General features: G+C 62.4%; 109 protein-coding genes and 1 tRNA gene (1 of these 110 cut by a window edge). 58 read left to right on the top strand and 52 right to left on the bottom strand.

Going from position 1 to position 112466, the window contains the following annotated elements; genetic code table 11:
- The 5 genes from AB7951_RS01045 to AB7951_RS01065 form a co-directional block, all read left to right on the top strand.
- Window positions 1-2366, top strand: the end of a protein-coding gene (locus AB7951_RS01045; protein WP_439061976.1) for an autotransporter-associated beta strand repeat-containing protein. The gene continues 3691 nt to the left of window position 1, outside the view; the window shows 2366 of its 6057 coding nt (coding positions 3692-6057); its start codon lies off the left edge, out of view; the stop codon is at window positions 2364-2366.
- 110 nt (window positions 2367-2476) lie between these two features.
- Window positions 2477-3376 carry an EamA family transporter gene (locus tag AB7951_RS01050; protein WP_120287353.1) on the top strand — a complete coding sequence of 300 codons (900 nt, stop codon included), beginning with the start codon at window positions 2477-2479 and terminating at the stop codon, window positions 3374-3376.
- Window positions 3377-3467: 91 nt separating this feature from the next.
- Entirely contained in the window at window positions 3468-4229 is a 762-nt protein-coding gene (locus AB7951_RS01055) for a thermonuclease family protein (RefSeq protein ID WP_199711975.1), read from the top strand.
- A 133-nt stretch (window positions 4230-4362) separates the two neighbouring features.
- Window positions 4363-5310 (top strand): AAA family ATPase, encoded by a 948-nt coding sequence (locus AB7951_RS01060; RefSeq protein WP_439061975.1) that lies wholly within the window; start codon window positions 4363-4365, stop codon window positions 5308-5310.
- A gap of 2 nt (window positions 5311-5312) precedes the next feature.
- Window positions 5313-6683, top strand: a complete 1371-nt coding sequence (locus AB7951_RS01065; protein ID WP_120287350.1) for a VWA domain-containing protein — start codon at window positions 5313-5315, stop codon at window positions 6681-6683.
- A gap of 9 nt (window positions 6684-6692) precedes the next feature.
- Here the strand turns inward: AB7951_RS01065 and AB7951_RS01070 are convergent, their stop codons facing one another.
- Together AB7951_RS01070 and AB7951_RS01075 are read right to left on the bottom strand one after the other, a co-directional pair.
- Window positions 6693-8435 (bottom strand): redoxin domain-containing protein, encoded by a 1743-nt coding sequence (locus AB7951_RS01070; protein WP_441255647.1) that lies wholly within the window; start codon window positions 8433-8435, stop codon window positions 6693-6695.
- Between the two features lie 95 nt (window positions 8436-8530).
- On the bottom strand, window positions 8531-8953 hold the full coding sequence (locus AB7951_RS01075) for an organic hydroperoxide resistance protein (RefSeq protein ID WP_120288035.1): 423 nt from the start codon (window positions 8951-8953) through the stop codon (window positions 8531-8533).
- Between the two features lie 148 nt (window positions 8954-9101).
- On the opposite strand from AB7951_RS01075, the gene AB7951_RS01080 reads away from it, so the two are divergent.
- The 3 genes from AB7951_RS01080 to AB7951_RS01090 all read left to right on the top strand — a co-directional run bounded on the left by AB7951_RS01080 (window position 9102) and on the right by AB7951_RS01090 (window position 12550).
- Window positions 9102-9587 (top strand): MarR family winged helix-turn-helix transcriptional regulator, encoded by a 486-nt coding sequence (locus tag AB7951_RS01080; RefSeq protein WP_120287348.1) that lies wholly within the window; start codon window positions 9102-9104, stop codon window positions 9585-9587.
- Window positions 9588-9680: 93 nt separating this feature from the next.
- On the top strand, window positions 9681-10892 hold the full coding sequence (locus tag AB7951_RS01085; protein WP_120287347.1) for an amidohydrolase family protein: 1212 nt from the start codon (window positions 9681-9683) through the stop codon (window positions 10890-10892).
- A gap of 68 nt (window positions 10893-10960) precedes the next feature.
- A complete protein-coding gene (locus AB7951_RS01090) occupies window positions 10961-12550 on the top strand; it encodes a gamma-glutamyltransferase family protein (RefSeq protein ID WP_439061973.1) in 1590 nt (529 codons plus the stop codon).
- Here the strand turns inward: AB7951_RS01090 and AB7951_RS01095 are convergent, their stop codons facing one another.
- The 10 genes from AB7951_RS01095 to AB7951_RS01140 form a co-directional block, all read right to left on the bottom strand.
- Window positions 12551-14143, bottom strand: a complete 1593-nt coding sequence (locus AB7951_RS01095; RefSeq protein WP_439061972.1) for a class I adenylate-forming enzyme family protein — start codon at window positions 14141-14143, stop codon at window positions 12551-12553.
- A 146-nt stretch (window positions 14144-14289) separates the two neighbouring features.
- Window positions 14290-15198 carry a CDF family Co(II)/Ni(II) efflux transporter DmeF gene (gene dmeF / locus AB7951_RS01100; protein WP_120287344.1) on the bottom strand — a complete coding sequence of 303 codons (909 nt, stop codon included), beginning with the start codon at window positions 15196-15198 and terminating at the stop codon, window positions 14290-14292.
- Between the two features lie 11 nt (window positions 15199-15209).
- Window positions 15210-15485 carry a metal/formaldehyde-sensitive transcriptional repressor gene (locus AB7951_RS01105; RefSeq protein ID WP_120287343.1) on the bottom strand — a complete coding sequence of 92 codons (276 nt, stop codon included), beginning with the start codon at window positions 15483-15485 and terminating at the stop codon, window positions 15210-15212.
- A gap of 96 nt (window positions 15486-15581) precedes the next feature.
- A complete protein-coding gene (locus tag AB7951_RS01110) occupies window positions 15582-17117 on the bottom strand; it encodes a SpoVR family protein (protein ID WP_120287342.1) in 1536 nt (511 codons plus the stop codon).
- Window positions 17114-18385 (bottom strand): YeaH/YhbH family protein, encoded by a 1272-nt coding sequence (locus AB7951_RS01115; RefSeq protein WP_170849644.1) that lies wholly within the window; start codon window positions 18383-18385, stop codon window positions 17114-17116. The genes AB7951_RS01110 and AB7951_RS01115 overlap by 4 nt, the downstream gene beginning before the upstream one ends.
- Before the next feature lie 25 nt (window positions 18386-18410).
- On the bottom strand, window positions 18411-20354 hold the full coding sequence (locus AB7951_RS01120) for a PrkA family serine protein kinase (protein ID WP_089267701.1): 1944 nt from the start codon (window positions 20352-20354) through the stop codon (window positions 18411-18413).
- A gap of 352 nt (window positions 20355-20706) precedes the next feature.
- Entirely contained in the window at window positions 20707-21165 is a 459-nt protein-coding gene (locus AB7951_RS01125) for a DUF1178 family protein (protein ID WP_116660084.1), read from the bottom strand.
- Window positions 21162-22061, bottom strand: coding sequence for a carbon-nitrogen hydrolase family protein (locus AB7951_RS01130; RefSeq protein WP_120287340.1), 900 nt, complete (start codon window positions 22059-22061; stop codon window positions 21162-21164). The genes AB7951_RS01125 and AB7951_RS01130 overlap by 4 nt, the downstream gene beginning before the upstream one ends.
- Entirely contained in the window at window positions 22058-22333 is a 276-nt protein-coding gene (gene grxC / locus AB7951_RS01135; RefSeq protein ID WP_120287339.1) for a glutaredoxin 3, read from the bottom strand. The genes AB7951_RS01130 and grxC overlap by 4 nt, the downstream gene beginning before the upstream one ends.
- 30 nt (window positions 22334-22363) lie before the next feature.
- On the bottom strand, window positions 22364-23173 hold the full coding sequence (locus AB7951_RS01140) for a ComF family protein (protein WP_120287338.1): 810 nt from the start codon (window positions 23171-23173) through the stop codon (window positions 22364-22366).
- A gap of 77 nt (window positions 23174-23250) precedes the next feature.
- On the opposite strand from AB7951_RS01140, the gene AB7951_RS01145 reads away from it, so the two are divergent.
- On the top strand, window positions 23251-24099 hold the full coding sequence (locus tag AB7951_RS01145) for a methyltransferase domain-containing protein (protein WP_120287337.1): 849 nt from the start codon (window positions 23251-23253) through the stop codon (window positions 24097-24099).
- On the opposite strand, the gene AB7951_RS01150 is transcribed toward AB7951_RS01145, so the two are convergent.
- The 4 genes from AB7951_RS01150 to AB7951_RS01165 all read right to left on the bottom strand — a co-directional run bounded on the left by AB7951_RS01150 (window position 24096) and on the right by AB7951_RS01165 (window position 26775).
- A complete protein-coding gene (locus tag AB7951_RS01150; protein WP_120287336.1) occupies window positions 24096-24494 on the bottom strand; it encodes a (deoxy)nucleoside triphosphate pyrophosphohydrolase in 399 nt (132 codons plus the stop codon). The two genes, AB7951_RS01145 and AB7951_RS01150, sit on opposite strands and share 4 nt — an antisense overlap.
- Window positions 24491-25033, bottom strand: coding sequence for a hypothetical protein (locus AB7951_RS01155; RefSeq protein ID WP_439061971.1), 543 nt, complete (start codon window positions 25031-25033; stop codon window positions 24491-24493). The genes AB7951_RS01150 and AB7951_RS01155 overlap by 4 nt, the downstream gene beginning before the upstream one ends.
- 43 nt (window positions 25034-25076) lie before the next feature.
- Window positions 25077-26324, bottom strand: coding sequence for a bifunctional glutamate N-acetyltransferase/amino-acid acetyltransferase ArgJ (argJ, locus tag AB7951_RS01160; RefSeq protein ID WP_199711974.1), 1248 nt, complete (start codon window positions 26322-26324; stop codon window positions 25077-25079).
- Between the two features lie 148 nt (window positions 26325-26472).
- Window positions 26473-26775, bottom strand: a complete 303-nt coding sequence (locus tag AB7951_RS01165; RefSeq protein ID WP_184512165.1) for a hypothetical protein — start codon at window positions 26773-26775, stop codon at window positions 26473-26475.
- A gap of 200 nt (window positions 26776-26975) precedes the next feature.
- On the opposite strand from AB7951_RS01165, the gene AB7951_RS01170 reads away from it, so the two are divergent.
- Entirely contained in the window at window positions 26976-27452 is a 477-nt protein-coding gene (locus tag AB7951_RS01170) for a hypothetical protein (protein WP_089267692.1), read from the top strand.
- A gap of 1102 nt (window positions 27453-28554) precedes the next feature.
- Here the strand turns inward: AB7951_RS01170 and AB7951_RS01175 are convergent.
- The 5 genes from AB7951_RS01175 to AB7951_RS01195 all read right to left on the bottom strand — a co-directional run bounded on the left by AB7951_RS01175 (window position 28555) and on the right by AB7951_RS01195 (window position 35448).
- Window positions 28555-29556 (bottom strand): tripartite tricarboxylate transporter substrate binding protein, encoded by a 1002-nt coding sequence (locus AB7951_RS01175; protein ID WP_120287332.1) that lies wholly within the window; start codon window positions 29554-29556, stop codon window positions 28555-28557.
- A 277-nt stretch (window positions 29557-29833) separates the two neighbouring features.
- Entirely contained in the window at window positions 29834-31084 is a 1251-nt protein-coding gene (locus AB7951_RS01180) for an MFS transporter (RefSeq protein ID WP_120287331.1), read from the bottom strand.
- Between the two features lie 277 nt (window positions 31085-31361).
- Window positions 31362-32333: a TAXI family TRAP transporter solute-binding subunit gene (locus AB7951_RS01185; protein ID WP_068729346.1), complete on the bottom strand. Its 972-nt coding sequence runs from the start codon at window positions 32331-32333 to the stop codon at window positions 31362-31364.
- Window positions 32334-32373: 40 nt separating this feature from the next.
- Complete coding sequence (locus AB7951_RS01190; RefSeq protein ID WP_120287330.1) at window positions 32374-33345, bottom strand: TAXI family TRAP transporter solute-binding subunit; 972 nt, start codon at window positions 33343-33345, stop codon at window positions 32374-32376.
- Window positions 33346-33432: 87 nt separating this feature from the next.
- The gene (locus AB7951_RS01195) at window positions 33433-35448 is read right to left on the bottom strand and encodes a TRAP transporter permease (RefSeq protein ID WP_089267687.1); all 2016 of its coding nucleotides are present in this window, start codon (window positions 35446-35448) and stop codon (window positions 33433-33435) included.
- 206 nt (window positions 35449-35654) lie between these two features.
- Here AB7951_RS01195 and AB7951_RS01200 point away from each other — a divergent pair, with 206 nt between their 5' ends.
- The 7 genes from AB7951_RS01200 to AB7951_RS01230 all read left to right on the top strand — a co-directional run bounded on the left by AB7951_RS01200 (window position 35655) and on the right by AB7951_RS01230 (window position 41715).
- Entirely contained in the window at window positions 35655-36596 is a 942-nt protein-coding gene (locus tag AB7951_RS01200; RefSeq protein WP_120287329.1) for a TAXI family TRAP transporter solute-binding subunit, read from the top strand.
- 29 nt (window positions 36597-36625) lie between these two features.
- Entirely contained in the window at window positions 36626-37627 is a 1002-nt protein-coding gene (locus tag AB7951_RS01205; protein WP_120287328.1) for a tetratricopeptide repeat protein, read from the top strand.
- 3 nt (window positions 37628-37630) lie between these two features.
- A complete protein-coding gene (locus AB7951_RS01210; protein WP_120287327.1) occupies window positions 37631-38164 on the top strand; it encodes a tetratricopeptide repeat protein in 534 nt (177 codons plus the stop codon).
- Window positions 38165-38229: 65 nt separating this feature from the next.
- Window positions 38230-40140 (top strand): propionyl-CoA synthetase, encoded by a 1911-nt coding sequence (locus AB7951_RS01215; RefSeq protein ID WP_120287326.1) that lies wholly within the window; start codon window positions 38230-38232, stop codon window positions 40138-40140.
- Window positions 40141-40212: 72 nt separating this feature from the next.
- Complete coding sequence (locus AB7951_RS01220; RefSeq protein ID WP_120287325.1) at window positions 40213-40479, top strand: hypothetical protein; 267 nt, start codon at window positions 40213-40215, stop codon at window positions 40477-40479.
- A gap of 180 nt (window positions 40480-40659) precedes the next feature.
- The gene (locus AB7951_RS01225) at window positions 40660-41352 is read left to right on the top strand and encodes an OmpW/AlkL family protein (RefSeq protein ID WP_120287324.1); all 693 of its coding nucleotides are present in this window, start codon (window positions 40660-40662) and stop codon (window positions 41350-41352) included.
- A gap of 144 nt (window positions 41353-41496) precedes the next feature.
- The gene (locus AB7951_RS01230; RefSeq protein WP_011665834.1) at window positions 41497-41715 is read left to right on the top strand and encodes an alkylphosphonate utilization protein; all 219 of its coding nucleotides are present in this window, start codon (window positions 41497-41499) and stop codon (window positions 41713-41715) included.
- 11 nt (window positions 41716-41726) lie between these two features.
- Here the strand turns inward: AB7951_RS01230 and AB7951_RS01235 are convergent, their stop codons facing one another.
- Window positions 41727-42056, bottom strand: a complete 330-nt coding sequence (locus AB7951_RS01235; protein WP_093757451.1) for a potassium channel family protein — start codon at window positions 42054-42056, stop codon at window positions 41727-41729.
- Window positions 42057-42222: 166 nt separating this feature from the next.
- Here AB7951_RS01235 and AB7951_RS01240 point away from each other — a divergent pair, with 166 nt between their 5' ends.
- On the top strand, window positions 42223-42813 hold the full coding sequence (locus AB7951_RS01240; protein WP_158596724.1) for an SMI1/KNR4 family protein: 591 nt from the start codon (window positions 42223-42225) through the stop codon (window positions 42811-42813).
- A 100-nt stretch (window positions 42814-42913) separates the two neighbouring features.
- Here the strand turns inward: AB7951_RS01240 and AB7951_RS01245 are convergent, their stop codons facing one another.
- Window positions 42914-43609: a DUF1013 domain-containing protein gene (locus AB7951_RS01245; RefSeq protein WP_093757450.1), complete on the bottom strand. Its 696-nt coding sequence runs from the start codon at window positions 43607-43609 to the stop codon at window positions 42914-42916.
- Window positions 43610-43854: 245 nt separating this feature from the next.
- Between AB7951_RS01245 and ispH the strand changes: the two genes are divergently transcribed.
- From ispH to rnhA, 3 genes are read left to right on the top strand one after another with little or no spacing between them, the layout of a single operon-like run.
- Window positions 43855-44820, top strand: a complete 966-nt coding sequence (ispH, locus tag AB7951_RS01250; RefSeq protein ID WP_089267676.1) for a 4-hydroxy-3-methylbut-2-enyl diphosphate reductase — start codon at window positions 43855-43857, stop codon at window positions 44818-44820.
- A 5-nt stretch (window positions 44821-44825) separates the two neighbouring features.
- Window positions 44826-45806, top strand: a complete 981-nt coding sequence (locus tag AB7951_RS01255) for a homoserine kinase (protein ID WP_120287322.1) — start codon at window positions 44826-44828, stop codon at window positions 45804-45806.
- Entirely contained in the window at window positions 45803-46255 is a 453-nt protein-coding gene (gene rnhA / locus AB7951_RS01260; protein WP_120287321.1) for a ribonuclease HI, read from the top strand. Before AB7951_RS01255 ends, rnhA begins: the two co-directional genes overlap by 4 nt.
- A gap of 187 nt (window positions 46256-46442) precedes the next feature.
- On the opposite strand, the gene AB7951_RS01265 is transcribed toward rnhA, so the two are convergent.
- The 6 genes from AB7951_RS01265 to AB7951_RS01290 all read right to left on the bottom strand — a co-directional run bounded on the left by AB7951_RS01265 (window position 46443) and on the right by AB7951_RS01290 (window position 54124).
- Window positions 46443-46928, bottom strand: a complete 486-nt coding sequence (locus AB7951_RS01265; RefSeq protein WP_089267673.1) for a peroxiredoxin — start codon at window positions 46926-46928, stop codon at window positions 46443-46445.
- 107 nt (window positions 46929-47035) lie between these two features.
- Complete coding sequence (locus AB7951_RS01270) at window positions 47036-47581, bottom strand: DUF924 family protein (RefSeq protein ID WP_120288034.1); 546 nt, start codon at window positions 47579-47581, stop codon at window positions 47036-47038.
- 54 nt (window positions 47582-47635) lie between these two features.
- Window positions 47636-49324 carry a long-chain-fatty-acid--CoA ligase gene (locus tag AB7951_RS01275; protein ID WP_441255648.1) on the bottom strand — a complete coding sequence of 563 codons (1689 nt, stop codon included), beginning with the start codon at window positions 49322-49324 and terminating at the stop codon, window positions 47636-47638.
- A 135-nt stretch (window positions 49325-49459) separates the two neighbouring features.
- The gene (locus AB7951_RS01280; RefSeq protein WP_439061970.1) at window positions 49460-50956 is read right to left on the bottom strand and encodes a D-alanyl-D-alanine carboxypeptidase family protein; all 1497 of its coding nucleotides are present in this window, start codon (window positions 50954-50956) and stop codon (window positions 49460-49462) included.
- Window positions 50957-51163: 207 nt separating this feature from the next.
- The gene (locus tag AB7951_RS01285) at window positions 51164-52960 is read right to left on the bottom strand and encodes a glucan ABC transporter ATP-binding protein/ permease (RefSeq protein ID WP_120287318.1); all 1797 of its coding nucleotides are present in this window, start codon (window positions 52958-52960) and stop codon (window positions 51164-51166) included.
- Between the two features lie 105 nt (window positions 52961-53065).
- Window positions 53066-54124, bottom strand: coding sequence for an ABC transporter substrate-binding protein (locus tag AB7951_RS01290; RefSeq protein WP_120287317.1), 1059 nt, complete (start codon window positions 54122-54124; stop codon window positions 53066-53068).
- Window positions 54125-54359: 235 nt separating this feature from the next.
- Here AB7951_RS01290 and AB7951_RS01295 point away from each other — a divergent pair, with 235 nt between their 5' ends.
- The 4 genes from AB7951_RS01295 to AB7951_RS01310 all read left to right on the top strand — a co-directional run bounded on the left by AB7951_RS01295 (window position 54360) and on the right by AB7951_RS01310 (window position 56623).
- Window positions 54360-54791, top strand: a complete 432-nt coding sequence (locus AB7951_RS01295) for a hypothetical protein (protein WP_120287316.1) — start codon at window positions 54360-54362, stop codon at window positions 54789-54791.
- 150 nt (window positions 54792-54941) lie between these two features.
- On the top strand, window positions 54942-55340 hold the full coding sequence (gene hisE, locus AB7951_RS01300; RefSeq protein ID WP_068729301.1) for a phosphoribosyl-ATP diphosphatase: 399 nt from the start codon (window positions 54942-54944) through the stop codon (window positions 55338-55340).
- Between the two features lie 67 nt (window positions 55341-55407).
- Window positions 55408-55989 carry a YqaA family protein gene (locus AB7951_RS01305; RefSeq protein ID WP_089267665.1) on the top strand — a complete coding sequence of 194 codons (582 nt, stop codon included), beginning with the start codon at window positions 55408-55410 and terminating at the stop codon, window positions 55987-55989.
- Between the two features lie 46 nt (window positions 55990-56035).
- On the top strand, window positions 56036-56623 hold the full coding sequence (locus AB7951_RS01310; protein ID WP_120287315.1) for a hypothetical protein: 588 nt from the start codon (window positions 56036-56038) through the stop codon (window positions 56621-56623).
- A gap of 2 nt (window positions 56624-56625) precedes the next feature.
- On the opposite strand, the gene AB7951_RS01315 is transcribed toward AB7951_RS01310, so the two are convergent.
- Complete coding sequence (locus AB7951_RS01315; RefSeq protein WP_120287314.1) at window positions 56626-57189, bottom strand: TetR/AcrR family transcriptional regulator; 564 nt, start codon at window positions 57187-57189, stop codon at window positions 56626-56628.
- A gap of 155 nt (window positions 57190-57344) precedes the next feature.
- Here AB7951_RS01315 and AB7951_RS01320 point away from each other — a divergent pair, with 155 nt between their 5' ends.
- From AB7951_RS01320 to AB7951_RS01355, 8 genes are all read left to right on the top strand, one after another.
- Window positions 57345-57989, top strand: a complete 645-nt coding sequence (locus tag AB7951_RS01320; protein WP_120288033.1) for a glutathione S-transferase — start codon at window positions 57345-57347, stop codon at window positions 57987-57989.
- Window positions 57990-58223: 234 nt separating this feature from the next.
- Window positions 58224-59192: an NAD(P)H-dependent flavin oxidoreductase gene (locus tag AB7951_RS01325; protein ID WP_120287313.1), complete on the top strand. Its 969-nt coding sequence runs from the start codon at window positions 58224-58226 to the stop codon at window positions 59190-59192.
- Between the two features lie 24 nt (window positions 59193-59216).
- Window positions 59217-59990, top strand: coding sequence for a thioesterase family protein (locus AB7951_RS01330; protein ID WP_120287312.1), 774 nt, complete (start codon window positions 59217-59219; stop codon window positions 59988-59990).
- Between the two features lie 79 nt (window positions 59991-60069).
- Window positions 60070-61566 carry an ATPase domain-containing protein gene (locus AB7951_RS01335; RefSeq protein WP_120287311.1) on the top strand — a complete coding sequence of 499 codons (1497 nt, stop codon included), beginning with the start codon at window positions 60070-60072 and terminating at the stop codon, window positions 61564-61566.
- On the top strand, window positions 61563-63620 hold the full coding sequence (locus AB7951_RS01340; RefSeq protein ID WP_120287310.1) for an ATP-binding protein: 2058 nt from the start codon (window positions 61563-61565) through the stop codon (window positions 63618-63620). The genes AB7951_RS01335 and AB7951_RS01340 overlap by 4 nt, the downstream gene beginning before the upstream one ends.
- A 116-nt stretch (window positions 63621-63736) precedes the next feature.
- Entirely contained in the window at window positions 63737-63985 is a 249-nt protein-coding gene (locus tag AB7951_RS01345) for a hypothetical protein (protein WP_068729285.1), read from the top strand.
- Window positions 63986-64088: 103 nt separating this feature from the next.
- On the top strand, window positions 64089-64766 hold the full coding sequence (locus AB7951_RS01350; RefSeq protein WP_120287309.1) for a hypothetical protein: 678 nt from the start codon (window positions 64089-64091) through the stop codon (window positions 64764-64766).
- Window positions 64767-64902: 136 nt separating this feature from the next.
- Window positions 64903-66531: an inorganic phosphate transporter gene (locus tag AB7951_RS01355; protein ID WP_089267659.1), complete on the top strand. Its 1629-nt coding sequence runs from the start codon at window positions 64903-64905 to the stop codon at window positions 66529-66531.
- A gap of 238 nt (window positions 66532-66769) precedes the next feature.
- On the opposite strand, the gene AB7951_RS01360 is transcribed toward AB7951_RS01355, so the two are convergent.
- Window positions 66770-67903, bottom strand: coding sequence for a patatin-like phospholipase family protein (locus AB7951_RS01360; RefSeq protein WP_309942578.1), 1134 nt, complete (start codon window positions 67901-67903; stop codon window positions 66770-66772).
- Window positions 67904-68135: 232 nt separating this feature from the next.
- On the opposite strand from AB7951_RS01360, the gene AB7951_RS01365 reads away from it, so the two are divergent.
- From AB7951_RS01365 to AB7951_RS01380, 4 genes are all read left to right on the top strand, one after another.
- The gene (locus AB7951_RS01365) at window positions 68136-68918 is read left to right on the top strand and encodes a 3-hydroxybutyrate dehydrogenase (RefSeq protein ID WP_120287308.1); all 783 of its coding nucleotides are present in this window, start codon (window positions 68136-68138) and stop codon (window positions 68916-68918) included.
- A gap of 36 nt (window positions 68919-68954) precedes the next feature.
- Window positions 68955-69728, top strand: coding sequence for an acetoacetate decarboxylase (locus tag AB7951_RS01370; RefSeq protein WP_120287307.1), 774 nt, complete (start codon window positions 68955-68957; stop codon window positions 69726-69728).
- Between the two features lie 239 nt (window positions 69729-69967).
- Window positions 69968-70999 carry a transporter gene (locus AB7951_RS01375; protein ID WP_120287306.1) on the top strand — a complete coding sequence of 344 codons (1032 nt, stop codon included), beginning with the start codon at window positions 69968-69970 and terminating at the stop codon, window positions 70997-70999.
- 5 nt (window positions 71000-71004) lie between these two features.
- Window positions 71005-72366 (top strand): carbohydrate porin, encoded by a 1362-nt coding sequence (locus AB7951_RS01380; RefSeq protein WP_439061969.1) that lies wholly within the window; start codon window positions 71005-71007, stop codon window positions 72364-72366.
- Between the two features lie 6 nt (window positions 72367-72372).
- On the opposite strand, the gene AB7951_RS01385 is transcribed toward AB7951_RS01380, so the two are convergent.
- The 3 genes from AB7951_RS01385 to AB7951_RS01395 all read right to left on the bottom strand — a co-directional run bounded on the left by AB7951_RS01385 (window position 72373) and on the right by AB7951_RS01395 (window position 75849).
- Window positions 72373-73386 carry an LLM class flavin-dependent oxidoreductase gene (locus AB7951_RS01385; RefSeq protein WP_120287305.1) on the bottom strand — a complete coding sequence of 338 codons (1014 nt, stop codon included), beginning with the start codon at window positions 73384-73386 and terminating at the stop codon, window positions 72373-72375.
- Window positions 73387-73484: 98 nt separating this feature from the next.
- A complete protein-coding gene (locus AB7951_RS01390) occupies window positions 73485-74399 on the bottom strand; it encodes an alpha/beta fold hydrolase (RefSeq protein WP_120287304.1) in 915 nt (304 codons plus the stop codon).
- A 175-nt stretch (window positions 74400-74574) separates the two neighbouring features.
- Window positions 74575-75849 (bottom strand): hypothetical protein, encoded by a 1275-nt coding sequence (locus AB7951_RS01395; protein ID WP_439061968.1) that lies wholly within the window; start codon window positions 75847-75849, stop codon window positions 74575-74577.
- A gap of 259 nt (window positions 75850-76108) precedes the next feature.
- On the opposite strand from AB7951_RS01395, the gene AB7951_RS01400 reads away from it, so the two are divergent.
- Window positions 76109-77326, top strand: a complete 1218-nt coding sequence (locus tag AB7951_RS01400; protein ID WP_120287303.1) for an MFS transporter — start codon at window positions 76109-76111, stop codon at window positions 77324-77326.
- Window positions 77327-77409: 83 nt separating this feature from the next.
- Here AB7951_RS01400 and AB7951_RS01405 read toward each other — a convergent pair.
- Window positions 77410-77494: transfer RNA gene (locus tag AB7951_RS01405), tRNA-Leu, on the bottom strand.
- A 179-nt stretch (window positions 77495-77673) separates the two neighbouring features.
- On the opposite strand from AB7951_RS01405, the gene AB7951_RS01410 reads away from it, so the two are divergent.
- The gene (locus AB7951_RS01410; protein WP_120287272.1) at window positions 77674-78213 is read left to right on the top strand and encodes a disulfide bond formation protein B; all 540 of its coding nucleotides are present in this window, start codon (window positions 77674-77676) and stop codon (window positions 78211-78213) included.
- A gap of 31 nt (window positions 78214-78244) precedes the next feature.
- On the opposite strand, the gene AB7951_RS01415 is transcribed toward AB7951_RS01410, so the two are convergent.
- The 3 genes from AB7951_RS01415 to AB7951_RS01425 all read right to left on the bottom strand — a co-directional run bounded on the left by AB7951_RS01415 (window position 78245) and on the right by AB7951_RS01425 (window position 82160).
- Window positions 78245-80515 carry a TonB-dependent siderophore receptor gene (locus tag AB7951_RS01415; RefSeq protein WP_120287271.1) on the bottom strand — a complete coding sequence of 757 codons (2271 nt, stop codon included), beginning with the start codon at window positions 80513-80515 and terminating at the stop codon, window positions 78245-78247.
- Between the two features lie 189 nt (window positions 80516-80704).
- Window positions 80705-81769, bottom strand: a complete 1065-nt coding sequence (locus AB7951_RS01420; RefSeq protein ID WP_120287270.1) for an AbrB family transcriptional regulator — start codon at window positions 81767-81769, stop codon at window positions 80705-80707.
- A 115-nt stretch (window positions 81770-81884) separates the two neighbouring features.
- The gene (locus tag AB7951_RS01425) at window positions 81885-82160 is read right to left on the bottom strand and encodes a PsiF family protein (protein ID WP_089267649.1); all 276 of its coding nucleotides are present in this window, start codon (window positions 82158-82160) and stop codon (window positions 81885-81887) included.
- Window positions 82161-82355: 195 nt separating this feature from the next.
- Between AB7951_RS01425 and AB7951_RS01430 the strand changes: the two genes are divergently transcribed.
- The 5 genes from AB7951_RS01430 to AB7951_RS01450 all read left to right on the top strand — a co-directional run bounded on the left by AB7951_RS01430 (window position 82356) and on the right by AB7951_RS01450 (window position 85732).
- Complete coding sequence (locus tag AB7951_RS01430) at window positions 82356-82892, top strand: hypothetical protein (protein WP_439061967.1); 537 nt, start codon at window positions 82356-82358, stop codon at window positions 82890-82892.
- A gap of 78 nt (window positions 82893-82970) precedes the next feature.
- Entirely contained in the window at window positions 82971-83354 is a 384-nt protein-coding gene (locus tag AB7951_RS01435) for a CidA/LrgA family protein (RefSeq protein ID WP_120287268.1), read from the top strand.
- The gene (locus tag AB7951_RS01440; protein WP_120287267.1) at window positions 83354-84076 is read left to right on the top strand and encodes an LrgB family protein; all 723 of its coding nucleotides are present in this window, start codon (window positions 83354-83356) and stop codon (window positions 84074-84076) included. Before AB7951_RS01435 ends, AB7951_RS01440 begins: the two co-directional genes overlap by 1 nt.
- 165 nt (window positions 84077-84241) lie before the next feature.
- Window positions 84242-85021, top strand: a complete 780-nt coding sequence (locus AB7951_RS01445; protein WP_068729255.1) for a sulfite exporter TauE/SafE family protein — start codon at window positions 84242-84244, stop codon at window positions 85019-85021.
- Window positions 85022-85054: 33 nt separating this feature from the next.
- Window positions 85055-85732 carry a DsbA family protein gene (locus tag AB7951_RS01450; protein WP_120287266.1) on the top strand — a complete coding sequence of 226 codons (678 nt, stop codon included), beginning with the start codon at window positions 85055-85057 and terminating at the stop codon, window positions 85730-85732.
- A gap of 88 nt (window positions 85733-85820) precedes the next feature.
- Here AB7951_RS01450 and AB7951_RS01455 read toward each other — a convergent pair whose 3' ends face one another.
- Window positions 85821-86036 carry a hypothetical protein gene (locus AB7951_RS01455; protein ID WP_068730379.1) on the bottom strand — a complete coding sequence of 72 codons (216 nt, stop codon included), beginning with the start codon at window positions 86034-86036 and terminating at the stop codon, window positions 85821-85823.
- A gap of 134 nt (window positions 86037-86170) precedes the next feature.
- Between AB7951_RS01455 and AB7951_RS01460 the strand changes: the two genes are divergently transcribed.
- Window positions 86171-86827 (top strand): DNA-3-methyladenine glycosylase, encoded by a 657-nt coding sequence (locus AB7951_RS01460; protein WP_120287265.1) that lies wholly within the window; start codon window positions 86171-86173, stop codon window positions 86825-86827.
- A 38-nt stretch (window positions 86828-86865) separates the two neighbouring features.
- Here the strand turns inward: AB7951_RS01460 and AB7951_RS01465 are convergent, their stop codons facing one another.
- Window positions 86866-87285, bottom strand: a complete 420-nt coding sequence (locus tag AB7951_RS01465) for a winged helix-turn-helix transcriptional regulator (RefSeq protein WP_120287264.1) — start codon at window positions 87283-87285, stop codon at window positions 86866-86868.
- Window positions 87286-87359: 74 nt separating this feature from the next.
- Between AB7951_RS01465 and AB7951_RS01470 the strand changes: the two genes are divergently transcribed.
- Together AB7951_RS01470 and AB7951_RS01475 are read left to right on the top strand one after the other, a co-directional pair.
- Window positions 87360-88151: an SDR family oxidoreductase gene (locus AB7951_RS01470; RefSeq protein WP_120288025.1), complete on the top strand. Its 792-nt coding sequence runs from the start codon at window positions 87360-87362 to the stop codon at window positions 88149-88151.
- A gap of 105 nt (window positions 88152-88256) precedes the next feature.
- Complete coding sequence (locus tag AB7951_RS01475) at window positions 88257-89351, top strand: DUF2855 family protein (RefSeq protein WP_439061966.1); 1095 nt, start codon at window positions 88257-88259, stop codon at window positions 89349-89351.
- A 10-nt stretch (window positions 89352-89361) separates the two neighbouring features.
- Here AB7951_RS01475 and AB7951_RS01480 read toward each other — a convergent pair whose 3' ends face one another.
- The gene (locus AB7951_RS01480) at window positions 89362-91116 is read right to left on the bottom strand and encodes a chloride channel protein (protein WP_120287262.1); all 1755 of its coding nucleotides are present in this window, start codon (window positions 91114-91116) and stop codon (window positions 89362-89364) included.
- Window positions 91117-91337: 221 nt separating this feature from the next.
- On the opposite strand from AB7951_RS01480, the gene AB7951_RS01485 reads away from it, so the two are divergent.
- A complete protein-coding gene (locus AB7951_RS01485) occupies window positions 91338-91895 on the top strand; it encodes an HNH endonuclease (protein WP_089267641.1) in 558 nt (185 codons plus the stop codon).
- A 26-nt stretch (window positions 91896-91921) separates the two neighbouring features.
- Here the strand turns inward: AB7951_RS01485 and AB7951_RS01490 are convergent, their stop codons facing one another.
- Genes AB7951_RS01490 through AB7951_RS01505 form a run of 4 tightly spaced genes read right to left on the bottom strand, consistent with a single transcriptional unit; the run spans window position 91922 to window position 95482 of the window.
- Complete coding sequence (locus AB7951_RS01490) at window positions 91922-92899, bottom strand: tripartite tricarboxylate transporter substrate-binding protein (protein ID WP_120287261.1); 978 nt, start codon at window positions 92897-92899, stop codon at window positions 91922-91924.
- 57 nt (window positions 92900-92956) lie between these two features.
- Window positions 92957-93853, bottom strand: coding sequence for a polysaccharide deacetylase family protein (locus AB7951_RS01495; protein WP_089267639.1), 897 nt, complete (start codon window positions 93851-93853; stop codon window positions 92957-92959).
- A gap of 36 nt (window positions 93854-93889) precedes the next feature.
- Window positions 93890-94789 (bottom strand): fumarylacetoacetate hydrolase family protein, encoded by a 900-nt coding sequence (locus tag AB7951_RS01500; protein WP_120287260.1) that lies wholly within the window; start codon window positions 94787-94789, stop codon window positions 93890-93892.
- Between the two features lie 9 nt (window positions 94790-94798).
- Complete coding sequence (locus tag AB7951_RS01505; protein ID WP_120287259.1) at window positions 94799-95482, bottom strand: GntR family transcriptional regulator; 684 nt, start codon at window positions 95480-95482, stop codon at window positions 94799-94801.
- A gap of 217 nt (window positions 95483-95699) precedes the next feature.
- On the opposite strand from AB7951_RS01505, the gene AB7951_RS01510 reads away from it, so the two are divergent.
- Together AB7951_RS01510 and AB7951_RS01515 are read left to right on the top strand one after the other, a co-directional pair.
- A complete protein-coding gene (locus tag AB7951_RS01510; protein WP_120287258.1) occupies window positions 95700-96776 on the top strand; it encodes a phospholipase in 1077 nt (358 codons plus the stop codon).
- A gap of 101 nt (window positions 96777-96877) precedes the next feature.
- A complete protein-coding gene (locus tag AB7951_RS01515; RefSeq protein WP_120287257.1) occupies window positions 96878-97849 on the top strand; it encodes a S1C family serine protease in 972 nt (323 codons plus the stop codon).
- 86 nt (window positions 97850-97935) lie between these two features.
- Here AB7951_RS01515 and AB7951_RS01520 read toward each other — a convergent pair whose 3' ends face one another.
- The 4 genes from AB7951_RS01520 to AB7951_RS01535 all read right to left on the bottom strand — a co-directional run bounded on the left by AB7951_RS01520 (window position 97936) and on the right by AB7951_RS01535 (window position 102560).
- Window positions 97936-98898, bottom strand: a complete 963-nt coding sequence (locus AB7951_RS01520) for a DUF1775 domain-containing protein (protein WP_120287256.1) — start codon at window positions 98896-98898, stop codon at window positions 97936-97938.
- Window positions 98899-98942: 44 nt separating this feature from the next.
- On the bottom strand, window positions 98943-101141 hold the full coding sequence (locus AB7951_RS01525; protein ID WP_120287255.1) for a TonB-dependent receptor domain-containing protein: 2199 nt from the start codon (window positions 101139-101141) through the stop codon (window positions 98943-98945).
- A 70-nt stretch (window positions 101142-101211) separates the two neighbouring features.
- Window positions 101212-101595 (bottom strand): DUF2946 family protein, encoded by a 384-nt coding sequence (locus AB7951_RS01530; RefSeq protein ID WP_147421571.1) that lies wholly within the window; start codon window positions 101593-101595, stop codon window positions 101212-101214.
- A 77-nt stretch (window positions 101596-101672) separates the two neighbouring features.
- The gene (locus AB7951_RS01535; protein ID WP_120287253.1) at window positions 101673-102560 is read right to left on the bottom strand and encodes a cation diffusion facilitator family transporter; all 888 of its coding nucleotides are present in this window, start codon (window positions 102558-102560) and stop codon (window positions 101673-101675) included.
- Between the two features lie 652 nt (window positions 102561-103212).
- Between AB7951_RS01535 and AB7951_RS01540 the strand changes: the two genes are divergently transcribed.
- On the top strand, window positions 103213-103797 hold the full coding sequence (locus tag AB7951_RS01540; RefSeq protein ID WP_244528025.1) for a L,D-transpeptidase: 585 nt from the start codon (window positions 103213-103215) through the stop codon (window positions 103795-103797).
- Window positions 103798-103866: 69 nt separating this feature from the next.
- Here the strand turns inward: AB7951_RS01540 and AB7951_RS01545 are convergent, their stop codons facing one another.
- Entirely contained in the window at window positions 103867-104766 is a 900-nt protein-coding gene (locus AB7951_RS01545; RefSeq protein ID WP_120287252.1) for an SDR family oxidoreductase, read from the bottom strand.
- Between the two features lie 45 nt (window positions 104767-104811).
- A complete protein-coding gene (locus AB7951_RS01550; protein ID WP_120287251.1) occupies window positions 104812-105552 on the bottom strand; it encodes an SDR family oxidoreductase in 741 nt (246 codons plus the stop codon).
- Between the two features lie 121 nt (window positions 105553-105673).
- On the opposite strand from AB7951_RS01550, the gene AB7951_RS01555 reads away from it, so the two are divergent.
- The 3 genes from AB7951_RS01555 to AB7951_RS01565 all read left to right on the top strand — a co-directional run bounded on the left by AB7951_RS01555 (window position 105674) and on the right by AB7951_RS01565 (window position 108830).
- Window positions 105674-106567: a LysR family transcriptional regulator gene (locus tag AB7951_RS01555; protein ID WP_093757408.1), complete on the top strand. Its 894-nt coding sequence runs from the start codon at window positions 105674-105676 to the stop codon at window positions 106565-106567.
- An 11-nt stretch (window positions 106568-106578) separates the two neighbouring features.
- On the top strand, window positions 106579-107466 hold the full coding sequence (gene gluQRS / locus AB7951_RS01560) for a tRNA glutamyl-Q(34) synthetase GluQRS (RefSeq protein WP_120288024.1): 888 nt from the start codon (window positions 106579-106581) through the stop codon (window positions 107464-107466).
- A 101-nt stretch (window positions 107467-107567) separates the two neighbouring features.
- Window positions 107568-108830: an ATP-binding protein gene (locus AB7951_RS01565; protein WP_120287250.1), complete on the top strand. Its 1263-nt coding sequence runs from the start codon at window positions 107568-107570 to the stop codon at window positions 108828-108830.
- Here the strand turns inward: AB7951_RS01565 and AB7951_RS01570 are convergent.
- Window positions 108757-109617: a YihY/virulence factor BrkB family protein gene (locus AB7951_RS01570; RefSeq protein ID WP_210269064.1), complete on the bottom strand. Its 861-nt coding sequence runs from the start codon at window positions 109615-109617 to the stop codon at window positions 108757-108759. The two genes, AB7951_RS01565 and AB7951_RS01570, sit on opposite strands and share 74 nt — an antisense overlap.
- A gap of 199 nt (window positions 109618-109816) precedes the next feature.
- On the opposite strand from AB7951_RS01570, the gene AB7951_RS01575 reads away from it, so the two are divergent.
- From AB7951_RS01575 to AB7951_RS01590, 4 genes are all read left to right on the top strand, one after another.
- Window positions 109817-110011 carry a twin transmembrane helix small protein gene (locus tag AB7951_RS01575; RefSeq protein ID WP_439061964.1) on the top strand — a complete coding sequence of 65 codons (195 nt, stop codon included), beginning with the start codon at window positions 109817-109819 and terminating at the stop codon, window positions 110009-110011.
- Window positions 110012-110044: 33 nt separating this feature from the next.
- Complete coding sequence (locus AB7951_RS01580; protein ID WP_068729209.1) at window positions 110045-110617, top strand: cob(I)yrinic acid a,c-diamide adenosyltransferase; 573 nt, start codon at window positions 110045-110047, stop codon at window positions 110615-110617.
- A gap of 138 nt (window positions 110618-110755) precedes the next feature.
- Complete coding sequence (locus tag AB7951_RS01585) at window positions 110756-111505, top strand: electron transfer flavoprotein subunit beta/FixA family protein (RefSeq protein WP_089267624.1); 750 nt, start codon at window positions 110756-110758, stop codon at window positions 111503-111505.
- Window positions 111505-112440: an electron transfer flavoprotein subunit alpha/FixB family protein gene (locus AB7951_RS01590; protein WP_089267623.1), complete on the top strand. Its 936-nt coding sequence runs from the start codon at window positions 111505-111507 to the stop codon at window positions 112438-112440. Before AB7951_RS01585 ends, AB7951_RS01590 begins: the two co-directional genes overlap by 1 nt.
- The last annotated feature ends 26 nt before the right edge of the window (window positions 112441-112466 follow it).

A 112466-nucleotide genomic window follows, 5' to 3' on the forward strand; every position in this document is an offset into this window, starting at 1 on the left:
TCGAGACGCTGTTCGGAACGACATTCACGACCACAGGAAGTGTCTCGGGCGCCGGCGCATTGACCAAGGATGGCTGGGGCACGTTGGTCCTGGCAGGCGCCAACTCTTTTAGCGGCGGCACGACGATCAATGCCGGTACGCTGCAGATCGGCAATGGCGGCACCACCGGCACACTAGCCGGTAACGTCACGAATAATGGTATTCTGGCATTCAACCGATCCGATAATTTCTCCTATAACGACGTCATCTCCGGTCCCGGCGCTTTCATCCAAGTCGGCGCAGGCCTTACGGCGTTTGGCAATGACAACACCTACAGCGGCGGCACGTTGATCTCTGCCGGTACGCTGCAGCTCGGCACTGGCAGCACGGCGGGCTCTATCATTGGCGATGTCATCAACAACGGCACGTTCCAGATTTTCCGCTCCGACGTCTATACGTTCGGCGGCACGATCTCCGGCAGTGGCATGTTCCGGCATGCCGGCACCGGCACGACGGTCCTGACGGCAGACAATACTTACAGCGGTGGCACGGAGATCACGCAGGGCATTTTGCAGATCGGTGATGGTGGTTTCACAGGATCGATCATCGGCAATGTCATCAACAATGGAGAACTTGTCGCGAAGCGCGATGGGCTGCTGATATTGGCGGGCGCGATCTCGGGCAGCGGTTCATTCACGCAGAGCGGCTTGGGCATTACGCGCCTCGACGGACTCAATAGCTATACGGGCGCCACCGCCGTCAAGGCCGGAACGCTCAGCGTCAACGGCTCGATTGCCGCGTCGTCGCTGGTGAGCGTCGAACGCGGCGCGACGCTCGGCGGCAACGGCATCGTCAGCACCACACAGATCCAAGATGGCGGCATGCTGTCGCCCGGAAATTCGGTCGGGCTGCTGTCCGTACAAGGCAATCTGACGTTTGCCGCTGCTTCGAGCTACATGGTCGAGGTATCTGGCTCGGCGGCGGATCGGACCAATGTCACAGGCACCGCGTCGCTCAACAATGCAGGCGTTCGCGTCAGCTTCGATCCCGCGGCCTATGTGCGTGAACGCTATACCATTTTGAACGCCGCAGGCGGCATGATGGGCACGTTCAGCCCGAATATCGTCAGCGATGAACCACCTTCGTTCATCACGACGCTGAGCTACGATGCTCAAAACGTCTATCTCAATGTCGATCTGAAGCTGACTGGTCTCAACATCAATCAGAACAACATCGCCTCGTCGCTGAATGCCTATTTTGGCAGCCATGGCGGCATCCCCTATGCGCTCGGCGCGATGGCGCCGGAAGATCTGACGCAATCGTCGGGCGAACTCTCGACCGGCGTGCAACAGAACACCGTGCAGGCCATGACGCAGTTCATGGGCGTGCTGACCGATCCCTTCGCTGCCAATCGCGGCCTCGCAACCGTGAACACAGCTTCGAATGCCTTCGCGGCGGCCGATCGTTCACCGACGTCCTGGCGCGACGCCTACGGTGCGATCACCAAAGCGCCACCTGTGGCGGTGAGCTTCGAAGCGCGCTGGAACGTCTGGGCTGCGGGCTTCGGTGGTGGTCAGGCGACCGACGGCAATACGGTCGTTGGTTCGCACAATAGCAGTAGCCGGATCGGCGGCATTGCCGTCGGTGCCGATACCTGGCTGTCGCCGCAGACGCTTGCCGGCTTCGCCGCGGCTGGCGGCGGCACCAGCTTCGGCTTGTCGGATAATCTCGGTTCAGGTCATTCGGACCTGTTCCAGATCGGTGGCTTCATCCGCCATCACCAAGGCTCCGCTTATATCACAACTGCGCTCGCCTACGGATGGCAGAACATCACTACGGAACGGCTGGTGACCATCGTCGATGCCGACCGGCTGCGCGCGAACTTCACCGCGCACGCTTTCTCGGCGCGCGCCGAAGCTGGCCGTCGGAGCGTGCTGCCGTGGCTTGGCGGCGTGGGTTTGACGCCTTATGCCGCGGGCCAGGTTACGAATATCGACCTGCCAGCCTATGCAGAGACGCTTGTCTCCGGCGGCGATGATTTCGCGCTTAGTTACACCGGACGCAACGTCACTGCCACGCGTAGCGAACTTGGCCTCCGCACCGACAAATCCTTCGCTTTAGATCAGGCGTTGCTCACGCTGCGTGGGCGCGCCGCATGGGCGCATGACTTCAATCGCGATCGCGTCGCGCAGGCCTCGTTCCAGTCGCTGCCTGGCGCGAGCTTCATCGTGAACGGCGCGGCGATGGCACCCGATGCTGCGCTGACCAGCGCGAGTGCGGAGGTCATGCTCGGAAGCGGGCTGTCGGTCGCGGCGACCTATGAGGGCGAGTTCTCCAACCTCACCCGCAGCCATGCCGGCAAGGGCGTCGTGCGCTTGGTCTGGTAAGCCACGTCCGAGGCGGTCGCGATCGCATCGCAGGCATGGGCGCAGGCCGCTTGACCCTGCGGCGTGACGCAGTCAGGTTCCGCGCCATCGCTCGCGGACCATCTTGCCTCATGTTCACCATCGCCTCGCTCTGGATCCCCTTCACTATCATCGCCTCGCTGGGGCAGGTGGCGCGCAATGCCATGCAGCGCTCGCTCACCGGACCGCTCGGGACCTGGGGCGCCACCAACATCCGTTTTCTGTTCGGCTTCCCGTTTTCGATCGTCTTTTTCGTGGTGATCATCGTGGCGACGGGCGACAAGGTGCCATGGCCATCAGCCGAATTCTGGCCGTGGCTGCTACTCGGCGCGTTGAGCCAGATCTTTGCCACAGGGCTCATGCTGGCAGCGATGAATGATCGCTCCTTTGTGGTGACTACGGCCTATCTCAAGACCGAGGCGATCCAGACCGCGATTTTCGGTTTCGTCTTTCTCGGCGATCATCTGACGGTGCTGAAGGTCGCGGCGATCCTGATTGCGACCATCGGAGTCGTCGTCACGGCGCTGCGGCCCGGTGCTACGCGCAACATCGCCAGCATCCGGCCGACCGTCCTCGGGCTGGTCGCGGCGGCGGCTTTTGCGCTGTCGGCCGTCGGCTTTCGCGGCGCCATCATCACGGTGCCCGGTGTCAGTTTCGTCACGGCGGCGTCCTATGCGCTGGTCTGGGCACTATTCGTGCAGACCTTGATCCTGACCATCTATCTGCTGGCCCGTGCCCCCAAGGTGTTGAGCGACATCCTCGGCCTATGGAAGCCATCGATGCTGGCCGGCTTCATGGGCGCAGCCGCCTCGCAATTCTGGTTCCTGGCCTTTGCACTTACGGCCGCCGCCAATGTGCGGACACTGGCGCTGGTCGAGGTGTTGTTCGCGCAGGCCGTCGCCTATTATTCGTTCAAACAGCCGTTGTCCGCTCGCGAATTGTCGGGGATCGCGCTGATTGTCGTCGGCGTGGCGATGCTGGTTGCGGTGTGACGGCGCAGTGCGTGTGATGTCTCTTTCGTGGGCGCGCATGCTGCGATAGGACTGATCGAAGCCCTCCCGTGCCGATCCCGAGACCAGATTGATGCGCATCCTGTCCCTGCTCTTCCTGCTGCTTGTCGCCAACCCGGCCTCGGCGGTCGAAGCCATCGTCAAGGACGGCGATACGATCCAGATCGGCAATGTCGCCTACAAGCTTGCCGGCCTGGACGCGCCGGAGGTCGATCAGCCCTGTGTCGATGAACATGCCGACAACTGGGCCTGCGGCATCGAGGCAAGGGACCAGCTGGTGAAACTGATCGGCAAGCGCGAGGTTCGCTGCGAGGACCTTGGCGAGGACAAGATCTACAAGAACCGTCGCGCTGGTCTCTGCAGTGTCGTTGGCGAGACGAGTAGTCTCAATCAGGCGGTGATCCAATCGGGCTATGCGGTGAGCATCGAACCGTCGGACAACGCAAGCGCCAAGACCAGCTTCAAGTCCGATGAGACGGCTGCCAAGGACAAGCGCCAAGGGCTGTGGCGCGGGTGCTTCGTGACGCCCGCGGAGTTCCGCGGCAAGGCGAGCGACAGCCCATTGCTCGGCTCGGCCTGCCGGAGCGACAAGGACAAAGAGTTGCGCGCGGCGCTATTCCCCACCGATCTCACGATGCCGTCGGGCTGCAATATCCGGGCGAAACAGGTTCGCCGCGCCAAGTTTACCGGACATGTCGGTGTCTATCTCATCCCCCAGTGCCAGAATTATGCGACCCAGCCGAAGCCGGATCGCTGGTTCTGCAGCGAGGACGATGCCCGCGCCGCGGGGTACCGCAAGGCGCTCAACTGTCAGGCCCCCAGTCGCCGCAACTGAGCGATGAGCCGGTGGCGCTGGACGCCGCGGGCTGAACCACGTAGCAAATCAAGACGCCGAAATGAGCCGGGCGCGTGCGCCCAAAACCTGTTTAAGGGGCTTATTCCGGTATGCGAAATCCGGAGTGAAGCGCGTGGCCGAGAATACCAGTTCAGCATCGATCGAAGCCGTTGAGCGCAGCCTGGCCTCTGCCGGCTATATTGCCAGCCGGCAGATCGCCACCGCTGTCTATCTCGCCGAGAAGATCGAGAAACCGATCCTGGTCGAAGGCCCGGCCGGCGTCGGCAAGACCGAACTCGCGAAAGCGATCGCCGCCTCGCGCGGCCTCGAGATGATCCGCATGCAGTGCTATGAGGGCCTCGATGAGGCCAAGGCACTGTATGAGTGGAAATACGCCAAGCAGCTGCTCTACACCCAGATCCTGAAAGACAAGCTCGGCGAAGTGCTGGGCGGTGCCGATACGCTCGACAAGGCGCTGGAGCAGCTGCATGATTTCGGCGACGTGTTCTTCTCCAAGGAGTTCGTCGAGCCGCGTCCGTTGCTGCGCGCTCTGGAACAGCCGATGGGCTGCGTGCTTCTGATCGACGAGATCGACAAGTCCGACGCCGAATTCGAATCACTGCTGCTCGAAATCCTGTCCGACTTCCAGGTTACGATCCCCGAGCTCGGCACCGTCGTAGCCATCGTACCGCCGACCGTGATCCTGACCTCGAACGGCGAACGTGATCTTGGCGATGCGTTGAAGCGCCGCTGTCTGCATCTGCATATCGGCTTTCCCGAGCCCAAGCTCGAAGAGCGCATCGTCGAGACTCGCGTACCCGGCGTGTCCACCACCTTGCGCAAGCAGCTTGTCGGCTTCGTCAATCAGGTCCGCACGCTGGACCTGAAGAAGCTCCCGTCGGTCAGTGAGACCATCGACTGGGCCAAGGTGCTGGTGCTGCTCGGTGCGTCCGAACTCGGCCACGAGATGGTCAAGGATACGCTCAACGTGCTGCTGAAATACGAAGGCGATATCGAAGCGACACTGCCGCAGGTCTCGGGCTTCGTTGCCAAGGCCGACCGGCAGGGCGTGTTCGGTTAGCCATGCGCGACACGCTGCATCGCTTCTTTCGGGCGGCGCGGGGCGCCGGTGTCAGGATTTCGCCTGCCGAAAGTATCGATGCGATGCGTGCCGCCGCTGAAGTGGGCCCCGCCGATCGCGCCATCCTGCGCGATGCGCTGCTGCTGACCATGGCGAAGTCCGGCGAAGAGAAAGCGGCGCTTGCTGCCTGTTTCGATACGTTCTTCACCCATCCTGAGTTCGACGCGCCGTCCGCGGCAAATGACGACGAGATTGGCGAGGGGGCAAGCGAGAGCGGAACCGACGCCGTGGCAGGCACCGCGTCGGCACAGGCTTCGACCGAACTCGGTTCGCTCGCGCAAATGCTGTTGGCGCAGGACCGCGCCGCTATTGCCGCGGCGCTTTCAAACGCATCGAATGCCGCCGGCCTGACCGACATCCGTGTCTTCACCCAGCGGGGGCTGTTTGCCAGCCGGGTGCTCGAGCAGCTCGGGATCGCGCAACTGCGCGACGACATCGATGCGCTCACGACCCGCAATCCAGCAGATGCAGAACGGCTTGCAACGGCGCTCGGCAGCCTGCGCGAGACCGTCAGCGAAATGGTCGCGCAGGCGCTGCTGCTCTATGGCCGCGAGGAGAAAGAGGCGTTGCGCAATGAGATCCTGCGCAATGCGCCGATGGCGCGGCTGGAACAGCGGCAGATCGCGCAGATGCGCGTTCTGATCCGGCAGATCGCGCGGCGGCTGCGCGAGCGCTTCAGCAAGCCGCGCAAACGGCAGCGCCGTGGCCATCTCGATGTCCGCCGCACCATTCGTCGCAATGCTGCATGGGGCGGCGTGCCGTTCATGACGGCATGGAAGCGCCGTCATCGTGACAAACCGAAGATCGTCGCTATTTGCGATGTCTCGGGCTCGGTTGCGCAGGTCTCCGACTTCTTCCTGCTGCTGATCCACAGCCTGCATGAAGTGGTGTCCGATGTGCGCTCCTTCGCTTTTTCCGGCAACCTGATCGAAGTCAGTGAAGTCCTGGAGAAAAACAAACCTGAAGAGGCGATGAAGCAGATCATGTCGTCGGTTGGCTACGGCTCGTCCGACTATGGTCGCTCCTTCGTCGATTTCGAGAAGGGTTTCATGAGCGCGATCACGGCGCAGACCACGGTCATTGTGCTCGGCGATGCCCGCAGCAACAATCTCGATCCGCGCGCCGACATCTTGCGCCGCATCGGCGAGCGTTCGAAGCGGCTGGTCTGGCTCAATCCGGAAGGACGGATGGGCTGGGGCTTCGGCGATTCCGAAATGCCGCGCTACGCGACCTTCTGTAATGTCGTGCGCCAATGCGCGACGGCGCAGCAACTCGAGCGCGCCGTCGCCGATATCGTGGCGACCTATCAATAGTCGTCGCCATCAACCGAAGGTGAAGGCATAGGCCCGTACGCCGGGATCGAGGAATTCGATTCCGAATGTGCGGTCGGTGATGCCGCCAACTTGCCGCACCAATTGATACAGCTTCGCATCCGTCACGGTTCCATACCCCTCCGCATTGGTATCGGTGCCGTGGCTGGCGCCGGGCGCCGCACCATCGATGGTCACGCGGAAACGCACCGGCTTGCCGTCCCGTGTTGGGCCGAGAACCAGATGCAGGTCGCGGGCGTGGAAACGATAGGCGATGCGACCTGACGTATCGTCGAGCTGTGCATATTCGCGGCCGATGGTCCATGTGCCGCCTAGCGTCCAGCGGTTCAGAGGTAGCATGTCGATGCCGCGATAGAGACTCGGCACGTCTTCGCGTGCGCCGCCGGGCGAGGTGAAGCCGGTGGCCTGCGTATAGCCGAGATAGGTCTCCGAAGAACGAAGTTGCTCCTCATCCGCGGCGACTTGCGTGCCTTCCGCACGGACCTTCGTAACCTCAACAGTTGGCTTGTGGCCGGCTTCCGCTAGCAGCTGCTGGATCACCTGTTCGGACCTCGCGTAGTTGCCTTCGCCGATCGCTGGATGACGGATGCGACCATCGGCACCGACGAAGTAGAGGGCAGGCCAAGCATTGTTGCTGAAGGCGCGCCAGATCCGGAAGTCGTTGTCGATCGCGACGGGATAGCTGACGCCGAGCTTCGTCGTTGCGGTGCTGACATTGCCGACGTTCTTCTCGAAGGCGAATTCCGGCGTGTGCACGCCGATCACGACGAGGCCCTGATCGCGATACTTCTCGGCCCAGGCACGCACATGCGGCAGCACGCGCAGGCAGTTGATGCAGGAATAGGTCCAGAAATTCACTAGCACGACCTTGCCCTGCAGGTCTTCGGCCTTCAGCGGCGACGTGTTGAGCCATTGCCTACTGCCCACGATCGATGCGAGCGGACCAGACAGTGACGCATGGGGTGTGGCATTGCCGATGGACGTTCCGGCCTGCGTGGATGGTGCGGGCTGCAGCGTGTCGATCAAATTGCTTTCAAAGGCCGTCGTTGACGGCAGTGAGAGTTGCGTCAGCAGGCGCGTATCCAGCCCGGCCCAGATCGCGATGGCGCCGACCACCACTGCGCCACCCAGCGCGCGACGCACGCCGTCGCTCCATGGCATCAGCTCGCGGGCCTTGGCGAGCAAACGTCCGCCCAGCAGTATGCCGACGGCGAGTGACGTTGCCGCACCAAGGCCATAAGCGAGCAACAGCAACACGGTGTCGATTCCCGGCCCATGCAGTGCCGCGCCGGTAAGGATCAGGCCCAGCACCGGTCCGGCACAGGGGGCCCAGAGGAGGCCCGTCGCGATGCCGAGCAGCAGCGAAGCGACCGGCGTGCGGTTGGCCTTTGCATCATTCTGGCCGGCCCAGCCGGACAGCTTCACGCCGAGTAGTACCAGCGGCGCCATCAGGCGCGTGGCGAGAGTCGGCAACAGCAATGCCAGGCCGAACAGCATCATTGCGATGAGGGCGATGGTTCTGCCATAGCGATTGGCCTCGATCGCCCAGTTGCCGGCGACAGAGGCGAGACTGGCGGCCACCGCGAAAGTCAGTGTGAGGCCGATCAGCAAGGGCAATCCGCTGCGGCGAAACGGCTGGTCCGCGCGGGCGAGAATGATCTGCAGGATCGGGAAGATGCAGGGCGATGCGATGGTGAGCAGGCCGGCCGCATAAGCGAGGATGAAGAGCGTCACGGTGATCTCCAGAAATACACGAGTGAAGCCGGCGACCGTTCGGGGGAGCGCCGCGATCCGCGGACCGGTTGACGGTCCGCGAAAGAAGGTGAGGGTCAGATCAGGTTGATCGCGACATTGATGTTGCCGCGCGTTGCCTTCGAGTAAGGGCAGATCTGATGCGCGGCATCGACCACCTGGCGCGCGACGTCCGGCGCGAGGCCGGGCAGGCTGACATTGAGGCGAGCCTGCAGGAAGAAGTCGCCACCGGTGGTGCCAAGGTCGACTTCGGTGTCGACGGCAACGTCGGCCGGCAGCTTGACCTTCAGATTGCCGGCGGCGCGCCCCATGGCGCCGATGAAGCAGGCTGACCAGCCGGCCGCGAACATTTGCTCGGGATTGGTGCCGGCGCCGGCCGAGCCGGGAGGCGACAGCTTGACCTCGAGCCGGCCGTCAGAGCTGCGCGAGGCGCCATCGCGGCCACCGGTGGTGTGGGTCTGGGCGGTGTAGAGAACCTTTTCGATGGTCGTCGACGTCATGATCATCCTTCTTTTTGTATCGTGTACGATGTAATCGAGTGCGATATAAATAGCGGCGTGGGTGCTCTTGTCAACTCTTCCGATTTAATCGCATCCGATATATATGGGTCCGAAGGTCACGTTCTCGTGTCTCTGACGGAGCGCAAACATGCCATCCACCAAGCCCAAATCGATTGAACAAGCCTCCGCCGATTCCGCGCAGGCCGGCCCGAAACTGTCTGATTTCCTCTGTTTTTCGATCTACTCGGCCAATCTGGCTTATGGCCGGGCCTACAAGCCGATCCTCGAAAAGCTCGGTCTGACCTATACCCAGTACATCGCCATCGTGGCGCTGTGGGAGGAGGACGGGCAGACCGTGGGCAGCCTCGGCGAAAAGCTGTTTCTGGAGTCCAACACGCTGACGCCGATCCTGAAGAAGCTGGAGGTCATGGGCTATCTGCGCCGGCAGCGCGATCCCGGGGATGAACGGCAGGTGGTGATCAGCCTGACCGACGAAGGCCGGCGGTTGCGCGAGAAGGGCCTGACCATGAATCTCGTCAAAGCGTCGGGGCTCAAGCCGGACGAGTTCAAGAAAATGCAGCAGGGCGTCGCCACGCTGCGCGATAACCTGATCAAGGCTGCGCGCGAAAGCTGATCCGCACATCGGCCATGCAGTGGCCGGCATGCGGATGCATGCTGCGCCGTCCTCCTGTAACCTCGCGGCAGAAGATCAGTCCGAGAGGTTGGCGTGAGCGACATCGACAAAATTTTTACGCGGGCGAAATTCGCCGACGGCAGCCTCAACACGATTGCCGTCAGTGGCGGTCTGATCACCGGGATCATGTCCGGCAGCGATCCAGCACCGACAACCGCAGAGACCGTCGATCTCGGCGGCACGCTTGTGATCCCGTCCTTCGTCGAAGGTCACATCCATCTCGACACCAGTTTCCACGGCGACGTCTGGCGGCCGCATGTGCCCTATTCGAACGGCTTCAACGTGCAGGAGCGCGTCGCCATCCAGGCCGACAACATGGCGAAGGCCGCGCCGATGGCCGAGCGCGCGCAGAGCCAGCTTGAGCTTTGCCTCGGTCACGGCAGCTCGCGCATGCGCAGCCATGTGATGGTCGATGGCTCGGTCGGCCTGACATCGCTGGAGACCATCCTCGCCGTGCGCGAGGCGCATCGCGACCTCATTGATATCCAGCTTGTCGCCTTCCCGCAAAGCGGCATCCTGCGCAGTCCGGGCACGCCGGATCTGCTCGATGCTGCTTTCGATCTCGGCGCGAACGTGATCGGCGGTCTCGATCCCGGTGGCTTCGACCGCGATGTCGAGAAACATCTCGATGTGGTGTTCGGCATCGCCGAGCGCCGCGGCGTTGATGTCGATATCCATCTGCACGATCCTTCGATGCTCGGCATTTTCGAGATAGAACAGATTTGCGCGCGCACGCAGGCGCTGGGCATGCAGGGCCACGTCGCCGTCAGCCATGCTTATTCGCTCGGCGATGTCGCTCCTGATGTCGTGCAGCGAACAGCCGAGTTGCTGGCAGTGAGCGGCGTCGCCATCATGACCAATGCGCCGGGTGCGCGGCCGTTTCCACCGGTGAAGCTGCTGCGCGCGGCCGGCGTCACCGTGTTCGGTGGCTGCGATAACATCCGGGACTCCTGGTGGCCCTATGGCGACGGCGACATGCTCGGCCGCGCCATGATGATCGGCTATCGCTCCGGCTTCAACACCGACGAAGATCTGATGCTGGCCTTCGACATCGTCACGGCCGGTGGTGCGAAAGCGCTGCGGCTGGAAGATCACGGCCTCCGCGTCGGCGCCAAGGCCGACTTCGTCGCCATCGATGCACCGCACGTGCCGCAGGCCGTGGTCGATCTGCCAAGGCGCCGCGCGGTCTACAAGAACGGCCGGCTGGTTGCGCGGGACGGCGAGATTGTCGCCCGAAAAGCTTGAATCATCGGCTGGACGCGTTACGACTGCGCCAAACAAAGCTGGCATGCCACGAGTTCTGGAGACGACGAATGCTTGAAACACCGCGCGCGCGACGGGGCATGGTGACCTCGCCGCATCATTTGGCGTCGCAGGCCGGTCTCGATGTGCTCAAGGACGGCGGGACCGCTGTGGAAGCGGCGATCGCCGTAGCGGCGGCGCTCGCAGTGGTCTATCCGCACATGACCGGTATCGGCGGCGACGGCTTCTGGCTGATCGCCGAGCCCGGTAAGGCGCCGATCACGGTGGATGCCTGCGGTCGCGCCGGCGCAGCGGTGGACCTTGCTTACTATGCGTCGAAGGGCGCTTCGGCGATTCCGTTCCGCGGACCGCTCGCTGCCAACACCGTCGCCGGGACCGTGTCCGGCTGGCAGAAGGCGCTGGATGTTTCGAAGCATTGGCAGAAGCCGATGGCGCGCGAGCGGCTGCTGGAAAGTGCGATCTATTATGCCGAAAATGGCATCGTCGTTACGCGCAGCCAATCCGAACTGACGTCTGAGAAATTCGCGGAGCTGAAGGACCAGCCGAATTTCGCCGGGACTTTCATGCCGAACGGGCAGGCGCCGGCCGAAGGCGATATCATGAAGCTGCCGGCGCTCGGCGCGACGCTGAAGCGTCTGGCCGCCGAGGGCTTCGAGAGTTTCTACAACGGCAAGCTGGCCGACACGATCGCCGCTGACCTCGCCAAAGTCGCATCACCTGTCACCGCGGCCGATCTGCAGAACCATCAAGCCACCGAGCGCCCGCCGCTATCGACCACCGTGCGCGGCGCGCAGCTGTTCAACATGGCGCCGCCGACGCAGGGTCTGTCGTCGCTGATGATCCTCGCGATGTTCGATCGGCTCGGCGTCACCCAGGCCGAAGGTTTCGATCACATTCACGGTCTGATCGAGGCCACCAAGCAGGCGTTCATCGTGCGCGACGAGCATGTCGGTGATCCCGATCACATGACAGTGAATCCGGCGTCATTCCTCGACGATGCCAAACTCGATGAACTGGCGCGCCATATCGATCGCAAGATTGCGTTGCCATGGCCGCATGTGCGCAAGCCCGGCGATACCATCTGGCTCGGCGTTATCGACGGACATGGCCGTTCGGCGTCGTTCATCCAATCGGTCTATTTCGAATTTGGCTCCGGCGTCGTGCTGCCGGAAACCGGGATCTGCTGGCAGAATCGCGGCGCCTCGTTCCGGCTTGCCGAGAGTGGCTGGAATGCGCTGAAGCCGGGCCGCAAGCCGTTCCACACGCTCAATCCCGCGATGGCGATCTTCGATGACGGCCGTCGTATGGTCTATGGCAATATGGGCGGTGAGGGGCAGCCGCAGACGCAGTCGGCGGTGTTCTCGCGCTACGGTATGTTCGGCATGCCGCTGCAGCAGGCGGTGACCGCGCCGCGCTGGCTGCTCGGCAAGACCTGGGGCGACGAGAGCGTCACGCTGAAGGTCGAGGATCGCTTCGATCCCGCATTGATCCAGCAGCTTCGGGATGCCGGTCACGTGGTCGAGGTGCTCGGCAGCTATACCGGCACCATGGGCCATGCCGGCGCCATCGTGCTGCACGCCAACGGCGTGCTCGAAGGCGCGACGGACCCGCGCTCGGATGGCGCTGTCGCCGCTTGGTGATCAGCTCGTCATCATCTTGCGTAGCTCGGTCTTGAGGATCTTGCCGTTAGCGTTGCGCGGCAGCGGCTCCTTCAGGAAGGTGATGGTGTCCGGCACCTTGTAATCGGACAGCCGCTCCGCACAGTATTTGCGGATGTCGGCCTCGTTGCCGCCATCGGGGCTATAGACGAAGGCGTGTACGCGTTCGCCCAGCACTGGATCCGGCTTGCCCACCACTGCGCTTTCGACGATGGCGGGATGATGTGACATCACGTTTTCGACCTCGGTGCAGTAGATCTTGAAGCCGGCGCGATTGATCATGTCCTTCTTGCGGTCGACCACATAGACATAGCCGCCCGCATCCATGCGGCCGATATCGCCGGAGCGCCAATAGCCGCCGACGAAGCCGGTGCGCGTCGCATCCGGGTTGTTCCAATAGCCCGGCACGACCATAGCGCCGGCAATCAGCAATTCGCCGTCCTGACCGACCGGCACCTCGCGGCCGTCGTCATCGGCGACCACGATATGTGCGCCGGTTACGGGGCGCCCGACCGAATTGATTTTGCTGACGGGCGAGCCGGGCGGAAACATCGTCGCGGGTGATGAAGTCTCAGTCGAACCATAGGCATTACAGAGATTAAGCTTCGGCAGCACCTCGGCGAGGCGCGTGATGGTCGCTTCGGGCATCGGCGCGCCGCCGAAGCCGGCGATGCGCCATGAAGACAGATCGTGACGGTCGAAATCCGGCTGCAGCAGGCAGAGATTATACATCGCGGGCACCATTAGTGTGTAGGTCATGCGCTCGCGTGCCGCGACAGCGAGAAACTCCGGTGCCTTGAAGGTCGGCAGGATGACCGTCGTTCCGGCGACATTGATGGTCGCAAGGATCAATGCCACAAGCCCGGTGACATGCGATGCTGGCACCGCCAGCATGGTGACGTCACCGTCGTGCAGGCCATAGCCGTGCTGGAAGTTGAGCAGCGAATGGATGATGCTCGCATGGGTGAGCATCGCGCCTTTCGGGTTGCCAGTGGTGCCTGACGTATAGAGCAGAAAAGCGGTGTCTTCCTGATGGAGTTCGGGAAGCGCAGCGGCAGGCGCATCTTTCGTCAGCTCCGCAAAGGATGGCGCACGGCCGCTGCCGACCACCCACTGATTGCGCAAGTCCGCACGCGGTGCGGGCAGGTTGGCCTCGCAGTCGCTGTCATAGACCAGCGCCGAGGCCCGGCACTGCTGCAGCACATAGTCGATCTCCGGCATGCGTTGCCGGGTGTTGAGCGGCACGACGATCATCCCCGCGCGGACGGCACCGAGCGCGCAGAAGATGAACTCCAGGCAGTTGCCGAGCAGCACCGCGATGCGCTCGCCCCTCTTGAAGCCGCAGGCGATCAGATTGCGGGCGACATTCTCCGCGACGCGGTCGAGCTCCGCATAGGCGACTCGTTCCTCGCCGAGCACCAGCGCGACGCCCTCCGGCTTCCGCGCGACAGCAGCGCGCAGCATGGCGTCGAGGGTCGGCGGACGATCGGAGAAACAGGTGACGACGCGGTCGCTGTAGAGAACTTCATGGCGGGTGGCCGGCGTTGAGGTTCCCGGCGGGATCTGTCCTTGCATGTCCGTCCCAGACGTTTTTTTTGCGCGCCGCAATCGGCACGTCCCGCCATTTGGCTGGCGATGATGACGTCAGGTTAATCAGCCATGCGGAGAATGCCAACCCGCTTCGCCGCATGGCTCGTAACGTGGGAGATGCGCGTCCGGGGCTAGCGCGCTTCCACAGTCACGTGCTGCAATTCATGTACGGCTGTGAGGCGCTGCCGCACCGTCTCTGTGCTCGCTCCGCCGGCAAAGCCGACGATCGCAGCATGCGCACCAGGGCCGACGCGCCAGACGTGGAGGTCGAAGATGCGGGCATCGCCGGGGCGCTCGACCTCATCGCGGATTTCCTGTTCCAGATGTGGATCTGACGTATCCAGCAACACGGCCGCCGTGTCGCGCAACAGATTCCACGCCCAGGCGGCAATGAGAATGCCGCCGACGATGCCCATCACAGGATCGAGCCAGACCCAGCCAAGATAGCGGCCGGCTATCAGCGCGACGATGGCGAGCACCGACGTCAGAGCATCGGCCAGCACATGCATGAAGGCGGAGCGCATGTTGTTGTCGCGGTGATGTGCGTCGTGGTGATGGTCGTGGTCGTGACCGTCGCGATGATGCCCGCCGCTCAGCAGAAACACACTGGCGATATTCACGATCAAGCCGATGACGGCGATCACCGTGGCTTCGCCGAAGGCGACTGTGGACGGATTGAATAGCCGCTGCACGGATTCGACGGCGATGCCGATGGCGATGATCGCCAGCACCAATGCGGAGGCAAAGCCGGCGAGATCGCCGACCTTGCCTGTGCCGAAAGTAAAGCGGCGGTTATGCGCGTTGCGGCGCGCATAGGCATAAGCGCCCGCAGCAATGGCGAGCGCCACGGCATGTGTCGCCATGTGGAAGCCGTCAGCCAGCAGCGCCATCGAGTTGAAGACAGTGCCGGCAACGATCTCGCCGACCATCATCAGCGCCGTAAGGACGACCACCCACAGCGTGCGGCGGGTGTTCTCGTCGTGATTGTCGCCCAGAAACATGTGCTCGTGGGACAGGTGGTCGATGTCGTGGGTGCGCATACTGCCGGTCCTTATTTCGCGTAACGCCGGATAGCGGCGACGAGTTCTTCGGCGCCGGCCGCCCGGTCGTCGGCGCTGAGACCGGGATGGGCGACATGCTCGCGGACGTGGTCCTCGATCAGTTCATCCATCAGCCCGCTCACGGAGCCGCGCACGCCTGCGACCTGATGCAGAATCGTGGCGCAGCCGGCGTCTTCGGTGATGGCCTTCTCGATGGCGGCCATTTGGCCGGCGAGCCGACGGACCCGGGCGAGCAGCTTGGTCTTGTTAGCGGCGAGATGCGACATAGGATAGTCCCCTACCCTATATTTCGTCCGAGCGAAAGTCCCCGCCCGGCGACAAGCCGGGCAGGGGAGTTTGCGGAGGAAACGGAGAGGGATCGATCAGGCGGCCGCAGCCATCACGCGAGGATGGGCGACATGTTCCTTGAGCACCAGGCCGGAGGCATCAACCTCGGCAAGCGAGACGTCGTAGCTCCAGAGATCGGCGAGATGCTGCAGCACCCGCTTGGCGTCGGGCTCATTCAGCAGGGCGCCATTGAGCACCGAATGCTTCAGCATCAACCGGCGATCGCCAGCGAGGTCGACGTCCACCACTTCGATATTCGCATCGATCAGGCCGACGTCGTACTGACGCGCCAGCACACGTCGGACGCGGCGATAGCCACGCTCGTCATGGATGGCGTCGACGCGGATGCCTTCCGACACGGCCGGGTCGTCATGCAGGTGGAACATCCGCATGTGGCGCATCAGTCGTGGGCTCAGGAACTGGCTGACGAAGCTCTCGTCGCGGTAGTTGGCCCAGATATCGCGCAGCACCGCCATTGCATCGCCTTTGCCGGCGATATCGGGAAACCAAGCGCGGTCTTCGTCGGTCGGATCGGTGACGATTTTTTCGATGTCCTGCATCATTGCGAAGCCGAGCGCATAGGGGTTGAAGCCCGAGAAGCGCCGGTCATCGTAATTCGGCTGGAACACGACATTGGTGTGCGACTGCAGGAATTCCAGGAAGTTGCCGTCCGAGATCTGTCCGGTCTGATGCAGCCGGCTCATGATGCGATAGTGCACGTAAGTGGCCGTGCCTTCGTTCATCACCTTGGTCTGACCTTGCGGGTAGAAATATTGCGAGATGTGCCGGACGATGCGGATGAGTTCGCGCTGCCAGGTCTTCAGGCGCGGTGCGGATTTCTCCAGAAAATACAGCAGGTTTTCCTGCGGCAGGCCGAGCAGAGCGCGTCGTCGCTCCGCGCTGAGCAGTGAGGCACTCTTCGCCCGCCCCGTCGGCACCGTGCGCCACAGATCGTTGAACGAGGTTTCTTCGTGATTGCGGCGCTCTTTGGCGCGTTTTTCCTCGGCCCGCAAATCCAGCGATTTTTTGCCGGGATAGCGATCGACACCGTGCGACATCAACGCGTGCGCGGCGTCGAGCGTCTGCTCCACCGCTGCGCGGCCATGCTTTTCCTCGCACTGCGCCACATAGCCCTTGGCAAAATCGAGATAGTCGAGAATGCCGTCGGCATCGGTCCACTGCTTGAACAAATAATTGTTCTTGAAGAAGTGATTATGGCCGAAAGCGGCGTGAGCAATTACCAGCGTCTGCATCGTCGCCGTGTTTTCCTCCATCAGGTAGGAAATGCATGGCGACGAGTTAATGACGATCTCATAGGCCAGGCCCATCAGGCCCTTGCGATAGGACGCTTCCTGATGGGCGAATTGTTTGCCGAACGACCAGTGCTTGTAATACAGCGGCATGCCTACGGACGAGTAGGCGTCCAGCATCTGTTCGGCAGTGATGACCTCGATCTGGTTCGGGTAGACGTTGAGGCCGAGCTCCTTTTCGGCAATCTCCTCGCAGGCATCGTGGATGCGCTGCAATGTGGTGAAGTCCCAGTCCGCGCCTTCGTAGAGACGGTCTGTCATGGAGCCACCCTCTCCTTGGCCTGGCGACGTTGAAACAGGTCGTGGAACACCGGAAAAATCTCGCTGCGGTCGTTGACCTTGCGCATCGACAGCGGTGCACCTTCCGCGCGCAGCCGCTGATACAGCGTCCACAGCGAGGATTCCGACATTTCGAACGGGTGGCTGCCGCTCTCGCCCACTTCCAGATAGGCGAAGAACTGCGTCACCGGCAGGATCATGTCCTTGAGCAGGCGACCGGAGAGATCGCCATCGGCATAGGAGTTGTCGCCGTCCGAGGCCTGTGCGGCATAGATATTCCAGTCGGCGGGGCGATAGCGTGACTGCACGATCTCATGCATGGCCTGCAGTGCGCTGGAAACCAGCGTGCCGCCTGACGCGGGGCCGTGGAAGAAGGTTTGCTCGTCGACTTCCTCGGCACGGTCGGTGTGACGGATGAAGACGATCTCGACCTTGCGATAGCGACGCGTCAGGAAGACGTAGAGCAGCATGTAGAACCGCTTGGCGAGATCCTTCATGTGCTCGGACATCGAGCCGGAGACGTCCATCAGGCAGAACATCACCGCCTGCGCCACCGGCTTCGGCACGTTCTCGAAGCGGCGATAGCGGATGTCGATGGGATCGATGAACGGAATCCGCCGCATCTTGGATTTCAGCCGCGTGATCTCTGCCAGCAATTCGGGGCGGCGCTCGTCACTGCAATGCTCCAGTTCAGCTTCCAACTGTGCAATGGCCTCGGGTCGCGGTCGCTGCAGTGCAACCCGTCGTGCCATGGCCAAGCGTACGGTGCGGCTGACCGAGATATTGGCAGGCGAACCGGACGTCGTATATCCGGCGCGGCGCAGGCCTTCGTTTTCGACTTCGGCCAGCTTGCGCTTGGAAAGATCCGGCAGTTCCAGGTCGTCGAGGAAAATGTCGACGAACTCCTCCCGGCTGAGCACAAACCGGAATGCATCCTCGCCGTCGCCTTCACCGGCATCGTTCGATCTGCCGCTCTTCGATTGCGGCCGTTGAAGGTAATCACCTTCCACAAATTTTACGTTGCCGGGCAACACCCGGTCGCGAATGCCGCCTTCGCGATAGAAGCGGGGCTCGTTCATCCCGTCGAGCGGGATGGACACTTCGCCGCCTTCCAGGACGTCTTTGATGTCGCGGTCCTGGGAGGCTTTCTTGACGGCTCCCTGAACCAGAGCTTTCGCGCGTCGCAAGAACCGCTGGCGGTTCTCAAGACTCTTGCTGCTCGGGTTCAGGCGTCTATCGACGATATGCATGGCCACGTTATGTTGGCTCCTTGCGTCAGCCGGCCTGTTTCACGCGCATATACCATTCGACGAGACGACGAACCTGGCGCTCGGTGTAGCCGCGAACGATCATCCGCGCGACGAAGTCGTCATGCTTTTTCTCGGTCTCGCCGTCCTTCTTCGATCCGAAGGAGATCACCGGAAGCAGATCTTCAACTTGAGAGAAGATGCGCTTTTCGATGACTTCCCTGATCTTCTCATAACTCGTCCAGGTCGGATTCTTTCCACCGTTCTGTGCTCGCGAGCGAAGCGAGAACTTCACGACTTCGTTGCGGAAGTCCTTGGGGTTGGCGATTCCGGCCGGCTTTTCGATCTTGCTCAGCTCCTGATTGAGCAATTCGCGATCGAGCAATTGTCCGGTGTCAGGATCCTTGAAGTCCTGATCCTCGATCCAGGCATCGGCATAGTCGACGTAACGATCAAACAGGTTCTGGCCGTAGTCCGAATAGGATTCCAGATAGGCTTTCTGGATTTCGTGACCGATGAACTCCGCATAACGCGGCACCAGCTCGGCCTTGATGAATTCGAGATAGCGTTTTTCAACTTCATCAGGCATCTGCTCCCTGCGGATCGCCTGCTCCAGCGTATACATCAGGTGCACGGGATCCGCCCCAATCTCCGACGTGTCGTGATTGTAGGTCGCGGCCAGAACTTTGAACGCGAAGCGCGTCGAGGCACCGTCCATGCCTTCATCAACACCGGCGGCGTCCTTGTATTCCTGAACGCTGCGGGCCTTTGGATCCGACTCTTTCAGGCTTTCGCCGTCATAGACCCGCATCTTGGCGAAGGTGGTCGAGTTTTCGTGCTTGCGCAGCCGCGACATCACGGAGAAGCGTGCCAGGGTTTCCAAAGTCGCCGGTGCGCAAGGTGCGGTGGCGAGTTCGGAGCCCTGAATGAGCTTCTCATAGATCTTCTGTTCTTCGGTGACGCGCAGGCAGTACGGCACCTTGATGACGCAGATACGATCGATGAAGGCTTCGTTGTTCTTGTTGGCCTTGAAACTCTGCCACTCGGACTCGTTGGAGTGAGCGAGAATCACGCCGGTGAACGGGATGGCGCCGATGTTTTCGGTGCCGATATAGTTGCCTTCCTGCGTCGCCGTCAGCAGCGGATGCAGCATCTTGATTGGCGCCTTGAACATTTCGACGAATTCAAGCACGCCCTGATTGGCGCGGTTGAGGCCACCGGAATAGCTGTAGGCGTCGGGATCGTTCTGGGCGAAGATTTCGAGCTTGCGGATATCCACCTTGCCGACCAGCGAGGAGATGTCCTGGTTGTTCTCGTCACCGGGTTCGGTCTTGGCGATGGCGATCTGGCGCAATCGCGACGGCTGAATGCGGGCGACGCGGAATTGCGAGATGTCGCCGCCGAAAGCTTCGAGCCGCTTGTAGCACCACGGACTCATGAGGCCCGTAAGCCGCCGGCGCGGAATGCCGTATTTCTCTTCAATCATCGGGCCGAGCGTGTCGGGATCGAACAGGCTGAGCGGGCTTTCATAAACCGGAGAGAGTTCGTCGCCGGCTTTCAGCACATAGATGGGATGGACTTCCATCAAGGCCTTGAGGCGCTCGGCAAGCGATGATTTGCCGCCGCCGACCGGGCCGAGCAGATAGAGAATCTGCTTGCGCTCTTCGAGACCCTGCGCCGCATGGCGGAAGAAGGCGACGATGCGTTCGATCGTATCTTCCATGCCGTGAAAGCCGGCAAAGGCTGGATAGCTACGGATGGTACGATTCAAAAAAATACGGCCAAGGCGTGGATCCTTGGCCGTGTCTATCATTTGAGGCTCGCCGATCGCCGCCAGTAGGCGTTCCGCCGCGTTCGCATATCGCATCGGGTCCCCTCTGCAGGATTCCAGATACTCGGACATCGACATGTCCGTCTCACTTCGGGCTTCGTAACTTCTAGCGAACGCATTGAACAGAGAATCGTTGTACATGATCCCTCTCTCCTTGCTGGTCGGCCGTCCTGTTGGTCGCGATGCTCCTAAGGTGGTAACGGAACGCGTCTTTCCGATCGCGACTCAACATCAGCACTATAGCCTTCAGGACACATCCAGGTCCGAAATCGCGCAATGCGATCTGAGTGCAGCGCGCGACTCATATTCAGGCACTTGCTTATAAGTTAGGCGAGTTTTGCCATGTCTCAAGGGCTAACAAAGCGATTGTGCACGCCTGTGACTCGAACGCCACAAAGTTGCCGTATGTGGGAAGCTTTCGGAATCATGTACCGACGGCGCAGTTTGGATGAGTCGAAACGCGCACAAGAATGCTGGTGAGCGGAGGTTACGCTCAGTTCCGATCGCCGGGAAGGACAGGCAGCGGAGTCACCTCGATACCTTCATCGATCAGCGACCGTGCTTCATCCGGCGTCGCTTCGCCGTAGATCGGACGATGTTCGATGTCGCCATAATGCATCTTGCGAGCTTCGGTCGGGAAGCTTTCACCGACATTGTCCGCGTTTTTGGTAACGTGATCGCGCAGTTCTTTCAGCTTGGCGCGCAGTTCGGCTTCCTGCGGCGCCATCATCAGCGGGGCTGTGGTCTCGGAACCGGCGTCAGGGGCGGGTGCCGGGCGATTCTTGCTCTTGCCCACGATACGCGGGGCCATAATGGCCTTTTCGACCTTCACCGATCCGCAATTCGGGCAATTCACCAGCTTGCGCTTCACCTGGGAGTCATAGGCGCCGGAACTCTGGAACCAGCTTTCGAAAGCATGGCCCTTCTCGCAGCGTAGGTCGTAACGGATCATGTCGCTTGCCGGACAAGGTGCAGATAGTCTGGGCCCGATTTGGGATCGCTGACGCTGAAACGGCGGCCGTGCTGCAGGGACGGCACGGTCTTGCGCGCTTCCGTCACCTTCGCAGGATCGATCTTGGCCAGAATGAAGCCCGGCTCGACGCCGGTCGCTTCGGCCAGAACCACGCCCCACGGGTCAATGATCAGCGAGTGACCATAGGTCGCACGCTTGTTCTCATGTACGCCGCCCTGCGCGGCCGCAAAGACGAAGCAGCCGGTCTCGATGGCGCGAGCGCGCAGCAGCGTGTGCCAATGGGCCTCGCCGGTCTTCTGGGTGAACGCCGAGGGCACGGTGAGGAAAGACGCGCCGCTTTCGGCCAATGCGCGGTACAGCGCCGGGAAGCGGACGTCGTAGCAGATGGTCAGACCGATGCGGCCCCAGGGGAGATCCGAGATGACGGCGGTCTCGCCCGGCTGATAATTCGCGGATTCGCGATAGCTCTCGCCGTTCGGCAGGTCGATGTCGAACATGTGGATCTTGTCGTAGCTCGCCAGGACATTGCCGTCCGGTCCGATCAGGAACGAGCGATTGGCGGCGCGTTCGGGGTTGGCCAGCACGGCCAGCGATCCGATATGCACGTAGATCTTCAGCTCCGCGGCGAGCGCGCGATAGGCCTTCAGCGAGAGGTCGTCTTCCTCCGGGCGCAGATGTTCGAACAGCGCCGTGCGATTGAGCTGCATCATGTTGCTCACTTCCGGCGTGAGCACATAGTCGGCGCCGGCGAGCGCGGCTTCGCGGATCAGATGCCGGCCCTGTTCGAGGCTCGGCTCCGGCAGCAGGCCGGTGCGCATCTGCACCATGGCGGCGGTGAAGGTCTGGGGCTCGGACGTCGGAGATGTCTGGCTCATGAGGTGGCCTTCTCGCCTGCGATCATGGCGTCAAATTTGCCTTCGCGGTCCAATGCATAGAGATCGTCACAGCCGCCGATCAGGGTGCCATCGATGAAGATCTGCGGGAAGGTGGCGCCGGGATAGGTACGGTCGAACATTTCCTGGCGCAGCTTCGGATCGATCGCGGTGTCGAAATGGGTGAATGCAGTTTTCTTGCGCTGGAGCAGCGAGATCGCGGCGCTGCAATAGCCGCAGCCGGGGCGGGTGTAGATTTCAATAGCGGCGGCCATCGGATGCTCCAGTTGCAGGGAAGTGCCTGATTATATGGGGACCTTGTGGGCCTCCACAACCCGCGCAAAGACCAGCACATCGACCTGGGCCGCCTTGGCGTGCAGCAGCGCCCGTGCGCAGGCGTCCGTCGTGGCACCCGAGGTCAGCACGTCGTCGACCAAAATGACGCGGCGGCCCTGGATTTCAGCCCGGCGTTCAGGTGGGACCTTGAAGGCGCCCTGCACATTGCTGGCGCGCTCGCTGCGCGACAGGCCGATCTGGTGTTCGGTCGGGCGTATGCGCCGCAAGGCGTCGCGGGATATCGCAACGCCGCTCTGCCCGCCGATTTCCCGCGCCAGCGCGCCGGACTGGTTGAAGCGCCGGCTGAAGCCGCGGCGCCAATGCAGCGGCACTGGCACCAGAATATCGGCATCCGCGAGCAATTCCTTCCCCGCACGCGCCATCCAGCGGCCCATAGTCGGCGCCAGATCGATCCGGTCATGATATTTCAACTGATGCACCAGCGTGCGGGCGACATCGTCATAGCGCACGGCTGCGCGGGCGCGCTGATAGGCCGGCGGATCGGCAATCGCCTGCATCGACAGGATGCCCGGGCCGGGATCGTAGACGAAGGGGATGCCGAGCCGGCTGCAGAACGGCGGCGCGATGAAGGAGAGCTGGCCCCAGCAGGCCGCGCAGACGCCTTCTCCGGCGACGGGTTCCCGGCAGGCGACGCAGAGCGTCGGCAGTGCGACGTCGAGCGCCACACGGGCGGTTTGCGTCAATGCAGACCGGCAAAGCTTCAGCGCGCCGCGCAATTGCGCGGGAAGGGACCATGACACTGTCGCCTCTGCGTCCATAGGTTGAAGGCTAGAGCCCTCCTGCGCCGATCTCAAGCGCGATTGCCAGATCCCTGGTCTTCGGCGTACCAAGCCGCATGGCTCAGACCTCCAATACTGCACCGATCCTGTTCGACCGCGCTCTGTTGCGGGCGCGGCAGGCGCGTGCGTCGCGGCTGGGCGCCGAGAATTTCCTGCTGGATCGTGTCATCGCCGACATGGATGAGCGATTGCAGGCGGTGCTGCGCCAGTTCGACAATGCCGCTGACGTCGCGACGCCGGGCAACCGTCTGCGCGATGGTGTGGCCGGGCGTGTCGGCCATCTCACACATGCCGACGTGCCCGATGTCGAAAGCGATGGTCTCAATCTCGCGCCAGCGTCGCTCGATCTCGTCATCTCCGCGCTCGGGCTGCACTTCGTTAACGATCTGCCCGGCGTGATGGCGCAGATCCGCCGCGCGCTGAAGCCTGACGGTCTGCTGCTGGCCGCAATGCTCGGCGGCGACACGCTGACCGAGCTGCGGCAGTCCTTCGCCGCGGCGGAAGCCGAACGCGAAGGCGGCATCTCGCCGCGCGTCGCACCAATGGCCGATCTGCGCGATGTCGGCGCCTTGCTGCAGCGCGCGGGATTTGCGCTGCCGGTGACCGATGTGGATCGCGTCGTGGTGCGCTACGACAGTGCCTTCGGTCTGATGCAGGATCTGCGCAGGATGGGCGCGACCAATGTGCTGGTCGAGCGCCGTCGCGCACCGCTGCGCCGCGCGACGCTGCTGCGCATGGCGCAGATCTACAGCGAGCGTTTCGCCGACCCCGACGGCCGCATCCGCGCGACCTTCGACGTCATCTGGTTGTCCGGCTGGGCGCCGCATGAGAGCCAGCAGAAGCCGCTGAAGCCGGGCTCGGCAAAAGCGAGCCTCGCGGATGCTGTGAGGGGGCTGAAGCGCTAAAGCAGATCGATCAGATGCGGGATCAGCGGGATATCCGCAGCCGGCATCGGATAGTCGCGCAGCTTGTTCGGCCGCACCCAGGCAAGATTCTGGCCTTCCCTGGAGATAGCGAGGCCTTCCCAGCGCCGGCAGATATAGAGCGGCATCAACAGGTGGAAGTCCTCATAGGCGTGGCTGGCGAAGGTCAGTGGCGCGAGGCAGGCTTCCTTCACCGTGATCCCGAGCTCCTCGTCGAGCTCGCGGATCAGCGCCGCTTCCGGCCGTTCGCCGGGCTCCAGCTTGCCGCCGGGAAATTCCCACAGGCCGGCCAGCGCCTTGCCTTCCGGCCGCTGTGCGATCAGCACGCGGCCGTCGGGATCAATCAATGCGCAGGCGACGACGAGGACGAGTTTCATAGGGTTATTACGCGGTTGTTGGTTGTCTGGGACATGTGTGGGGCACAGGGAACGATCGCATCGCCAGCTTTTCCGGGCGCGCTCTCATTGTTCGGTATGAGAGTTTTGGTTGCAGCATCGTTCGGGATTACCTGAATGTCGACATGGGTCGTGAGCTGCACGCGCGGCAGTTCGATGATGTAGTCGACCGTGTCCGCTCCCGAATAGTCGCTGCTGGGCATGTAAACCAGTTGCAGTGCGCGCATGCGTTTCCCGACACAGGTCTGGTCGTCCCCGGTCACATTCTTTTGTGGGGTGACCGTGATCGCCCGTCCGCACAGACTGCCATGCGACGGAGGTTTGGCGATAGTGAGCTTGGGCAGCACCGGCTCACATTTCGCGTTCCATCGCACCGCGAAGCCAAGGCCGACCTCCTGACCGGCCTTGACGCTGCGGGTGAGCGTGCGTGTCCTGCTCGATGACTGATCCTGCGCTTCGGCGGTGCCGATTGGCATTGCGACGGCACAGGCAAGGATCAGACCCCCTGTCGTGCCGGCCATCGCACATATCTTCATCGACATCGTCCGCAGGCGCAGTAGCAAGCTAAGACCGATAGTCGCCGTTGATGGCGACATATTCCTTGGTGAGGTCGCAGGTCAGCACGCGGTCGCGGCCCTTGCCGAGGCCGAGGGTGACCTTGATCTGCACTTTGGGGTTCTTCATCGCGTTGGACACTTCGGTCTCGTCATAGGACGGGTCGCGTGCGCCCAGTTTGGCGACACGGATGCCATTGAACGCGATCGAGAGCTTGTCGCGGTTGGCGGGCTCGCCGGCCTTGCCGACAGCCATCACCACGCGGCCCCAATTGGCGTCTTCGCCGGCAATCGCCGTTTTCACCAGCGGCGAATTGGCGATCGACATGGCGATCTTGCGCGCCGAGGCCTTGGTCGTCGCGCCTTCGACGACGACTTCCACCAGCTTGCGCGCGCCTTCGCCATCGCGTGCGACCTGTTCGGCGAGGTCATTGAGAATGACGTTCAGGGCCTTCACGAAAGGCTTCAGCCTGATGTCGCTGGCCTTGGTGATCTTCGGCGCGCCCTGTGCGGCTGCTGCGCCGGTGGCGAACATCAGCAGCGTGTCCGAGGTCGAGGTGTCGCCGTCGATGGTCACGGCATTGAACGAATCTTCCACGCCGGCCTTCAGGAGTGCCTGCAATGCGGGCGCGCTGATCGGTGCATCCGTGAAGATGAAGGACAGCATCGTCGCCATGTCCGGCGCGATCATGCCCGCGCCCTTGGCCATGCCGTTGATGGTGACCTTGGCCTTGCCGAGTTTCACGGTGGCCGTCGCGACCTTCGGGAAGGTGTCGGTGGTCATGATCGCCTTGGCGGCATCCATCCAGCCGTCCGGTCCGGCGCTTTCAGCGAGTGTGGCGAGCACACCGTTGAACTTTGTGGCGTCGAGCGGCTCGCCGATCACGCCGGTCGAGGCCAGGAAGATCTCGTTCGGCTTGCAGCCGACGGCCTTGGATGCGATGTCGCCGGTGAGTTTGGTCGAGGCCTTGCCGGTCTTGCCGGTGAAGGCATTGGCATTGCCGGAATTGACCACCAGCGCCTGCGCTTTGCCGTTTTTCAGCACCGCGCGGCACCACTCCACGGGAGCCGACGGGCACTTCGACGTGGTGAACACGCCGGCTGCCGTCGTGCCCTTGTCCATCACCGCGAGCAGCACGTCGGTGCGGCCCTTGTAGCGGATGCCGGCGGCGGCGGTGGCGAGGCGCACGCCTGCAATGGCGGGCATCTCGGGAACGTCGGTCGGGGCGAGGGGGGAGACGGGGGACGGCTTGGCCATGAGTGCTTTCAGCTTTCGTAAAAAGATGAAGCGCTCTGTATCACCTCTGCCACCGTGGTGGGAGAGGGCTTCATGGAGAAGGGAGCAATGTCATGGCTCCGTCATGCGCACCCGTCCGGTCGCGCATGATCCTGTCCGAAAACCAGGACTAGCCGGGGCCGAATTTGAACTTGCCGTCGTCTTCGAGGAACGGGCCGCTGCGCATATAGAGCTGGCCGTTCTCGCCGATAAAGAAGAGCGTGTTCTTCGGCACTTTCTTGGCGCCCTTCAGCAGGAATTTGGCATTGTTGGTGCCCATCTTGTACGCGAAGGTCTTGCCTGACGCGTCGTAGCCATAGCCCATGTCGGGCGAGAGCACCCAGGGCGTCGGCGCCTGAGCCAGAGCAGGGCCGGCAAGGGCCGATGTCATCAGTGCGGCGGCGCACAGCATCGTAAAGGCTCGAGCGGTCATCCCAAATTCTCCGAAACGTGTTTTTGAAAGTACATCGCGGCTGCGCGGTTGTCTTGAACAAATCACGAACGGTGACAGGCCGTCAATACGACATGCGGTCGCGACAGAGTTTGTTATTTCGCAAGCGCGGTCTGGCGACTATCTTTCGCTTTCGGGCTAAGCCGGTCCACGATGAATGCGGCGATGGGGATGATTCGACAATGCGAGCGATCGTGAAAAGTCTTTTGGTTGTTGGCGCGGTGGTATTGGCGCCCGGTCTTGCTGCGGCAGATGATTTCAAGCTCAGCAACAACCAGCGTATCTCCTGCGGGCGTGGGCTTGCCGCAGGCAAGCTGAGTACGGCGACCTGCCGCTCTTATGCCTATCTGTTCAATGCGAAGACCTCGGAATATTTCCGTTGCTCGGTGTCGCTATCGATGACGCGTGATGCCAAGGAAGTCATCAACGTCCAGAGCGACGGCGCCTGCGTGAAGAAGCCGCGCGTGTTCGACACCGACTCCAGCTATTCCTTCGATGCCACGGAGACCGAGCCGCCGAACACCAATTCGTTCTTCGGCAATGGTGGTTTTGCCATGTGGGTCAGCGACAACACCCAGCAGAAAATTCGTGGCTGTGTCACGATTCCATCGGGCCTCGGCTCGGACGTGTCGCGCTGCATCGATATGAAGTTCGAGTAGGCGGCTTTCTTATCCTTCCCCCTTGCGGGGAGGGTGGCCGGCCGAAGGCCGGTCGGGTGGGGGTGCCACAAACGCCATCGCCTGTGGCACCCCCACCCCGGCCTATCGGCCGACCCTCCCCACTGCGCATTGCTACGCAATGCTTGAGGGAGGGATGCCTCTAACGCCTGCGCGTCGTTGCTGATGTGAATGTCAAACAGCTTCAGACATGCGTCATCGCCCCCATTGTTAGCGGCGCGGGGGCGCCGTCGTTGCTTGCATTCCCGCCCTCTTGTGAGAGGGCGTGCGGAACGCCGGGTGCCCGTTGCACCCTTGGGCCTGATGCGATGCGGTCTTCCGCAATTGAGAGTGCATCAGGACTTTCGGAGGCGCCGAGCAAGTGCCCGACGTTCCGCCTGCGGTGTTTTTTCGGTTGCTTGCACTTTGCCTCGACGAACGCTCCGATCGCGAATTAAAGTCCCAAGGCGATGGGAAGGGAGCCTCAAGCGACTGGGCCGAACGCGTTTTGACTTGGTCGTCCGTCACACTGTCCAGGGCTCTTTCCATCTCAAGGTCGGCCGTCTCCTTGCCAGTGGCAGTGCTGGCGCAGATTCGTCCTGCCCGAAGACAGACGTTCCCCCGTGAACCGCGTGACGCCGCATCTCCGGCGTCCACCGCACCCTGCCCCGCGAACGTGACGATCGCGATCGCCCCTCTCGGTGGGGCAGGACGAGGGGGAATATAGTCCATAAAGGGATATTGTCAACGATGGATAGGAAAAAATGTTTGGGTGCGTTCCCTCCACTGTCATTCCGGGGCGCACCCTTGCGCGAGCCCGGAATCCATAACCACGATCGAGCTTATGGATTCCGGGCCTGCGCCCCAGCCGGCTGCGCCGGCCGGGCGCATCCCGGAATGACAATTGAGGACTCGGCGCGTCCGGGCTTACGCACGCCCTCAGGCAAACCAATTGGTTTGCCGGGGAATGACGAGTGTGGAATCGGCGCCAACCGCACTCCCAAAACAAAAGGGCACGCGCTTCAGCGCGTGCCCTTCGATCTATTCACGCTTAACGCAGCAAGACAGGCAGGCGCGTCTAACGCCCTGCCAACCCCGCGCTGCCTTACTCCGGCTTGATGCCGGCGAACTGGGCGACCTTGCCCCACTTCTCGATTTCGGACTGCACATAGGCATCCATATCGGCCGGCGAACCGCCGGTCGGATCGGCGCCCAGCTTGATCAGGCGGGCAGTGCCGTCGGCCGACTTGATGAACTTGTCGGTCGAGGCATTGAGCTTGGCGATGATCTCCTTCGGCGTCTTCGCCGGGGCTGCGATGGTGAACCAGGAGGCGGCGTCGTAGCCGGGAACGCCGGCTTCGGCGATGGTCGGAATGTCCTTCATCGGCTCCCAGCGCTTGCTGGTGGAGACGGCGAGTGCACGGATCTGGTTGCTCTCCGCGAAAGGCTGCGCCGCCGGCAGGTTGTCGATCATCACATGGACGCGGCCGCCGATCAGGTCGGTGAGTGCCGGGGCACTGCCCTTGTAGGGCACATGGGTCAGCTTCACGCCGGTCATCGACTTGAACAGTTCGGTCGACAGATGTGCGGTCGAGCCGAGGCCCGGCGTGCCGTAGAAATATTCGTCCGGCTTGGCCTTGGCGAGTTCGATGAACTCCTTGACGCTCTTGGCCGGCAGCGCATTGGTCACCGAGAACAGGTTCGGCACCTTGGCGATCACGATGACCGATGCCAGATCCTTGACCGGATCATAGGTCATGTTCTTGAACACGAACTTGTTGATGGCGTGGGTGCCGGGCGTGCCGACCAGAAAGGTGTAGCCGTCGCCTTCGGCCTTGGCGACAAAGTCAGCGGCGATGTTGCCGCCGGCGCCGGCCTTGTTCTCGACGATGAACTGCTGGCCCATCTCTTCGGACATCTTCTGCGCGACGACGCGCGCCAGAATGTCTGTGGTGCCGCCGGCCGCGAACGGAACGATGAACTTCACCGGCTTGGTGGGCCACTCTGCGGCGCTGGCGCGGCGCGACAGGATCGGCAGGGTGCCGAGGGCAGCCGCGCCGCCGAGGATCACGGAGCGGCGGGACGGGAAGCGGATCGATGATGACATCTCGAAGAGTCCTTTTGCATGTCGGGCAGGCCGCGCGGCTGCGACGCGCGATCTGATTGAGGGTGTTTAAGACATTGACGGGAGGCCGGGATCAAGTGGGAACCGGCACGGCTGGGGCAACGAACCCGACGGTCCGCTCCTGCGGCTCATCTGCGCAACCGGCAGGTCTTCTCAGCTTCTCCCGATCAGGCGTTTCCATGGACAACATGCATGGGAACGTACTGGGTGGATGGTACTATGTTGCACTGCGAGTTGCTACCGCAATGCAATACCATCCTTAAGCATTTGGTACTAACGGCTGATGACGTGCGTCGGAAGGTCGCGTCTCCGGCATGGCGACGATGAACAGGATGAGGCCGATCCCCGCCAAGGCGGCAAGCGCGAGGAATGCCGCGCTGTAACCGGCATTCACGACGATCACGCCGGCAATGGCCGTGCTGAGAGCGCCGCCTAATCCCGCGGCGGTGGCGATCGCGCCCTGGCTGATATTGAAGTGGCCGGTGCCGTAAGTGAGGTCTGCGACCACCAGCGGGAAGATCGCGCCGAAGATTCCGGCGCCGATGCCGTCGAGGGTCTGCACGCCGACCAGCCAATAGGGATTATCGGAGAGCGGATACAGCGCGCCGCGCAGCGCCAGCACGGCGAGCGCGCAGGCGAAAATCGGTTTGCGGCCCCAGACATCGGCCTTGCGGCCGACCAGCATCGCGACCGGCACCATCACCAATTGCGCCGCGACGATGCAGACCGACATCAACGTGGTGCCGAGCTCGCTGTTCACCAGTGCGAGTTTCTGGCCGACCAGCGGCAGCATCGCCGCATTGGAGAAGTGAAACAGCACGGTGGCGGCGGCAAATATCAGGAGCGGCTTGCAGGTCAGCAGCACCTGAAAGCCGGAAGGCCGGTCGGTGGCATCGTGATCGTGCGTTTCGTTGAGATCGCCAAGACCGCGGGCCATCTGATGATCGATGGCATCGGCGGGGATCGCCAGCGTCGCGAGGATGCTCGCCGCAGCCATCGCGGCCATCAGCCAGAACACGACGATCGGCCCGAAGGCATAGGCGAAGATGCCGGCCAGCGTCGCTGCCGTCGCGTTGCCGGCATGGTTGAACGCCTCGTTGCGGCCGATCCGGCGCGCAAAGGCTTTGGGGCCGACAATGCCGAGTGTGATCGCCGCCAGTGCCGGTGCGAAGACGGCCGCGGCGACACCGGTCAGTGCCTGTGTCGTCGCGACAAACAGGAAACCGGGATAGAGCGGCAGCACGATCGAGCCGAGTGTGACGATGACGGCGGCAAGAATGACGATGGCGCGCTTGGCGGCGGTCTTGTCGATAAGGGCGCCGGCAGGGGTCTGCGCGACGATACCAGCGAGGGCGGCGACCGACATCACGATGCCGATGGAGGCTTCATCCCATTTCTGGACCGTGAGGAGATAGATCGCGAGATAGGGCCCGAGCCCGTCGCGGACATCGGCAAGAAAGAAGTTCAGCGCGTCGAGCGGATGCTTGATCCTGTTGGCGTCGTCGTGCACGCGTGGTCCTCACGGCACGGCAGTGCCCGGCATGCAACGGCGGTTGAGTGATCCGGTTCCGCGGTATTCGTTGCCCACGGGGCGGGATTTATACACACCGGGAGCATAGTCGAAGTGCAGTCGTCGTGGCTCTGCCGTTCCAATTTCATCGACGGAGGTTATGGGTCCCCGCCTACGCGGGGACGACAAGGGAGAGGTCCGCGATCAACCACTTAAAAACAAAGGCCGCGAGGCTTTCGCATCGCGGCCTTAAGTCTGGTCTTGTGGCGGGCTGGTCTTACTTGCCGATGCCCTTTTCCTTGAAGTATTTCAGCGCGCCCGGATGGAACGGCACCGGGGAACGCTCCTGCACCTGGTTGTCGAGCGAGAAGCTCTCGGCCTCCTTGTGCACGGCGACGATGTCGGCCTTCTTCTCCACCAGCGTCTTGACGATGTTGTAGGCGTCGTCATCGCTCATCTTGTTGCCGGTGACGATGATGTTCCAGACTTCTGTATTGGCGTTGTCCTTGTCCATGCCGGGATAGATGCTCTTGCTGATGGTCGAGGGCGAATACAGCTTGCCGTATTTCTCGTTCATCTTGGCGGCGAGGTCGGCGTGGTCGACGAACTTGATTTTCATGCCGGGTGTGGCAGCGAGATCGGTGACGGCGGCAGTGGGGACGCCGCCGACCCAGAAGAAGGCGTCGATCTTGCGGTCCTTGATGGCGTTGACGGACTCAGCCACGCCGAGACGCTCGCGCTTCATGTCCTTGTCCTTGTCGAGACCGGCGGCCTCGATGACGCGGAACGCCATCACTTCGGTGGCACCGCCGGGCGAGCCCGTGGAGACGCGCTTGCCCTTGAGATCCGACATCTTCTCGATGCCGGCGCCCTCGATGGTCACGATATGCATGCGGTTCGGATAGACCACGAGCAGGGTCTGCAGCGGGACTTTGCCGCTCTTGAACTTGTCCTGGCCGTTCAGTGCGTCCAGCGCGGCGTCGGCCATGCTGAAGCCGAGTTCGCTCTGGCCCGAGGCGATCAGCTTGAGGTTATCGACCGACCCGCCGGTAACTTCCGCCGTGGCTTGGGTGTTCGGCAGCGCCTTCGACAGCACATTGGCGATAGCGCCGCCGAGCGGATAATACACGCCACCGGTGCCGCCAGTGCCGATCGCCATGGTCTTCTGCTGCGCGATGGCCGCGCCTGCAAGGCCGGCCGTGGCGACCAGCGCCACGGCAATCGATGTCTTTCTGAAACGCTTGAACATGGTTGTCCTCTCCTCCAGTTTTCCTGTGATGTCGCGGTGACTATTTCACCGCGCCGACTTCCTTGAGATATTTCAGCGTGCCGGGGTGATAGGGCGCCGGCGATTGCGCTGGTGTCTGCGTGGCGAGATTGATGTTCTCCGCCTCTTTATGGACGGCGACGAGATCGGCCTTGTTCTCGAAGATCGTCTTCGTGATCGCATAGGCGGTCTCGTCCGACATCTTGTCGGTGGCCATGATCTGGTTCCAGGCGGCGAAGCCACGGCTGTCGGTGGTCTGGCCCGGATAGCTGCCGGCCTTGATCACGCTGGGCGCGAAGATCTGGCCGTATTTTTTCACGATCGGCTCGAGCAGGTAGTCGATGTCGATCAGCTTGATGGTGACGCCGGGCGTCGCCGCTAGATCGACCACCGCGGCAGTCGGCACACCGCCGCCCCAGAAGAAGGCATCAATCTTGCGATCCTTGAGCGCGGACGCGGATTCCGCCACCGACAGACGTTCGCGCTTGACGTCCTTGTCCTTGTCGAGGCCCGCGGCTTCCAGCAGGCGGAAGGTCTGTGCCTCGGTGGCGCTGCCCGGCGCGCCGCTCGAGATGCGCTTGCCTTTCAGATCGGCGAATTTCTCGATACCGGTGCCGGCGATGGTCACCACATGCACCGGGCTGGAATAGACGGCGACGATGGTGCGCAGCGGAACGGGCTTCTTGAACTTGTTCTCGCCCTTCACGGCATCGGACGCGACGTCGCCGGTCATGAAACCGAGATCGGCCTGGCCGGTTTCCAGCAGCTTGATGTTGTCGACGCTGCCGCCGGTGACTTCGCCGGTGGCCTGGGTATGCGGCAGTTTCTTCGACAACAGGTTCGCGAGCCCGCCTCCGAGCGGGTAGAAGATGCCGCCGGTCCCGCCGGTCGCAATGGCGATGGTCTTGTCTTCCGCAGAAGCACCGGTCGCCGCGCAGGCGATGCCGAGCAGTGCAAGGCTGAACGCCCTGTGTCTGAAAGCTGTCCATCTCATCGCGTCACTCCCTGAAGTCGGCGGCGCCGCTTATCTGCGGCGTCCGCTGTCATGCGATAACTTGACGTTATTCGTTTCTGTCGTTGGTCATGCCGGTGCCGGTTGCGTCCTCGTCCTTGCCTGCCAGAGCAGCACGCCGAGGCCGATGATGAGGCCAGGCACGAATGTGTAGCTGATGTCGCGACCGATGATCGATTCGATGATCGCCTCGATCAAGCTCGGGAATACCAGCAGTAATCCCGATAGCAGAAGCAAGCCGCGCTCAATCGGTGTATTTTGTCGCAGTGCCCAGTTCTGCGCGACGGCGGCCAGTGCCAGCAGTCCCAGCGTGGTCTTGAAGGTGATCTCGACGATGTCGACCCACGAGCCGCCCTTCGGAATGTTCAGCAGCAGGCCGACGCCTTGCGGATCGCAGACGAAGACGAATGGCACCAGGAACGCCGGCAGTGTGTATTTCCACGATTGCAGCGTGGTCTTGTAGGGATCGCCGCCGGTAATCGCCGCCGCCGCGAAGGGCGATAGCGCGGTGGGCGGCGAGACTTCCGAGAGCACGGCGTAATAGAAGATGAACATGTGTGCGGCGTAGTCAGGCACGCCGAGCTTGATCAGTGCGGGCGCGGCGATCACCGCGCAGATGATGTAGGACGCGGTGACCGGCACTGCGAGGCCGATGATCCAGACGATCAGCGCCGTATAGATCGCCGTCAGCAACAGGCTGCCGCCCGCATAGGAAATCACGATCGACGAGAATTTCAGGCCGAGGCCGGTGAGCGTGACGACGCCGACCACGATGCCGGCGCAGGCGCAGGTGGTGGCGGCATTGAGCGCGCCGATCGAGCCATCGGCCAGCGCCTTCACCAGCTTCTTCGGCACCAGCGCAGTGTCCTTGCGGAGGAAACTGAGCACGAAGGTGACGAGGGTGGCGTAGAACACCGACAGTGACGGCGAGTAGCCGATGATCATGAAGACGACGACGGCGAGCAGAGAAATGAAGTGGAACCCGTAACGCTTCATCATCACGCCGAGGCTGAGTTCAGGCCTGACATTGACATTGTGGGCGCCGAACCGCTTGGCGTCGATCTCCACCATGATCAGCAGCGACAGGTAGTAGAGACAGGTCGGGATGGTCGCCATCCAGATCACGTCGAGATAGCTGATCTTGAGGAATTCAGCGATCAGGAACGCGGCGGCGCCGAGCACCGGCGGTGACAGGATCGCGCCGAGACCGCCCGCGGCGAGCAGGCCGCCGGCAGCGTTCTTCTCGAAACCGGCCTTGGCCAGCATGGGGGCGGCGACGGTGCCGATCATCACGGTGGTGGCGACGCCGGAGCCGGAAGGCCCGCCGAGCAGGAACGACGACAGCACCACGGTGCGGCCGGCGGCGTTCGACTTGTTCCCCATCAACGATAGCGAGAAATCGATGAAGAACTTTCCGGCGCCGGACATCGACAGGAACGCGCCATAGATCGTGAACAGGATGATCAGCGTGGCCGACACGTCGACCGCGACGCCGAAGATGCCCTCCAGCGTGATGAAGAGATGGCCAACGAGGCGCGGCAGGTCATAGCCGCGATGAGTCCATGGCGCCGGCAGATGCGGGCCGAGCATCGCATAGGCAATGAAGAAAACGGACACGACCGGCATGATCAGGCCGGTGGTGCGGCGGGTCGCTTCCAGCAGCAGCACGATGAAGACGATGCCGACGATGACATCCATATGATCCGGCAGCGTAGCGCGGTCGGTGAAATCGTCGCCGCCCCACAGCGCATAGGCAATGGTGCCGATGGCGACGATGCCCGGCACGATGTCCCACCAGCGCACGCGGTTGCGGAAGCGCGCAGCGACGGGGAACAGCAGGAAGCTCAGGATCAGCGTGAAGGCGACGTGGACATAGCGCAGCTCCTGCGTCGGCACGATGGCGTAGGCGGCATAGAGATGAAACAGGCTCATGACGACGGCGATGCCGGTGGAGATCGTTCCGGCCCAGCCGAGCAGGCGATTTGTTGCGCCTTCATCGGCTTCGATGAAGGCTTCAGCCTTCGCCAATGCCTCGTCGGAGACGGCAACGGTGTCATCGCTCGCGTTTGATTTCTGGTCAGCCATGTTTCATCCCCCGGGATATTTCCCGCAGCCGGCTTTGCCGGCCTTATTATTCTGAGTGCGGCGCATTCATGCCGTTTTACCCGGCTGGCGCAAGGGCTTACCGGTGAAACTTTCGTCGCGGCAACGGCGTTCGCTATTGCGACGCCGTTGACCGCATGAGGGCTGCGGTTCACGTTCGCGGCCTGAATGACAGGAATAAAATGAGTATGAGGAAGCGTCTGATAGCCGCCATGACGGGTGTGGTCGTCATGTGCAGCGCAGCGGCACGCGCCGAGCCGTCGATCACGCTGCTGACCGGCAATACATCCGGGATCTATTTTCCGCTCGGCGTCTCGATTGCGATGATCTATGCGGATATTCCCGGCGCGAAAGTTCAGGTGCAGACAACCGACGGTTCGGTCGAGAACCTCTCGCGCTTGCAGCAAGGCACCGGGCAGGTGGCTTTTGCGCTCGGTGACGCGCTGAAGGACGCCTGGGCCGGCAATGCCACGGCGGGCTTTGACGGCAAGCAGGACCGATTGCGGGTGATCGGCGCGCTCTATCCGAATTACATCCAGATCGTTGCCACCAAAGAGAGCGGCATCAGGACGCTGAGCGATCTCAAGGGCCGGAGCCTCTCGGTTGGCGAGCGGAGATCGGGCACCGAGTTGAACGCCCGCGCCATTCTGGGCGCTGCGGGGCTGCGCTATGAGAATCTCGGCGAGATCAGGTATTTCTCCTTTGCCGAATCCACCACGATGATGATCGAGAAGAAGCTCGATGCCACGCTGCAGTCTGCGGGTCTCGGCGTGACATCGATCAGGGAACTCAGCGAGGCCACGGATATCGTCATCGTGCCAGTGCCGCCCGCGCTGGTCAGAAAGATCGGCGTGCCGTTCAAGCCGGACCGGATTCCAGCCCGGACCTATGTCAGTCAGGACAAATCCGTGCCGACGGCATCGGTGATGAACTATCTGGTGACGAGTAATGCCGTGCCGGATGAACTCGTCTATCAGATGACGAAGCGCTTGTTCGGCGGCCTCGACGAACTCGCCATCGCGCACCGCGCTGGCCACGAGATCCGGCTGGCGAGCGCCGTGAGCAAAAACCCGGTGCCGCTGCATCCCGGCGCGTTGCGCTACTATCGGGAGCGGGGCCTGATCAGGTAGAGTGGTCCGGCTGGCTTGCTGGGGCTTTCATGGGTCATTCGTTTCGGACGTTGGTTCTGTGTGCCGCTCTTGCGGCGCCATCGCTGCCCCATGCGGCCGTCCGAGCGCAGGGTACGGTCGAGGCCGCTGCCACCTGCGCGAATGACGACACCTTGCCGCCCGAGCAGATGCTCGGCATCTGCGCCCTGGTGATCGGCTCGACGGCGGCACCGCCGGACCGCGTTCATGCCCTGATCGTGCGCGCCGGGCTGCAACTCAGGCTGGAACAGGTCGACCTAGCCATTGCGGATGGTGATCTGGCAGTTCAGCTCGATCCCCTCTCGGCCGCAGCGCTCGAAGCCCGCGGCAAGGCGCTTGCGGCCGGCAAGAAGTTCGACCGTGCGCTTGATGACTTCGACCGCGCGATCAAGCTGCGGCCGAACGAGGCCCAATTATTTGCGAGCCGCGCCGCGACCTTCGCATCGATGCACGAAAATCGATTGGCCGTTCGCGATTACAATGAAGCGGTCCGGCTCGATCCGACGCGGGTGCAGGGTCTCATCGATCGCGCGGCCGCCTATGCCAAGGTCAAGCGCTTCGATCTGGTGATCGACGACCAGAGCGACATCATTCGCCTGGAGCCGACCGCGGAACATTACGATGCGCGCGGTCAGTCCTATGCGCGCAACAATGCCTATGGCCGCGCGATTGCGGATTTCGACGCGGCGATCCGGCTGGAGCCGAAGGCTAGCTACTTCGTGAATCGCGGAAACTCCTTCAGTCTCAGCGGCGCATATGATCGCGCCATCACCGACTACACGACGGCGCTGCAGCTTCAGCCGGAGCTGGCGATGGCCTATAACAATCGCGGCGTCGCCTGGCGCGACAAGGGCGACCCTGCGCGCGCTCTGGCCGATTTCGACGCAGCCGTTCAGATCGATTCAACGCTGGATATAGCTTTGCGACATCGCAAGCAGCTTGAGAAATATCGGGTGGCGGCGCGCAAGCCGGCAATTGGATTGCATCCATCCGCCGATGCGAGCACCCGATAGACAATGACTTTTCGCAATTCATATGTGGGCAGCGTATTGCGCGTTATCGGCGTCCTGCTCGTATTATGTTGCGTGGCTCCCGACAGGGCATCGCCAGCGGTCAACGAGCCGGCAGCCACCGCGCACGTCGATCCCGCACTGTGCGTGGCGGCTGTTGCGTCAGGTGATGACGAGAAGATTCTCGCAGTTTGCAGCACGCTGATCGACAACGAAAAGACCGAGCGGGCCGACCGGCTGAAAGCGTTGATTGCGCGCGCCGGTGTCTACACCCGCAAGGATGAGACCGATCGTGCCATCGCCGATTACGATGCGGCGCTGCGACTCGATCCGACGCAGGCCGTTCTGTTCAATGCGCGCGGCGAACTCTGGCGCAAGAAGGGCGATCGGCCGCGCGCAGTCCGCGATTTCGGTGCGGCGATCAAGCTCGATCCGCAACTCGACGTCGCGCGCGCCAATTACAAGGCGCTGGCGCAGGAAATCGAGCGGATCGGCGTGGAGATGTCGGTCAAGCCACAACCAAAGGCACCCTTGAAATAGCCGGCGATCCCGTGACAATCAGTGTGCAATGAACCCGGCGGTAAAGCTGGGGCGGGAGAGACGCCATGACAACCAACGCATCCAGCCGCTATCACGACGTCCACGCGCAGTCGCTGTCCGATCCGGAAGGCTTCTGGAGCGAAGCCGCGAAGGCGATCGACTGGATTGCGCCAGCGAAGAAGGTGTTCGATCCGTCCGTGGGTCTCTACGGCCGCTGGTTTGTCGGCGGCGTGCTGAACACCTGCTACAACGCGCTGGATCGCCATGTCGCCGGTGGCCGCGCCGATCAGGTCGCGCTGATTCACGACTCACCGCTGACGGGTGAGGTCCGGAAAATCACCTATGCACAGCTGCTGCATGAGGTGCAGGTGCTCGGCGCCATCCTGCAGGACCTTGGCGTCGGCAAGGGCGATCGCGTCATCCTCTATATGCCGATGGTACCTGAGGCTGTGGTCGCCATGCTCGCCTGCGCGCGCATCGGCGCGGTGCATTCGGTGGTGTTCGGTGGCTTCGCGGCGAAGGAACTCGCGACACGCATCGACGATGCGAGGCCGAGGCTGATCCTGTCCGCGAGCTGCGGCATCGAGCCCGGCCGCATCGTGCAATACAAGCCGCTGCTGGATGAAGCGATCGCGCTCGCCAGCGCGAAGCCCGATGCCTGCATCATCCTGCAGCGCCCGCAGCATGGCTGCGACCTGGTGGCCGGCCGCGATCATGACTGGGCCGAATTGCGCAGCAAGGCGATGGCGGCGAAGAAGTCCGCGGATTGCGTGCCAGTGCTGGCGACCGATCCGCTCTATATCCTCTATACGTCCGGCACGACCGGCAAACCGAAGGGCGTGGTGCGCGACAATGGCGGTCATGCCGTCGCGCTCGCCTGGTCGATGTGGAATCTCTACGGCGTGAAGCCGGGCGAAGTCTGGTGGTGCGGCTCCGACATCGGCTGGGTGGTCGGCCATAGCTATATCGTCTATGCGCCGCTGTTCCATGGCGCGACGTCGATCATGTATGAAGGCAAGCCGGTCGGCACGCCGGATGCCGGCGCGTTCTGGCGCGTCATCTCCGAACACAAGGCCGTTGCTTTCTTCACGGCGCCGACCGCCTTCCGCGCCATCCGCAAGGACGATCCGGACGGCAGTTTCATTCGCAAATATGATCTCTCGCATTTCCGCACGCTGTTCCTGGCCGGTGAGCGCGCCGATCCGCCGACGGTGGACTGGGCCGAGAAGCAGTTGAAGGTGCCGGTGATCGATCACTGGTGGCAGACCGAGACCGGCTGGTGCATCGCCGGCAATCCGGTGGGCCTTGGCCAGCTCCCGGTGAAGCACGGCTCGCCGACGGTGCCGATGCCCGGCTACAAGGTCGAGGTGGTGGACGAAGCTGCGAAGCCGGTACCCGCCGGCACCATGGGCTCCATCGTCATCAAGCTGCCGATGCCGCCGGCCTGTCTGCCGACATTGTGGGAGCAGGACGAGCGCTGCAAGGAAGCCTATTTCAACGAGTTTCCCGGCTACTACAAAACTTCCGATGCCGGCTATCTGGATGACGATGGCTATGTCTATGTGATGGGCCGCACCGACGACATCATCAATGTCGCCGGCCATCGCCTCTCCACCGGCGGCATGGAAGAGATTCTGGCCTCGCATCCGGACGTCGCCGAATGCGCCGTGCTGGGGATCAAGGATACCATCAAGGGCGAGGTGCCCTGCGGCTTCCTGGTGCTGAAGGCCGGCGTTGAGCGGCCGGTTGCTGACATCGAGAAGGAAGTGGTCGCGCTGGTGCGCGAAAAGCTCGGCCCCGTCGCGGCGTTCAAGCTCGCCATCGCCGTCGGCCGGCTGCCGAAGACGCGTTCGGGCAAAATCCTGCGCGGTACCATCAAGAAGATCGCGGACGGTGACAGCTGGACCATGCCCGCGACCATCGAGGATCCGAAGTCACTGGACGAAATCGGTGCGGCGCTGAAGGGCAGGGTCTGAGCAGACCTTACAAATCCCGCATTTCGCGCTAAACACTCTCACGTCAGAGAAGATCAAGTAACGGAACCATGCATGCGACTGACCTCGACCTCTCTCATCGCGCTGACGCTGGCCGCGACGCTGCTCAGCGCCTGCGCGCGCCGCACCGATATTCCGATGTCGAGCCTCGGCGATGACGATGACGCGATCTGCCGCGCTAATGGTGTCGCTGTCGGTTCGCCGGAATATGCGGCCTGCCGCAAGGACCGCGACGTTCAGCGCAGCAATGCCATCAATCGTGCCGACCGCGCGCAGCGCAATCTCGGCGAATACATGCTGAACAATCCGAACCGGCCGTAACACCGGCGATTGATATTCCGCAAAATTGTGTCTCCCAAAGGCAACGACCGCGCAGCGAGACGCTGTGCGGTCGTTTGCTTTTGATTGAGATCAACGTGTGAGCGCCGCAGCGAGCGTCTTTCGGATTTGATCGGGTGAGATCGTTCACCCCGAACGAATCGAAAGACAGGGCACTTCGCGATGAGGAGAATTCTGACGACCGTGTCGTTGCTGATGGCAGCAACGGCGATGACCAGCATGGCGACGACGGCAGGTGCTGCCGATCTTCCGGCCGCGGCGCCGTATACCAAGGCGCCGGTGGTCGAGGCGTGGAATCCCTGGATGATCCGCCTACGTGTGCTCGGCGTCATTCCGGAGAATGGCGGGTCGGTTCACCAGGTGCCGGGCTCCAGCCTGAAGACCTCGGATCAGGTCGTTCCCGAACTCGACATCTCGTATTTCTTCACGCCGAACCTCGCAGCTGAACTGATCCTTGGCGTCACCAAGCACCACGTCACCGGCGACGGCGCCATCGCCGGCCTCGATGTCGGCAAGGCGTGGCTGCTGCCGCCGACGCTGACCTTCCAGTATCACTTCACGCAGTTCGGCGCCTTCAAGCCCTATATCGGCGCCGGTGTGAATTACACCTGGTTCTTCAGCCAGAGTGCGAGCGGTGTGGGCGTAACCAGCAGCCGTCTGAAAGACACCGCGGCGCCGGTGCTGCAGTTCGGCTTCGACTACATGATCGACAAGCATTGGGGTTGGAACGTCGACGTGAAGAAGATGTGGATGCGCCCGGATTGGGAAGGCACGCTGGCCAGCGGCGCGGCGATCACCGGCCAGGTCAAGCTCGATCCGTGGCTGGTCGGCACCGGCATCACCTACAAGTTCTGATCCTTTCGATCTCTCACTGTGTGACGGAAGGGCCGATGTCAGTCGGCCCTTCTTTTTTGCGATTTTGCCGTGCCACTGTTGCTTTCGGCGCTCCCATCCTGTTGGGTGCCCCGCTCCACACCACCGCACCATCAGGACAACATCATGGACATCAAGGTCAGGGATTCGAACGGCGCGCTGCTCGCCGAAGGCGATACCGTCACGCTGATCAAGGACCTCAAGCTGAAAGGCTCGTCCACCGTGCTCAAGCGCGGCACCGTGATCAAGAACATCCATCTCACCGATAATGAAGACGAGATCGAAGGCCGCACCGACAAGGTGAAAGGCCTGGTGCTGCGCACGGAATTTCTGAAGAAGGCGTGACGGCTACGATATCACTCCCGGCCTTCCTCATGCTCTCGGAACGTCGATAGCCGCGACAGGAATGCCAGCATCAGTCCGATGCCGCAGATCGAGAACAGCATTGTGAAGATCTTGGCGATGGCGGTGGTTGGCGACAGCGTGGCGTCGCCGACGGTGGTGAGCGCCATCGCGCTGAAATAGGCGGCGTCGATCCACGGCCAGCCTTCCACGGCGTGAAAGAACACGGCGCCGCCGGTCATGGCGATGGCCAGCAGAAACAGGATCGCGCGAAATTCCGGATCGCGCAGACCGCGGCGGAAGCCGGCCAGCAAGCGCATCAGACCAAGCCAGAGAGATGCCATCGTCGCCACTCCATGCGTTGCCGTCCATGCGCGATGTCGCAGGATTCGATGGCGTTTGGAAAGTGACGATTATGCGTCGGGCGCGACCATGAACCTTGCCTTACCTCTGCAGCACCAAGGGAGGCACCGCTCAGGCGGGATCCTTTACGCATAAGCGGAGTACATGATGGCGAACGAGTTCAGGTTCGAAGACTATCCCGATGCGATGACATTCAAGCCGGTGACGGAGAAGGCGATTGCAGCTTTTGCCGCCGAGCAGGGTATCGAATTCTCATCCGATTATACGGCGTTTCTGAAAGCGAATAACGGCTTCTATTTCGATCTCGACACAGCCAGCCCGCTGGCTGATGGCGTCGAGACATTCGATTCAATTCGCTATCTGCACGGCCTCGATACCGGCTTCGAATATAACGACATAGGGGTATTCCTGGCCAAAGCCGATCTCTGGGACCAAGCGTTTCGTGCGTTCTGCTATCCGGTGGCGGAAAGTCACGGCGGCGATCCGATCGTCGAAATCTACAAGGGTAAGGCGAAGGGCAAGATCTACTTCGTCGATCACGAGGTCATCCCGGACATCAGCGAACTGGCTGATGCAGGCGTGAACCTGGAGAATGCCGACGACGTCCTCGCTTACATGATCGACAGACAGGGCTGTTTCATCGAAGTCGCCACGTCGTTCTCGAATTTCATCGGCAAGCTGGTGGCATATGACGATGACGGCAGCATCAATGTCAGCATCTGTCGCCCGCTGGCGTAAGCGGGCGGCGCATCACCTGAAACAAAAAAACGCGGCGGGATGAACCGCCGCGTTTTCAATTCTGTTATTACCGCCGCGCATCTGTGCGCAGCGCAGCCGCTTATTCGTCGTCGTCCTGCTTCTTGCCGCCGCCGATGCCCTTCAGCTTGGCGAACACGGCATCGACATTGAGGTCGCCGCTGCCGCTCTCGGCGGTCTCCAGCTCGTCCTTGCGGGTAGTTTCCGACGCGGGCAGCAGGGTCGCGCCGCCGTAAGCCTGGTCGGTCGGCTTTTCCTTGGCCGCGCGCTGCACTTCGAAATCGAGTTCGATCTGCGAACACAGGCCGAGGGTCACCGGATCCATCGGGGTGAGGGTCGAGGCATTCCAGTGGGTGCGGTCGCGGATCGAGGCGATGGTGGTCTTGGTGGTGCCGACCAGCCGCATGATCTGGCTGTCTTTCAGCTCGGCATGGTTACGCACCAGCCACAGGATCGCGCTCGGGCGCTCATGACGGCGCGACACCGGGGTGTAGCGCGGGCCCTTCTTCTTGGCGGCCGGCGGCAGGATCACCTTGCTCTCTTCGAGCTTGAGCCGATAATTCTTGTCCTTCTCGCCCTTTTCGATCTCGTCGCGGGTCAGCTGCCCGTTGGAAATCGGGTCCATGCCCTTGATGCCCTGGGCGGCGTCGCCGTCGGCAATGGCGCGGATCTCGAGCGGGTGCATCTTGGTGAAATCGGCGACCTGATCGAAGGTCAGCGCCGTATTGTCGACCAGCCACACGGCCGTCGCCTTTGGCATCAGCGGGGCATTGCTCATGGCACATCTCCTTTGCGCTTCGCCCACCTCTTTGGGAGGCGAAGCCGTCTGGTCATCGGTGATGACGGGAATTAAGGCTCTATATAATCTGTCAGAGGGCAACCGCGCAATGCCCGGCAGTTCGGCCTTGACAGCGCCGCAAACCGGCCCCAAGTCCTTATTCAGACAAGCTCTTTGGCTGAATTTTGCCAATCTGACCCATCGCACCTGCCATTTTGGTGCCCAGGCCCCTGGATCGCCCCGATATGACGACCAAACCGTCCCTGAAAATCGTTCTTTGTTCGCCGCGCGGCTTCTGCGCAGGCGTCGTCCGGGCGATCGATACGGTCGAACGCGCACTCGCCATCCATGGCGCGCCGGTCTATGTCCGGCATGAGATCGTCCATAACAAGTATGTGGTGGACAGTCTGAAGACCAAGGGCGCGATTTTCGTCGAGGAACTCGCCGAAATCCCGGACAACACCTCCGCGCCGGTAGTATTTTCCGCCCATGGCGTGCCGAAATCGGTTCCTGAAGATGCCCGTCAGCGCAATTTCTTCTCGCTGGATGCGACCTGCCCGCTGGTGACCAAGGTGCACCGCGAGGCGGCGATCCACTTCAAGCGCGGCCGTGAGATCCTGCTGATCGGGCATTCGCATCACCCGGAAGTAGTCGGCACCGTCGGCCAGCTGCCGCCTGGCGCTGTGCAGCTCATCGAGACCGCTGGAGACGCCCAGACCTTCCAGCCGAAGGATCCGAACAATCTCGCTTTCGTGACCCAGACGACGCTGTCGATCGACGACACCGCGGAGATCGTCGAAGTGCTGAAGAGCCGCTTCCCCACGATCAACGGGCCGCACAAGGAAGACATCTGCTACGCCACGACCAACCGCCAGCTTGCCGTGAAGAAGGTGGCGCCGGTGGTCGATGCGCTGATCGTAGTCGGCGCGCCGAACTCGTCGAACTCGCAGCGTCTGCGCGAAGTGGCCGAGCGTGAGGGATGTCGCGTCTCGGTGCTGGCGCAGCGCGCCAGCGATCTCGACTGGAGCATGTTCGAGGGCATCACGAGCCTCGGCATCACGGCGGGCGCCTCGGCGCCGGAAGTGATCGTCGAAGAGATCATGGATGCCTTCGCGCAGCGTTATGAGCTGCATGTGGAGACGGTGTCGGCTGCTGAAGAAAACGAATTCTTCCCGCTGCCGCGTTCGCTGCGTCCCGAGGCCGCGGCGTAACCGCGATGGCGGTCTATACCGATGTTGCCGCCGATGATCTCGCGGACTTCCTGAAGAGCTACGATGTCGGCGAATTGCTCTCCTACAAGGGCATCGCCGAAGGCGTCGAGAATTCCAACTTCCTGATGCACACCTCCAAGGGCGCGTATATCCTCACGCTCTATGAGAAGCGCGTCGAAGCGGATGACCTGCCTTACTTCCTCGGTCTGATGGCACATCTCTGCGCGCGCGGCGTGAATTGCCCGCAGCCGCAGAAGAATCGCGACGGTGCGGTCTATGCATCGCTCGCCGGCCGGCCCGCCGCGATCATCAACTTCCTCGAAGGCATGTGGCCGCGTCGCCCCAATGCGATGCATTGCGCCGGTGTCGGCGAAGCGCTGGCGAGGATGCATGTCGCCGGGCGCGATTTCCCGCTGGTGCGCAAGAACAACCTGTCGGTCGATGGCTGGCGCGGTTTGCTCGACCTCGCAGCACCGCGCGCCGATACGGTTCAGCCCGGGCTGCGCGCTTTCCTGCAGACCGAACTCGACTATCTTGCCGCGCATTGGCCGAGCGATCTGCCTGAAGGCGTGATCCATGCGGATCTGTTTCCGGACAACGTGTTCTTTCTCGGCGACAAGCTCTCTGGCCTGATCGACTTCCCGTTCGCCTGCAATGACATGCTGGCCTATGACGTGGCGATCTGCCTGAACGCCTGGTGCTTCGAGCCGGATCTGTCGTTCAATGCCACCAAGGCGCGCGCTTTCCTCAATGCCTATGAGGCGGTGCGTCCGTTGACCAGTGCCGAGCGCGCGGCGTTTCCGCTGCTGGCACGCGGCGCGTCGATCCGTTTCTTGCTCACGCGTCTCGTGGATTTCCTCAATGTGCCGGAAGGCGCCTTCGTGAAGCCGAAGGATCCGGTCGAGTATGTCCGCAAGCTGCGCTTCCACCAGTCGGTGACGTCGATGGCCGACTACGGCGTCGAAGCGGCGAGGCAGCCCGCGTGACCACTGCGACGCCTGTGACGATCTATACCGACGGCGCCTGTTCGGGAAATCCCGGCCCCGGCGGTTGGGGCGCGATCCTTCGTTTCGGCGACGCCGAGAAGGAATTGAAGGGCGGCGAGGCCCACACCACCAACAACCGCATGGAGCTGATGGCGGCGATTTCCGCGCTGGAAGCGTTGAAAAAGCCGTGTTCGGTGGATCTGCACACCGACAGCCAGTATCTGCGCAACGGCATCATGAGCTGGATTCACGGCTGGAAGAAAAACGGCTGGAAGACGTCGGACAAGAAGCCGGTGAAGAATGTCGACCTGTGGCAGCGCCTCGACGCCGCGCTGAAGACCCATGATGTGCGCTGGCACTGGGTCAAGGGCCATGCCGGCCATGCCGAGAACGAGCGTGCCGATCAGCTGTCGCGGGACGGCCTGGCGGAAAATCGGAACAGGCAGTAGCGGGCTCTCTTTCCCCTCCCCCCTCGTGGGGGAGGGTGCCTTCGCGAAGCGAAGGCGGGAGAGGGGGCTGCATCCCCGCGCTCAAACCCTCTCCCGTCTCGAACCCGCTTCGCGTGTTCGATCCACCCTCTCCCGCGGCGCGCAGCTTCGCTGCGCTGGGGGAGAGGGGAAGTAAGAGGGCTTTAGCTCACAGCTGGCCGAGCAGGGTGTCGCCGCCGGAGACTTCGACCTTGCCCGGTGCCGGCTCAAGGTTGAGCTTGGTCACCTTGCCGTCTTCCACCAGCATCGAATAGCGATGCGAGCGGATGCCGAGGCCGTTGCCCGATGCGTCGAGCTCCATACCGATCGCCTTGGTGAAGTCGGCATTGCCGTCGGCGAGGAACACAGCTTCGTCGCGCAGATCGGTGTCTTTCTTCCAGGCGTTCATCACGAACACATCGTTGACGGAGATGATCGCAATGGTGTCGACGCCCTTGTCCTTGATGGCATAGGCGTTGAGGAAGATGCTCGGCAGATGCATCTTGTGGCAGGTGCCGGTATAGGCGCCGGGCACCGCGAACAGCGCCACTTTCTTGCCCTTGAAGATGTCGTCGGTGGTCTTCACGGCCGGACCTTCGGAGGTCATGACACGGAGCTTGGACTCGGGCAGCTTGTCGCCAACTTGAATGGTCATCGTCGATCTCTCCTGAAATGCGGGTGAGTGTGTTTAGACCGGCTGCATGACGCGGGCAATATTGGGCGCTGCGCAAAACTTGGCCTGCTGCGCGCATCATGATGACGTCAGCCGCCGAAGCCGCCGGCATCCAGAAACGCCTGTTCCTCCGCCGTGGTGCTGCGCCCCAGCACCCGGTTACGGTGGGGGAAACGGCCGAAGCGCCGGATGATGTCGGCGTGCTCGTCGGCGAATTTCAGGTTGTCGGTCTCGCCGGTGGCGCGAAACAGCGCGCAGCAGCGCTCCTGATCGGCGAGGTCTTCCGAATGCATCAGCGGCATATAGACGAACTGCTGCATCTGCTGGTCGACGCGCTGATCGACGCCGCGCGCGACGGCCTTGATCGTGAGGTCGCAAGCGAGGCGATCGCTGGAAAAAGCGCGCGGGTCGTTGCGGAACATGTTGCGGGGAAACTGGTCGAGCACGAGGATCAGAGCGAGCGTACCCTCGTCACTGGCCTCCCATGACGAAAGGTTGCCTGCGACGGCCTCATCCCACAGCGCGCGAAAGCGGCGGGTGATCTCGGCATCGAAATCGTCGTTCTTGGCGTACCAGCGGTCCCAGCCGGCGTCTGTCCAGAAGGCGATGATGTCGGCGGGAGTCGTTGCAGTCATGCTGAAATCCATAGGGTGGGCCATGCGAAAGCGGGCCCACCCTATAGCAGTGTGTCAGGCCGCTGAGGCCTGCTTCTTCTCGTCGCGGAGTTCGCGGCGCAGGATCTTGCCGACATTGGTCTTCGGCAGGGCGGTGCGGAATTCGATCTGTTTCGGCACCTTGTAATTGGTGAGCTGGGTGCCGCAGAACTTGATGATGTCCTCGGCGGTGATGTTCGGGTCCTTCTTGACGACGAAGGCCTTCACCGCCTCGGTGGTCTTCGGATCGGGCACGCCGATCACGGCGCATTCCAGCACGCCGGGATGGCTGGCGATGACGTCCTCGACCTCGTTCGGATAGACGTTGAAGCCCGAAACCAGCACCATGTCCTTCTTGCGATCCACGATCTTGGTGAAACCGTCGGGGCTCATGATGCCGATATCGCCGGTGCGGAAGAAACCGTCCGTCGTCATCACCTTGGCGGTCTCGTCCGGCCGGTTCCAGTAGCCCGACATGATCTGCGGACCCTTGGCGCAAATCTCGCCGGGCTCGCCGAGCGGGACTTCGTTGCCGTCGTCGTCGCGGATCGAGATCCAGGTCGATGGCACCGGCACGCCGATGGAGCCGTTGAACTGATCGACATCGGCCGGGTTGCAGGTCAGCGTCGGCGAGGTTTCCGACAGGCCGTAGCCTTCAGCGACAAAGCAGCCGGTCGTCTTCAGCCATCGTTCGGCCACGGCCTTCTGCACCGCCATGCCGCCGCCGTTGGAAATCTTCAGCTTGGAGAAATCGACCTGGTCGAAACCGGGCGTATTCAGCAGGCCGTTATAGAGCGTGTTGACGGCCGGGAAGCTGTTGACCTGATACTTCATCAGCTCCTTCACGAAGCCCGGCATATCGCGCGGGTTCGGGATCAGGAGGTTGACGCCGCCGGCGCGCACGGCAAGCAGGAAACAGGCCGTCAGTGCGAAGATATGATAGAGCGGTAGCGCGCAGACGATGAACAGCTGGTCCACATGCGGCGGCTTGCGCAGCGCCGGCTGCAGCCAGGCATCGTTCTGCAGCACATTGGCCAGGATGTTGCGATGGCGCAGCGTCGCGCCCTTGGAAACACCGGTGGTGCCGCCGGTATATTGCAGGAAAGCGACGTCGTCGGGCCCGAGCACCGGCTTCTTCATCTTCATGCTGCGGCCGGCAGAGACTGCATCGTTGAACCAGACAGCGCCCGGCAATTCGTAAGCCGGCACCATCTTCTTTACCCGGCGGACCACGAGATTGACGATCACGCCCTTGAAGCCGAGCATGTCGCCCATACTGCCAAGGATGACGTGTTTCACATTGGTTTTGGCGATCACCTGCTGCACCGTGGAGGCGAAGTTCTCCAGCACGATGATGGCTTCGGCACCGGAATCCTTGAGCTGATGCTCGAGCTCGCGCGGCGTGTAGAGCGGGTTGACGTTGACCACAGCATAGCCGGCGCGCAGCACCGCGGAGGTGGCGATCGGATATTGCAGCACGTTCGGCATCATCAGCGCGACACGGGCGCCCTTGGCGAGGCCCTTGCTCTGCAGATAGGCGCCGAGCGCCAGGGACATTTCGTCGAGCTCACGATAGGTGATCGACTTGTCCATGCAGATGAAGGCTTTGCGATCGCGGAATTTGGCAAAGCTCTCTTCGAGCAGATCGACCAGCGACGGATACAGGCTGACGTCGATGTCGGCTGGCACGCCTGCCGGATATTGTTTGAGCCAGATACGCTCCATGACACTTCCCCCTCGATTTGATTATTTCGTCGAAGTATTGAGCAAAGCTGCCCTTGATAGCAAGGCGCGGCGCAACATGACGCAGCCGGAAACCGGCCGCGTTAACGATGATAGTTGAGCCTTGTCGACGAAGGTCTAAGTGCGCGGAGCTGCCGCAGCCGGCTTGGCTTCGCCGGTGGTAGCCTTCGGTGCGGGTTTGGCCGCTGCCTTCGGCTTGGCCGGCGTTGTGGCCGGAGCGGCGGTGGCTGCCGTGGCAGGCTTGGCAGCCGCGGGCTTGGCGGCGGCTGGCTTAGCTGCAGCGGCCGGTTTCGGCGCGGCTGCATCCGGTTTCACCGCTGCCTGTTTTGCAGCCGGTTTGGCCGCAGGTTTCGCGGCCGTTTTTGCCTCGGCCGATGCTGCGGGTTTAGCGTCCTTGGTGTCGGCTGCCGCATCAGGCTTCTTGGCGGCGGTCTTGGTGCCCTTCTTGCCCTTGGGCTTTGGCGTCTGCCGGGCTTCTTCCACCGCATTGGCGGCGATCAGGTCGGCACCGGTCTTCTTCGGGCCAATATAAACGATCACCGGCTCGACCGGTGCGGCGGCTGCGGCGATCATGTCGACCGGGCGCAGCGTTGGCGGCTGCAGACCGGCGGTGAAGAACGACATGGCCTGGCTGCTGGCTTCGTTGCTGGCGACGACTTCATCATCGGCGTCGCTGGCCGGGCGCTTGCGTTTCGGTCCGCACATCTCGTCGCGCAGGTTGGGCGGTGCGGCGTCGATCGGTGCGAGGGCATCCACGGTGCCGAGCGCCGGCTGCAGCCAGGTCAGGCCGCCTGTGCCGGTGTTGAAGCCGCGCTCCAGCAGCTGCGCGGCCTTGACGGCGCGCGCCTGGCCGGACGAGGCGCCGAGCACCACCGCGATCAGCCGCTTGTTGCCACGGGTGGCGGTGGCGACAAGATTGTAGCCGGAGGCGCAGATGAAACCGGTCTTCATGCCGTCGGCGCCGGGATAGCGGCCGATCAGCTTGTTGAAGTTCGGCGTGATGCGGCGGCCGAATTTGATCGCGGGAATATGGACGAAATATTCGTATTCCGGCAGGTCGCGAATGATCGCACGCGCAAGGATCGCGAGGTCGCGCGCCGAGGTCACCTGTTCGTCGGCAGGCAGGCCGTTCGGATTGACATAGTGGGTCTGCGTCATGCCGAGCTTCTGAGCCGTAGCATTCATCATCGCGGAAAATCCGTCGACGGAGCCGCCGACGCCTTCGGCAAGCACGACGGCCATGTCGTTGGCTGACTTCACCATCATCATCTTCAGCGCGTTATCGATCGTGACCTGCGTGCCGGCCTTGAAGCCCATCTTCGATGGCGACTGTGCGGAGGCGATCGGCGACACTGTCACCACCGTGTCGAGGTTGATGCGTCCCTGCTTCACCGCCTGCAGCGTGACATAGGTGGTCATCAGCTTGGTGACGGAGGCGGGATGCCACGGATAGGTCGCGTTCTCGGCCTGCAGGACCTTGCCGGTATCGGCTTCGACGAGCAGAAGCGCTTCAGCACTGGCCGTACGCGGCGCGGTCACGCCCAGCGCAAGTGCCGCGGCGAGAATGAACCAGTTGAATGATAGCAGGCGGCGCGATGCGAAGTGAAACTGCACTATCCGATTCCGGTCCTTTGCGGCCCGCCTGCAGTGCTCCAGCACCGCGCGCAGCAATTCTTGGATTTGAGGTTCGGGGCTCTCATGTCGGTCTGCCGTCACGCGGTGACGGCTGCAAACCTATACCGGCCGAGAGCATCAGAACAGTGGCGAGCCGGTTAAATCGGTGATGAAAGGGGCCAAATTTCGACCGGTTCTCCAAAGACATCAAAGGGGTTCGGCAACATCGGGCAGGGCCATGCTGGCGCGTGCGTCCTCCTGAACCATGAACTGGGCGGCGGCCAGACTGGCGAAATAGCCGCCCTGCATCACGAGTTCATCGAAAGTTCCCGCTTCGATCACGCGGCCGTTCTCAAATACGAGGATGCGCGTGGCGTTGCGGATGGTGGACAGCCTGTGCGCAATCACGAAGGTGGTGCGGCCCTTCATCACTTCATCGAGAGCGACGTTGAGCTTGGCCTCGGTCACGGCATCGAGCGCGCTGGTGGCCTCGTCGAGGATCAGGATCGGCGGATCCTTCAGCAGAGCTCGCGCGATCGACAGCCGCTGCCGCTCGCCGCCGGACAGCATGCGACCACGTTCGCCGGCATTGGTGTTGAAACCGTTATCGCTGCGTTCGATGAAATCGAGCGCCTGGGCGCGGGCAGCGGCAATGCGCAACTCTTCGTCCGTCGCATCCGGCTTGCCGACGCGCAGGTTGTCGGCGATGGAGCGATTGAACAGCAGCGCCTCCTGGAACACGACGCCGATGTTCCGGCGCAGGCCCGACAGGGTGAGTGCACGGACATCCATACCGTCGATCGAGATGATGCCGGATTGCGGGTCGAAGGCCCGGTGCAGCAGTGCGATGGCGGTGGATTTGCCCGCGCCGGTGGCGCCGACGAGCGCGATGGTCTCGCCGGGCAGCGCCGTGAAGGACAGATCCGCGATGGCCGGCCGCTTGCCGTCATAGGAGAACGACACGTCGTTGAATTCGACCATGCCCTGCAGCCGGCCGGGATCCATGGCGTCGATGCGGTCGCGCACGGCAGGCACGGCATCGAGCACATTCATGAAATCGCGCAGCCGCGGCGCTTCCATGAAGATGGTGTTGATGAAGGAGACCACCTGTTCGAGCTTCTGGATCAGCATCGTCGCAAAGGAGACGAACATCACGATCTCGCCGACGGTGGTGAGACCCTGCTGATGCAGCGCGATGCCGACGGTGAAGATCGCCAGCACGGTGATGGTGGTGGAGGCGCGCGTCATCACCGAGACCAATGCCCACCACGACAGCACCGGCATCTGCTTTTCGAGCAACTGGCTGGAGACGCCGCGCAGGCCCTGCACCTCGGCATCGATGCGCGTGAAGCTCTGCACCAGCGCGACATTGCCCAGCGCATCGGAAGCACGCGCGGAAAGGTCGCCGTAATGCTCCTCGACGTCGCTTTGCATGCCCGATGTCTTGCGCACGACCATCGTGGTCAGCACCGTGAATACGACGCACAGGATCACGAGCAGGATGGCCAGTCGCCAGTTCAGATAGATCGACAGCGGCAGCAGCACGAACAGCGAGACGATGGAGGCGAAGTGCTCGCGGAAGAAGCCGAGCCAGACGCGCCACAGGGCATCGGTGCCGGCCAGCATCACTTTCATCAGGCGCCCTGAATGCGTACCGGTGTGGAAGGTCAGCGGCAATTGCATGATGTGTTCGAAATAATCGGTCAGCACCGCCTGGCGCTGGCGATGCGCGAGGCGATCCGCATGAAGCGCCACCACCGCGCCGCAGACGATGGTGAACAGGCCGAACGCAACCCAGGCCGCCAATAGCGGCCAGGGCGACGCGCTGTCCGTCTGCATTGCGGCCGTCGAGAGATTGCCGGAGAGCACGTCGATGATCCGGCCGAACAGCACGGGTTCGGCGAATTGCGCGCCGGCCAGCAGCAGGTTGGCGCCCGCAAGGATCCAGCCGAGGCGCCTCTCCTTGCCGAGTAGCTCCAGCACACGGGTGTAAAGACGGATCATGGGAGGTCACTCAGCGCAGCGCGAACGGGATAACCGATTGCGCATAGTCTAGGCGGGGATGGCAGCCGAATACAGCTTCGGGAAAAGTTGTTCAGTTGAACTTCTTCAGTTCATCTTGCGGCCGACCGAGCCCGGCAGGAAGCTGTCATCGAAGATGTCCGCGGCTGAGGGGCGCTTCTTGAAGGTAAAATCTTCGGCGATCTCGTTGAGCGACGCCTCAAAGCGTGCGGCGTCGATGCCGCCCAGCCCGTCGCGGCGGACGTCGTCGGTCAGGATATTGTCGGTAATGGCAATGTGGAGCCGCGTCAGTTCGAGCTCGCGCGAACCATTCTCCATCTGGGTAATGACGTCGGTGATCGCCTTGGCCGGGTCCTGGATCGCCAACTGCGTCCCGGCGGTGACGGCGCGAATGAATGCTTTCACGGCCTCGGGTCTGGCGGCAGCGAATTTCGGATTAACGATCAGCGCGAGGCCATAGGCGGCAGACCCGAACTCGGCGAAACGAAACACCGCCAGGTCATCGGCGGGGACGCCGCGGTCGCGCAGGTTGACCGCCGAGAGATAGGAGAAGCCGGTGACCGCATCGACCTGACCGGCCGAGAGCATCGGTTCGCGCACCGCGGCGCTGATCCTCTCCAGCTTCACGGCTGCAAGCTTGATGTTGTTTCGCTTGGCCAGTGCCGGCCATAGCCGGATCGCGAGATCGCGATCAGCGACCCCAAGCACTTTTCCTTCAAGGCTACCGAGCGAGATCACGCCGCGGCTCTTGCGGGCGACGATGGCGTAGGGTGCTACGTTGAGCAGCACGAAGACGGCCTTCACTGTCGCGGCATCGGAATCGCCGCGATAGCGGATCAACGCATTGAGATCGGCCAGCGCCATGTCGCAGGCGCCGGAAGCGATCCGCGCGATGGCCTCCTTCGATCCTGCGGCGACGGTGGTGGTTACATTCAAGTTCTCGGCCCGGTACAGGCCGCGGGCATCGGCGAGCACGAAAGGTGCGGCAATCGCATCGACTGCGCGATCGAGCGCAAACTGGATATTGGTCGGTGCTTTGTCGTCAGCAGCGGAGTGTCCCGATGATGCGCAAAAAGCGACGGAGCCCAGCGCACTCAGCGAGAGGAGGACATGCCGCCGGGAAATGTTGGTCGCGTTTCTGGGCATCAAGATACTTAACGACTGACGGACCGGCAGTTACCCCGCCGGGCATGTCTGATTGATGGCGGTATGGTGCGACATCTTGCGCGTCGTTTCTAACCGTAAAAGGCTGAACGGGAGATGACTGCCCCGATTTGGACACCGATCGTTCAGCTGCCGTTGGGGTTGGGGAACTCATAGTGGCCGAAGTGGTTGGCTATACAGAGGCCCACAGGGCCAGACGACCACGGAGGACATTGAGATGTTCGTACGAAATGGATTGTTTAATAAGACTGGCCGCGCCGCCATCGTGGCGACCGTCGCGGCCATGACGATCTCGGCAATTGCGCCGACCGGAGCATTTGCGGCGCCTGTCGCCAAGAGCACGAGCCAGGCTGTTGCAACTCACGGCACCAGCGATGCGACCGATTTCAGCAGCGCGCGCCGTCGTCACTATCGCGGTGGCGGCAATGCTGCCGGCCTTGCGGCCTTTGGCGCCATCGTCGGTACCATTGGCGCAATCGCTGCAACGCAGAGCCGTCGTGACTATTACTACGATAATGGCCCGGGCTACGGCTACTACGGCGGTGGCCCAGCCTATTATGATGGCGGTCCTGCCTATTACGGTGGCGTACCGTATCGCGGCTACGGCGGCGGACATGGTTATGACAACTCGCGTCGTATGACCTGGTAGTTCGCGATCGGTCACAACTTATTCCGTCATGCAACTGTCACTTAACTATCAAACGCCGGTCGCGCTTGCGGCCGGCGTTTTGACGTTGTTGCAGACACTTGAATGCCAGCCGTTAACGCGCTGGCTACGGCTTTGAGATAGTGTAGTTGCATGAGTGATTCGCTCGACCGGCTTTATCAGGCGGTGATCGCGGCCAAGGATCTCGATCCGTCGGTCTCGCGAACGGCCCGGCTTTATCAGCAGGGACCGGAAAAGATGGCGAAGAAGCTCGCCGAAGAAGCCATCGAGGTCGTCATCGATGCGGTCAATCGCAAACCGGACGCCGTGATCCGTGAAAGCGCCGATCTTCTCTACAATTTGACTGTATTGTGGGCGGCCGCGGGCGTGCGTCCTGAGCAGGTCTGGGCCGAGATGAGCCGGCGTGAAGACATGCTCGGTATCGCCGAAAAGCTCCCGAAACCGCCGAAACGGCCCAAATCCATCGAGCAAAGCGCTGCGCGGCGGCCAATTGTCGCGCTCGAAGGTCGTCGCCTTCGCAAGTTGAGTTAAGCTTTTCATCTCGCGCGTGTCAGCCCAGCCATAGACAAATCGGCGTCAGGATGGTTCATCGCGAACCATGCTCAGACGAATGTATGACTGGTGTATCGACGCCGCCCACAAGCCCTATGCCCTCTGGATTTTGGGCATCGTGTCCTTCGCGGAAAGTTCGTTCTTTCCGGTGCCGCCGGATGTGATGCTGATTCCGATGGCGCTGGCCCGGCCACAGAAGGCTTGGCTCTATGCGGGCATCTGCACCATTACCTCAGTGCTTGGCGGCGTGGTGGGATATCTCATCGGCGCGGTGCTGTATGACTCCGTCGGCCAATGGGTCATTCATTTCTATGGCTATGGCGACAAGGTCGAGGCATTCCGCGCCGGCTATGCCGAATATGGCGCATGGATCATCCTGCTGAAGGGGTTGACGCCGATCCCCTACAAGCTTGTCACCATCACGTCAGGCTTCGCCAACTATAATATCTGGATGTTCATCGCGCTGTCGGTGGTTGCCCGTGGCGTGCGCTTCTATGTCGTCGCCATCCTGCTCAACCGGTACGGCGTGTGGATTCGCGAGACCATCGAGAAGCGTCTGGGTCTGTGGGTTGCGCTGGGCGTCGGCGTTTTGGTGCTCGGCTTCATCATCGCATTCCGGCTGTTCTAGATCAGGATGCTTCCCCCGGCGCAGGTGCCGGGATACATTTCGCATCATGTTCGATTTGACCTGTCTGTTGGCTCCGGTAACCCGCAACTGCGTCGTCGCTGCGATCGCGGCGCTGGCCGTGGGCGCAGCTACGATGTGCGCCTGGTCGCAGGCGATGCAGCAGCAACCGGCGCCGCAGAAGTCGATCACGATTCAGGTTGTCCCGGCTCCCTCGGCCGCCCCCCCGCCTGCCGCGGCTTTCGCGCCGGCTCCTATGGCTGAACAGGCGCCACCGCCGTCACCACCGCCGGCCCCCGAGAATCCCGGCCTGTTCAACGAGATTGGCAAGCTGTTCAAGAATTCCACCTCGCTGCTACCGTCACTGCCCGCGATGCCGTCGCTCGGCACCGACAGCCTGACCAAGCTAAACACGGTGGTGAAGGGAAGGGTAGTCTGTCCGGTCGCTGCCAATGGCGCACCGGACTGCAAGGCGGCCTCAGACAAACTGTGTCAGAGCAAGGGCTTCAAGGACGGCAAGAGCCTCGACACCGACGCCGCGCAAAGCTGCTCGCCCAGGGCCATGATCCCCGGCCGTGCGCCGGAGCCGGGCGATTGCAAGACGGAAAATTACGTCACCCAGGCGCTCTGCCAGTAGGTCTATGCGGGCAACAGACCCGCTGCGCGATAGCTCTCGATGAGCGCGTCATAGAGTGAGACATCCGCGCGGCTTCTTGCCATCAGCTGAGCGCCGGTGATGGCAGCGAAGATGGCGCGCGCACGAGGTTCGCTCTTCTCAGGGCTCAGCGCGGTTACAGCGACGAGAACCTTGCTCAGCCATGCCACATTGATATCGGTGAAGGTCCGGATCTCTTTCTTCACCGGCTCCGGCAGGTCGTCATATTCGGCGGCCATGAAGCTGCACAGGCACATGCGGTTGCCGCTCTCCAGCGCCTTGCGGAACGTGCCGGGATATTGGCGGAGGCAGGCGGCCGGATCCTTGGACTCAGCCAGCAGTGCCTCCAGATAGGCGGCCGAGTCCTCCCAATAGCGCCTGGCAACCGCGGCGCCGAGATCGGCCTTGCTCGGGAAGTGGTGGTAGATGCTCGCGGCCTTGATGCCCACCTCTGCCGCAAGATCACGGAAATTCAGGCCGCTATAGCCGTGGGCCTGCGCGGTCAGTTTCGCGGCCGCCAGGATGGCTTCTCTGGAATTCGAACTCATGTCCCGGTCTCACAACCCCGTGTCTGTAGCCTACCAAGTGATAGATAGGCGTTGACGCCGGTAAATCAAAGCCGTAAATTCAGTCTACCAACTGATAGGTAGGAGAAATGATGAGCACTCAGATCACTAATGGTGACGCAACAAAGCTGCCGATGATGACGATTCACGATTGGAGCACAGGGCCTTACCCGGCGCGCGTCCGGATCGCGGTGGCCGAGAAGAACCTCCGATCGCGTATCAATTTTGTGTCGGTCGATCTCACCAAAGGCGAGCACAAGAAGCCCGAATTCCTCGCCAAGAACTATTCAGGCACGTTGCCGGTGCTCGAACTCGACGACGGCACTTTCATTGCTGAATGCACCGCCATTACCGAGTATCTCGACGGACTTGAGGGCTCCCCCACACTCACCGGCGGCACGCCGCGCGAGACGGGCTTGATTCACATGATGAGCAAGCGTGCCGAGTTGGAGTTGCTCGACGCCATTAGTGTCTATTTCCATCACGCGACACCGGGGCTCGGACCCCATGTCGAGATTTATCAGAATGCCGAGTGGGGATTTCGCCAGCGCGACAAGGCGCTCAGGGGCATGGCGTACTTTGACGGGGTGCTGAAAAAGCAGCCGTTCATTGCCGGCGAGTTTTTCTCGATGGCCGATATCACGGTAATTGGCGGTTTGATCTTCGCCGGTCTCGTGAAGCTCGAGGTGCCTGCGGAGTACGAGGCTCTCCACGCCTGGTACGCAAGAATGAACGAGCGTCCCAGCGTCAAGAACCGTGTGACGATGTCAGATCCGGCTTGATGGGGCGCTTGCCGAGAATCGATCAGTCATCCTGATAATGGGGCATCACCTGGATAATGTGGTGCCCCATTATTCCGCGTACCGGACGAACGCCGCTCGGGTCCGGCTTTTTTCTCCCGCAGCGCAATTGCCATCCGCCCCACGCTTCTGGCATCGTCCGCCCGCACCCGGATCGACCGGGGGCAGGCGCGCAGGATCGCGCACAAATCAAGAAAAGAAGTCGAGGAATTTCCCATGTCGATGCCGGCTTTGTTCAAGAACCGCCTGTCGCTGCCCGTGATCGGTTCGCCGCTGTTCATCATTTCGGTGCCGGATCTCGTCATCGCGCAGTGCAAGGCGGGTATCGTCGGCGCGTTTCCCGCGCTGAATGCGCGTCCGGCGGCGCTGCTCGACGAATGGCTGCACCGGATCAAGGAAGAACTCGCCGCGCATGACAAGGCGCATCCGGATCGGCTCTCCGCACCCTTCGCGGTCAACCAGATCGTGCACAAGTCCAACAACCGGCTCGAGCAGGACATGGCGCTTTGCGAAAAGCATAAGGTGCCGATGATGATCACCTCGCTTGGCGCGCGTGAAGAACTCAATCAGGCGGCCCATGCCTGGGGTGGCATCGTGTTTCATGACGTCATCAATCAGCGTTTCGCGCACAAGGCGATCGAGAAGGGTGCTGACGGCCTGATCCTCGTTGCGGCAGGCGCCGGCGGTCATGCTGGCGAGATTTCGCCGCTCGCGTTCGTCGCCGAGACCCGGCAGTGGTTCGACGGTCCGATCGCACTGTCGGGTGCCATCGCCAACGGTCGCGCCGTTCGCGCCGCGCGTATCCTCGGTGCCGACTTCGCCTATATCGGTTCGGCCTTCATCGCCACCACCGAAGCCAATGCGGTGCCGGGCTACAAGGATATGATCGCGGCCTCCGGCTCGGAAGACATCGTCTATTCGAATCTCTTCACCGGCGTTCATGGCAACTACCTGAAGCCGTCCATCGTCGCCGCCGGCATGGATCCGGACAATCTGCCGGAGTCCGATCCGACCAAGATGAATTTTGGCACCGACGCCAGTGGCGAGCGTGCCAAGCCAAAGGCCTGGAAGGAAATCTGGGGCAGCGGCCAGGGCATCGGCAGCGTGTCGAAGGTCGTGCCGGTGGCCGAGCTCGTTGCGCGCTTCAAGAAGGAATATGACGAAGCGATCGATCCGCCGCTCTGATCCTGCATTGAGAAGGCCGATCTGATGGACGCCATCTATCGCGTCGACGGCAATCATGTCGTCACCAGCCCGCATGCTGCGGGTCCGTGGAATGAGACGATGCAGCACGGCTCGGCGCCATCGGCGCTGGTGACGTGGTTGGCCGAACAGATGCCGACCGCAAGTCCAATGCATGTGACGCGTGTCACCATCGACTTGTTGCGGCCGGTGCCGGTGGCGCCGCTCACTTTCGAGACGGAAGTACTGCGCGAGGGTCGCAAGATTCAGCTGTGTGGCATTCGTCTCATGGCGAACGGCACCGTCGTGGTGCGTGCGACGGTGCTGAAGATCAGGACGGAGGCACAGCCGCTGCCGCCAGAGGTCACTAATCCGCCGGTCACGGTGCCGCCGCCGGATCAGGGCGGATTGCTGGAGCCGCGTTACGCCAGCAGTCCCTTCGTCACCGGCATGACCATTCGCGCCGTGCGCGGCGGCTTCCTGTCGCTGGGGCCGGGCGCGATCTGGTACCGGGCCAACCGGCCGATCGTCGAAGGCACCGGCCTCTCGCAGGTGATGCGTGCGGTGATCGCGGCCGACTTCAGCAACGGCTCGTCGCCGGTGCTGAGTTTCGACGACTGGACCTTCCTGAATGCCGACCTCACCGTGAGCCTGTCGCGTCCGCCGGTGGGCGACTGGATCCTGCTGGACGGGGAGAGCTGGATCGGGCCGGATGGCGCCGGTCTTGCTGCATCGAAGCTCGCCGATATCGATGGTTATTTCGGCCGGGCAGTGCAGAGCCTGGTCATTGAGAAACGTTGACGACCGCGCTTTTTAGAATTTTTGTCCTGGACAGGGAACCGATTGATATTGCCCCGGTTATCGCGCGTCAGGGGGCAGTATGAGTTCGACGCACGTGCAGGACGACAAAGCCAGGACCGGCATCTGGGGATTGGATAATATCCTCTCCGGCGGATTCTCCCGAGGTCACATTTTTCTTGTCGAAGGCGCGCCGGGGACAGGCAAGACCACGGTCGCGTTGCAGTTCTTGCTGGAGGGCGCGCGGATCGGAGAGAAGGGTCTCTACATCACGCTATCCGAGACGGATAGTGAGTTGCGCGATGGCGCAGCGTCCCATGGCTGGATCCTCGACAAGAGCATTGAAGTTTTCGAACTCCTGCCGCCGGAAAGCCTGCTTGACGAGGATCAGCAACAGAGTCTGCTCTATTCGTCCGACCTCGAACTCGGTGAAACCACCAAGCAGATATTCGAGGCGGTGGAACGCACCCAGCCGAGCAGGGTCGTCTTGGACAGCCTGTCGGAAATCCGGCTGCTAGCGCAGAGCTCGTTGCGTTATCGCCGCCAGATACTGGCTATCAAGCATTACTTCGCAAAATTCGGCACGACGGTGATGCTGCTCGACGACCTCACGGCGGAAGTAGCCGACAAGACAGTGCACAGCGTCGCGCATGGCGTGCTGCGGCTCGAAGAGCTGGCGCCCTCCTACGGCGCAGAGCGTCGGCGTGCGCGGGTGATCAAGTATCGCGGCGTCAAATTTCGCGGCGGCTACCACGATGCCACCATCACCACGGGCGGCCTTAACGTTTTTCCTCGGCTGGTCGCATCCGAATTCCGCAACAGCATGGATCGCAAGACCAAGTCGAGCGGCATTGCGCAACTCGATCAACTGCTCGGTGGCGGGATCGAGACCGGCTCCAGCACATTGATTCTCGGGCCCGCGGGCACCGGCAAATCACTCACTGCGATCGTCAATGTGGTCGCAGCGGTGAAGCGCGGCGAGAAGGCCGCAATGTTTATCTTCGACGAGGAGCTCGGACTGCTGTTCGATCGCATGAAGGGGATCGGAATCGATCTGCCTGCCATGCAGGAAAGTGGGCATCTGTTTGTCGAACAGGTCGATGCCGCTGAATTGTCGCCGGGTGAATTTGCGCATCGCGTCCGTCGTCAGATCGACGAGCACAACATCAAGACCGTCGTGATCGACAGTCTCAATGGCTATCAGGCCTCGATGCCGGAAGAGAACTCGCTGATCCTGCACATGCATGAGCTGCTGCAATATCTCAACCGCAGGGGCGCAGCGACCTTCATGACGGTGGCGCAGCACGGCCTCGTTGGCGATATGAAGGCGCCGGTGGACGTCACCTATCTCGCCGATACCGTGATCCTGCTCCGTTACTTCGAAGCAAGCGGCAGCGTTCGCCGTGCTATGTCCGTGATCAAGAAGCGAACCGGTGCGCATGAGTCGACCATTCGCGAGTACCGGATCGACGGGCGAGGCCTCACGATTGGCGCGCCGCTGAGCGAATTCCAGGGCGTGTTGCGCGGCGTGCCCATCTACAACGGTCAAAGTTCTCTGCTTGAGGGATCCTCGGCGTGAAACCGGGGCGTTCCTCCGAGCGCGCTGTCATCCTTGCTCCCACAGGGCGCGATTCTGCAGTGGCTGCGGCCTTGATCCGCGAGGCCGGTTTTTACGCGCAGCCCTGCGCGGATTTTCCGACGCTGCTCGACGAGATCAAGGGCGGCGCCGGCGTGGCTGTCATTGCTGACGAGGCGATCAAGACCGTCGATCTGCGCGGCCTCGGCAGCTGGCTGCATGATCAACCGTCGTGGTCCGATTTCCCGATCGTCCTGCTGACGCGGCAGGGTGGGGGTCCCGAACGCAATCCGGATGCCGCGCGACTCGGACAGTTGCTCGGCAATGTGACGTTCATCGAGCGCCCGTTTCACCCGACAACCCTGATTTCGATCGTCGGTTCGGCCGTCCGCGCGCGCCGGCGTCAATATCAGACGCGTGCCATTCTCGAAGATCTCGGCGACAGTCAGGGGCTGCTGCAGACGGCGCTCGATGCGGGACGGCTCGGCACGCTCGAACTGCATCTGCCCGAACTTCGGCTTGAGGTCTCGGATACGACCAAGGCATGCTTCGGCCGCCGGCCGGATCAGTCATTCACGTTCAGCGAGTTGCAGGCCGCGGTTCATCCCGATGATCGCGAGCAACGCCAGCAGGCGCTCGATGCGACGCTGATGGCCGGCGCGGATTACAATGTCGAATACCGCAATATCTGGCCGGACGGCTCGGTGCATTGGGTCGAGACGCGCGCGCGCATGGTCCGTGGGCCTGACGGCAAGCCGAAAACGCTGGTCGGCGTCTCCGTCGATATCACGGCGCGAAAGTCTGCCGATATCGATCGCGACAACTTGCTGGAGCAGTTGACGGCGGAGCGGTCCGCGCTTGCCGAACTCACGGCGACACTCGAACAGCGTGTCGAGGAACGCAGCAACGACCTGATGAAGGAAGTTGCGGCGCGCGAGAAGGCGCAGGACCAACTGCGCCAGGCGCAGAAGATGGAGACCATCGGCCAGCTCACCGGCGGCGTCGCGCATGACTTCAACAATCTGCTGATGGCGGTGATGGGTAATCTCGATCTGCTGCGCAAGCGGATGCCGGATGATCCGCGCCTGAAACGACTGGTCGATGGCGCCATGCAGGGCGCCGAGCGCGGCGCCTCGCTGACGCAGCGGCTGCTGGCCTTCGCGCGGCAGCAGGATCTGAAAGCGGTGGCCGTCGATCTCGGTGCGTTGGTCCGCGGCATGAGTGATCTGCTTGAGCGCTCGCTCGGGCCGCGCGTGGCGCTGCGTCTCGATATTCCCGACGATCTGCCACGGGCGCAGATCGATCCCAATCAGCTCGAACTCGCCATCCTCAATCTCGCGATCAATGCGCGCGACGCCATGCAGGACGGCGGCTCCATCGATATCAAGGTGAAGAAGCATAGGGTCGGCAAGGGCGACCCGATTCTGAAGCCCGGCGACTATCTCAAGGTGTCGATCATCGACAATGGCGCCGGCATGTCGCCGGAGACGTTGAAGAAGGCGATCGAGCCGTTCTTCTCGACCAAGCCGGTCGGCAAGGGGACTGGTCTCGGTCTGTCCATGGTGCACGGTCTGGCCGTACAGCTCGGCGGCACGCTCGATCTATCGAGCGTCGTCGGCAAGGGAACGACGGCGACCCTCGTGCTGCCGGTTACCGACAGGAAGCCGGAGGCGGCTGATACGGCCAATGTCATGCGCCATGCCGCGCGCTCTGCCGTGATCCTGTTTGTCGATGACGATCCCCTCATCGCGATGTCGACGACGGAGATGCTGGAGGATCTCGGCCATCGCGTGATCCCCGCGAATTCAGGGCGGCATGCGCTGGAGATTCTGAAAAGCGACGAGCCGCTCGATCTGATGATGACCGATCACATGATGCCCGGCATGACGGGCATCGAGCTTGCGGCCTATTCCCGCGAAATGCGGCCGTCGCTGCCGGTCCTGCTCGCTACCGGCTATGCGGATTTGCCCGAAGGCGCTCAGCTCGATCTGCCGCGGCTTGCCAAGCCTTATCATCAGGATCAGCTCCGGGATCGGCTCGATCAACTGCTGGGCTGAGCCCACTCCGGCCGGGGTGGTATCAATCTGCCAGCGGTGCAGCAAAATTAACCATTCATTAAATCCTGTGGAACCAACAATGCCCCGATCGGGAATCAACCGATTCAGGGGCCATCATGGATATCGAAGCCTATTTCGCGAAGACGCCGGCCACGATCGAGGAGATCAAGGCACGCGTGGCCGCAGCTTTCGGCCGTCATCCGCTGTGCCGCGAGGTGCAGTTCGACATCGTCAGCACGCCCCGCGCCGGAAAGGGCGCGAACTGGACCATCAGCATGCAATCGGTCGCCCCGGATGCGCTGTGGGAAGCCTCCGATATCGTGAGCGATATCCAGGAAGCCTATGTTCTCGCCAACGCCGCCTGAACCTCTGTGAGTATTATCGCACCGTTCTGGTATGGTTAGGCCATAATTAATCTCCATTTGTGAGGACAGGTACCTCTGGTGGTCCTGAATTTCGGAGACTGGCTTGACGCGTGCGCTGACCCTTCTTGTGCTGGGCTGCCTGTTGCTGACCGGCGTGGCTGTTGCGAGCATCCTCGGTCGCGATAGCATCCCATCGCTGTCGCTGTCATATGACGACAGTGCCGCGCAAAATTCGGTCGCGGTGTCGCGCGGACCGGTTTCCAATACGCAAGGCAAGAAAGACAAGTTGCCATTGGCCGGCGCCACGATGGCGTCGCTCGATCCGCAGCAGGTCCCGAGCGTCGACGGCAGTCCGTTGCGCCAGGCCTTTGCATCCGACAGTCCGATCGAAGTGCCCGGTTCGACGGTGCTTGCGCCGATCGTCGTGCCGCAGCCGACCGCCAAGCCAAAGGCTGCTGCCAAGCCGGTGCAGAAGACCTATACGCTGCTCAGCGATGCGCAGATTTCGGCGATCAAGACCCGGCTCAATCTGACGGCGTCGCAGGAATCGTACTGGCCCGGCGTCGAAGCGGCGCTGCGCAACGTGGCGCGCAGGATCCACGAGACCAAACAGGCCAGTCCGTCAGCCGGCGCGCCGCCGATCGATCCCGATAGCGACGAGGTGCAGCAGCTCAAGTCCGCTGCGATGCCGTTGTTGTTCCAGTTGCGTGAGGATCAGAAGCGCGAAGTCCGTGCACTGGCGCGCATGATCGGACTCGAAAAGGTCGCGTCGGCGATCTGACCCCTGTCATATACCGGCCGCATCGGTGACGCCGGACTGTCACAACCCGTAACAGACAAATTGTCGCGCCTGTCATCCGGGCTTCGCATCCGTGGTGCAGAGATTAACGCCTCTTAACCTGTAACGGGGGCGTTTCATGACCGATTTCACTGCCAATCAATCCATTTCCGGAGGCGCGGCTGTTGAGCCGGCCTCGCGGCCCAATCTCGACAAGGGCTTCAACCCGCTGACGATGATCCTGTTTTTCGGGATCCTGGCGGCTGGCCTCCTGTTCGTCGCCTACAGCATCTATGTGGACGTCAATGCCACCGGCACCCGCGTTACCAGCTACCTGCCTTACCTCCTGCTGTTCGTGGCGCTGCTGATCGCGCTCGGCTTCGAATTCGTCAACGGCTTCCATGACACCGCCAATGCGGTGGCCACGGTCATCTACACCCACTCGCTGCCGGCGGAATTCGCCGTGATGTGGTCGGGCTTCTTCAACTTCCTCGGCGTGTTGTTCTCCACGGGCGCGGTGGCTTTCGGCATCGTTTCGCTGCTGCCGGTGGAATTGATCCTGCAGGTCTCCAGCGGCGCTGGCTTTGCCATGGTGTTCGCGCTGCTGATCGCCGCGATCATCTGGAATCTCGGCACCTGGTATCTCGGCCTGCCAGCCTCCAGCTCGCACACCCTGATCGGTTCGATCATCGGCGTCGGTATCGCCAATGCGCTGATGCGCGGCCGTGATGGCACCTCGGGTGTGGATTGGGGCAAGGCCACCGAAATCGGCTATGCGCTGCTGCTGTCGCCGCTGTTCGGCTTCGCCTGCGCCGCCATCCTGCTGCTGGTGCTGAAATTCCTCGTGCGTAACCCTGCTTTGTACGCAGCACCGGACGGCAACAAGGCACCGCCGTTGTGGATCCGCGGCATCCTGATCGCGACCTGCACCGGCGTGTCCTTCGCGCATGGTTCGAATGACGGTCAGAAGGGCATGGGCCTGATCATGCTGGTGCTGATCGGCACCGTGCCGACCGCCTATGCGCTCAACCGCGCATTGCCGGAATCCCGTGTTGCCCAGTTCCAGGTCAACTCCATCGCGGCCGCAAAGGTGATCGCAGCCAAGGGTGCCGGCCATAGCATCATCGGCGATCCCCGTCCGGCGGTGACTACCTATGTCTCGCAGCGCAAGATCAGCGAAGGCACCTATCCGTCGCTCGCCGTTCTCGTGCAGCAGGTCGGCGATCAGGTTCGCAGCTACGGCACGCTCGACAAGGTGCCCGCGGAATCCGTCGGCAACACCCGTAACGACATGTATCTCGCATCGGAAGCCATCCGCTTCCTGATGAAGGACAAGGAAAACGACCTCAACAAGGAAGATGTCGCGACCCTCAATGCCTATAAAGGCTCGCTCGATGCCGCGACCAAGTTCATCCCGGATTGGGTGAAGATCGCCGTGGCCATCGCACTCGGCCTCGGCACCATGGTGGGCTGGAAGCGCATTGTCGTCACCGTCGGCGAGAAGATCGGCAAGACGCATCTGACCTATGCGCAGGGCGCTTCGGCCGAACTCGTGGCTGCGGCCACCATCGGCGCGGCCGACGTGTTCGGTCTGCCGGTCTCGACCACCCACGTGCTGTCGTCCGGCGTCGCCGGCACCATGGCGGCGAACGGTTCGGGTCTGCAGATGGCCACCATCCGCAACCTGCTGATGGCCTGGGTGCTGACGCTGCCCTGCGCCATCATGCTCTCGGCCTCGCTCTACGTGCTGTTCAGCCAGTTGTTTTGAGAACGGATGAGGCCGCTGCGGAAACGCCGCGGCCTCGCTTTTTTGCACGGTCGAAAGAGAGGCCCGCGCCGTTAATGCGCGGGCTTTTTCTTGTGGGGTAAGTACCCTTCGCCGTCATTGCGAGCGCAGCGAAGCAATCCAGAAGGAAAAAGCGAGGATTGGATTGCTTCGTCGCAAGAGCTCCTCGCAATGACGGGGAGGGGCCGGCGCTGAGCTTTTGTGAGAAGCGCTGCTGCCTCTACGAACTGCTCTCGCGATGCACGTCGTGCACCACGATGCCCTTGCCTTGCTCCGGCAGCGCCAGCCAGTCGCGGCGCTTCAATGTGCGGCGGGTATCGTCGAGGCCGCTCTGCCAGTGTTCGCGCATCGAGGTGGCCGAGAACTCGTGGTCCTTGGAATCGCCCTCATAGGCCTTCTGCTGATAGATCATTTGCAGGATGGTGATCTCCGGCAGATCCGACAGGCTGTCACGCCGCGCGCGTTCCTCGTCGCTGAGCTGGTCGTCGGGAATGCGCTGCAAGACCTTGTAGAGCTCCGACTTCAGATTGTTCATGCGTCGGTAGATGTCGGTGTTGTGGCGGGTGCGGGACGAATAGACGATGTCCTTGTGCCGGGCCAGAACCTCCTGGATATCGCGGGGCAACACACCGCGGGCGCTGAACAGGTCGACCTGGAAGACCAGCGAGTTCATCTTGTCTTCCTGGTCTAGCAGGTGCTGCAGCGGCGTGTTGGAGACGATGCCGCCGTCCCAGAAATGATCGGTGCCGATCTTCACCATCGGCAAAGCTGGCGGCAGTGCGCCTGATGCCATCACGTGCTCCGGCGCGATGACTTCCTTCTTGTTGTCGAAATACAGGAAGTTGCCGGTGATGACGTTGACCGCGCCGACTGCGAAATGGGTCTTGCGCGAGTTGATGAGATCGAAGTCGACCAGTTCGAGCAGGGTGTCGCGCAGCGGCGAGGTGTCGTAATAGCTTGTCGCCGTCTTCGCACCGGCCGGGCTGAACCACGGATTGACCTCGTGCGGCTTGAAGAAGCCGGGCTGGCCGAGGGTCGTGGTCATGAACGAGCTCGCGAGATTGCGGGCCTTGCGATAGACGTCGCCGTCCGGTGTATAGTGCCAGACCTTGCGGGCGGTGATGCGGTCCCAGAAGATCTGCAGCTTCTCCAGCCGGTCTTCCGGTGGATTGCCGGCGATGATCGCCGAATTGATCGCGCCGATCGATACGCCGCACACCCAGTCCGGCTCCATGCCTTGCTCATGGAGCGCCTGATACACCCCGGCCTGATAGGCGCCGAGGGCGCCGCCGCCCTGCAGCACCAGTGCTACACGATCGCAGTGGTCAGGGCGCCAGCCGGTCTCGGCCGTCATGTCTGAATCGGGTATCCGCGCATCCATCTGGGTGTTCTCCTCAACGATCACATGAAGTTGGCGGCAGAATTCAGATGAGCAGTGACGGCGTTGTGACAAATAGCAAATTCGATGAATGCGCGTCAGCCCATGAAGCGCGTCACGCGGCTGAAGGAAATTCCTCATACCGCCGTCAAACAGGATCGCTAGCAAAGAAGCAGATATTAACGTTTGCTTACGAAGGGTTGCGCCCATGCTGTCTGGAAAGTCCGCCATCATCACCGGCTCGACCAGCGGCATCGGCCTTGGCATCGCGCGCGGCCTTGCAGCCAGCGGTGTCAATATCGTGCTCAACGGCTTTGGTGATGCCAATGAGATCGAGGCGATCCGCAGCGAGATCGCCGACAGCCATCAGATCCGGGTGCTGTATAGCGGCGCCAACATGGCCGACGGCAATGACATCGCGGCGATGATGGCGCAGGCGGAACAGGAATTCGGCGGCGTCGATATCCTGGTCAATAATGCCGGCATCCAGTATGTCGCGCCGCTCGAGGAATTCCCGGTCGAGAAGTGGGATGCGATCGTGGCGATCAACCTGTCGAGTGCGTTTCACACTACACGTCTCGCCATCCCCCACATGAAGGCGAAGTCCTGGGGCCGCATCGTCAACATCGCCTCGGCCCATGCGCTGGTGGCCTCGCCGTTCAAGTCGGCCTATGTCGCAGCCAAGCACGGGATTGCCGGGCTGACCAAGACGGCGGCGCTGGAAGTCGCCGAACATGGCATCACCGTGAATGCAGTATGCCCGGGCTATGTGATGACACCGCTGGTCGAAAAGCAGATCCCGGAACAGGCCAAGGCGCGCGGCATCACTGAACAGCAGGTGATCTCGGACGTGCTGCTCGCCGCCCAGCCCACCAAACGTTTCGTGACCGTCGAAGAACTGTCCTCGGTCGTCAATTTCCTCTGCACCGACCACGCCCGTTCGATCACCGGCATCACGCTGCCAGTCGATGGCGGGTGGACCGCGCACTGAGTTTAAACCAGCGATTTCACACCCAAGGAGTTTCCGATGCGCCAGGAAGACATCCTCCGTTTGCCGTCGATGCCGATGGCCGGCCCGAGCTATCCCGCCGGTCCCTATCGCTTCATCAATCGCGAATTCCTCGTCATCACTTATGAGACCGATCCGGACCTGATCAGGATGGGTCTGCCCGAGCCGCTGGAACCGATCGAGCGGCCGATCGTGCATTATGAGTGGATCAAGATGCCGGATAGTTCAGGCTTCGGCAGCTACACCGAGACCGGCCTCGTGATCCCCGCACGCTTCAAGGGCGAGGACGTCAACTTCGTCTCGCAGATGTATCTGGACGATGATCCGCCGATCGCTGCCGGGCGCGAGATCTGGGGCTTCCCGAAGAAATACGCCCATCCGAAACTTGAAGTGGTCAAGGACACGCTGACCGGCACGCTGGAATATGCCGGGCAGCAGGTGGCCATGGGCACGATGGCCTACAAGCACGGCGCCATGGCCGGCAATGGCGAAGCGACGCACGCCACGCTGTCCAAGACCCAGATCAATCTGAAGCTGATCCCCGGCGTCGATGGCAGCGCGGAAGTCTGTCAGCTGGTGGCGATCAACCTGACTGATATCACCGTCAAGGGTTCGTGGTTCGGCCCGGGCCGTCTGCATCTGATCCCGCACGTCAACGCGCCGGTCGCCGACTTTCCGGTGCGCCGCGTGATCGGTGCGCATCATTTCCTGGCCGATCTGACTTTGCCTTATGGCCGTGTCGTCCATGACTACAACAAGCAGAGCGCCGCACTCGCTGAAGCCGCCGAATAGAGCATGATCCGGAAAAGTGGAAACCGGTTTTCCGAAAGATCATGCTCAAAACAAAGAGATGAGATGATGGTCCGATTTTTCTAATCGGATCATCATCTCATCTCGGCTGACATATCCCTGTAACAAGGGTGTCATTAAGTGCCTGCGGCGGACTGACACAGTCGGAGAGCCGCAGGCAGATATTTTATTTTTTTGGTGGCGCATGCGTCTTGCGTGGCGTGAAAAACGGTGGGTGTCCGATGCAGCTTGAAGTGCCGGTCACATCTGCAGAGGTGACGTCCATACCAGGCGTGCCTGATCTGATTCCGGGCCTGGTCTGGGCCTTCCGCATCCATTCCGACGGCAAGCCAGAGCCGTTGCCGGTCGATGCCGGCATCGATCTCGTCCACGGCGGGTTGCTCTGGCTGCATTTCAACCTGACTGACGCGCGCGCGCTGCAATGGCTAGCGCAGATCTCATTGCATGCGCCGGAGCAGGCCCGTGCCTTGTTGCTGTCCAAGGACACATATCAGCAACTCCATGCCACCGATGACAGTATCTATGGTGTGATCTCGGACCTGTTGCGCGATATCGACGAGGCGACCGAAGACACTGGTTATCTGCGCTTCGTGATGACCGAGCGCTTGCTGATCAGCGGCCGGCATCACGCGCTGTGTGCCGTTGATGCCACGCGCCGTTCGCTTGAGCAGGGCCAGCGGGTCGACAGCATGGCCGCGCTGCTTGAGACGATCGTGGAGAATGTTGCCGACACCATGGACGGCGTCGCCGACAGTTTGGCGATATCGCTCGACGAGATCGAGGAGCAGGTGGTCTCCGGCGACTCCCGTGACATGTTGCAGAAGCTCGGCCGTCTGCGCCGGACCTGCGTGCGGCTGCATCGGCAGCTCTCCGGGCTGCGCATCGTGTTTCAGCGGCTTGAGGCCAAAGGTCAGCGTGAGTTGAAACCGTCTCTGCAACTGCGTGCCGGCAAGCTGGCGCAGCGCCTCGACGGGCTGGATCACAACGTCGTCGAGATGCGCGAGCGCAGCCGGCTGTTGCAGGAAGAACTGCATCTGCAGATCGAGGAACGCGGCAATGAAAGCCTTCGCGTTCTTTCAGTGCTTACCGCGCTTCTGCTGCCGCCGACGCTCGTCACCGGCATCTTCGGTATGAACACCAAGGGACTGCCGCTGACCGATGTCGAAACCGGATTTCTCTGGGCGGGCGCACTGATATTGATTTCGTCAGCATCGGCCTATGCCGTGATGAAGCGCCTCAAGATCATCAGGTAGCTATCATGGCTGGTGTGTTTTCGTGCTGGATGGTCCGTGCGATGATGGCGGTCGCCGGCCTTGTCGCCTGTGGCACGATCTCGCTGTCATCGGCGCATGCCGGCGATTGGCGCGATAATGGCCTGAAGCCGATCAATGACCGGCTCGCCGAATGGGGTGTGGCGCTGTCAGCCACTTACATCGGCGAGGCGCTCGGCAATGCGTCCGGCGGCATCCGGCGCGGCGCCATCTATGAAGGGCGTTTCGATTTTGGCGTCGATGTCGATCTCGACAAGGCGGTTGGCTGGAGCGGCGCGACCTTTCACGCCAATGTCTATCAGATCCACGGACCTGGCCTGTCGCGCGACTATATCGGCAATCTGATGCTGGTGAGCGGCATAGAAGCGCTGCCGGCGACGCGGCTCTATGAATTCTGGATCGAACAGTCGCTGTTCGGCGGCAGACTGCTGGTGAAGGTCGGTCAGCAGCCATCCGATATCGAGTTCATCGACAGCAAGTATGACGATATCTTCGTCAATTCGGCGCTGGGCTGGCCCGGCATTACCGGCGTGATCCTGCCGGCGGGCGGACCCTCGCCGCCACTCGCCGTGCCGGGCGTTCGTTTCAAGGCCAGTCTGTCGGATGCGTTCACGGCCTATCTGGCGGTGTTCAATGGCAGTGCGGCAGCGCCCGGTCCGAATGATCCGCAGATCGCCAACGCGCATGGTCTTGCATTTCGCGTCAACGATCCGCCGTGGATCATCGGGCAACTGAAATACAGCTACAAGCTCGGGCCGTCTGAGCTGCCGGGGTCAATCACCGGCGGCGGCTGGGTGCATCTCGCCGAATTTGATGACGAGCGCTGGACCGCACAGGGCCTGTCGCAGGCCGATCCGGCCGGCACCGGCGAGCCGCTGATGCGGCGCGGCAATCGCGGCGTTTTCGCCGTTTACGAACAGCGACTCGCTTTCAGTGCACTCGGCCCGGACAAGGGCATCGGCTTCTTTGCACGCACGTCGATCAGCCCGTCCGATCGTAATCTGATCAGCTTCTATCTCGATGGCGGCATTCAGGTGTCGGGTTTCTCGGCAGAGCGGCCGGATGACAGGTTCGGAATCGCGATGACTTATGCGCGTATCTCGGATGGCGCGCGCGAGCTCGATCGGGATGTGCAGCTTTTCACCGGAATTCAATCGCCCATCCGCGATTTCGAAGCCGTGCTGGAAGTAACCTATCTCGCTGCGGTCGCGCCGGGTGTCGCGGTGCAGCCGGTGTTTCAATATGTGATGCATCCCGCCGGCGGCGCCGTCGATCCCAACGATGCCACGCAGACAAAGCGCATCAAGGACGCCGCGGTGTTCGGCGTCCGCACCACCATCAATTTCTGAGATGTCTCAGCCGGTCGCTTGAGCCGGCGTCTTGGTGAGACCCGCAGCCGCCTCGGCGATCATCTCATAGGACTTGAGCCGCGTGGCGTGGTCGTAGACGTCCGAGACGATCATCAACTCATCCGCGCCGGTCTCCTCGACCAGCGCGGCGATGCCGGCGCGAACCGTCTCCTTCGAGCCGATGATTGAACGCCGCAGCATGCCCATGGCCTGCATCTTCTCGGCTGGCGCCCAGTAGGTCTCGATATCGTCGATCGGCGGCGCGCTTAGCCCGCGGGTGCCGCGGAACATGTTGGTGAACGACATCTGCTGCGTGGTCCATAACCGCTTGGCTTCGGCATCGGTGTCGGCGGCGATGATGTTGACGCCGACCATCGCATGCGGCTTCGTCGACTGTTCGGAGGCTTCGAAGTGCTGGTGATAGATCTGCAGGGCCTGCAGCAATTGGTCGGGCGCGAAATGCGAGGCGAAAGCGTAGGGCAGGCCGAGCGCCGCGGCGAGCTGCGCGCCATAGGTCGAGGAGCCGAGAATCCATAGCGGCACGTTGGTGCCCGCGGCAGGCACCGCCTGCAGGCGCTGGTTGGGGCCGGCCGGGGCGAAATAGGCCTGCAGCTCCTGGATGTCCTGCGGGAAATTATCGGAATTCTGCAGCGAGCGGCGCAGCGCCCGCATGGTCATCTGGTCGGTGCCGGGTGCGCGGCCGAGGCCGAGATCGATGCGGCCGGGAAACAGCCGCGCCAATGTGCCGAACTGTTCGGCGATGACGATGGGGGCATGGTTCGGCAGCATGATCCCGCCGGCACCGACGCGAATGGTTTTGGTCCCCGCTGCGATATGGCCGATCACCACCGAGGTCGCCGCGCTGGCGATGCCGATCATGTTGTGATGTTCGGCGACCCAGAAGCGCTGATAGCCCCAGCGCTCTGCATGACCGGCGAGATCCCGGGAATTGTCGAGCGCGCCGCGCGCATCGGTGTCCTGGGTAACGCGGACGAGGTCGAGGATCGAAAGTGCGGTCATGACGGGGCTCCCATTGCCCTTGCCATGTGGGCATGGCTGGGGCGGATTGCCAGCCGGTTGCGCGGCCGGCATGGCAGCCCGGCGTTACTCCCGAGCGGTCAGGTCAGGCCCGCGTGGAAGGCGCGGACGATTGCGGCGCATTCGGCCGGCTTTTCCATCTGCATGAAATGCGAAGCGTCAGGCACGGTGGTGAAGGCGAAGCCGCCATCGCGCGCAAAGGCACGCTCCATGTCGACAAACGGGCTGGTTCTCGTCTTTGGTTCACCGGCGACGAGCGTCACCGGCACCTTGACGCTGCACATCCGCTCCCAGGCGCCCGGGAGATCCTGCATGGTGAAGATGCTGGCCTCGAATTCCCTGGCGCAGGCGAGTTCATAGAGCTGCCTGTCGTCGTTCCAGCGCAGTGTGGACGCGGCGAGTGCTTGCAGCCCGGCATCGTCGACACCCGCAAATGCCGAGCTACGGCGATAGGACTCGAACAGCTCCTGCACGTTCGGAAAGGTGGTGCGACGCTGCGCGGCGCGTCCGGCGAGCCTGTCATTTTCCGTGCGGAAACTCTGGAACTCCGGATAGCTTGCTGGCGGCGTCGCCGGTGGCTCGAAGCCAACGATGCCGATCCACGGCGTCTGATATTCGGCGGCATGCAGCAGGGTCGTCAGGGCGCTCATCGAATGAAACGCGCCGAGGCTCGGCGCCGCGCCGAGTTCGCGGGTGATCCCTTGCATGATCGCCTCATAGTCGCGGACGAGCTGCGGCCAGACATGCGGGATGGGCTGGCGATACGGACTGCTGCGGCCGTGATGACGGAAGTCGAACACCACGGTCTCATAGTCATCCGTGAAGAGACGCCAGGAGCTTTGAAAAGCATCGATGGCGAGGCCATTGCCATGGCTGCAGATGATCCGTGGACCTTTTCCATAAACGCGTATGCTGGCTGTGGCGCCATCTTCGAGCAGAACCTGAAAAGCGTGCGTCTCGGCCGCAATGGCCGGAGCGGAAGGCGCATAGTCCATATGGGGGAGAATCCGTTATATTTTGGAGCAAAAGGCGAAGCTGTCGTATGCTTGGCCGGACCGCAGAGTCTAAGAGACTTTGTCTGAAAGACTTTGCTGCTCACCGTCAGTTCGTAGGCAGTTTCAGGATACAAAGCGCGGCGGGGTGGTTCAAGCCACAGCAGGTCATACCAGCTCAGCTGGAACGCCGGACGATCGCTACGCGCCCGTCCAGCGGGACCGTCGCGTGCCCGTCGGTCACCGGCACGCGGCGCCACTCGGCATCGTCATTCGGACGGTTGAAGGAGAGCGAAGCGGCAGGGCCATCGACGGCGATGTCGATCGGCTCCGTGGGCACCGGGATGTCTTCAGCCTTCTCCACATTCCAGCAGCGCACCGCGCGCCATACCGCAAGCAGCGGTTGTCCCTGCGCATCCTGAAACGCGATGTGCCGCAGGTCCGGTGCCGTGGATGCCACGCGCAGCGGCGGATCGTTGTTGGCGCGGCGTGCGCCTTTCAATGCGGACAGGAGATTCCGGATCGCATGGTAGCCGGGCTTCGGCGAGCCGTCATTGCGGACGAGGCCCCAATGATGCTCTCCGTCGTTGGGATCGGTACCGCCATCGAAGAATTCGTAGAGGAATGTCCGGAGAATGCCGAGGCTGAAGTTGTTGAGCAGCAGCCGCGGCAGATAGAGCGCTGCCGCCGTCTCCGAGACGCCGGAGGTGCCGGGCTTCACGACATTGCAGTAGCCGCATTCGGTTGCCAGCGCGGGTGCGCCGGGTTTGAACGCGTCGCGCATATTGTGCAGATACCACGACACCGCGGCGTAATCGTCGGATGTCTCCGGCTCCTGCGCACGCTGCACATAGGAATGGATGGCGACGGCATCGCTGAACTGCGCGGCCGGGCGCAGCAGCGCCACGTCGGCAGGCTTCCAGTTGATGACGCTCGGCGACAGCAGCGGCAATTCCGCCGCCGCATATCGCGCGCGTAGCGCAGCGTGCACCTCGCGCTGATAGTTCACGACGACATTGCTCCAGCCCGACTTCGCCAGCGGCAGCGACAGAAACCAGTCGCTGTTGCCCTCGTTCTGGCCCTCCATCGCCGAGACGCGCTCGATGCCCAGTGCGGCGAGATAGGTCATCATCTCCGGCACGGTGTTGGTCGCCGGCGACACCACAACATTGAACAGGATGTTCGCGCGTTTGTTCAGCGCGCGCCAGCGATCGAGATCGTTGCTAGGTCGCAACTCGTCGCGCAGATGGCGAATGCCTGATGCCGCAAGCAGATCGTGAAAGCGGTCGAAATGACTCGCATATGGCTCGCTGCTGATATGCACATTGACGCCGACGCTGTCCGTGAAGGTGTCCGACGGGCCGGGAAGCGGCAGGGCAGCCAATGGATCGGAGCGCAGCATCATCGATGCCGCGCCTCCCATCAGGATGGCTCGTCTGCTCAGGCCGGGCATTTCGATCTCGCACGCTTGAAGCCCCAGTGGCGCCTCGGGGCAGTCTGAGCCTGTTAGACTTAATAAACCGCCGATCGACAAGAGATGTTCTCGTCAGCGATCAACCGAAGCGGTCCGCTGGCCCGCAAGATCACTGTCATCGCGGCAACGAACAACTGTACGCGCTCGCAAAAACGTGAGCTGCGTTGGCCGCCGGCCTGTCGGCTCCGGCCCGTCCCGAGCGTCTTCCACTCAGAGAGCGCTAACGTGGAGACCAGGAATGACCAATTCTCACTATCGCTGGGTAATCGTCGCCGCGGGCGGCCTTCTGGGCTGCGTCGCGATCGGCGGCATGTTTTCGTTGCCGGTGTTCCTGCAGCCGATTGCGCGGGATACCGGCTGGTCGGTCACCGGTATATCCAGCGCCATGACAATTGGCTTCCTCGCGATGGCTGTCACCAGCATGATCTGGGGCACTTTGTCCGACCGATTGGGGCCACTCCCGGTGGTGTTGACCGGGTCGGTCGTGCTCGCGTCAAGCCTGGTGCTGGCGAGCCTCGCGACATCCCTGGTCGCATTTCAATTTGTCTTCGGGCTGATGGTCGGCGGCGCCACCGCCGCGATCTTTGCGCCGATGATGGCAGCAGTCACCGGCTGGTTCGATACGCATCGCAGCCTGGCCGTCTCGCTGGTTTCGGCGGGGATGGGCATGGCGCCCATGACCATGTCGCCGCTGGCGGCCTGGCTCGTTTCGAACCACGATTGGCGCACCTCGATGCAGATCGTGGCCCTCGTCGTGGCCGCGATCATGATTCCAGTCTCGCTGCTGGTGCGCCGCGCGCCGGCGCTGGAGGGCGCGCCTTTCGCTCCATCCGCCGAGCCGGTGCAAGCAGAGATGTCGCGCGCGCAGGCGCTACGCTCGCCACAGTTCATCATCCTGCTGCTGACGAATTTCTTCTGCTGTGCCACGCATTCTGGGCCGATCATCCATACTGTGAGCTACGCGATCAGCTGCGGCATACCGCTTGTCGCTGCGGTCACGATTTATAGCGTTGAGGGTCTGGCAGGGATGGGCGGCCGTATCGCCTTCGGCCTGCTCGGCGACCGTTTTGGCGCCAAGCGTGTACTGGTCCTTGGCTTGCTCGCTCAGGCGTTCGGCGCGCTCGGTTTTGTCTTCGTGCGTGAGCTCGGCGGGTTCTACACCGTGGCGGCGGTCTTTGGCTTCATCTACGCCGGCACCATGCCGCTCTACGCCGTTCTCGCACGCGAAAACTTTCCGCTGCGGATGATGGGCACGGTGATCGGCGGAACGGCCATGGCCGGCAGCCTTGGCATGGCGACTGGACCTCTCGCCGGAGGTTTGATCTACGACTCGTTCGCCAGCTACGCTTGGCTCTATATCGGCTCCTGGATCATGGGGCTCGGCGCTTTCCTGATTGCAATGACATTCAGGCCGATGCCGGTGGCGAAAGCGGAGCCCGCACCCCTGCCGGCGTGAGGACAAATCCTCCAGTCGTCATTTGCGGGTGACGCGCTTTTTGGAAATATAGCCCGTCGTCAACGGATTATTGCATGAACTGTTGGTGCCCCTGGCCGGAATCGAACCAGCACTCCTTGCGGAACTCGATTTTGAGTCGAGCGCGTCTACCAATTCCGCCACAGGGGCCTTCGGACGCCGGCCGGAGAGACCGGGGGCGCGAAGCGGGCGGAATATAGCGGGCGCGGGCGGCGGGTCAACCTGCGGTTTGGCCAGATTGGCCGCCGCGCACACTCCGGTGTGATCGGGGCTGCCTCGACAGGCTGGTGAGCCCGGGATAGGACGCAGCAGCCACTCCGGAGAGCATCGTGACTGCCCAGACCGCCCCTCAATCCGCGCCCGTGCATGCCTCGTCGAACCCGGCGCTGGTCGCCGCGCTGGCGGTGGGCCTGATCGCACTGGCGACGCTGGCGGGGGCTTGGTTTTTCCAGCTGGTACTGGATATCCGGCCGTGCCCGCTCTGCCTCGAACAGCGCTATGCCTATTATCTCGCGATCCCGCTGGCGGTGCTGGTGGCGATTGCTGCCACCAGGGACGTGCCGCGCGGCCTGGTTGTGACCGGCCTCGCGCTGCTGGCGCTGGCGGCGCTCGCCAATGCGGTGCTCGGCGGTTATCACGCCGGGGTCGAATGGACATTCTGGCAGGGTCCAACGGACTGTTCGGGTCCGGTGGTCGATCTCGGCAAGGCCGGCAGCCTGCTGGAGCGCCTCGACACCGTGAAGGTGATCCGCTGCGACGAGGTGCAGTGGCGCTTTTTGGGCCTGTCGCTGGCCGGCTACAATGTGCTGATCTCGCTGCTGATGGCGGCGATCGCACTGTGGGGCGCCGGCAAGACCGCACGGCGCTGATCCGCCGCCGGTCCTGCCCGCTGAGGCACCGCTACCAGCGATAGCGCAGCGTGCCGATCACCGTGCGTCCCTGGCTCAAATAGCAGTAGCCGGAATTGCAGACCGCAACCTGCTCGTCGGCGACGTTGTTGGCGTTGATCGAGGCCTGATAGCCCGCAAACTTCGGTCCAAGCTTGGCGAAATCGTAACGCGCGGCCAGATCGAACAGCGTATAGCCGTTGTTGCGTGAGGTGTTGTCGTTCGACGTCCAGGTCGCGTCGATATAACGGACACCTGCACCGAGACCGAGGCCTTCAAGCGAACCGTTCAGGAAGGTGTAGTTCATCCAGCTCGATGCGGTGTGCTTCGGCGTCACTGCAGGGGTCTTGCCGAGCTCGGTCGCGATCGAGCTCCTGGTGATCTCCGCGTCGGAATAGGTGTAGGCCGTCACCGTTTCGAGTTCCGGCGTGAGTCGTGCGCGTGCCTCGAATTCGAAGCCCTGCACGCGGATTTCGCCGACCGAGGCATAATAGGCGATGCCGTTGACATAGCCGGCGAGCTTGGCGGCGTTCTTCTCCTTGAGGTCGTAGATCGACGCCGTGAGCAGCACGTCGGGCCGTGGCTGATACTTCACGCCGCCTTCGATTTGTTCGCCTTCGGATGGCGCCAGCACGATGCCGTCGAGGCCGAGTGAGGTCTCCGGCTGGAATGAGGTCGCATAGCTCACATAGGGCGCGATGCCGTTCTCGAAGTGATAGAGCAGGCCGGCGCTGTAGGAGAACGCGTTGTCGTTGCGCGCGCCTGTGACGGCGCCCGTATAGGAATTGATTTGCGTGCGATCGGTCCAGTCCTGACGGCCGCTGACCGACAGGTGCCAGTTGCCGAGTCGCATCTGGTCCTGCAGATAGACGCCGACCTGTTCCTGCGTCGAACGCGAACCGGACGTATAACCCGGGGTTGGCCCGGCAATGCCGTAGACGGGATTCAGGATGTTGAGCGCATAGCCGGGATTCACCGCGCCCAGGCCGAGCTTGAAGTCCCAGGTATTGTGATCGTAATTCACGCCGAACAGTGTGCGGTGGGCGATCGGGCCGGTGGCGAAGTCGGCCTGCAGCGCATTGTCGGTTTGCCAGCTCGTCTGGTCATCGCCGACGGCTACGGCACCGCGGTCATAGACGGTCGATGTTGGCGTCGCGAAGCTGCCGCTGACATACCGCGATTCCGCATGCAGCACGCCGAACCGCGTATGCTGGCGGAACGTGAAGACGTCGTCGAAGCGGTGCTCGAGCTTGTAGCCGACCTGCGCCTGCTGCTGCCGCAGATAGTCGTATTTCGGATCGCTCGATCGCAGCTTGATGGTCGCGCCGTTGACGTTCACCAGCTGGCCGTCGCGATTGAGCATGGCGACGCTGGCGTCGGTTTCGTCCTTCTGCAAGATGGCATAGGCGGTCAGCGTGGTGTCGATGGTCGGTCGCCAGGTGATCGATGGCGCCAGCATCAGCCGCTCGTCGGCGATATCGTAATTGGTCTCGCCGGCGCGGCCGAGGCCCACCAGGCGGTACAGCAGCGACTTGTCGGAACTGGCACCGCCGATGTCGAACGCCGTTTGCATGCGGCCATAGGTGCCGCCTTCCAGTGAAATCTCGTTGACCTGATTCTCGACCGGGAATTTCGATCGGCGATCGACGAGGCCGCCGGGGACGGACTGTCCATAGAGCACGGCGGCCGGGCCCTTGATCACCTCGACGCTATTAAGCTGATAGGGTTCGGTCCGGAATGTGGTGAAGCCGGAGGGGAACTGCTTCAATCCGTCACGGAAGTCGCCGAGCGTCGTCGTCGAGAAGCCGCGGACATAGATCTGATCGAAACGCGGATCGTAGCCGAAGCCGCCGGTGGTAACGCCGGCTGTGTAACGAACCGCCTCCGGAATGCTGGTGACGCCGCGATCATCGAGTTCCTTGCGGTCGATGACGCTCACCGAACGCGGCGTGTCGATCAGCGGCGTATTCGTCTTCGATGCCGAGCTGGCCTGACCTGCGACATAGCTGTTGTTGTCGGCGCTATAGATGCGCTCATTAACCGATGGCGCGGGTGAAATCTGCGGTGTCGTCGCGCGTGCGCGTCGCGTTGCGTGTGTCGATGTCTGCGATCTCGTTGCTGTCGTGCTGCGTGCGCGCTGCTGGGGCTGCGGAGCATCCACCGTGACTGGCGGCAGGCTGGCCTGCGCGAATGCGTCGCGCGGAAGTTCGAGTGCCAATGCCATCACACTGACGGTGCAAAGCAGTGCAGTCTGCTTCGTCGATTTTCTTGCTCTCAATTTCATTTCAACGCCTCGATGATGCTGGTCACGCCAGCTTGATCGAGCGTCTAACTTGATTGGTTCTGTGGCGCACTACGATGCGCGGTAGAATACGTCTAGACCTTGCGATGCAGGCATCTGCAATCGCTGCAAGGCGCTCATATTTGTTAGATCAATTCCATTGTTTCGATCGATGTCTGCGAAGACTGAAGATCAATCGTCGATGTCGTCCTGCGCCTTGCCGAACAGATGCACGATGCCGGGCGTGACGATCGAGACATAGATGAAGCGCGACAGATGATGCGCGCCAACGAACACCGGATCGATGTGCAACGTCAGCGCCAATGCGAGCATGGCGTCCATGGCGCCGGGCGCGAAGGCGACGACGACATCACTCAGCTTCACAGTCGTAGTGAGCGCGATGATCGTGACGAACACGGCCGAGATGGCGATGGCTACCGTGAATGAACCGAGCGCGGCCCAGACGTGGCTGAGAATGGTGCGCGGCGAGATCTTGCCGAAGCGCGAGCCGATCAAGCTGCCGATGCCGACCAGAGCCGTGATATAGGCCCATTGCGGCAGCGTGCCGTGGACCCAGCCGGTGCCATGCAGCACCGACGAGGCCATCATCGCGCCGAACATCCAGCTCGCCGGAAATTTGATCCAGCGCATGAACAGCGAGACGGCGACGGCCGCGGCGGCGAGTTCGGCGAGCGCCAGCGGCGAGGCTTCCGGCCCGCGCGATGGCAGCGGGCCATGACCCATCAGGCCGGTGGCGGCGAGCAGCAGCGGGACCATGCCGGTCAGGATGATGACGCGAAAAATCTGCACGACGGCGATGCCCGGCACGTCGGCATTGCGCTCGGTGGCCAGCATGATGATCTGCGACAGCGCACCGGGGCTGCCAGCCAGCAGCGCCGAGGTGCGGTCCCAGCCATGAACGCGCTGCAGATAGATGCTGCTGCCGAAGGTGGCGCAGAAGGTGGCCAGCGCTAGCAGCGCGATGGTCACCGGATAGGCGCTGAGATTGTGCACCATTTCCGGCGACACCATCGAGCCGAGCGACAGGCCCAGTGTCATCAGAATGACATGGGCCATCGGCTGCGGCAGGCCGACCGGGCGGCCGAAGATGCCGTAAGCCGCGACCGCGATCATCGCGCCGGAGATCAGCCCGCCCGGCAATTCCGCCCAATAGAATAGCGCGCCGCCGGTCGTGCCGATGACGAGGGTCTCAAGGGTGGTGCGGATCTGCAGGGAGCTGGGAAGAGCGATGGCCATTTGCACGGAAAGCTGAAGGAGCCCGCTTTATGGCAAAGTCCGCACCTGTCGACAAATGCAGTGTGGTCTACCTGTCCCTCGCTTTCCGGGCGAGGGACAGGCGCATGACGAGAGTTTAGTTCGGTTTCGTGGTCTTCTTGCATTCAGAACGGAATTTACGGCGCTCGGTGCCATGCAGGCCCTTGGCATCGGCCTGTTTCGAACATTCGAGTGACGCTGCGGTGCGGGGTTTCTCGGCTGTCTTGTCCGCAGGCGCCATCTTCTCGGCGGGGGCCGCCTTGGCGGGCGCAGTCTTGGTGGCCGCCGGCGCAGGTGTCTGAGCGGTGGCCGCGCCGACCAGGAGGAAGGAGGCGACGGCAGCGGTAGCTAAGCTGGAAGCGAATCGGATCATGGCAGCACCTCGAATTGAACAGGGAGGACAGGGTGGGCGCGCCGGGCTGAACGGCAGGTGAATGAGTTCAAATATATCTGATGGTGCGATCACGATAATTTTTCGCGGGGAGCTGCGATGTCGTTGCCACATGCAGCGGTAGCGATAGGATGCCATCGTCTACTTTTACTTTGTGTAGCAAAGGGAGAGAACGCCATGACAATGCCTGTCAAATTCGCCTGCGCGATTGCAGTATCCAGTTTTGCTTTGCTTGCCTTCAGTCCGGCCCATGCACTCACCGCAACTGAATGCAGTGCAAAATATCAGGCGGCCAAGACCGCCGGCACGCTGAACGGCCAGAAATGGAATGACTTCCGCAAAGCCGAATGCGGGACCGATGCCGCTGCGACGACGCCCGCCGCTGCGCCTGCTGCAACCGCGGCGCCGAAGGCTGCCGAAGCCAAGCCTGCTGAAGCCAAGCCTGCCGAAGCCAAGTCCGCAGCGGCTCCCAAACCTGCTGCAGCCCCGAAGCCGGCAGCGACGACAGCTGCGGCTCCGGCGGGCCCTGCCACCTTCCCGTCGGCGGTCGATCCGAAATACGCCAAGGAGACGGCTGGCAAAGCGCGGATGCACACCTGCGTGGATCAGTACAATGCCAACAAGGCCGCTAATGCCAATGGCGGCCTGAAGTGGATCGAAAAAGGCGGCGGCTACTACAGCGAATGCACCAAGAAGCTGAAGGGTGCCGCCTGATCGGATCAGCCGCGCGCTGGGGTTGATCGACATCACTTGCTTCGCGGGCGATAACGATCCGTCACCTGCGGAGTCCCCATGATTGCCAGTCTGTCCCTGATCCTGCTGTGCCAGCTCGCTGGTGAGATCGCTGTGCGCGCTTTTGCATGGCCGGTGCCCGGCCCGGTGCTCGGCATGTTGCTGCTGCTCGTTCTGCTGTTGCTGCGTGACCGCGCCATGCTGTTCGCGCAAGGGCCGCTGCAGGGCGGCGGCGTGGAGAATGCCGCGAGGGGCCTGCTCGCGCATCTGTCGCTGATGTTCATTCCCGCCGGTGTCGGCGTGGTGCAGAAGCTCGATCTGCTGGCCGAGCATGGCACGGCCATCGTCGGCGTTCTGGCGATCTCGGTTGTGATCACGTTGCTGGTGACGGTGGCGACGTTTCTCATCATCAGCCGGGTCATGACACGCGGGCGAAGCGCGTGATGACCGCCAATCCGTTCTCACTCTGGGTCTATCTCTCGCAGCAGCCGCTGCTCTGGCTGACCGTGACCCTGCTGGTCTATGCGACGGCCGATGCGCTGTCGCTGGCGACCGGCCGGCATCCATTCGCCAATCCGGTGTTCCACTCGATGTGGATCATCGCCGTGTTCCTGCTGCTGACCGGGACGTCCTACACGACCTATTTCAGCGGTGCGCAATTCGTGCACTTCCTGCTCGGTCCGGCGACCGTGGCGCTCGCGGTGCCACTCTATGAGAATCGCAAGGTCGTGGCGGCAGCGATCGTGCCGATGCTCGCCGCGCTGGTGGTCGGCTGCGCCACGGCGATCGTCTCGGTCGTGTTGCTGGCAAAGGCCTTCGGCCTGCCGAACAACGTGGCGCTGTCGCTGGCGCCGAAATCGGTCACCGCCGGCGTCGCCATGGGCATCAGCGAGTCGCTCGGCGCTGACGCATCGCTGACCGCGGTGGCGGTGGTGCTCACAGGCATCATGGGGGCGATCATCGTCACGCCGATGATGAACCGCATGGGCATCACCGATTATCGCGCCCGTGGCTTTGCCGTCGGATTGGCGTCGCATGGGATCGGCACCGCACGGGCCTTTCAGGTGGATGCCGTGGCCGGCGTCTTTGCGGGCATTGCCATGAGCCTGAATGCGCTGGTGACCTCTCTGCTGGTTCCGCTTGCCGTTACCCTGCTGGTGCGCTGATGGTCACGACAGCGTTTTCCCGGCAGGCGGATTTGTGATGCCGGCTGCATGGAGCCGCGCCGGAAAGGTCATTATGGTCACGCCGTTGCGCGCATGATCCGAACAAGTGGACACTGATTTTTTCGAAAGATCATGCTCAGATGAGAAGATGAGAATCAGCCGTTCATGATGACTGTGATGCAGGGGGCGCTCGGCCTGGCTTCGGGCGCACTGGTCGGCTTCTCGCTCGGCCTGGTCGGTGGCGGCGGCTCGATCCTCGCTGTGCCGCTGATGGTCTATGTCGTCGGCGTGCCTGAGCCGCATGTCGCGATCGGCACCAGCGCCATTGCGGTCGCGGCCAATGCGGCGGTCAATCTCGGCAATCATGCGCGTGGCGGCAATGTGCACTGGTCCTGCGCGCTGGTGTTTGCTGCTGCAGGAATCGCCGGTGCGCTCGGAGGCTCGATTCTCGGCAAGCAGGTGGACGGGCAGAATTTGCTGGCGCTGTTCGCGGTCCTGATGCTGGTGATCGCCGTGCTGATGCTGAAGACGCGCGCCCAAGTCGGCGAGCACCGCGTCGAGATCAGCATGTCGAACACGCCTTCGCTGCTTGCGCTGGGTCTTGTCACCGGCGCGCTGTCCGGCTTCTTCGGAATCGGTGGCGGCTTTCTGATCGTGCCGGCGCTGATGGCGGCCACGGGCATGTCGATCATGAGTGCGATCTCGTCATCGCTGGTGGCGGTCACCGCATTCGGTCTCACCACGGCATCGAGCTATGCCTGGTCCGGGTTGATCTCCTGGAAACTCGCGCTGGTGTTCATTCTGGGTGGGTTGCTCGGCGGACTGTTGGGAACCAGCCTGGCGCGACATCTGTCGCTGCGGCGCGGCGCGTTGAATACCGTTTTTGCGTCTATCATTATCGTCGTGGCGCTCTATATGTTGGCCCGCAACATCTACATCACCTGAGCGCTGGCGCATGATGCGTCTTCGGAGAACATCATGACCGCCGCAACCCGCGAGACCTCGAAGACCGCCACGACGCGCCGCGCTGCGCTCGGGCTTTTCGGTGGCGCCATGCTGCTCGGCGCCTCCGGCAAGGTGCTCGCGGCATCTGGTGCCGCCAAGGACGAAGACGTCCTTAACGAAGCCGCGGTACTCCGCGATCCGGACATCCCGGCCGCAGGTAACCCGAAGGGCGACATCACCATCGTCGAATATTTCGACTACCAATGCCCCTATTGCCGCAAGATCGCCCCCGACCTGCACGCCCTGGTGAAGGAAGACGGCAAGGTTCGCCTGGTGTCGAAGGACTGGCCGATCCTCGGGCCGGTGTCCGTCTATGCGGCCCGTCTCGTGCTCGCTGCCAGATACCAGAACAAGTTCATCGAGGCGCAAGACGCCCTGATCAGCCTCGATACCAAACTGACGGAAGCGATCGCGCGTGACCGGCTCGCCAAGGCCGGTATCGATGTCGATCGCGCCGTCGCCGATCTGCAGAAAAATCAGGATGCGATCGTTGCCAAGCTGAAGCAGATCGATGAGCAGGCGACGGCTTTCGGCTTTAACGGCACGCCATCCTTTATCGTCGGCAAGTTCCGCATTCCCGGGCCGATCACCAAAGAACAATTCGTTCTCGCGATCGCCGATGCGCGTAAAGCCGCGGCTGCGAAGAAGTAAGCTTCAGCGCGTTCAGACAGAAAATGCCCCCGCTCTTCGGCGAGGGCATATTTGATCGGCTTAACCAGTCTTCTCGTTGCTGATGTGCTTACGACTTCACTTGCGAGGTCAGCTTGGCCCAATCCTGCTTGGTGCGCGTCTTCAGTGCTTCCCACTCATTGGCAGCAACATCCCAGTTGACGATCGTCCGGCGCTCCTGCGCCGTCTGGCCGTTCGCCACTGACGAGGTCGACATCGAATCGTAGATGTAAACGCCGATGCCCAGGATCAGTGCACCCAGGATCATTCCAAAAAACGTCCGCATAGCGGTAGCCTCCATTGAACCCAAACAACGCGACGTCCGGGGCTTTGGTTCCCGGTTGCGTGGTGCGCTATTGCCGCAGCGCATTCATTGGCAGCATTGATCTTGCGGTCACGCCGTGGTGATCCTTGGGAATCATGACCGTTCATCTTACCGATCAATCCGTGCTCGACGACGCCGTTATGGAGCTGGTGAAGCTCGACCCGCGGCTGAAACCGATCCTGGCCATTGCCGGGATGCCGGCACTTCGGCAACGTGCGCCGGGCTTCGAAGGGCTTGCGCAGATCGTCTGCGGGCAGCAGGTCTCGGTGGCGTCGGCTTCAGCGATCTGGGGCCGCGTCTCGGGCGCCTTCTCGCCATTCGATCATCACGCCATCCGCAAGGCGCGTACCGATCGCCTGGGCCGGCTTGGCCTGTCGGCGGCGAAGATCAAGACGTTGAAGGCGCTGGCGCGCGAGCTTGTCGAGGAGCGGTTGAATCTCGATGTGCTCGCCGAGGAAGACGCCGACGCTGCGCATAACACGCTGGTCGCGTTGCACGGCATCGGTCCGTGGACGGCCGACGTCTATCTGCTGTTTTGTCTCGGCCATGGCGACGCATGGCCGGCGGGCGATGTCGCCATTCAGGAATCCATCAAGGTCGGGCTCGGTCTCAAGGAGCGTCCGACCGTGAAACAGATGGCGCCGCTGGCAGAACCATGGCGTCCGCTGCGCGGCGCCGCGGCGCATCTGTGGTGGGCCTACTATCACGCCATCAAGAAGCGCGAAGGCGTGATCGGCAAACCGGCGAAGTGAACACGTCGCGGGCCGCGGCGTCGACTGCGCGGGCCAGGCTATTCCTCGGCAGGAGGCAAGGTGGATGTCCCTATGGCAGATACTGCGGCGTCGGATGCTGGCTTCCATACGAACCATGTGAGCAGTGCGTCGAGCGAAGGGCAAAGAGATTCGCCCCAATCCGTTAGCGCATATTCAACCTTCGGCGGCACCTGCGCGTGCACGACGCGTCGAACAATGCCGTCGGCCTCGAGCTGCCGCAATTGCTGCGCGAGCATCTTCTGCGAGGCCGCAGGGATTGCGCGTTCGAGTTCAGAGAAGCGCAAAATTCGGCCGCCGAACAGACGAAACAGGATTTCCAGCTTCCAGCGTCCGCCGATCATCTTCAGCGACTGCTCGATCCCGTCCGATGCGGTCGTCGCAGTCCACGGTTCCTTACCTGGAGGTAAGCCCCCCACTTTCTCGTGCGTTCTTGTCATTCGGCAAACATATCCGCATTTCCCTCGCAGACAATGCGCCGCGCTGTGCGGATGTGAAAATGAGGAACTGGACGATGACAAATCATCAGGCGGGCGGCGAACTCGCTGGCAAGCGGGCGCTCGTGACCGGTGGGACCAAAGGTATTGGTGCAGCCGTCGTCGCGTGCCTGCTGGCACAGGGTGCAGTGGTGCTCACGACAGCGCGCAACAGGCCGGCCGGCATGCCGGACCATGCCGGCTTCGTCGTTGCTGACGTTGCCACCGCCGACGGGTGCACGGCGCTCGCCGACGCGGTCCTGAAGAGCCTCGGCGGCATCGATATCATTGTCCACGTCGTTGGCGGGTCGTCCGCGTCTGCGGGCGGTTTCGCAAAGCTCGATGACACCGCCTGGCAGCGCGCAATGGACCTGAATCTCTATGCTGCCGTCCGACTGGATCGCGCTCTGTTGCCGTCGATGCTGGAGCAGAAATCCGGCGTGATCATTCATGTCACTTCGATCCAGCGTGTGCTGCCGTTGCACGATGCCACGATGGCCTACGCGGCAGCGAAAGCGGCACTCGGAAACTACAGCAAGGCGCTATCAAAGGAAGTTAGCCCGAAAGGCATCCGCGTGGTGCGCGTCTCGCCGGGCTGGGTGGAAACCGAGGCCGCCGTCAGGCTGGTGCAGACGATCGCCGACGAGAACAGCACCGATTATGAGGGCGCGCAGAGAATGCTGATGGATTCGCTCGGCGGTATTCCGCTCGGACGCCCGGCCAGGCCGCACGAAGTCGGGGACCTCGTGGCATTTCTGGCATCGCCGCGCGCGGCGTCAATCACCGGTGCAGAATTCGTGATCGACGGCGGCACGGTTCCCACGGTGTAGTCGAACAGCGTTTGAAACGGACGTTGTTTTAAACAACTCCGCTGTCGCAAAACAGACATTGGTGAAAGGAATGATCGCTGCAGGGAAACGCAGCGGAGTTCGATCATGAACGCGTATACGCAATTCAACATAGCCAAGAATAATTTTCAGAACACCGCGCTGGTGCAGATGTCGCTACCGCGACTGGACGAACTGTCCGATGATTGCCTTCTGGTCGAGGTCGAACGCTTCGCCTTCACCGCAAACAATATCACTTATGCGATGCTGGGCGATGTCATGAAATACTGGCAGTTGTTCAAGGCGCCTGACGGCTTCGGCAACATTCCGGTCTGGGGTTTTGGCAGGGTGATCGCGTCGATGCATCCGCAGATCGCCGAAGGCGAGCGGCTGTTTGGCTATTTCCCGATGGCCTCGCATCTGGTGATCGAGGCCGCGGATGTCAGCAAGCGCGGTCTGCGCGATGGCGCGGCGCATCGGCAGGGCGTGGCGCCGGTCTACAATGCCTATGCACGGGTGACCGGTGATCCGGCCTTTGCTGGACGCAACGGAGATTATCAGGCGCTGCTGCGGCCGCTCTTCATGCTCTCGTTCCTGGTCGATGATTTTCTCGCCGAGGAGGAATTCTTCGGTGCACGCACTGTCATTCTCTCCAGTGCCTCCAGCAAGACAGCCTTCGGTCTCGCGCGTCTGCTGCACAGCAAGCGCAAGCCGGTTCGTGTGATCGGACTCACATCAACGGGCAACGCCGATTTCGTGCGGTCGCTCGGCTGCTACGACGATGTCGTGCTCTACGATCATATCGATACGCTGCCCGCCGATCAGCCGGTGGCCTTCGTCGATATGGCCGGGAATGCCGACCTGCGCGGCCGGCTGCATCGGCACCTCAAGGACAAACTCGTTTATAGCGGGCGCGTCGGGCTCACCCATCAGGATACAGCGGTGGATGAGGAGCTTCCCGGCGCCAAGCCCTCATGGTTCTTCGCGCCGGACCAGATTCGCAAGCGCGCCAAAGAATGGGGACCGGGCGGCATCGATACACGCTTCAACGCGGCGTGGTCGGAATTCCTGCCGCTGCTGGAGAAGTCGCTCACGGTTGCCGAGAGCCATGGTCCTGTCGCCGTCGAGAATATCTATCGCGCTACACTGGCCGGCCGGGTGCCGCCCGATCAGGGGCATATGCTGTCGCTCGCGGACGGCTAATGGCGAACCATCACATCTCGCCGAGGGCTTCGCGGCGGCGCTGCTCGGACTCTTCGGCATAGCGCCGTGTCGCATGAGCCTCCGAGAGCGTGCCGAGCACGCGGTGGCTTTCGGCCTCGACCACCGCCAGCGATTCCGCTTCGGCGCCCTCGAATACCACCATGGCGTCGCGGATGTTCATGTCCGGATGCAGGACGACGTCGCGACAATGCAGCAGGCTGTCGAGCCGGAATGCCGTCACGTCAGGCGAATGCGCTTCAGCGACGATGGCGAGGCCGACATAGCGGCCTTCGGGATCGACGGCGACGACCTGGGTCTTCGAGCCGAGCGGGAATTTCTCGCGGAATTCGTCGAGCGGCATGGTGGAGTCGACAGTCGGCACGTCCGGGCGCAGCAGCCGCCTGACGGTGAGATCGCGGATCCAGCCGACGTCGGCGGCACTGCGGATGGTCTCGCCGCGCAGATGCAGCCGCCATGTGGCGAAGGAGTAGCCGAACAGCTCGCGGGTCAGCTGGGTGGAGATGATGACGGCGACCAGCACTGCGGTGGTGAGCCAGAGATTGCCGGTGGATTCAAGCGCGATGAAGGACATGGTGAGCGGCCCGCCGATCACCGAGGCCGACAGCGCGCTCATGCCGATGATGGTGTAGACGGCGGGATCGATGGTGAAGCCGATGCCGGTCGCGTTGAAGCCGACCGCGAACAGATGGCCGCCGAGCGCGCCGAGAAACAGCGTGGCAAAAAACAGACCGCCACGAAAACCGGTGCCGAGCGAGACGATCGAGGCGAGCGTTTTCAGCGCCATCACGAAGGCCACCAATGCGACCGGATAGGCCGTCATGCCGCCGAAATGCAGCGCGCCATGTCCGGATGCCATGACTTGCGGCGTCAGCAGCGCCATCAACCCGACCAGCAGCCCGCCCAGCGCCGGACGCAGCGGCGGCCACAGTTTGATTTTGGTGAGCAGCGCTTCGGTCCAGGCGACGACACGCATGATGCCGATGCCGAAGGTCGCGGCGAAGACGCCGAGCAAGGCGGCCACTGCGAGATCGTGACCGAGCACGTCGCCGAACCGGCCGGCAACGACGCCAAGCGACAACGGATCGAAGGCATGGGCTACGAAATAGCCAATTACTGCGGCGATGCCGACCGGCATCAGGCTCGCCGATGTGTAGCCGCCGATCACCAGTTCAAAGGCATAGAATGCGCCGGCCAGCGGCGCACCGAATGCGCCGGCAATGGCAGCTGCCGCACCGCAGCCGACCATCACGCGCTGGTCGCCGCGACGCAGGTGGAAGGCGCGCCCGATGGAGGCACCGAGCCCGCTGGCGAGCTGGGTGTAGCCGGCCTCGAGGCCGACCGAGGCTCCGACTCCGCTGGACCACACGGTTTGCAGCGCTACGATGATGCTGCCGCGGAACGACATCCGCCCCCCATGGAGCGCGTTGGCCTCGATGGGGTCGACCTCGCGGGCCGGTCGCCAGCGCAAAAGCCACAGGAAGGCGACGCCCAGCAGCAGCCCGCCAAAGGTGGGAACCAGAATCGCGCGCACCGGATCAATCCAGAACTGGCTGGAGAGCCGCTGGCCCCATTCCAGATTGAACAACACGGCGTGAAGAACGCTGACCGCAGCGCTCATGGCGGCCACCACGAGACCGCCGATCACGCCGATCAGCGCTGCCAGAATCGCAAGGCTGGTTTCATGCGCACGGACAAAGGCGCGCAGCCGTTGCGGGGCCTCGAGATAGCGGGAGGAAGGGACCATCGGGCAGCGTCCGGTATTTGCGGCCGCGAACCGGGCACGCGCCACGGGGTTTAGCGGCAGGCGCTGCGACAGACCACCCGCAGTTCCCAGAAAAGCGACCCAACGCGGCGCTTTTGTGAGGGGATAAGGTCTGCCCTATGCCCTTCACAACCCTGTCACGCTGCCTGTAGTATGTGGAGACAGGTTGCTTCGCAGCCATATGTGGGGGTCAGGAGCGTTACTTGAACGCACATGTCTCGCAAGGCGGTTGGCCGGTTCTGGTCCTCAATGCGGACTTCCGGCCGCTGAGTTACTACCCACTGTCGCTGTGGTCGTGGCAAGACGCGATCAAGGCAGTGTTTCTCGACCGTGTGAATATCGTAGAGCACTACGATCACGCGGTGCGGAGTCCTTCGTTCGAATTTCAGCTGCCCAGCGTGGTGTCGCTGAAGTCGTTCGTGAAGCCGACGACGCATCCCGCCTTCACCCGGTTCAACGTTTTCCTGCGCGACCGCTTCTCCTGCCAGTATTGCGGCTCGCATGACGATCTGACCTTCGATCATATCATTCCACGCTCCAAGGGCGGCCAGACCACCTGGGAGAACGTTGTTGCGGCCTGTTCGCCTTGCAATCTGCGCAAGGGCAACATGACCACGCAGCAGGCGCGCATGTTCCCGCGCCAGACGGCGTTCGCGCCGACGGTGCACCAGCTGCATCGCAACGGCCGGCTGTTTCCGCCGAACTATCTGCACGGCAGCTGGCTGGACTATCTCTACTGGGATACGGAACTGGATCCGTAGGGGCGTCAGGCGCTACGCCAAGATCGCTATTCCTGCTTCAGCTCGAGCTTGCGGATGATGTCGCCCCATTTGGTGATCTCTCCACGCACATAGCTCTGGGAGTCTGTCACCGAGCCGCCAACGGCCGCGAATCCGATGCGGTCGAATTGTTCGCGAACACTTGCATCTGCAAGCGTCTTGTTCACGTCAGCGTTGAGCTTGTCGATGATTGCCTGCGGCGTCTTGGCCGGGACCAGGAATGCCACCCAGGTTGCATCCTCGTCGTCACTCAGTCCGAGCTCGCGCGCGGTCGGGACATCCGGAAGCGATGGCATACGCTCACGGCTTGTCACGGCCAGCGCCTTGACCTGTTTGCCCTTCACCAGCTCCATCGCCGCGGGCAAGGCGACACTGGCCAGAGGCGTGTGACCGCCCATCACGGCATTTAGCGCGGGACCTGCACCCGTGAATGGCGCATGCACGATGTTGGCCTTGGCGTTGAGCCTGAATATTTTTTCGGCCGACAGATGCGGCGTGGTGCCGACACCGGCGGTGCCATAGGTGAAGTTTTCCTTGGCGGCAGAGGCGATCACCTCGCGCAGGGTCGATGCTGTGAGACTAGGCGCGCCGACGATCAGATTGGGCGTGGTCGCCGCGACCACCACGGTCTTGAATTCATCCGGCGAATAGCCGGCCTTTGCCGACAGGCTCGGATTGACGGCGAATGCGCTTGTTGTCACCAGCACGGTATAGCCATTGGGTTCGGCCCTTGCAGCCGCGGCAGCCGCGATATTGCCACTGGCACCACCGCGATTCTCGATCACGACGGGTTCGCGCCACAGGTCGTTCAGTTTCTGTCCGACAATGCGCGCGATGATATCGGCGGGGCCGCCCGGCGCGAAAGCGACGAGCAGGCGCACCGGCTGCGCCGGGTAGGGCTGCTGGGCGACGGCGGGACCGATCGCCGTCAGCAGCGCTGCGGTGATGACGACCGCGCTGGATGCGCGCTTGAAGAAGTGCGTCATGATATTCCTCCTCGATGTTTTTTCGGGAGGCTTTTGCGCCTCCTCAACGGGCGTGGTTCAGAACACCTCGTCCTTGAACCACCGGCCCTGCGCCAGCGCGTATTCGGCAATCTCCATACGCGTGCCGATCCAGACATCGTCGCGCTTGCGCGCAAGCTTGATCATGGCGTCGTAAACCCACGCGCCCGCCGGCCGACCGAACACATGGGTGTGCGCGGTGACATCGAGCATGAACGGTGCCGCGTCGGCCTGGCTTGCATTGTCGAGGATGGCGCGGAACTGGTCGATCAGCGTTGCCGGCGCATTGCCGTAGCGGATGCTGTGCGGCAGATCGTTCACGTCCATCGTCAGCGGAATGCCGACGATGCGTTGTTCCGGCGCATCTTTCTGCGTGATAATCGAGGGCAGGTCGTCGTCATTGCAGTCGCCGAACCAGACATAGCCTTCCTCAGCGAGCAGCTTTGGCGAAATCAGGCTTCCCGTGCCACGTGGGCTGATCCATCCTTTCGGACGTTCGCCGGTGACGGCGGCGATGAGGTCACCGGTGCGGCGGATATTGGCGCGCTCACCGGCCTCGTCGAAATAGACCGGGATGACATCCATGCCATAGGAATGCGCCACGATCTCGTGACCAGCGGCATGAAGCTCCTTCAGCACGGTCGGGTGGGTTTCGGCGAGCACACCGTTGACCATGATGCTGGTCTTCACATCGTTTGCGGCAGCGATGCGCGTGAGGCGCTGGATGCCGCGCACGGCGCCGTAGCTTGCCCAGGAATGTGCGTTGGTATCGAAAAAGCCGGGCTGCAACACGTTGCCCATCGGCCCGATGCCCGGCGCCTTGCCGGGCGACCAGGCTTCGTAGGCCAGGTTGAAGACGATGCCGATGCGTGCACCATTCGGCCAGCGAAAGTCCGACGTCGCGCGCTGCACGCGAAATGTCCGGGAATCACTCATGTTGTTGTCCTTGTTTTTGGCGAGTGCGGTGCCGTGTCAGGCCACGATGCTGTTGGACAGGATGCCGATGCCTTCGATCTCGGCTGTGACGCGATCCCCCTTGAGCAGGAAGCGCGGCGGCGTCATCGCATAGCCGACCCCGGATGGAGTTCCGGTGGCGATCACGTCTCCGGGTTCCAGCGTGAGACCGCGCGTCAGATGTTCGATGATGGCCGGGATATCGAAAATCATGCGGCTGGTGCGGCTGTCCTGACGTACCTCGCCATTGACGGTGCTGAAGATCCTGATGTCGGCAACATTCGGCAGGGCGGACGCATGGACCACAACCGGCCCGAACGGGCAGGAGCGATCGAGGCCTTTGCCTTTGAACCACTGGCCGTAACGGCGTTGCATGTCGCGGCCGGTGATATCGTTGATGATCGAATAGCCGAACACATGATCGAAGGCGTTCTGCGCGGAAATGTTGCTGCCCGGCTTGCCGATGATGACGGCGAGCTCGACTTCGTAATCGAGCTGTTCGGTGACATTGGCATGCTGCGGAATCGTTTCACCTGAAGCGATCACGGCGGTCGGCGGTTTGGTGAAGAATTCCGGCACGCTCGGCAGCGGCGCGGGCGCCTTGCCCTGCGCGCGCATGCCTTCGTCGATATGGTCCTTGTAATTGCGGCCGACGCAGAAAACGTTCTTCTTCGGCCGCGGGATCGGTGCCATCAGTGTCAGCGATGCCAGCGCAACAAGGTTCGCGACATTCACTGCCGATGCGAGATCACGCACGATGGCGAGCCCGGCTTCGCCGGCTTCGGCGAGATCGCCGACATGGCGCGGCGCGGAGGCGTGGCCGGCTGCCGGCCAGGCCTTTGTCAGATCGAGAACATTGTCATCGATCAAGAGGCCGAGATGCGATCCGTCGGCGGCTGCAAAAGTGAGGAAGATCATGGTGTGGTCTCATTCTGTTCGTGGAGGGTCGAATTCTTTCAATGACGCCGCTGCCTGGTCGCGCAGCAAACGGACATGCCGTCGTGCGAGCATTTCCGCGCGGTCGGGATCGCGCTGCGCGATCGCGTCGATGATGTCGTGGTGCTCATGAAACGATTGCGAGCCGCGATTGAGACGCTCGATGAAGCGCAGTCCCGCCATTTTCAGATGGCCGAATGAGTCCCATGTTTTGCCGAGCAGGGCGTTGCCGCTTTCTTTGATCATCAGCGCATGAAAGGCGGTGTTGGCAGCGGCATATTCGGCGGGGCGTGCCAGAGCGCCGGCCTCATCGAAATCGGCGAACACGGCCCGCAGGCGGGGCGCGACATCATTCGCACCGTTGAGGGCCACTTCGCGTGCTGCCAGACCTTCCAGCATTTCTCGGATCGACAGCCATTCGAGATATTCCGGCAGCGATGTCGGCATCAGCCGTGCGCCGCGGCGCGGGCGAAACGTGATCAGCCCTTCCTGCTCGAGCCTGCGCATGGCCTCGCGTACGGGAGTCCGGCTGACCCCGAGCTCTGCCGCAAGCTCCTCTTCTCGAAGCCGCAAGGGGGCCGTGAGGCCGGCCGCACGCACCCCCAGTCGAACTTTCAGGGCCGTATAGACTTCGTCTCTCAGATAGGGCCTGGCGGCGATCGGGCTGATGCTCATGAATTTTGTATATGTATACAAAATCGAGAAGTCTATGGTATTTCAATGTTGCGTCGCAGCGATTGTACCGAATGTGAGTGACTTGGATGATCCGTAACTGGGGCTGACAGATCTTTCGCCGGGCGCAGATGGCCGCTTTGCCGTCGTATCAGTATGGTCTCTGGCCTCTCGCTCGGTCCCGGGTTGATGGGGCCAAACGATCTACCCGGAGCTTCCGATGAGCGACATAGTCGTCGACGATATCGTTGTTCTGCTGCCGCCCCTGCTGCAGTCGCTCGAGGCGTTGCAATTCGTTGCGCGCAATCTGCATCCGCCGACTTTCGGTGCCGTCATGGAAGCGGTGGGCGAGCCCGATCAGGCGCTCAAGGCGGTGCGCGCAGAGCTCAACGCATGGCCGGATGATTTTAGCGATCTGCGGGCACATCTCGATGCGGCGAGTGACGCGGCGCTAACAGCCTTTACCGGCCTGCGCGCCGCCCAGCAGCCCGGCGGCGATCTTCCGATGGTGTTTCGCGCGTTACGCCACGCCACGCGCGCGCAGGAATCGCTTTATGCCACGGTGGCGCGGCTGCCGCCGGTGAGTACGTTCTTTCTTCCGCCTGACATGCGCGAGAACACGGCATTGCTTGAACGATTGGCCTCGCCCTCGGTAGAGAACACCGGCGTCATTCATGATGGTGAGCCCGGACGTCGCGGCGGTTTCTCGATGTATGTGCCGGAAACCTACACGCCGGATCGTGCCTGGCCGCTGGTGATGGCGTTGCATGGTGGCAGCGGCAACGGCCGGGCTTTTTTGTGGAGCTGGCTCGCCGATGCGCGCAGCTCTGGCGCGATCGTCATCGCGCCGACGGCGATCGGCAGCACCTGGGCGCTGATGGGCGACGATGCCGATACGCCGAATCTTTCGCGCATTCTCGATCTGGTGCAGTCGCGCTGGCATATCGATCCCGCGCAATTGCTGCTGACCGGCATGAGCGATGGCGGCACCTTCTGCTATGTCAGCGGCCTTCGTGCGGAGTCGCCCTTCACCCATCTGGCGCCGGTGGCCTCGACCTTCCATCCGCTGATGGCGCAGTTTGCCGATGCAGATCGCCTGCGCGGCCTGCCGATCCATCTCGTCCATGGCCGTCTCGACTGGATGTTTCCGGTGCAGACCGCGCGCGATGCACAGCAGGCGCTCATGATCGCTGGCGCCGATGTCACCTATCGCGAGATCGACGATCTCAGCCACTGCTATCCACGCGAGGTCAATGCGGTGCTGCTGGCGTGGCTCGCGCAACGTCCCCGTGCGTAACCAAACGCCGCAGGGCCGCTAAGTTCACAGGCTGGACTTCCACGTCCGCGATCGGTTCTTATATGGCGGAGGCTACCCTTTACGGACAAAGGAGATTTTGCATGCCTTCACTGACCGAGTGGAAAGTGCCCCCGGGCGTGCAGCCGCGTGCTGAGGATTACGGATTCGACCTCGAACAGGCGCTGGAGGCGGTGGTTGGGCTGCATTGCATCATCCCGGAAGATGCTTTCACGGCAGATACGCTCGGAACCGAGCGCGCCGGCAATGGCGTGCTGATCGGTGACGGTCTCATTCTCACCATCGGCTATCTCATCACCGAGGCCGAAACGATCTGGGTGCATCTCGGCGACGGCCGCGTGGTGCAAGGCACGGCGCTGGGCGTCGATCAGGAAAGCGGTTTCGGACTCGTGCAGGCGCTCGGCGAGATCGACATCGCGCCGCTGCCGCTCGGCGAGTCGGCGAGCGCGAAGATCGGCGATCGCGTGGTGGTCGGCGGCGTCGGCGGACGCACGCGGTCCGTGGCCGGGAAGATCGCCGCGACACAGGAATTCGCCGGCTATTGGGAATACCTGCTCGACGACGCGATTTTCACGCATCCGGCGCATCCGAACTGGGGCGGTGCCGCCCTGATCAACGCCAAGGGCGAGTTGATCGGCATTGGCTCGCTACAGATCGAGCGCGAGCACGGCGGCAAGAACGAACATCTCAACATGGTCGTGCCCATCGACCTGCTGAAGCCGGTCCTCGACGATCTCAAGACCTATGGTCGTGCCAACAAGCCGCCGCGGCCGTGGCTCGGGCTGTATGCCGCCGAGGTCGAGGACAAGGTCGTCGTGGTCGGGATCGCCAGAAAGGGACCCGCGGCCCGGGCCGAGCTCAAGACCGGCGACGTGATTCTTGCCGTCAACGGTGAGGAGGTATCCGATTCCGTCGAATTCTATCGCGCACTCTGGGCGCTAGGTCCGGCCGGTGTCGACGTGCCGCTGACGCTCTATCGCGGTGGCGATACATTCGATGTCGAATTGGTATCGACGGACCGCTCCAAGATGCTGAAAGCTCCCCGGCTGCACTAACGCCAGGATACACGCGACGCAATCGCGGCCTTGTCGTAGACATCAGGCGCACCGCAACATGTGCGGTGCGCAGCATCTCGACGCGATCAGTGCGCGTGTCCGCCGCCGGCCGGTGCCGAGGCGCCGACGGCGTTGACGTCGAGTTCGATGTCCACCTTGCCGGCCTTCTCGAACTGCAGCTGCGCCTTCACCTTGTCGCCCTTGGCGAACGGCTTGGCGAGATCCATCAGCATCAGGTGATAGCCGCCGGGCTCGAGCTTCACGGTGGCGCCGGGCTTGATCTCGAGCCCCTCATTGAGCGGACGCATCTTCATCACGCCATCGGTCACGCTCATCTCATGCACTTCGATGCGGCTGCCGCCGGTGAATGTGCCACCGAGCAGCTTGTCGCTGGTCTTGCCGTTGTTGGTGATGGTGAGATAGCCACCGGCCACCTTGGCCGCGGGCGGTGTGGCACGCGTCCAGGGTGTCATGATCATCAGGTCGCCCGCATGGACCATGCCGGCCATCTGCGCCATTGCATCATGTGGTGATGCCGCGGCAAGGCGAACGATCGGCGCCGGTGATTTCAGGCTGTGCGGATCCTGCCCCGCAGCCGGAATCTGCGCCCAGTCTTCCGAGCCCTGCTCGCAGGTCTGCAGTGTCGGCACATACAGCGGTGCATCGGCCTTCAATGCGGCCGGCAGATAGGCCGAGAATACGAACTCGTCATAGAAGTCGTTGTCGAGCTTCCCGGTCCAGGTGATTTCCTTGACGCCCTCCGACGCCTTCATGCCGTGCATGAAATCGTAGGACTGTGCATAGGCGCCTTTCTTCACGGCGATGGTCCAGCCCGGCTTCGGCATCGGCTTCACCGCGATCATCCCTTCCGGAATCTGCACGGTGATTTTCGTCGTCGGCGAGGCGCCGCAGCCATGCGGCACGGCGAGCACTGCGCGATAGGAGCCGCCGACCGTGGCCGGCCCGCTCTGCACAAAGACATGGGCATAAGCGGGCGATGCCACTGCACCGAGCGCAGTGATAAGCAACAGCATGGAGCGGTTGGTCATGGAACGTCCTTTCGTGGATTGAAACATAGCGGAATTCGTCATCTTCACCACCTCGCCTTGACGCCGGCATAGATGGCGCGGCCGGTGCCGGGTTCGAACAGCGGCGATGTCGCCGTGGCCTGATTGAGAATGCTGGCGGAGGCGATGTAGCGGGTGTCGAGCACGTTGCGTGCTTCGATATAGCCCGAATATGTGCCGCCATTATCGACGCCGGCTTTCAGGCCGAGCAGCGCATAGGGTTCGGTCTTCAGCGTATTGGCGCTGTCGACATAGTAAGCTTCCGGCACCCATTCGAGATTGGGGCCGAGATAGAACCCGTTGGCATGTTTGTAGAGCAATTCCGCGCGCAGATAGTGCCGCGGCGCGCCCGGCAGCAGGTTGTTGCCGAAAGTCGCGTCATTGTCGAAGCGGAAGTCGTTGAACGTGTAGGCCATGTTGAGCCAGAGCTTGTCTGGCTGTGGACCTGCGTCGAACATGCCCTTGAACACGGCGATGCCGAGACCGGCCTCGATGCCCTGATGGATGGTGCGATCCGCATTGGTGACGTTGCAATTGCCGAAGGCGCTGTAAATACATTGCAATTCGTCGGTAATGTTAGCGCGATAGCCCGTCAATTCCCATGTCAGGTCTGGCCGTCGTCCACGGGTGCCGATTTCATAGGTCGTCGCACGCTGTGGCCGGATGCTGGTGAAGGGAATCGTCGGGATGCCCGGGCCGTTCGAACTCTCGCCGAAGCTCGGGACTTCGGCACTGCGCGAGATATTCGCGTAAGCCTGCCAGGTCGGATCGATATTCCAGAGCAATCCGCCTTTCGGACTCCACAGGTTGAATTCGGTGGCGCCCGATTGGTCGCCATCGCTCAGGAAACGATCCTGCCGATTGCGCGTGGCGTAGAGGAACTGCGTGCCACCAATCACCGCGACAGTCGGCAGAACGTAAAGTGAGTTTTCGACATAGACCGACGTGTTCTTCGAGCGGTCGATCGAGGACGACGCCAGCGCGCCCTTCTGGCCCGCGACATTGACATACTGGTTGTTGTCGATCCTGCCGTTGATCACATTGACGCCGGCGACAAACACGTTGCGATAGCCGCCGATATTGCGGTCGTCGGTTACTTTCGCGAAGCCGCCATAATCCTGATAGCTGTAATCCAGATACTGGAAGATCGGATGCATCAGGTGCCGATCGACGCCGAAGACGCCAAAGTCGATCGTAGTATTGTCGAGCCGGATGGTGGTCTTGTTGGCGAGGCGCACCGTGTCGATATTGCGCTGCTGATCACCGGTGAGGTTACTGGCCGCGGCGGTGGTCGGCGAATTCAGCGCGCTGTCTTTGCTGACCGAGCCGGGAATGCGCTGCCGCACGCTGTTGGCGTTGAGATAGAAGCGGGTCTCGAAATCCGGTGAGAACTGGTAGCCGACATTGCCGCTGACCCGCGTGGCCTCGCCATTGCTGTGATCGCGGAAGCCATCGGCGGACTGCGTCGAGGCCGTGATGAAACCGTCCCACGGACCATTGGCGCCGCCGGTGTTGGCTTGCAGGCGGCGGAAGCCGAAAGCACCCATGTCGACCGACGCGCCGTTCGGAAAAGGATCGCGGCCAGTGGGTGTCACGAAATTGATCGCGCCGCCGAGCGAATTGGCGCCGAAGCGCAATGCGTTGCCGCCCTTGAACACCTCGACATATTTATAGGCGGTCGGGTCGATCTCCTGGAAATCGCCATAGCCGTCGGCGGTGTTGATCGGGATGCCGTCCATATAGAGCTGCACGCCGCGCAGATGGAAATTGCGCGACAGGCTCGAACCGCGGATCGACAGCCGGGTGTCGTCGCCCCATTTCGGCTGCGCGAATACGCCCGGTACGTAGTCGAGGATGTCCTTGATGGTGTTCGACGGCGTCGATGTTCGCCACGCATCCGCCGTCACCAGCGCGACGCCGCCGGGTGTCTGCTGGATCTCGCGGAGTGCCTGCTGCGCGGTGAGCACCGTAAGGGCCCCTGGGACGGTCGGGGCCTGCGCGCCGACAGATGCTGGCGTTGCCGCAGGGGTGCTGCGGGCCGTGCGGGCGTTTGGCGCCGCGTTGCGAGGCTTGCGCGAGGCGACAGTGCGCTGCTGCGCGGGTGCATCGACGGTAACCGCCGGAAGCGATGTTGAAAGGGCCGATTGGGCCGACACCGCGCCTGGAATGAGCGCGGCCGCGGATGCGAGCAGGACGCTGCGCAGCCGCATGGAAACGGATAGCATGGGGAAAACTCCACCGGGATTGAACTGAGCAACGCGCGCGCTGATGCGCGGCGTCTGACGGCGTGGAACGTCAGCTCAGGCGCGGTGGCGCGCGGGCCCGGTGGTCGGAGGTTGCGGCGGTCGCGACGATGCGATCGTCGAGGGCAGCTACGGGAGCGATCGCGATGGCGATGCGCGAGACGAGGAAAGTAGCGGAGGCAGGCGGAGCGCCCGGCGCATGGGTGCCGACGCAGATCGGGCAATGCACCGCTGGAGCGCCTGACGTCTTGCCGGTGTCATCAGGGGATGCGGCAAGGTCGGGATGGGTGAGGCAGAGCTCGAAGCCTGCGGCCTGCGCAGTCGGCGAGATCGCGGCGAGCAACAGGCTGGACAGCACGACATTGAGCACAAGCGCATAGGCAGCGGCCAAAGATGCCACGGCCCCAAACCAGCGTTTGCGCGAAACATGTGTCACGGGAACGATCCTCGCCTCCCGATTAACACGGGGGCGGAACCTGTCAAAGCCGTTCGTGGAGCGAAGTTACCCGAAATCTAGAGAACGACGATGCCGGAATGCTTGGCCTTGTCGTCGGGTTCGACATGGATGGTGATCAGAGCCTCGCCGATCTCCTGGCGGATCGCGGTCTCGAGCTTGTCGCAAATGTCGTGCGCGGCGCTCACGGTGGTCGATCCTGCCACCACCAGATGGAAATCGATAAAGGTCATGCTGCCGGCGCGGCGGGTGCGCAGGTCGTGAGCCTCGATGGCGCCGTCGGCATGGGCCGATATGGTCTGCTTGATGCTCGCGAGCATGGCTGGCGGGATGGCCTCATCCATCAATCCGCTGAGCGATTCTTTCATCAGGCCCCAACCGGCCCACAGGATGTTGAGCGCGACGAGCGCCGCAAGGATCGGATCGAGAATGGCGATGCCCGACAGTGCTGCTACTCCGACGCCGCCGAGAACGCCGATTGAAGAATACACGTCGGACAATAGATGGCGGCCGTCCGCTGCGAGAGCTGGCGAGCGGTGAAGGCGACCTTGCCGGATCAGCACCCATGCCCAACCGGCATTGATGATACTCGCCGCTCCGTTGAGGAGCAGCCCGACCCAGGGCGCTTCGACGAGGCGCGGCACCAGATAGCCTTGATAGGCTTCACGCAGGATCAGGATGGCGGCGAGCACGATCAGCACGCCTTCGAGCACGGCCGAGAAATATTCAGCTTTATGATGCCCGTAGGGATGATCGTCGTCTGCCGGTTTCGCGCTCAGCGTGGTCGCAAGCAAAACGACGATGGCTGTCACGACATTGACGATGCTTTCAATCGCATCGGACAGCAGTGCGACGCTGCCGGTCAGATGATAGGCGGCGTATTTCATACCGAGGACCAGCAGGCCAACGGCAATGCTGCCTTGCGCAAGACTGCGAACGCTTGTCATCTGAAAATCTCGTTGGGGTAACGCGAAGTCTCACGCGGCTGTGTGCTCTAATATGCCGATCACAACGATGCAAGCCGTGAAATCCAGCTGCAAGTGCTTCGCATTATAAGGCGCGTGGACTTCATCGAGCAGGTCGTCCTCCCAATGGACATGATATCGATCTCGTCATGCGCGTGGCATTTGTAGCGGTCGTCCGCGCATTGATAGTTGCGGGACGACATCGTGCTGGATCGTGTCGTCATGGCGCGGTTCTCAATGTCGTCGGCCTCAACAAGCCCGGAGGGACCATGGTGGAGCGCTTCGGCGCGCGTCGGCGGGCATCGCGGCGGCGGCGGTTCCATGGGCAGGTTTGCGCGCGCCGGCCGACCCTCAAAGGCGATCGATCAACCTGAGGTTATTCGTGAGCCTGCGCGGCTGTGGCGCGATCACCACAGCGGGGCGCAAAGTGCAGCGCAGAGCTGTTCTATGAGCGAAATGACACGCTGTTGAGCCTGATTTGATCGCTCAGCCCTGTATGAGGTGCGGGTCGTCCGCGTTGGACGCGTTGCAGCAAGGGTTGGGAATGACAGGTTTTGGTGGATCACGCGGGCTGCGCCTTCTGGCGCTTTTGATGTTGCCCGCTGTGCTGGCAGGATGTGCAAGCAGCGGGGGGATGGTGTCGTCCACCGGCTTTGGCGGTCCGTCCGCCAGCTATGCCGAGTTGAATGACGGCGAGCACACGCTGCCGGCCATCGACGTCTCCGGAATCGATTCGGCGATGCTGCGTCAGCGCGTCGCCTACCGCACCAAGGAGCCCGTCGGCACCATCGTGGTCGATACGGCCGCACGGCATCTCTATCTCGTGGAAGGCGATGGCAAGGCGATGCGCTACGGCATCGGCGTCGGCAAGGCCGGCCTCGCTTTTGCCGGCGCTGCTGTGATCAAGCGCAAGGCCGAGTGGCCGCACTGGACCCCGACGGAAAACATGATGAACCGCGAACCCGCGCGCTATCGCAAGATGGCTGGCGGCATGGAGGGCGGCATCGATAATCCGCTCGGGCCGCGCGCGATGTATCTCTATCAGGGCGACCGCGACACCATGTTCCGCATCCATGGCACCACCGAGCCCGAGACCATCGGCCATGCCGTCTCCAGCGGCTGCATCCGGCTGATGAATCAGGACGTCGTCGATCTCTACAATCGCGTGAAGATCGGCAGCCGCGTGGTGGTGATCCAGAGCGGCCGCGCCGAGTCCTAACTCTGTGTCTCAGTAAAATGGGGCGGGCGTTGTTCACGCTCGCCCCATTTTCGTTGATGACATCCCGTCTCAGGCATTCACTCGCGGTATTAGCAAATCGGCGATGCCGATGCGGCGGAACATCTCGGCGCGAACGCGGTCCGCGACACCGTTGACGATCTCGGCGCCATCTTCCGACGGATCGATGTGACTGCGGAACGGGCGCTTGCCGAACGGCAGATCGACCACGCGGACGATCTCTTTTGCCACATCGGCAGCATCCGCATCGGTGGGCTCCAGCGAAGCCAAGCCCTTCAACGCCATATCAGGTACCCCGGCATAGGGACCGTCGTCGTATTCAGCCGCGCGAGCGGTGTCGGCCGGTTTGCCGGAATGTGCGAAGTGGTTGGTCCCCTTGGTGAAGGCGCCGGGCACGATGATCGAGGTTTCGATGCCCCAGCGCGTCAGTTCGCCGGCATAGGAGACTGCAAGCGAATCCATCGCCGCCTTCGCGGCGAAATACGGCGACAGATAGGGTGGTGTGCCGCCGCGTGCGCTGGATGACGATATCCAGACGAGGAGACCTTTGCCCTGCTTGCGCAGTTGCGGCAGCGCTGCGCGATTGACGCGCTGGGTCGACAGAACGTTGATGTCGTAGAGCTGTGCGAATTGCTCCGGCGTGAAGGCTTCTGCGGGCCCGAATGACATGTGCCCGGCATTGTGGATGACGACATCGAGGTGACCGTTGTCGGCGATGATCCGGCCGATGCCGGCATCGGCCGATTCCTGCGAGGCGACGTCGAGTTCGACGCTGCGGAGATCGACTTTGTGCTCAGCGGCATACTTTGCGACGTCGGCGACGGCCGACGCATTGCGGCCGGTGGTCTCACGCATGCTGGCATAAACGGTGTGACCGGCCTCGGCGAGGGCGCGGGCGGTGAGCGCGCCAAAGCCGCTCGATGCGCCGGTGATGACAATAACGTGTTTCATGACACGTATTCCTTTGAATGGTTCTTGAGGGTGTTGGCGTTTGGTTCAGACCAGCCCGCCATTGGCGCGCAGCACCTGGGCGTTGATCCAGCCGCCTTCCGGACCGACCAAGAAGGCAACGACATTGGCGATGTCCTCGGGTGTGCCGAGGCGCTCCATTGGCGTCGCCTTGGCGAAACGCTCGATCAGCTCCGGTGACTTGCCATTGAGGAACAGGTCGGTTGCGGTCGGGCCGGGCGCGATGGCGTTCACGGTAATCGAGCGGCCCCGCATCTCCTTGGCCATGATACCCGTCATGGTTTCGACCGCAGCCTTGGTGGCGGCATAGATGCCGTAGCTCTCGAGCTTGGTGCCAACCACGCCCGTGGAGAAGTTCACGACCCTGCCGCCATCGCGCAGCCGCTTGGCGGCCTCGCGCATGGTGTTGAACGTACCTTTCAGATTGACCGCGATCTGCTGGTCGAACGACGCATCGTCGGCATCGGCGAATTTCGCCAGCTTCATGATACCGGCATTGTTGACCAGTACATCGACGCCGCCGAAGGCTGCTTCCGCTGCATCGAACATCCCGCGCACAGCGGCGGGATCGCTGACATCGGCCTTGGCGGTCAGCGCGCGGCCGCCCGCGGCTTCGATCTTTTGCGCGACCGCCTCGGCCGGCGCGGCATTGCCGGAATAATTGACGATGACCGTGAAGCCGTCGCGGCCCAGCCGCTCCGCGATGGCGGCGCCAATGCCGCGTGAGGCGCCGGTGATAATAGCTACCTTATTGGTTCCGTTTGCCATTTTCGTTCTCCTCGGTGTGGTGAGCAGCGGTGCCGCTCTGATAGGAGAAATCTAGGCCATTCCATTTTCCGGATAATGATGCATTATCTGGCATCACAATTCGGATTTAACGAACAAATAGATGGACCGTTTCGAGACGATGCGGGTGTTCACCCGGGTGGTGGAGCGGCGCAGCTTTACGGCGGCGGCGGCGGATCTCGGCCTGCCGCGTTCGACCGTGACCGATGCCGTCAAGCAGATCGAGGCGCGGCTCGGCGTGCGGTTACTTGAGCGCACCACGCGGCTGGTGCGGCCGACGCTGGACGGCGAGGCCTATCACCGGCGCTGCCTGACGCTGATCGCCGATCTCGAAGACGCCGAAAGCGCGTTCTGCGGCGCCAAGCCGAAAGGGCCGTTGCGGGTGGATATGAATGGCACGCTGGCGCGCAATTTCGTGCTGCCGCATCTGCCGGACTTTCTCGCCGAATATCCTGATATCCAGCTCTATCTCAGCGAGGGCGATCGGTTGGTCGACCTGATCCGTGAAGGCATCGACTGCGTGGTACGTGTCGGCGAGCTTCGCGACAGCGATATGGTGGCGCGGCGGCTGACCATGATGGACGAAGTCACCTGCGCCGCGCCGTCCTATCTCGCGCGCACCGGCGTGCCTTTGTCCATTGATGCGCTCAAAGGTCATCGCATGGTCGGCTATCACTCGTCGGCGACGGGCGCGGTGCTGCCGCTTGAATTTCAGGACGACGGCGCGTTGCGTTATGTCACGTTGCCGGTTGCGATCACGGTGAACAGTGCCGATAACTACGCGGCGATGGCGAAACTCGGCTTCGGTCTGGTGCAGGTGCCGCGTTATCGGGTCAAGAGCGAACTCGCCGGTGGCACGCTGGTGGAGGTATTGCCGCAACATCCGCCGACGCCGTCGCCGGTGTCGTTGCTCTATCCGCGCAACCGCCAGCTCTCGCCGCGGGTGCGCGTGTTCATGGACTGGCTGACGCGTGCTTTTGCGCGCGACCTCATTTAATGAAACCTGCGATGGCTCCTGTTTTTCGCTTCGCGCCCAGCCCCAATGGTTATCTGCATCTCGGCCACGCCGCTTCGGCGCTGCTGAATTTCGATCTGGCGCGCGAGGCCGGTGGCCGGTTGCTGCTGCGGATCGAGGATATCGATGTCACGCGCTGCCGGCCGGAATTCGAGGCGGCGATCTACGAGGATCTCGCCTGGCTCGGTATCGCCTGGGAGATGCCGGTACGGCGACAGTCGCAGCATTTTGCCGACTACCGCGCCGCGACCGAGCGGCTCGCCGCCATGGGATTGCTCTATCCGAGCTTCGAGAGCCGCACCGAGATCGCGCGCATGATCGCGGCCGAAGAAGCGAAAGGCTCATGGCCGCGCGATCCCGATGGTGCGCCTCTCTATCCAGGCATTGCCAGATCGTTGTCGCCGCAGGCCGTCGCCGAACTCAAACAGGCAGATGCCCCGATGGCGCTGCGGCTCGATATGGCCAGAGCCATTGCGGCCAGCGGTCCGCTCACATGGACCGAGCGGGGGGCGGGTCCGGGCGGCGAGACGGGTATCGTTGCTGCGCAGCCGGAAGCCTGGGGCGATGTGATCCTGGCCCGCAAGGAAACACCGACCAGCTATCATCTCTCGGTTGTCCTCGATGATGCGCTGCAGGGGGTGACCCATGTGGAGCGCGGCCAGGATCTGTTCTGGTCGACCAGCGTGCACCGGCTGCTGCAGCAACTGCTCGGCCTGCCGCAACCGGTCTATCGGCACCACCCGCTGGTGCGCGATGGCACCGGCGCAAAACTGTCGAAATCGACCGGCTCCACCAGCCTGCGGGAGTTGCGGGCGCAAGGCGCTACACCGGCGGATATCCGCCGCATGGTCGGGCTGCCTGACCCGGCCGCCGCAAGTTAGCCGCAAGCGCGCCGCAAGAAATTCGCAAGCTGGACCAGACCCGCGGCGTGACTCCGCGCGCCTCGCCGTGGCATGGTGCCGCCGGGACGGGTGGGCAACATATGGCGCTGACATCGCGCTCTCCGCGCAAGATGCGGACGCGCACCAAGCAAACGCTGAAAAAACGCGTGGCCAAGAAGCGTGCGGTAAAGAAGCTTGCATCGAAGCCGCGCGCCAAGCGCAGATCCGCGCGTGCCGATACGATGGTGGAAACCGCGCTGGCGGTGTTTGCCCATGAGGTGCGCACGCCGCTGACCGGCATTCTTGCGGTCAGCGATCTGCTGGCCACCTCCGATCTCGACGAGCGTGAGCGGCGCTGGGTCGAGACGATCAAGGCTGGCGCCGAACATCTGGCGGGTCTCGCGACATTGTTCGTCGATGCGGCGCGCAGCAGCAAATCCAGATTCGAACTGCGGCAGGATTTCTTCGATCTGCGCGCGCTTGCCCGCAACATCGGCGACTCGCTCGCGGGCCGCGCGGCTGCCAAGGGACTGCTGTCGCGGGTCGCGATCTCCGACAGACTGCCGGTGTTTGTGATCGGCGATCCCGTGCGGCTGCGCGCGGCGCTGGAAAATCTGATCGACAATGCGGTGAAATTCACCGAGCAGGGCAATGTCGCGCTGAAAGTTTCGCCCGTGCGCATGGCGGGCAAGGTCGGCGTATCCTTCACCGTCTCCGATAGCGGCATCGGTCTCACGCTGGCGGAGATCAAGCGGCTGTTCAAACCGTTCTCGCAGGCCAATGTGTCGATCGCATCGCGTTTTGGCGGTGCCGGCCTCGGTCTGTCGTCGGTCAAACAACTCGCCCGCGCCATGGGTGGCGACATCACTGTAGCGCAGAGCCGCGGTGGTGGGACAGTGTTCACGCTGACGGTCGGCCTCGACAAGACGAGTGGTCCGATCGCCATCATGTCGAGCGCCGATGATGCTTCTTTTGCTCCGGGAGATGCGCTGCGGGTGCTGAGCGTCGAGGACAATCCGTTTGGTCGCGTCGTGCTCAATGCCATTCTCACCGAACTCGGTCATCAGGCCGAGTTCATCGGTCGTGGCGAAGCAGCGGCGGAGCGCGTCGCGCAGGGCACGTTCGATGCGGTGCTCATGGACATGGTGCTGCCGGGTATCGACGGCGTCGAGGCGATCCGGCAGATCCGTGCGCTGAAGGCGCCGCATGGCCGCGTCGCGATCATTGGGGTGTCCGGTCGCAGTGAAGATGAAGCCGCATCGCGTCAGGCGGGCGCCGACGCGTTTCTGATCAAACCGGTGTCTCCGCGGGCGCTAGCGACTGCGCTGCTTGAAGCGAGACGCCGTGGGGCAGCCGCGACTTGATGATGGCGGCATTGAGTTCGCCGCCAAACACGAAGATCGCCGCAATGAAGTACAGAAACACCAGCGCGATGATCACCGATGCCAGGCCGGCATACATGGTGACATAGTTGTTGGCGAAGCGCGCCAGATAAAGACCGAAGCCGATACCCGAGGCCAGCGACGCCAGCATCGTGAAGATGATGCCCGGCAGGATCTGACTGAAGGTGCGGCGGCCTGCCGGCAGCCACACATGCAGGATGAACAATGCGATCACCATGGCGACGATGGTGATGCCGTAACGCGCCACCGTCAGCAGCCGCTCGTTGTTCTCGACCATCAGCGGCACATAGCGCCGTACGATTTCCAGCATCAGCGGGCCGAGCACGATCAGGAACGCCATGGCCAGCGCAGTGACGGCAGCGACCAGCGTGTAGCCGATCGACTCCAGCCGCAGCCAGTACCAGCGTCGCAGCTCGATCACCGAGTATGCGCGGTTCAGCGCGACGCGCAGGCTCTCGACTCCGTTGGAGGCGAAATACACTGCGAGCACGAGACCGATGGTCAGCGCATCGCCGCGGGTGGTGGTCAGCACGTCGTGGATCTGCGAGGACAGGGCGCCGGCCACCTGATCGGGCCAGACCTCCAGCAGCAGGCCGACGGCCTGATCGGCGAGATTCTTGGAGCCGAAAAAGCCGGCCAGCGAGGCCAGCACGATCAGGAACGGAAACAGCGCCATCAGGGTGGAGAGGGCGATATGGCTGGCGATCGCCCAGCCGTCATCGGCAAGAAACGTATAGAAGGCGTCCATCACAACATCGTAGACGGTGCGTATCTGCCCCACGTGCCACCTGGTCCGGGATCGGCCCGGCAAATCACCGGCCCTCATGTTAGCTTCTGATATCTAACGCGAAAAAGCCAGATCGTTGCATTGCGGCGCGCGCGTAACCGCTGTGTCATTTTGACGACTGACGATAGCGCAGCCTGTGACGCAGTGTTATGTAGCTGATATGACGTCAACGCTCAGCAATATTATCCTCCCCATCGCGGTCGGCGCCGTTGCGCTGGTCCTGCTGCTTGGCCTGTTCAACATGATGCGCGGCGGCTCGCCGGATCGCTCGCAGAAGCTGATGCGGTGGCGCGTGGTGCTACAATTCGTCGCCATTATGCTCACTATGGCCACCGTCTGGGCGATGGGCCGCTGACGCAAATTCCTTAACTGGCGCTGGATCAATTCGATGGTCGTTCTCAACCGCATCTACACCCGCACCGGCGATGACGGCACGACGGCCCTCGGCACCGGCGAACGTCGGCCGAAATACGATCTCCGCGTCAGCGCCTATGGAACCGTGGATGAGACCAATGCCGCGATCGGCGTGGTGCGACTGCATCTCGCTCATGCGCGGTCCCTAGATGCGATGCTCGGGCTGATCCAGAACGATCTGTTCGATCTCGGGGCCGATCTCGCGGTTCCGCAGCGCGAGGGCAAGGCCGAGCGGCTGCGCCTGCTGGCGAGTCAGGTCGAGCGGTTGGAGAATGATATTGACATGCTCAACGCGCCGCTGGCCGATCTGACCTCGTTTGTTTTGCCTGGCGGAACTCCTGCCGCCGCTCACCTTCATGTCGCCCGGACGATCTGCCGCCGTGCGGAACGGATCATGGTGGAACTCGCCGCCCAGCCCGATGAGCCGGTCTCCGACGCTGGTATCCAGTATATGAACCGGCTGTCGGACTTCCTGTTCGTCGCCAGCCGCTCGCAGAACGACAATGGCGCCGGCGACGTGCTCTGGGTGCCCGGCCAGAACCGGTAATTTCGGCTAAATCGGCGGGCCTAGAGACATTCGATTTTCGGGTCTGGCGCGTTGACCCCGTGTGGCAGGGGCTTTAGGTTCCGCGCCCAAGCTTCCGAGCAAGCTCTGAAACAATAAAACTCACACGAAAGAGGATCGATGAAGGTTCTGGTCGCGGTCAAACGGGTGGTCGATTACAACGTCAAGGTTCGCGTCAAGAGCGACGGATCGGGCGTCGAACTGTCCAACGTCAAGATGTCGATGAATCCGTTCGACGAAATCGCTGTCGAGGAAGCCCTGCGCCTGAAAGAGGCCGGCAAGGCAACCGAGGTGGTCGTGGTCTCGATCGGTCCCGCACAGGCGTCCGAAACCCTCCGCACCGGCCTCGCGATGGGCGCCGACCGTGGCATCCTCGTCAAGGTTGAAGGCACCGTCGAGCCGCTCGCCGTGGCGAAGATCCTCAAGGCCGTCGCCGATGAGGAAAAGCCCGGCCTGGTGATCCTCGGCAAGCAGGCGATCGACGACGACGCCAACCAGACCGGCCAGATGCTGGCCGCGCTGCTCGGCTGGCCGCAGGCGACTTTCGCCAACAAGCTGGTTGTCGAAGGCGACGACGTCACCGTGACCCGTGAAGTCGATGGCGGTCTGCAAACCGTCAAGCTCAAGGGACCGGCAATTGTCACCACCGATCTTCGTCTGAACGAGCCGCGCTACGCGTCGCTGCCGAACATCATGAAGGCAAAGAAGAAGCCGATCGACGAGAAGACCGCCGATGGTTACGGCGTCGATATCTCTCCGCGTCTCGAGATCATCAAGACCAGCGAACCGGGCGGCCGCAAGGCCGGCGTCAAGGTCAAGGACGTCGCCGAACTGGTATCGAAACTCAAGACTGAAGCCGGGGTGCTCTAATGCCGACATTGCTGCTTGCCGATCACGACAACGCCACCCTGAAGGATTCCACCAACAAGGCGCTCACCGCCGCCACCCAGATCGGCGGCGAGGTGCATATCCTCGTTGCCGGCCAGAATGCGAAGCCGGCCGCGGAAGCTGCCGCTAAGCTGCAGGGCGTCACCAAGGTGCTGCTCGCCGACGACGCGTCCTATGCCCACGACCTCGCCGAGCCGCTGGCCGCGCTGATCGTGTCGCTGGCCCCTGCCTATGACGTGCTGATCGCCGCTGCGACCACGCGCTCGAAGAATGTGATGCCGCGCGTCGCCGCTCTGCTCGACGTGATGCAGGTGTCGGAAATCACCAAGGTGATTGCGCCCGACACCTATGAGCGTCCGATCTATGCCGGTAACGCGATCCAGACCGTAAAGTCCAAGGACGCCAAGAAGGTCATTACGGTGCGTACCTCGACCTTCGGTGCAGCCGGTGAAGGCGGCAGCGCGGCGGTGGAAGACGCCAAGACGGCCGAGAATCCCGGTCTGTCGACCTTCGTCGGCGAGGACATGGCCAAGAGCGATCGTCCGGAACTGACCTCGGCGAAGATCATCGTGTCCGGTGGCCGTGCCATGCAGAGCCGCGAGAACTTTGCCAAATACATCGAGCCGCTCGCCGACAAGCTCGGCGCCGGTGTCGGCGCCTCGCGCGCCGCGGTGGATGCCGGTTATGCCCCGAACGACTGGCAGGTCGGCCAGACCGGCAAGGTCGTGGCTCCGGAGCTGTATATCGCCATCGGCATTTCCGGCGCGATCCAGCATCTCGCCGGTATGAAGGACTCCAAGGTGATCGTCGCGATCAACAAGGACGAAGACGCGCCGATCTTCCAGGTCGCCGATTATGGCCTGGTCGCCGACCTCTACCAGGCCGTGCCGGAGCTGACCGAAGCACTCGGCAAGTAGAGGCCCGGCAGGCAAGGATTTGGCAA

Source organism: Tardiphaga sp. 285_C5_N1_2, from assembly GCF_052076065.1.
GTDB classification, from domain to species: domain Bacteria; phylum Pseudomonadota; class Alphaproteobacteria; order Rhizobiales; family Xanthobacteraceae; genus Tardiphaga; species Tardiphaga robiniae.

Excerpts from the sequence above, each read along its gene's own strand:
- AB7951_RS01585 (WP_089267624.1), top strand. The coding sequence starts at position 110,756 with ATGAAGGTTCTGGTCGCGGTCAAACGGGTGGTCGATTACAACGTCAAG.
- AB7951_RS01415 (WP_120287271.1), bottom strand. The coding sequence starts at position 80,515 with ATGAAATTGAGAGCAAGAAAATCGACGAAGCAGACTGCACTGCTTTGC.
- AB7951_RS01500 (WP_120287260.1), bottom strand. The coding sequence starts at position 94,789 with ATGATCTTCCTCACTTTTGCAGCCGCCGACGGATCGCATCTCGGCCTC.
- AB7951_RS01515 (WP_120287257.1), top strand. The coding sequence starts at position 96,878 with ATGCCTTCACTGACCGAGTGGAAAGTGCCCCCGGGCGTGCAGCCGCGT.
- AB7951_RS01385 (WP_120287305.1), bottom strand. The coding sequence starts at position 73,386 with ATGACCGCACTTTCGATCCTCGACCTCGTCCGCGTTACCCAGGACACC.
- AB7951_RS01235 (WP_093757451.1), bottom strand. The coding sequence starts at position 42,056 with ATGGCATCTCTCTGGCTTGGTCTGATGCGCTTGCTGGCCGGCTTCCGC.
- AB7951_RS01400 (WP_120287303.1), top strand. The coding sequence starts at position 76,109 with ATGACCAATTCTCACTATCGCTGGGTAATCGTCGCCGCGGGCGGCCTT.
- AB7951_RS01225 (WP_120287324.1), top strand. The coding sequence starts at position 40,660 with ATGAGGAGAATTCTGACGACCGTGTCGTTGCTGATGGCAGCAACGGCG.
- AB7951_RS01245 (WP_093757450.1), bottom strand. The coding sequence starts at position 43,609 with ATGAGCAATGCCCCGCTGATGCCAAAGGCGACGGCCGTGTGGCTGGTC.
- AB7951_RS01320 (WP_120288033.1), top strand. The coding sequence starts at position 57,345 with ATGACGATTCACGATTGGAGCACAGGGCCTTACCCGGCGCGCGTCCGG.
- AB7951_RS01345 (WP_068729285.1), top strand. The coding sequence starts at position 63,737 with ATGGATATCGAAGCCTATTTCGCGAAGACGCCGGCCACGATCGAGGAG.
- AB7951_RS01420 (WP_120287270.1), bottom strand. The coding sequence starts at position 81,769 with ATGGCCATCGCTCTTCCCAGCTCCCTGCAGATCCGCACCACCCTTGAG.
- AB7951_RS01380 (WP_439061969.1), top strand. The coding sequence starts at position 71,005 with ATGGCTGGTGTGTTTTCGTGCTGGATGGTCCGTGCGATGATGGCGGTC.
- argJ (WP_199711974.1), bottom strand. The coding sequence starts at position 26,324 with ATGGCCAAGCCGTCCCCCGTCTCCCCCCTCGCCCCGACCGACGTTCCC.
- AB7951_RS01580 (WP_068729209.1), top strand. The coding sequence starts at position 110,045 with ATGGTCGTTCTCAACCGCATCTACACCCGCACCGGCGATGACGGCACG.
- AB7951_RS01525 (WP_120287255.1), bottom strand. The coding sequence starts at position 101,141 with ATGCTATCCGTTTCCATGCGGCTGCGCAGCGTCCTGCTCGCATCCGCG.
- AB7951_RS01130 (WP_120287340.1), bottom strand. The coding sequence starts at position 22,061 with ATGAGCCAGACATCTCCGACGTCCGAGCCCCAGACCTTCACCGCCGCC.
- AB7951_RS01375 (WP_120287306.1), top strand. The coding sequence starts at position 69,968 with ATGCAGCTTGAAGTGCCGGTCACATCTGCAGAGGTGACGTCCATACCA.
- AB7951_RS01065 (WP_120287350.1), top strand. The coding sequence starts at position 5,313 with ATGCGCGACACGCTGCATCGCTTCTTTCGGGCGGCGCGGGGCGCCGGT.
- AB7951_RS01570 (WP_210269064.1), bottom strand. The coding sequence starts at position 109,617 with ATGGACGCCTTCTATACGTTTCTTGCCGATGACGGCTGGGCGATCGCC.
- AB7951_RS01080 (WP_120287348.1), top strand. The coding sequence starts at position 9,102 with ATGCCATCCACCAAGCCCAAATCGATTGAACAAGCCTCCGCCGATTCC.
- AB7951_RS01145 (WP_120287337.1), top strand. The coding sequence starts at position 23,251 with ATGGCTCAGACCTCCAATACTGCACCGATCCTGTTCGACCGCGCTCTG.
- AB7951_RS01240 (WP_158596724.1), top strand. The coding sequence starts at position 42,223 with ATGGCGAACGAGTTCAGGTTCGAAGACTATCCCGATGCGATGACATTC.
- AB7951_RS01275 (WP_441255648.1), bottom strand. The coding sequence starts at position 49,324 with ATGGAGCGTATCTGGCTCAAACAATATCCGGCAGGCGTGCCAGCCGAC.
- AB7951_RS01125 (WP_116660084.1), bottom strand. The coding sequence starts at position 21,165 with ATGATCCGTTACGACCTACGCTGCGAGAAGGGCCATGCTTTCGAAAGC.
- AB7951_RS01050 (WP_120287353.1), top strand. The coding sequence starts at position 2,477 with ATGTTCACCATCGCCTCGCTCTGGATCCCCTTCACTATCATCGCCTCG.
- AB7951_RS01370 (WP_120287307.1), top strand. The coding sequence starts at position 68,955 with ATGCGCCAGGAAGACATCCTCCGTTTGCCGTCGATGCCGATGGCCGGC.
- AB7951_RS01480 (WP_120287262.1), bottom strand. The coding sequence starts at position 91,116 with ATGGTCCCTTCCTCCCGCTATCTCGAGGCCCCGCAACGGCTGCGCGCC.
- AB7951_RS01270 (WP_120288034.1), bottom strand. The coding sequence starts at position 47,581 with ATGACTGCAACGACTCCCGCCGACATCATCGCCTTCTGGACAGACGCC.
- AB7951_RS01290 (WP_120287317.1), bottom strand. The coding sequence starts at position 54,124 with ATGCCCAGAAACGCGACCAACATTTCCCGGCGGCATGTCCTCCTCTCG.
- AB7951_RS01165 (WP_184512165.1), bottom strand. The coding sequence starts at position 26,775 with ATGACCGCTCGAGCCTTTACGATGCTGTGCGCCGCCGCACTGATGACA.
- AB7951_RS01435 (WP_120287268.1), top strand. The coding sequence starts at position 82,971 with ATGATTGCCAGTCTGTCCCTGATCCTGCTGTGCCAGCTCGCTGGTGAG.
- AB7951_RS01450 (WP_120287266.1), top strand. The coding sequence starts at position 85,055 with ATGACCGCCGCAACCCGCGAGACCTCGAAGACCGCCACGACGCGCCGC.
- AB7951_RS01195 (WP_089267687.1), bottom strand. The coding sequence starts at position 35,448 with ATGGCTGACCAGAAATCAAACGCGAGCGATGACACCGTTGCCGTCTCC.
- AB7951_RS01305 (WP_089267665.1), top strand. The coding sequence starts at position 55,408 with ATGCTCAGACGAATGTATGACTGGTGTATCGACGCCGCCCACAAGCCC.
- AB7951_RS01535 (WP_120287253.1), bottom strand. The coding sequence starts at position 102,560 with ATGACAAGCGTTCGCAGTCTTGCGCAAGGCAGCATTGCCGTTGGCCTG.
- AB7951_RS01550 (WP_120287251.1), bottom strand. The coding sequence starts at position 105,552 with ATGGCAAACGGAACCAATAAGGTAGCTATTATCACCGGCGCCTCACGC.
- AB7951_RS01120 (WP_089267701.1), bottom strand. The coding sequence starts at position 20,354 with ATGTACAACGATTCTCTGTTCAATGCGTTCGCTAGAAGTTACGAAGCC.
- AB7951_RS01205 (WP_120287328.1), top strand. The coding sequence starts at position 36,626 with ATGGGTCATTCGTTTCGGACGTTGGTTCTGTGTGCCGCTCTTGCGGCG.
- AB7951_RS01155 (WP_439061971.1), bottom strand. The coding sequence starts at position 25,033 with ATGGCCGGCACGACAGGGGGTCTGATCCTTGCCTGTGCCGTCGCAATG.
- AB7951_RS01475 (WP_439061966.1), top strand. The coding sequence starts at position 88,257 with ATGAACGCGTATACGCAATTCAACATAGCCAAGAATAATTTTCAGAAC.
- AB7951_RS01220 (WP_120287325.1), top strand. The coding sequence starts at position 40,213 with ATGCGACTGACCTCGACCTCTCTCATCGCGCTGACGCTGGCCGCGACG.
- AB7951_RS01395 (WP_439061968.1), bottom strand. The coding sequence starts at position 75,849 with ATGCCCGGCCTGAGCAGACGAGCCATCCTGATGGGAGGCGCGGCATCG.
- AB7951_RS01355 (WP_089267659.1), top strand. The coding sequence starts at position 64,903 with ATGACCGATTTCACTGCCAATCAATCCATTTCCGGAGGCGCGGCTGTT.
- AB7951_RS01285 (WP_120287318.1), bottom strand. The coding sequence starts at position 52,960 with ATGATCCGTCTTTACACCCGTGTGCTGGAGCTACTCGGCAAGGAGAGG.
- AB7951_RS01445 (WP_068729255.1), top strand. The coding sequence starts at position 84,242 with ATGATGACTGTGATGCAGGGGGCGCTCGGCCTGGCTTCGGGCGCACTG.
- AB7951_RS01495 (WP_089267639.1), bottom strand. The coding sequence starts at position 93,853 with ATGAGTGATTCCCGGACATTTCGCGTGCAGCGCGCGACGTCGGACTTT.
- AB7951_RS01230 (WP_011665834.1), top strand. The coding sequence starts at position 41,497 with ATGGACATCAAGGTCAGGGATTCGAACGGCGCGCTGCTCGCCGAAGGC.
- AB7951_RS01465 (WP_120287264.1), bottom strand. The coding sequence starts at position 87,285 with ATGACAAGAACGCACGAGAAAGTGGGGGGCTTACCTCCAGGTAAGGAA.
- AB7951_RS01110 (WP_120287342.1), bottom strand. The coding sequence starts at position 17,117 with ATGACAGACCGTCTCTACGAAGGCGCGGACTGGGACTTCACCACATTG.
- AB7951_RS01425 (WP_089267649.1), bottom strand. The coding sequence starts at position 82,160 with ATGATCCGATTCGCTTCCAGCTTAGCTACCGCTGCCGTCGCCTCCTTC.
- AB7951_RS01505 (WP_120287259.1), bottom strand. The coding sequence starts at position 95,482 with ATGAGCATCAGCCCGATCGCCGCCAGGCCCTATCTGAGAGACGAAGTC.
- AB7951_RS01255 (WP_120287322.1), top strand. The coding sequence starts at position 44,826 with ATGGCGGTCTATACCGATGTTGCCGCCGATGATCTCGCGGACTTCCTG.
- AB7951_RS01175 (WP_120287332.1), bottom strand. The coding sequence starts at position 29,556 with ATGTCATCATCGATCCGCTTCCCGTCCCGCCGCTCCGTGATCCTCGGC.
- AB7951_RS01540 (WP_244528025.1), top strand. The coding sequence starts at position 103,213 with ATGGTGTCGTCCACCGGCTTTGGCGGTCCGTCCGCCAGCTATGCCGAG.
- AB7951_RS01455 (WP_068730379.1), bottom strand. The coding sequence starts at position 86,036 with ATGCGGACGTTTTTTGGAATGATCCTGGGTGCACTGATCCTGGGCATC.
- AB7951_RS01170 (WP_089267692.1), top strand. The coding sequence starts at position 26,976 with ATGCGAGCGATCGTGAAAAGTCTTTTGGTTGTTGGCGCGGTGGTATTG.
- AB7951_RS01330 (WP_120287312.1), top strand. The coding sequence starts at position 59,217 with ATGGACGCCATCTATCGCGTCGACGGCAATCATGTCGTCACCAGCCCG.
- AB7951_RS01470 (WP_120288025.1), top strand. The coding sequence starts at position 87,360 with ATGACAAATCATCAGGCGGGCGGCGAACTCGCTGGCAAGCGGGCGCTC.
- AB7951_RS01190 (WP_120287330.1), bottom strand. The coding sequence starts at position 33,345 with ATGAGATGGACAGCTTTCAGACACAGGGCGTTCAGCCTTGCACTGCTC.
- AB7951_RS01265 (WP_089267673.1), bottom strand. The coding sequence starts at position 46,928 with ATGACCATTCAAGTTGGCGACAAGCTGCCCGAGTCCAAGCTCCGTGTC.
- grxC (WP_120287339.1), bottom strand. The coding sequence starts at position 22,333 with ATGGCCGCCGCTATTGAAATCTACACCCGCCCCGGCTGCGGCTATTGC.
- AB7951_RS01315 (WP_120287314.1), bottom strand. The coding sequence starts at position 57,189 with ATGAGTTCGAATTCCAGAGAAGCCATCCTGGCGGCCGCGAAACTGACC.
- AB7951_RS01150 (WP_120287336.1), bottom strand. The coding sequence starts at position 24,494 with ATGAAACTCGTCCTCGTCGTCGCCTGCGCATTGATTGATCCCGACGGC.
- AB7951_RS01310 (WP_120287315.1), top strand. The coding sequence starts at position 56,036 with ATGTTCGATTTGACCTGTCTGTTGGCTCCGGTAACCCGCAACTGCGTC.
- AB7951_RS01520 (WP_120287256.1), bottom strand. The coding sequence starts at position 98,898 with ATGACCAACCGCTCCATGCTGTTGCTTATCACTGCGCTCGGTGCAGTG.
- AB7951_RS01360 (WP_309942578.1), bottom strand. The coding sequence starts at position 67,903 with ATGACGGCCGAGACCGGCTGGCGCCCTGACCACTGCGATCGTGTAGCA.
- AB7951_RS01105 (WP_120287343.1), bottom strand. The coding sequence starts at position 15,485 with ATGTCGCATCTCGCCGCTAACAAGACCAAGCTGCTCGCCCGGGTCCGT.
- AB7951_RS01335 (WP_120287311.1), top strand. The coding sequence starts at position 60,070 with ATGAGTTCGACGCACGTGCAGGACGACAAAGCCAGGACCGGCATCTGG.
- AB7951_RS01210 (WP_120287327.1), top strand. The coding sequence starts at position 37,631 with ATGACTTTTCGCAATTCATATGTGGGCAGCGTATTGCGCGTTATCGGC.
- AB7951_RS01325 (WP_120287313.1), top strand. The coding sequence starts at position 58,224 with ATGTCGATGCCGGCTTTGTTCAAGAACCGCCTGTCGCTGCCCGTGATC.
- AB7951_RS01460 (WP_120287265.1), top strand. The coding sequence starts at position 86,171 with ATGACCGTTCATCTTACCGATCAATCCGTGCTCGACGACGCCGTTATG.
- hisE (WP_068729301.1), top strand. The coding sequence starts at position 54,942 with ATGAGTGATTCGCTCGACCGGCTTTATCAGGCGGTGATCGCGGCCAAG.
- AB7951_RS01055 (WP_199711975.1), top strand. The coding sequence starts at position 3,468 with ATGCGCATCCTGTCCCTGCTCTTCCTGCTGCTTGTCGCCAACCCGGCC.
- AB7951_RS01575 (WP_439061964.1), top strand. The coding sequence starts at position 109,817 with ATGACGTCAACGCTCAGCAATATTATCCTCCCCATCGCGGTCGGCGCC.
- AB7951_RS01555 (WP_093757408.1), top strand. The coding sequence starts at position 105,674 with ATGGACCGTTTCGAGACGATGCGGGTGTTCACCCGGGTGGTGGAGCGG.
- AB7951_RS01075 (WP_120288035.1), bottom strand. The coding sequence starts at position 8,953 with ATGACGTCGACGACCATCGAAAAGGTTCTCTACACCGCCCAGACCCAC.
- AB7951_RS01200 (WP_120287329.1), top strand. The coding sequence starts at position 35,655 with ATGAGGAAGCGTCTGATAGCCGCCATGACGGGTGTGGTCGTCATGTGC.
- AB7951_RS01390 (WP_120287304.1), bottom strand. The coding sequence starts at position 74,399 with ATGGACTATGCGCCTTCCGCTCCGGCCATTGCGGCCGAGACGCACGCT.
- AB7951_RS01490 (WP_120287261.1), bottom strand. The coding sequence starts at position 92,899 with ATGACGCACTTCTTCAAGCGCGCATCCAGCGCGGTCGTCATCACCGCA.
- dmeF (WP_120287344.1), bottom strand. The coding sequence starts at position 15,198 with ATGCGCACCCACGACATCGACCACCTGTCCCACGAGCACATGTTTCTG.
- gluQRS (WP_120288024.1), top strand. The coding sequence starts at position 106,579 with ATGGCTCCTGTTTTTCGCTTCGCGCCCAGCCCCAATGGTTATCTGCAT.
- AB7951_RS01365 (WP_120287308.1), top strand. The coding sequence starts at position 68,136 with ATGCTGTCTGGAAAGTCCGCCATCATCACCGGCTCGACCAGCGGCATC.
- AB7951_RS01140 (WP_120287338.1), bottom strand. The coding sequence starts at position 23,173 with ATGGACGCAGAGGCGACAGTGTCATGGTCCCTTCCCGCGCAATTGCGC.
- AB7951_RS01590 (WP_089267623.1), top strand. The coding sequence starts at position 111,505 with ATGCCGACATTGCTGCTTGCCGATCACGACAACGCCACCCTGAAGGAT.
- AB7951_RS01115 (WP_170849644.1), bottom strand. The coding sequence starts at position 18,385 with ATGCATATCGTCGATAGACGCCTGAACCCGAGCAGCAAGAGTCTTGAG.
- AB7951_RS01185 (WP_068729346.1), bottom strand. The coding sequence starts at position 32,333 with ATGTTCAAGCGTTTCAGAAAGACATCGATTGCCGTGGCGCTGGTCGCC.
- AB7951_RS01565 (WP_120287250.1), top strand. The coding sequence starts at position 107,568 with ATGGCGCTGACATCGCGCTCTCCGCGCAAGATGCGGACGCGCACCAAG.
- AB7951_RS01295 (WP_120287316.1), top strand. The coding sequence starts at position 54,360 with ATGTTCGTACGAAATGGATTGTTTAATAAGACTGGCCGCGCCGCCATC.
- AB7951_RS01430 (WP_439061967.1), top strand. The coding sequence starts at position 82,356 with ATGACAATGCCTGTCAAATTCGCCTGCGCGATTGCAGTATCCAGTTTT.
- AB7951_RS01215 (WP_120287326.1), top strand. The coding sequence starts at position 38,230 with ATGACAACCAACGCATCCAGCCGCTATCACGACGTCCACGCGCAGTCG.
- AB7951_RS01095 (WP_439061972.1), bottom strand. The coding sequence starts at position 14,143 with ATGCAAGGACAGATCCCGCCGGGAACCTCAACGCCGGCCACCCGCCAT.
- AB7951_RS01545 (WP_120287252.1), bottom strand. The coding sequence starts at position 104,766 with ATGAAACACGTTATTGTCATCACCGGCGCATCGAGCGGCTTTGGCGCG.
- ispH (WP_089267676.1), top strand. The coding sequence starts at position 43,855 with ATGACGACCAAACCGTCCCTGAAAATCGTTCTTTGTTCGCCGCGCGGC.
- AB7951_RS01440 (WP_120287267.1), top strand. The coding sequence starts at position 83,354 with ATGACCGCCAATCCGTTCTCACTCTGGGTCTATCTCTCGCAGCAGCCG.
- AB7951_RS01090 (WP_439061973.1), top strand. The coding sequence starts at position 10,961 with ATGCTTGAAACACCGCGCGCGCGACGGGGCATGGTGACCTCGCCGCAT.
- AB7951_RS01510 (WP_120287258.1), top strand. The coding sequence starts at position 95,700 with ATGAGCGACATAGTCGTCGACGATATCGTTGTTCTGCTGCCGCCCCTG.